Raw genomic sequence first — 115343 nt, 5'->3', positions numbered from 1 at the left:
ATGGACACTTATCCCGGCACGGACAAACCCATGAAGCGCCACTTTTCTCCCGAAGAGGCCCTTGCTTGCGCCGATATCTTCGAGTACGGCTCCCACAGCTACTTCTTCCACCAAACACAAAAGGTGGAGGGCAGCACCTTCAGGGAAAACATGGGCAGGCTCAAAGGGGAAGATGAAGAACACTTTATGGCGGCTTTTAAGGCCGACGACGCACGGTTTAAGGCGGTGTACGAGAAATTCAACGACCACGCGCCCTACGCCTTCGCCTATCCCCAGGGCATTCACGACGATTTGACGGAAGTGCTCCTTACGGAGGCGGGCTACAAGGTGAGCGTCACCTCGGAGGAAGGGAAGAATTACACGGTGAAGTATCTGCCCGAGACTCTGCGCCGATTAAAGCGGGTGAATGTTTCCGACAGCTTGGATCTTCACTCCCTCAATCCGTAAAAAGAAGCATAAAAAACGAGCCCCTGCATCGCTGCGTGGGACTCGTTTTTCTTTTATAGACTTTCTTTTAAGCGGCGAATGGCTTCTCTTACGTCGCTTTCTTCGATGTCTTCGCCCTTTAGGCGAAGGTTTTTGGCAAAGGTGAGGGCCTCGTCCCGCGCTTGAGTGGGCTCGGATTCCTGGGCTTCGATGACCTCCTTGGCCACGGCCATCATTTGCGACCAAGCCTGAATGACGGCATTTTCCCGGCGAATGTGGTTAATGAGCCGGGCGAAGGACCAGTCTTTGTTGGTTTCGGTCATGGCCGCCTTGTGGGGGAAGATCTCGCCCATTTCCCTGAGGGCGAGGAGAATCTCCTGTAGATCGTGGGAGTGCAGGTCCACGAAAACCACGAGCTCCTCATCCGGGGCTTCTGCCTTATCCCCGGTCTTTTCGTAGCCTTCAAGGCCCGCAAAATAGCCTAAAAGCTCGCCCACTTCTTCTTTTTCGACTTCCCGCAGGTCGATGGCCTGTGCCGCAGCGGCCTCCAGTAAATGGGCCCGCCGCGCCTCCCCTTCGACGCCGTAAAAAATGATTTGACTCATACTTCATTCCTTCCTAATCTGTGATCTATTCCGCGCACGTAAAGGTGCATTCATCAATTTGTAAAATACCTTAGAAAATAGATACCCAGTGAAGAAAAAATTTAATCGGATCAGGCGCGGAAGGGGCCTTGGGCTTTTTCCTTCCAGTTCAGATGCAAATAGCCCTCGGCGTCGGTTTTGTTGTTGATGAGGTAGCGGGTCTTTACCAGCTCCATCATGGGGCGATCGGCGGCCAGGGAATCGCTGTAGGCCACGCTGTTTTCGTAGTCGATTTCCATGTTCTTTTCCGTGAGATGGGCGAGGATATTGTCCACCTTTTTTGCGTGCTTGTTGTTGTCCCCCACCATTTCGAAATCCTCGTCGGTTTTCGTGCCGATAATGTGATCGAAGGGAAGCACGTCGGCCACGTACTTCAGGTAGTCTTCCACGGAGGCGGAGACGAGAAGCAGGTAGTAGCCCGCCGCTTTCAGGGCGTAGATTTCGTCCACGGCCTCTTTAAAGGCATAGGCCATGACGTCCTCGTAGACGAAGGCCTTGATTTCATCATCCGTGTAGTAGCTGAGCATGGAGAGAAAACTGTTCTTTACATTTTTCTTCACGGCCTTCGGGGAGCGAAGGAGGCTCCCCGTGACAAGCTCTTTGTAAAGTTTTGCCCGAAAGCCGGGGATTTTTCGCGCTGTCACGTCGTATAATATAAAAATGGAATCTTTCGAGATCACCGTGCGGTCGAAATCGAAGAGGGCAATTTTTTGTTTCATGGATTCTCCTTTACCCGCCGCACTTCCGCCGGCGGCGGTTTTTTGTTATAGTAGATTGGTGATGCATATGGACATTTTACATGTGGATATGGATGCGTTTTTCGCCTCTGTTGAGATTTTATTGAATCCCGCTCTGAAAAACAAGCCCCTGGCCGTGGGCGGGAGAAATCCCTCGGGCATCGTGACCACGGCGAGCTACGAGGCGAGAAAATACGGCGTGCACTCGGCCATGCCCATGTTTATGGCGAAAAGCCTGTGCCCGAATCTCATCGTGGTGCCGACGAGAAAGGGCGTCTACGGCGAGGTGAGCCGAAAGGTCTTCGGCTATTTGGAGCACTACGGCTACAAAATGGAGCAGGTATCCATCGACGAGGCCTATTTGGATATTACCGGCGCCAAGGATCCTGCCGCACTGGCGAAGACCATGCAGAGGGAAGTGGCGCGGCGCTTCGGCCTTTCCATGAGCTGCGGGCTGAGCTACAATAAATTTCTCGCAAAAATCGCCTCGGACATGGACAAGCCCGCGGGCTTTACGGTCATCGACGAAGCGCGGGGGAGGGAAATCATCAAGGATCTTCCCATTTCAAAGATCCACGGCATCGGCAAGAAGACGGCGGCGCGGCTCCGTGAACTCGGGATTCACACCGGGGCGGATCTGCTCCTTTTGGAGCGGGATTTTCTCAAGGAGAGCTTCGGCAAAATGGGCACGGAGCTCTACGACCGGGTGCGGGGCGTGGACTTAAGGCTCGTGGAGCCCGGCAGGAAGCGAAAATCCATCGGCACGGAAGAGACCTTCCCCGAGACCCGAAGCCGCGCTTTTTTTAAGGAGCGGCTTATGGAATCGGCGCGGCAAACGGCCTTTCTCATGGAGAAAAAGGGCATTGTGGGCTACACGGTGACCGTGAAGATCAAGACGCGGGATTTCGACACCCACACCAAGTCCAAGACCTTCCCCGAGCCGGTGGAAGGGGAAAAGGCATTGTATAGGGAGGCCAAGGCCCTCTTCGATTCCCTTTACGGCGGCGAGAAGCTTCGCCTCTTGGGCCTGAGCGTGTCCGCATTGGAAGAAAATTACAGCAGGCAACTGCGTTTTTTATAGGAGGTGCAGAATGGAAGAATGGAGACAAGAGAGAGTGCGGGAAATTTTTCAGCGCTTTACGAGCCTCTTTGATCTCACGATTTTGGAGCATACGGACGATACGATTTACGCCCGCTGGCATGTGGACGAGACGGTATTAAATCCCGCGGACATCGCCCACGGCGGGGCGGTGTATTCCGTTACCGACGCCATTTGCGCGGCGCTGGGCCTGCGGAACAACCACCTGCTCACCCGAGGCGTCAACTTTTACTACTACCGCTCCGTTCTCTTAGGGGACGCCTACATTCGCGCCGACTTTAAAAAAGTAGGTAAATACACCTCGGTCATGGAAGCGGAAGTGACCCAAAACGGCAAGCTCTGTGCCAAGGGCATGTTCGACATGGCCTATATGCCGCAAGCGGAACAAATCGAGATGGAGTAAGGAGGAACTATGGATCGCTACGAATACCTACAAGACAGCGTGGACCATCGCCTCATGGACGATTCCGAACTGAAGGTCGTCGAGCGTCGGGACGGGGGCATGACCTGCACATGGAAAGTGTGGCCCGGGGCCATTAACTCCGCCGGCACCTGCCAGGGCATGATTCACTTCGGCATGGCCGATGTAATCAGCGCCATTCTCTGCGACCGGGAAGGCGTCGTCGTCACCCAAAGCGCCTCCTGCTTCTACCACGCCCCTCTCTACGAAGGGGAAGTGGTGGCTGAGGCCTTTTTCAACAAGCGGGGCAAGGTCAACGACAATGTGGAAGTGCACTTCTTTCAAAAGGACAAGCTCTGCTTCCAGGCGATTTTCAGTATGCACGCCACCGGCGTGGTGCTGAACAAGGGGGGAGAGGATGAAGCGTAATCAAGCCATCTTCCTCTTAGTCCTTACCACGATTATTTGGGGCATGGGCGTGGTGGTTCAGGTAACCGGCATGAACCACATCCATCCCTTTGTATTAAACATGCACCGTTCCCTGGCGGCGGGGCTTTTCCTCCTCGTGATTCTCCTGTTTGTTCCGAAACTGAGAGGCGTGGGAAAGGATCTCGGGGCCACGATTAAAGGGGGCATTTGCTGCGGCATCTGTCTGAGCGTGGCCATGGCACTGCAACAATACGGCCTTCAATACACCACCGCCGGCAAGACCGGCTTTATTACGGCCCTTTACATCGTCCTCGTGCCCATGGGCGGGATTTTGCTTCGCCACGCGATTTCCAAGAAGACCTGGCTCGCCGTGGCCATTGCCGCCGTGGGCCTGTATTTTATCAGCATACAAAAGGGCGCGGGCTTTTCCATGGGCCTCGGGGATTTCCTCATCTTTCTCTGCGCCATCGCCTTTGCCGTGCACATTCTCGTCATCGACTACTTTGCCGAGGATGTCGACGGCGTGGCCATGAGCTGCATCCAGTTTTTCACGGCGGCGATCCTTTCCTTCTTCTTCGTTCTGCCCACCGGGGCGTCCTTCTTCGGGGAATACGCCAAGGCCCTGCCGGCAATTTTGTACCTGGGGATTCTCTCAAGCGGCGTGGGCTTTACCCTGCAGATTTTGGGCCAACGCCACACGGACCCGACAACGGCCAGCTTGATCCTAAGCTTGGAATCGGTATTTTCCCTCTTAGGGGGCTTTTTGTTCTTAAACGAATCTTTGACGGGGCGGGAAGCCTTGGGTTGTGCGCTCTTGTTTGCGGCCATTCTCATCGCCCAATTGCCCGTGGAAAAACTTCTGAAGATACCGGCGAAGAAATAAATTTATTTCCTAATATTCGGCATTCGTGCAATAAATAGCCATCTCTCGGGTATAGATCTATCCAAAGGACTATGTCAAGGAGGGAATGAAATGAAGTGTCGTTTTTGCGGAAATAATAATGAGCCCGGCGTCAAATTTTGCGCGTCCTGCGGGACGCCCATGGTCTATCCCCTGGGTTACAAGCCCGAGGACGAGGATGCGGCGGAAGAAAAACCGACGGTAGAAGCGTCGGAAGCGGCCGTGGAAGAAGCTGCCCCGGAAGAAATCGAGAAGGCCGCGGTGGAAGAAGAATCGGTGGAAGAAGAACCGCCTGTCGTCGAAGAAGTTTCCGCCGAAGAAAAGACGGAGTCCCCTGTCGCGGAAGAGGCGGCTGAAGAAGCGGCGGAAGATACGACTGAAGAACCGTCGGAAACCATCGAAGCCGCCGATGCATTTGAAGGGCCTGTTGCCAAAGAGGCGGAAGAAAACGAAGCGCCTGCGGTTGAGGAAGCTGCGACAGAAGAAGCTCCGGTTGTAGAAGAATCCGTTGCAGAAGAAGCGCCTGTTGCCGAAGAGGCGGAAGAAAAAGCGGAAGAAGCGCCTGTCGTTGAAGAGCCTGCTACGGAACAAGCCCCTGCTGTTGAGGAGCCCGCCGTGGAAGAAGCGCCTGTCGTTGAGGAGCCCGTTGTGGAGGACGTGCCTACCGTTGAAGAGTCCGCTGTAAAAGAAGCTCCCGAGGAACCGAAAGAAGCGCAGGTAGAGGAAATCGACTTATCCAAGCCCATGGACAAGCGCAAGAGACAGGCCTTAAAGCGCAAGCAAAAAGCGGCGAGAAAACAGGCCCAAGACGGAGATGCCGCCGAGAGAAAGCGCCTTGAGCATCAAAGCCACAAGGGCAAGGAAGCGAAAAGAGCGCAAGAAAAGGAAGCGGCACCTGTAAAAGAAGAAAAGCCGGAAGCGCCGAAAGTTATGCCGGAAGAGGCGAAAGCGGAACCGAAAGAAAAAATCCAAGCCGCCGACGACTTCAAAAAAGAATCGGAAAGGCCGCAAGTCAAGCAAAAAGAAAGCACGGCGGAAAAGAAAGCGGAAGCGAAGCCGGAAGAAAAAGCACCGAAAGAAAAAATCCAAGCGGCGGACGATGTGAAACTCGAGAAAAAGAAAATCGAAGCCGAGGCGAAAGCGCCGGCGAAAAAAGGCCGCATCAGCCCGGTCCTTATCGCCCTCGCCCTCTTGATCCTTCTCGTTATTATCTATAAACTGGTGAAATGAAGGATCTAAATGCCGCCCTCAGGGCATCGGCCACGGCGAAACACAAGGCCTTTTCGGAAAAACTGATCCCCACCGTGGCTCCGGAGACGATTTTAGGCGTGCCCATGCCCGCATTGAGGAAATTGGCAAAGGGCGTGGACCGCTCTTTTCTCGCGGACTTGCCCCACGAGACCTACGAGGAAAATATCCTCCATAGTCTTTTGATCAACGGCTTGCCCGCCGAGGAAGCCATTCGGGCCATGGATGCGTTTGTGCCCTATTTGGACAATTGGGCCGTGGTGGACGCACTGGATCCGCGGGCCTTTTATAAGGGAGATTACATCGAGGACTACATTCGCCTTATGAAATCCCCCGCGCCCTACGGCCGCAGACTGGGCATCGTCTTGGCCCTGCGCCATGTGAAGGAAGATCCCGAAAGGCTCATGAACGCCGTGGAGACCGCGGAAAGCGGCCATTACTACGTGGACATGGCCATGGCCTGGTTCTTCGCCGAAGCCGCCCTTTACGAACCGGAGGCCGTCCTAAGGCGACTGGAAGAAGGCTCCCTACCTGCTTCGGTGCACAAGAAGACCATTCGGAAAATAAAAGAATCCCGCCGCGTTCCCCCCGCTGTGAAAGCGCGGGCGAGCGCCCTGCAGTAAGATGACGGCTCCTTTCGAGGAGCTGTTTTTGTGAAAGGAGATCCATGATTTACTTCGACCACGCGGCCACCTGTCCCATGAGCGAAAAAGCCATCGACACCATGACCGCCCTGTTAAAAGAAGGCTACGGCAATCCCTCCAGCCAACACCGCTTGGGCCGTGAGGCGAAAAACGCCTTGGAAGGCGCCCGCCTGGACGTGGCGGAGCTCTTCGGCCTTTCCATGAAAAACGTCCTCTTCACAGGATCCGGAACGGAAGCCGACAACATCGCCATCATGAGCGCCTACAAAAACAGAAAACAGAGCCCGGGCCACATGATTACCACGGCCATGGAACACGAAGCTGTGTTGAAATGCGCCGAAGCCCTGGAAAAAGAGGGCGTGGCGGTTACTTTTATCGCCCCGGATAAAAACGGCGTGGTCCGTGCCGAAGATATCCTCGCCGCCGTGAGAGAAGACACCTTTTTGGTCAGCGTTATGGCCGTAAACAACGAAGTGGGCTCCCTCCAGCCGCTGGATAAGATCAAAGAAGGCCTTCCCGAGAGCGTACACTTTCATGTGGACGCCGTGCAGGCGGCGGGCCACCGCCCCGCGGATACCTACGCCTTCGCCGACACCGTGGCCATGAGCGGCCATAAATTTTACGGGCCCAAGGGCGTGGGGATCTTCTTAACGCGAAAAGAGCTGGAGCCCGTCATCTACGGCGGCGGTCAGGAGCGGGGCATTCGAAGCGGCACGGAAAATGTGCCGGGTATTTGCGCCATGGTGGAGGCACTGAAAGAAGCGGAGGCCCGCCGGGAAGAAGACGCCGAGCACATCGGCCACCTGACAAGCCGTTTGCGGGAAGGCCTCGCCGAAATCGACGGCGTCACCCTCACCGTCCCCGCCGCCGACGGCCGCATCACCCACGCCATGGTGGAGGGCATCTCCCGAGACGTCCTCTTGTATCAGCTGGACCGCCGCGGCTTCGCCCTCTCCGGGGGAAGCGCCTGTCAGGCCGGCGCCGCCACAAAGAGCCACGTCCTCGAGGCCATGGGCGTGGATCAAAGGAACCGCGCGCCCATGCGCCTGTCCCTGGGGCGGGAAAACACCATGGACGAAGTGGAAGCTTTTTTAAACGCATTAAGAGAAATAATAGAAGGGAAGAGATCGTGAGTCGCATACTCGTCGCAATGTCCGGAGGCGTAGATTCCTCCGTGGCCGCCTATTTACTGAAAAAAGCCGGGCACGAATGCATCGGCGTTACCATGAAACTGTACGAAAACGACACGGTGGCCCACACCGGCCACACCTGTTGCTCCCTTGACGACATCGACGACGCCCGCATGGTGGCGGCGAAGCTCGGCATGGATTACTTCGTCTACGATTTTTCCGAACGCTTCGAAGAAGAAGTCATCGACAAATTCGTCGCCTATTACGAAAAGGGCTGGACCCCCAATCCCTGCATCGACTGCAATCGCTACTTAAAATTCGAAGACCTCTACACCCGGGCGAAGGAGCTGGACTGCGACTACATCGCCACGGGCCACTACGCCCGCATCCAATACGACGATGAGTTGAAGCGCTACACCCTTTTAAAGGGCCCGGACGAAAAGAAAGATCAGTCCTACGTCCTCTATAGTCTGAGCCAGGAGCAATTGGCCCACACCCTTTTCCCTCTGGGGGAATTGGAAAAGAGCGAAGTGCGTAAAATCGCCGAAGAAGCGGGCCTGGTCAACGCTAAAAAACACGACTCCCAGGACATCTGCTTCGTCCCCGACGGCGATTACAAGGGTTTTTTGGAGCGGAGGGAAAACAAAACCTACGCCGAAGGCGATATTGTGGATGAAGAAGGCCGCGTTCTCGGCCGCCACAAGGGCGCCGTGGGCTACACCATCGGCCAGCGAAAGGGCCTGGGCGTGGCGGCGGGCCACCCGGTCTACGTTCTCGACAAGGATATGGAGAAAAATCGCGTCGTCGTGGGAAACAAAGAGCATCTGAAAAAGAAGGAGCTGGATGCCGTGGACTTTCAGTGGCTAAGCTATCCCGAAACGGATCGCCTGAACGTCACCGCCCGCACCCGCTACCACGGCGTGGAGACCTCCGCCACCTTAATCGACAAAAAAGACGGAAATATCACCCTGATTTTCGACGAACCCCACGGCGCCATCGCTAAGGGCCAGGCCGTGGTCTGTTACGACGGGGACAAAGTCGTGGGCGGCGGCACCATCGTCGATTCCCGCGGATAAGGAGGAAAGATGTATTTAGAAGATTACGTGGAAGGGCTCACCTTTCAAATGGATCCCTTCGCCCTGACGGAAAAAGAAATCATCGACTACGCGCAGGCCTATGACGACCGGCCCTTTCACACGGATCCGGAGGCGGCGAAGGACAGCCGCTTCGGCGGAATCATCGCCTCGGGCCTTCACAGCTTCAGCGCCACCTGGGGCCGCTGGGTCGCCACGGGATTAGACGGAGGCGGCGTCGTCGCCGGTATCGGCATGGATCACCTGCGCTGGGTCAATCCCATCTATCCCAATGTGGATCTTTATACCAGCGTCGTCGTGGATAAAATCGAAATCAAAAGCGGCGGCGACTACGGCGTCGTCCACGTGAACGCCTTCACCCGAGACGAAGCGGGCACGCTTTTATTGGAACACGACGCCATTATCCTCGTGGCGTCGCGCCATGCTAAAGTAAAAAAGGGAAATTAACACTACGAAATTCAATATACAATATAAAAACTAATTAAAGTTTCGTGGAAGATAAAAATATTTCTGAAATAGGCGAAACGAAATGAAATCATTTTCATGAATAAAGGTTTTCACAAATAAATCATTCTATTTCGTCACGAAAGTAGCGATCGCGTTCAATATTCTGTATAATAAATGACGTATTGAACTATTGAAGGAGTGACTAAATGAAAAGCAGTAAAACAAAAGACGTCATGGTCATTGGCTTCGCGCTGTTCGCTATCTTTTTCGGCGCGGGCAACTTAATCTTCCCACCATATTTAGGTTTCCACGCAGGCGACTCGTGGACAGCGGTTATGCTGGGCTTCCTTTTGGCAGACCCGATCATCCCCATTATTACCTTAGTCGTCACCATTTTTGCAGGCGGTAAAGCCGTCGACTTAGGCCGACGGGTCAATTACCCCTTCGCCTTGATCTTAGCCGTTGCGGCCATGATCAGTCTGGGTCCGGTCTTTGCGATTCCGAGAACCGCAGCTACAACCCACGAAGTCGGTATTCTTCCCTTCTTCTCGGGCGCCCCGATTTGGGTGACATCGGCTATTTTCTTTGCCATTACCTTGGCACTGTCCATTAAAGAAACAGGCGTTATCGACATTATCGGTAACTACATTACGCCGGTTCTCTTGCTTTTCTTAGGTATTATTATTGTAAAAGCCATTATCTCGCCCATTGGGCCCATTCTTCCCGCACAAGGCACGGACTACTTTACCCAAGGGATTAAAGAAGGTTACCAAACCATGGACGCCATGGTATCCCTTCTCTGTACCGCCATCGTAACCGGCGACTTGATTCGAAAAGGCTACGGCGATGCGCCGAAGGCTGAAAAGCAAAAAATGATCGTTAAAGTTTGTGTCCTGGCCATGGTGCTCTTAATCCTCATCTACGGCGGACTCACCTACGTCGGCGCCCAAGGCGGCACCCACTTCGGTCCCGATGCAACTCGCGTCGAAATTCTCGTCGGCAGCGTCGGACTGCTCTTAGGTAAATGGGGTCAAGCAGCCTTGGCTGTGGCAGTTAGCTTGGCTTGCCTCACCACCTCCGTCGGTTTAACCTCAGCTTGCGGAAACTTCTTTAACTCCGTATCCAATGGCAAGTGGAAATATGAATACGTCGTCTGCGTATCCGTCCTCGTCAGCTTTACCTTCTCCCTCGTCGGCGTCGAAGGCATTATCGGCTTGGCAGGTCCGGTACTGGACATCGTCTACCCCGCCATTATCGCCATGTCCTTCATTATGATCTTTGAGCGTAAATTGATCTATGACGGCACCTTTATCGGCATGGCCGTCGGCACCCTCCTTGCCGCCGCCATCACCACGATCTTTAACATGACCGGTTCCTTCGAAGGCGCCGCCAATTTGATCGACAAGATGCCCTTAGCGGAATTCGGCTTCAGCTGGCTCGTTCCCGGCATCGTCGGCGCCATCATCGGCACGATTTGCGGCAAAATGGGCATGGGCAAGAAGCGTTCGGATCACGACATAAAGCCCGCCTTCTAAAATAATAAGATAGCAAAATGCGTACTTCGGTGCGCATTTTTTTATTGCCGAAACGGGGATTGAATAGTCGAGATGAAAGAAAAGGCATCGACGAGGCGGGAAGGCGGCATAAAAAAGGCCGCGAAAAAAATTTGCATCGCCGGGTAAAAAAGTGTTTGGGGCAATCGTTTTTATTGTTTTCACGGCGGGCAAAGTTAAAGGAAAAGAAAAAAAGCATCTCATTTCCGATTAAAGATCGACACAGAAATAACGAATAAAGCAAATATTGAGGTGAAAACCTAAGCGTATACAAATATATAGTACACAGACGACAAAATAGGCACAGTTTTCGTTAATTGAAAAATTTACTTCAAAAAGGTATGTGATTTAGATATAATGTTACACAAAGGTAGAACGAACCTTAGAATTTTATAAAGGAGATGAGTTTATGAACAAAAGAACCCAAGATATCTTTGTCAGCGGTCTTGCCCTGTTTGCCATTTTCTTCGGCGCAGGTAACTTGATCTTCCCGCCCTACTTAGGTGTTACCACCGGTGACGGTTGGTTTGCTACCATGTGCGGCTTCCTTTTAGCCGACCCGGTCATTCCCATTCTAACCGTTTTCATCACAGCCTTTGCAGGCGGCCGTGCCGTTGACTTAGGTAAACGGGTCAGCCCCGGTTTTGCGAAGCTGTTATCCCTCGTTGCCATTATCTGTATCGGTCCTGCTTTCGCAATTCCCAGAACCGCAGCCACGACCCACGAAGTCGGTGTTATGCCGTTCTTCCCGAACGCACCCGCCTTCATTACGTCCATCGTATTCTTCGGCATTACCTTTGCTCTCGCCTATAAAGAAAATGGCGTCGTCGATATTATCGGTAAATACATAACGCCGGCATTATTGATCTTCCTCGTTCTCATTATTGCGAAGGCAATTATTACCCCCGTCGGAGCCATTGTTCCCGTCGAACACGACGGCGGCTTCTTCGTCAGCGGTTTCTACGAAGGGTATCAAACCCTCGATGCTCTCGCAGCACCCTTGTTCACCGGGATTGTCGTCGCCGACTTGATTCGAAAAGGCTACGGCGAAGTCAGTGAAAAAGAACGCCGTTCCTTCATTATGATGGTCGGTTTGGTTGCCTTTGTCGCCCTGGCCGTCGTCTACGGTGGTCTTACCTATTTAGGCGCACAAGGCAGCAGCATGTTTACCGCTGATGACTCCCGCGTTGAAATCTTAGTCGCCTTGGTTGGTATGCTCTTCGGTAACTTCGGTAAGATCGCATTGGGTCTCGCCGTCGCACTGGCCTGCCTCACCACCTCCGTCGGCTTAACCTCCGCTGCAGGGAACTTCTTCGAAGACATCAGTAACGGCAAGATCAAATACGGCGTTACCGTTGTCGTCGTTACCGTCATCAGTTTTGCACTCTCCTTAATCGGCGTCGATGCCATCATCGCTTTGGCAGGCCCTGTATTAACCATCGTATACCCGATTATCATCGCCCTCGTCTTCTACATGATGTTTGAAAAACGCGTTCGCTACGACATGGCCTACATCGTCATGGTCGCAGGCGTTCTCGTTATCGCCATCATCGAAACCGTTGGCGACAAGATTGGCCTGGGCGGCATGGCTGCTTCCATCCAAAATTTACCCTTAGGTCAATTCGGCTTTACCTGGTTCGTTCCTTCTCTCGTTTGCTTTGCCGTCGGCTACCTCATCGGCAAGATGGGCGTCGGCAAAACCATCGACGATCACCCGGATACGGGAGGCTTCTAAAATACCTTTTAAAAAGAGTCCGCTTCGGCGGGCTTTTTTTATGGAATCGACGGCCGGCGAATCATTCGGGCGATAACAAATCCGTTTTTTATGCCGGAAATTAGTCGGATCTTAGAGTTCGGCGGCCCCTGTGGGCTCATTTTCGTGGCGCGTGGCGGCGTTTTATATTATAATGACCTCTATATTCTTATTTGCTAATGCAGGAAAGTATTCCACGAGGAGGATTGTAGCGATGAAAGCGACCAATGCGCCGAGAAAGGCGAAGCTGTGGGAGGCCCTTACGGTCTTTTTCGGCCTCGTCCTCATTATGTGCGTGAGCATTTTAAAATTTGAGATCGAACCCCACATTCCCATGTTTATCGGCGTGATCTTTGCCGCTTTAATGGCCATGCGGATCGGCTATTCCTGGGACAGCATCGAAAAGGCCATGGTGCGCGGGATTTCTCAGGCCCTGCCCTCGGTGATGATCTTAATCACCATCGGCATCCTGGTAGGCATTTGGATCGCCACCGGCGTGGTGCCCTCCATGATCTACTACGGCCTGGGGATTTTGAAGCCGTCGATTTTTCTCGTGGCGGCCTGCTTGATCTGCTCCATTACCTCCCTGGCCACGGGGAGCAGCTGGGGCACGGCGGCCACCATGGGGATCGCCCTCATGGGCATCGCTCAGGGCCTGAATATTCCGGCCCCGGTCACCGCCGGCGCCATTTTGTCCGGCGCCTACTTCGGCGACAAGATGAGCCCCCTGTCGGATACGACGAACCTGGCCCCCGCCATGAGCGGCACCGATGTCTTTACCCACGTGAAGGCCATGGTGAAGCCCACGATGATTGCCTATGTACTTACCTTGGCGATCTTCGCCTACTTAACCACCCGTTACAGCGGCCCGGCCGGCGGGGCGGATACTTCGGGCATCGAGGCCCTTCAGGAGGGCTTAAAGAGCTCCTTCGTCATCAGCCCTCTGCTCCTCTTGCCTCCCATCGTGGTCATCGTCACCATCGCCTTTAAGATGCCGGCCCTTCCCGGCATCGTCTTGGGGATCGCGGTGGCCACTTTCATCGGCCCGATGATTCAGCCCACTGTGGGCATGAAAGAAATATTAGGAAGCGGCATGAACGGCTATCTGTCTCAAACGGGCATCGAGAGTTTGGACAAGCTTTTAACCGCCGGCGGCCTGATGAACATGATGCAGTCCGTGTCCCTCACCCTAATCGCCATGATGTTCGGCGGCATCGCCGAGGAGACGGGGCAAATGGAGATCATCGTCAAGACCGTGGTGCAGGGCATTCGCTCCGTCACCGGCCTGGTCGTCGCCACGCTGTTTACCTGCCTCTTGTCCAATATGACCATGCCGGAGCAATACATTTCCCTGGTGGTGCCCGGCCGCATGTTTGCGCCGGAATACCGCCGGCGGGGCCTGCACCCGAAGATGCTTTCCTCTACCCTGGAGGCCTCGGGTACGGTGACCAGTTGCCTCGTGCCCTGGAACACCTGCGGGGTCTATATGAAAAGCGTGCTCCACGTCTCTCCCATGGCCTATATGCCCTTTGCTGTGTTTAATCTCCTTATGCCCATTGTTGTCATTGTCATGACGGCTCTGGGGCGAAACACCTTCTATATTAAGGACGATCCCGATACGGTCATCGAGGTGGAATAAATCGTGAAGAAGAGAAAATGGAAACTCTTTCTCGCGGTCTTCCTCTTGGCGCTTTTCTTTATGCGGCCTCGCTACGAGCCGAATCGGGAGAGCGTCCACAGTCGGGAGGATTTTTTCGCGGCCTACGCGCCCCTGGCCCGGGAGGTGGGGAAGAAATACGATCTCTATCCCTCGGTGATTTTGGCCCAGGCGGCGGTGGAGTCGAATTTCGGCGAAAGCGAACTATCAAGGAACTACAACAATTACTTCGGCATCAAGGGCAAGGGCGTGGTGCTTCCCACCATCGAAATGGAAGGGGAACGGAAAATGGCCGTGGAAGACGGCTTTCGCACCTACGACTCCGCCCGGGAGAGCTTCTACGACTACGGCAAGCTCATCGCCAAGGCCGCTCGCTACGAGCCCGTGCGGGAAGCTACAAGCGCCGAGGCCTATGCCATGGCCCTTCATCCGGCGGGTTACAGCACCAATCCCCGCTACGGCGACATTTTGATCGAGGTCATGACCGTTTACAACTTAAAGAGTTACGATGAAAACTAAGGCGCTTCGGCGTCTTTTTTATTTGCTCAAAAAGCGCCTTGAAAATACGGCGGCCATAGCGTAGTATAAATAGCGTATACTACATTTAGAGGTAAGATAGAAACAGATAGAACTTAACCACAATATGTTGACAGTTTGTGGATAAATAAGAGGAGGACAGGATGAAGGTAAGGAAGCGTAACAAGAATGTGGTGGAATTCGACGGGGAGAAAATCGTCGTCGCCGTAGAAAAAGCCATGGCGGAAACGGACAGGGGCGTGGACGAAGACGCGGCCCGGGCCGTGGCGAAAGAAGTGACGGAAAAATGCACCGGTGAAGAGATCGTAGACATCGAGACCATTCAAGATGCCGTGGAGCTTTCCCTTATGGCGAAGGATCCCGTGGCGGCGAAGAAATACATCCTCTACCGCCAAGAGCGGGCCCGCCTCAGGGAACACGGCTGGGACATGACGGATCTGCAGCGGGACATTTACGAAAAGAAGTACCGCTTCGATTCGGAAAGCTTCGAAGGCTTTTTGGAACGGGTTTCCGGCGGCAATTCCGCCATTAAAAAGGCCATCGCCAACAAGGAATTTATGCCGGCGGGACGGATCTTGGCCGGCCGCGGGCTGGATGCCTTCGGCAAAAAGATCACCCTTTCCAATTGCTACGTCATGCCCCAGGTGGAAGACAATATCGAATCCATTTACGACACGGCCAAGTGGATGGCCCGCACCTACAGCTATGGCGGCGGCGTGGGCCTGACCTTAAACAAACTGCGCCCGAAGGGAGCCAGAGTCAACAACGCCGCCTCTTCCACCACCGGGGCCGTAAGCTTTATGGATCTCTACTCCCTCACCACGGGCCTGATCGGCATGCGCGGCCGCCGCGGCGCCCTCATGCTTAATATGGACGCCTCCCACCCGGACATTTTGGAATTCATCAATGTGAAGAAAGATCTGGACAAGGTGACCAGCGCCAATATTTCCGTAAACTGCGGCGACGATTTCTTCGAGGCCTATAAAAAGGACGCGCCCTTTGCCTTAACCTTCGACGTGGAAGCCACCGGGGAAAAAATCCGCCGGGAAATCAGCGCCCGGGACATGATGCACAATCTGGCCTACAACAACTGGGACATGGCCGAGCCCGGCGTGCTCTTTAAAGACCGGATCAATTCCTGGCACATTATGAGCGAAGACGATACCTTCGAATACGCCGGGGTGAATCCTTGCGCGGAAGAGCCCCTGCCCGCTTTCGGATCCTGCAATCTCTCCAGCATCAATTTGGGGGAATTCGTCAAATATCCCTTCAGCAAATTCGCCCGCTTCGAATTCGAATCCTTCGGCCGCTTGGTGCGGGAAGGCGTCATCTATTTAAACGACGTCCTGGACGAAAACATGGCCCTGCACCCCTTAAAAGAGCAGCGGGAACTTTCTCGGGATCTGCGCCAAATCGGCCTGGGCATTATGGGCGTCGCCGACATGTTCATTAAAATGGGTATTAAATACGGTTCCTCGGAATCCTTAAACCTCATCAATCAAATCGGCCGCGTCCTCGTGAACGAAGCCCTGCGTCAGTCGGCCCTCTTGGCGAAAGAAGCGGGCCCCTTCCCCCGCTACCGAAAAGACAAGGTCCTGGCCAGCGAATTTATTCGCTCCAATGCCGACGACGACGTGTTGGCCTTAATCGAAGAGTACGGCCTGAGAAATTCCCAGCTCCTCACCATCGCCCCCACAGGCTCCATCTCCACCTTAATCGGCTGCAGCAACGGCGTGGAGCCCATCTTCCAAATCAGCTACGTGCGTAAATCCGAATCCCTCCACACGGAAGACACCTACTACACGGTGTACACGGAGATCATTCGCAAGCTTATGGAAGCACAGGGCCTCTCTCGGGAAGAAGATCTGCCCGATTACGTCATCACCACGTCCAATTTAAACTATCGGGACCGGATCAATGTGCAGGCCACCTGGCAGCAATTCATCGACGCCTCCATTTCCTCCACGGTGAACGTGCCCAATGAATTTACCGTGGAAGAAGTGGAAGACCTTTACGTCTACGCCTGGGAGCGTGGCCTGAAGGGCATCACCATCTATCGCGACGGCTGCGCCAGAAGCGGCATTTTGATTACGAACGACAAAAAAGACGGCGCGGACCGCATCAAAGAGCTCCAAGACGAATTGAATCGGGAGATCGCTAAGCAGATGACGGAAAACCCCGACACCTGCCCCATGTGCGGCGGCACCATGAACCACTCCGGCGGCTGCGCCGAGTGCCAAGACTGCGGCTACAGTCCCTGTGCCATTTAAAATAAAAGAACTTAAGATCAAAAGCGAAGGCGAAATCCTTCGCTTTTTTCTGTGCCTGTAGTTCTTGTCATGAAACTGTCATCTTTTTGTAGTCTTTAGGCAATAGACGCGGGGGCATTCTCTGTTATAATAAGGCTCGTGCTCAAAAAGAGTTACAAAATAGTAACGAATGAAGCCCGAGGCTTCAAATCAATAGAGAAAGCGAGACATTCATGAACAAGATCAGACGAACAATCAACGTAGGCGCCCTGGCGGCAGTGATGGCGGCGGGCATGGTACATAGCCCGGTATTCGCCGCCAAGGCGCCGGCGGAAATTCCCGCTCCCGTCGCTGCAGAAGCACAGAAGGCCACGGAGGCCGTAAGCGTCACCGTGGGCGATGCGGTATTTTACTTAAAGAGCTCCGCCGATTACGACGCTCTTATGGCGAAATTACAAAACCGCTTTAAAGCCGAAGGTGCCACCGTGCGCCGCATGGACATTGAGCCTCAAATCAAGGCCGAAGCCGTGAAGACCGAGGAAAAGATCCTCACCGTAGACGAAGCCTTCAAGCTGCTCTTAACCGGCGGACGTGAAGAGGCGGTCTATGTGGCCGAGGAGACGGAATCCTTGGAATCCGTGGCTAAGAAATTCAACATGACCGTGGATGAAATCAAGGCATTAAACGCCAATTGGGAAGATCCCCTGCACAAGGGATCGAAAATCAACGTCTTAAAACCCGCGCCCATGGTCACCGTCACCTTACAGCAAGAAAAAAAGGCGCAATCGCCGGTGGCCTTTAAGACCGTGAAAAAAGAAGATTCCAATCAAGTGAAGAGTGTGAAAAAAGTCGTGCGGGCGGGCAAGGCCGGCGCCTTGGAGACCACCACCCGCGTGGAATCCGAAAACGGCAAAGTCACCGCCTCCGTCACCGAAGCGAGCCGCCTGGTCCAAGAGCCTGTGGATGAAATCGTCATTGTGGGCACGAAAGAAGGCTTGGCTACGGGCAGCTTTATGACGCCTACTGTGGGCCGCCTCTCCTCGCCCTTCGGACCCCGCTGGGGCCGCTTCCACTACGGCGTCGACCTGGCCAATGCCACGGGCACCGATGTCGTGGCCGCAGACGGCGGCGTCGTCACTCGGGCGGGCATGGCCGGAAGCTACGGCAATCTCATTATCATCGATCACCAAAACGGCACCTCCACCCGCTACGGCCATTTAAGCGCTTTTAACGTCAAGGCGGGCGACGTGGTGCAAAAAGGCCAATCCATCGGGAAAATCGGCTCTACCGGCCGCTCCACCGGCCCGCACCTCCACTTCGAAGTGCGCGTCGGCGGCGTGGCGAAAAATCCCCTGGAGTTCATTAAGCTGTAAAACAAAGCATATTGAAAAACGACCTTTTAAAACGGGGGCAAATCCTGTATAATGGTTTCGTTAAGTCAATATGCAGGGAGCGGTATCGAAGTGGTCATAACGGGGCTGACTCGAAATCAGTTTGCCTTCACGGGCACGTGGGTTCGAATCCCACCCGCTCCGCCAAATGAAAACGACGCGTTGCCGAAAAGGCAGGGGGTCGTTTTTTTGTTGCGCCGATGAAACAGCATTGTAAAAGCGTACAAGATCTTGTACAATAAAACAAAAGAGGTGATAGGATGTTGGCAGTTAATTACAGCGATTTGCGCAATCATCTCAAGGAGTATTGCGACAAGGCGGTCAACGATATGGAGACGGTGCTTGTGACGCGAAAAGAGGACCGTCACGTGGTCATGATCAGCCTGGAGGCCTACAACAATCTCGTCGAAAACGATCATATTATGAAAGATCCGGTTCACTACAAGGAGTTGATTCGCCGAGCCGAAGAGGTGGATCAGGGACTGTTTAAGGAACAGAAGTTATCGGACGAGTAGATGAAGATTGCATTTCACGACGGGGCCTTTGAAGAATATATTTCGTGGCAAACAAAGGACAAAAAAACACTGAAGCGTATTAATTTGCTTATTAAAGATATTCTCAGGACGCCTTTTGAGGGCATCGGCAAGCCGGAGCCCTTAAAGTATGAACTGGCAGGCTATTGGTTCAGGCGAATTAACACGGAGGACCGATTGATTTATAAGGTGGAGGACGAGTGGTTGATTATCCTGTCCTGCGCCCATCATTACGAAAACAAATAAAAGCACCCGCGTGGGTGCTTTTGTCGTTTATTTATTAAAAGGAAGCTTGTCGTAGAGGAGCCTCGCGCCGCCGGCGGCTTTGGCGCCGAGCTTGTTCAGCCCCGGGCCCATGTCGTCCCAGGCCCATGTGGCGGGGATTTTTCTGAATTTGTAGTCGGCGATCATTTTCATCAGCCCCATGTGGCCGGTCTTCAGGTAACTCGCCACCCCGGCCATGTCCCGCCAGCCGTCTCTAAAGTGGCAGTTGGTGTCCGATTGAAAGAAAATCTTCGGCACCGCTTCGCCCGTGCTGTCTAAATAATAGAGATAGGGGGTTTCGAAGCCCAGGTGGGTGAAGAGCTCCGTCTCGGGAGAAAAGCAGGCCTCCGCGCCGGTAATATAGACCTTTCGGCTAAATTCGTCGCGCTTGAAGGTGGCGTGGAAGATGCCGCGAAAGCCCGCTGCCTTTAGGCGGGGATGGACGAGGCCGATGAGCTCGGGAATCCATTTCTGCTTCACGTAGGTGGCTTCGCCGACAAATTCCGGGTATTGGCGCAGCACCTGTGTGGTGACGAAGCCCGAAAGTTCGCCGGCGCCTGCGTAGTAGAGGGAGGCGGCGTAATTGTCCGAGGCTTCGCCGGGCACGTAGCGCTCGGCGTAGAAATCCTCCGCCTCGATTTTCTCGAGGGCACGGGAAAAGGCGGCGGCGCTCGCGATGTATTGAATCGGCGTCTCTTTGTTTCCGTCCCGAGATTTGATTAAGCAGGGAAAGCCCAGGGTCGTGGCGATTTCGAGGACGAGGTCGTCTTTGCTTCCGTAAAGATCTTTTTGAGGCGGCATCAGATCCCGAAAAAGATCCGCCATGGCCCCGGAGGCGAGGGACTCGGCGGAGAGCGCCGGGAAGCGGAAATGGGCTTTCAGCACGGAAAAATTGCGCGCAACAAAATCCACATAGGCCGGCGTCGTGGGAAAAAGCACGGGCTTGTTCTCGGAAAGGGCGAGAAGGCTCTCTAAAAGAGCGGCCTCGCCCGCCTCAGGCAGAAGGACGCTGTCTTTCGCGTAGCGGCTGATGCCGTAATCCGAGGGGGCCGCATCCAGGGTGGCGACTGAAATGCCGCGGCGGCCCAAATTTCTCAATATGGCTAAGGCGGTGGAGTTGTGCCCGTCGAGGACGAGGGCGGTAGCTTCTAAGGTCATAATGCCTCCTTTATCTTCCTACTATCATACCGCATCGGCCGGATTTTGGCGCAGAAGAATGAAAAAATAAAATCTCTCCCCGATTTTCTGTTAGTTTCCCGAATTTTAGGATATACATGTAGTATATGATTTTGTGAACGAAACCTAGGAGGTACATTATGTCCAGAGAAAATATTACATTTGGCGGAAACGCCATCAACATTTTAGGCGAAGAAATTAAAGTCGGCGACAAGGCACCGGATTTTGTTGCGGTAAACAACGATTTAAGTCCCTTTGAATCCAAGGAATTAAACGGCACCGTACGCATTTACTCCGTCGTTCCTTCCATCGACACCGGCGTTTGCGCCATTCAAACAGGAAACTTCAATCAAATGGCCACGGATTTAGGTGACAACGTCCACGTCATCACCATTTCCAACGACCTTCCCTTCGCACAAGAACGCTTCGGCGCCGCCGAAGGCATCGACCGCGCCAAACTCGTCAGCGATTATCAAATCTGCGATTTCGGCAACAAATACGGCTTCTTAATCGAAGGCCTGCGTCTCTTGACCCGCGGCATCGTCGTCGTCGGCGAAGATGACGAGGTAAAATACGTGGAATACGTCCAAGAAGTGACCAATCACCCGGACTACGACAAAGCCCTTGAAGCAGTAAAAGCGCTGATCTAAGCATGCGCATACGGGTTCTGGCCCTTGGAAAGCTAAAGGATCCGGCCCTGAGCGCCTTGGTTTCGGAGTATGTAAAGCGGCTTCGGCCCTACGTCCCCACTGAAGTGGTGGAACTGAAGGACGAACGGGCGCCGGAAAGCTTGTCCGAGAAAGAGGCTGAGGGGGTTCTCGAGCGAGAGGGCGAGGGCCTTTTGGCGAAAATCAATCCGCGGGATACGGTAATCGTATTGGCCGTGGAGGGAAAGCAGGTGGATTCACCGGCTTTTTCGGAAAAACTGTACGACTTTCTTGAGACGACCTCGGGAGATGTGGTCTTCGTCATCGGAAGCAGCATGGGGCTTTCCCCCGCCGTAAAGGCGCGGGCGGATTGGCTCTTGTCGTTTTCGAAAATGACCTTGCCCCACACCCTGATGCGCGTCGTATTAATGGAACAAATTTATCGGGCCGCGCGCATTCACGCCGGCCATGTGTATCACAAATAGGAGGATATTGTGCCTAACAAAGAAGAAAAAGCAAAAGCAAGAAGAGAACAAGAAAACCAAAACGACGAACACGCTCCGGCATCGGACATTTACGGTAAGGTAGCCGGCAAGGATCCGGAAACCGGCGTTGAAATCCCGACGGATGAAGCCGTTAAAGAATCCGTGGAATGGGTAAACGAAAACGCGAAATAAGCGTTTCATGTAAGGTACCGGCAGATGTCGGTACCTTTTCTATTTACAGATGGGGGAGAACATGGGCGAGAGAAATCGGGCCTATTATTTATACACGGATCAATTACCCGACGCCGAGGGCTTTCTGCCTGTGGAGGCGGCTTATTCGGCGCGCTTAAAAGCGGGAGACGGCCTGTGGCTGATCGGCGATATGCGGCGCTTTTATTTCGTCGACGGCATCACCGATGCCGGGGTGTATTTAACGGAGGCCGAAGGACATTTCGAAGCGGAAGATATCAACCTCCCCGCCATGCGCCATACCGGGGCGCTTATGCCCATGGACAAAAAGCCCCTGGCCGTGGAAGTGGAACACGGCGACGGCGCGGGCCCCGGGGAAATGATCATTCAGCTCTACGGTAAAGACGAAGGCGGGCTCTTTAAAACCGCCGGGGATGAAGAAGACGCCTACTTGGCGGAATCCTTAAAGGGGCTCTTGCGCATGCAGCTCAAGACCATGGAGTCCACGGCGGAAATCGGCAATTTGTGGATTCGCCGTCTGAGAGAAAAACAGAGGAGGAAGTAATGGCAGATAAAAGCCTTTTTGAGAGACAATTAAACCACGTGACCATTCGGGAATTTACCGACGAACCCGTGGATCCCGCGTTGGTGGAAGCATTGAAAGACGTGGCCAATCGCACGGCAACCTCTACCGGGATGCAATCTTATTCCATCATTCGCATCGTGGATGAAAAGAAGAAAAAGGCCCTGGCCGACATCGGCGGACAGGATTACATCGCCCGGGCGCCGGAGCTGTGGGTCTTTGTCGCGGACGTGTACAGAAACAGCCGCATCGCCAGGGAACAAGGGGTGGAACTTGAAGCCGAGGCGGACAGCGATCGCTTCTTCCAGGGCTTTACCGACGCGGTTCTCGCGGCGCAAAATATCACCAATGCCGTTGAAGCGGCGGGACTGGGCGCCGTGTACCTCGGAAGCCTATTAAACGATGCCCGGGCCGTCATCGAGCTTTTAAATCTGCCGAAGCTCACCTTCCCGGTCTTCGGCCTCGGCTTCGGCCATCCCAATCAATCGCCGCAGCTCAAGCCCCGCATGTCCATGGATCTGAAGTGCTTCACGGACAGCTACGTGGTTCTGGACAACTACCTGGAAGCCATTAAGGATTACGACGAAGAAATGCAGACCTATTACGACCTCAGGGACGCCAACCGCCGGGTGGATTCTTTTTCCAACCAAGTGGTCGCCCGCTTAAAAGGCGCCACGGAAAATCGGGCGGCCCTCGCACAAATCGCCGAGGAACAGGGTTTTCGTTTATCGAAGGAGAAATAGCACATGCTTCACTTAAAGGAAGGAAAAAAAGAAATTTCCGTCGACGTCCTGGAATTCGAGTACCCGCCGGGATGGGGCGTGGGCACGGGATTTGACGCCGATTATTTAATCTGCAAAATCCAGGGCAGAGACGGCGATGTGGACTTTGAGGCGGAAGACAGTTTCTTTAAATTCGAAGAGCTCGTGGCCATTTACGACGAGTGCATTCGGATTTTGGACGGAGACAGCTACGGCTTTGAAGCCGCTATCGAAAACAGGCAGCTGGGCTTTTACGTGGAAATCGAAGAGGGCATGCTCTCGGTGACCCTCAACTACCTAAACGACGACCTCTTTTCCGTGAACGAAAAGCAGACGCCGGTGGAATTTCGGGACATGACCCACGGAATTTACGACGCCATTCGCCGGTTCATGGATCTGTAAAAATTTGCAGGCAATAGATAAAGAACCCTTGACGGCATGGGGAATTCATGTGATAATGAACCTATCGATGGACGAACGTGCCGACTTACTCCTAGCTATAAGTTTTATTACTTAGAGTTGTTTCTTACTTACTGTTGCTTACCAAAAATCGGAATGGCATACCATCGAGAGGCTTGAAAAAGCCGAAAAAAGCGGCCCGCGGGTCGCTTTTTTTTTGAAAAATCCTGTGAGGTGATCCATGCAATCCAATCGAAGCGTCTTCCGCACCGCCCTGCCATTGTACTTTACTTATTTTATTCACGGCATCGGCGTCTCCATCTTATCCCAGTATAAATCCGCCCTGCAAAGCGCCTGGGGCGCGGCGGATATTTCCGCCGTCATCCAGGTCATCGCCGCCTTGGGCCTGGGCCGCTTGGTGGCCCTTCCCGTCTCCGGCTACGTCTCCGATAAATGGGGACGAAAGGCATCGGGCCTTTCGGGCGTCGTTTTGTACGCCCTGTACTTTTTGGGCATCGCCTTTTGCGCTTCCGCTTCCGCCGCCTACGCCGCGGCAATCATCGGCGGCATGGCCAATTCCTTTTTAGATACCTGCGTCACGCCGACGATCCTCGAGCTCTTTAAGGAAAAAGGCCCCAAGGCCAATATGTTTACGAAATTCGCCATGTCCTTGGGCCAATTCGTGCTGCCCTTCGCCATCGGCTTCGCCGCGGCCCGATCTTTCTCCTACTCGGCAGTCTTCGCATTTTTAGGGGCCCTCATCGCCGCCGACGGCCTCTTGATTTTAACGGCGCCCTTCCCGGACATGGAAAAGACGCAAAAGAAGACCAAAGGATCCGCGGGCATTCGCCGAGGCATCGTCCCCGTGGTACTTATGGGCTTTACCGCCACCGCCACCTTTACCCTGTGGCTCAATTGCAATCAGGAGCTGGGGAGCCTCTACGGCATGGCGGACCCTTCCATGATTCAGTCGGTTTATGCGGCGGGCACCATCGTGGCCATTTTGGCCACGGCTTTTGTGGTGCTCAAGAAAATCGAGACGGAAGACGTCCTCGTCCTCTACCCGGCCATTTGCCTCGCGGCCCTCGCCTTTACCTACGTGGTTAAAAGCCCCGTCTCGCCCTTAATCGGCGGCTTTTTTATCGGCTACGGCGGCGCCGGCGGCGTCCTGCAGCTGGTGGTGGCCGAGGCCAACGGCCTTTACGAAGAGCACAAGGGAAAAATCACCTCCGTGGTTATGATGGCTTCCTCCCTCGCCAATTACGTGGTCCTCGCCGCGGCGGGGGCCGTGACGGCCACATACGGCGTCGATGCGCCGAGAAAAGTCGTGCTTCTGAACATGGCCATTACCGCCGCAAGCGTCGCCCTCGCCCTGTGGATTCGGCGGGGCAAAAAGGCGTAATGGGTTTAGAACCTTCGACAAACAAAAAGGAACCGATGGCATCCGTCGGTTCCTTATTTTTTTAAGCAGTCCGGGCAAATCCCCTCCAGCTGAAAGCGGTGGCCCGTAATGGCGTAGCCCGTGGCCCGCATAATGTGTTCGTCCAAAGCGTCCAGAGGGCAGTCGTCGATGGGGGCGAGCTTGCCGCAGCGGGCGCAGACGATGTAGTGGTGGTGCCCGCCGCCCTTCATTTCGTAATAGGTGCTCTCGTCCTGTTCCAAAGAGGCCTGCAAAATCCCCGCCTCCGTGAGCTGATTTAAAATTCGATACACCGTAGACAACGAAGCGCACACCGCCCTCGGCGTCTTTTTAAACACGTCCATGGCACACATGGGCCCGGGGGCTTTTTCTAAAATCTTCAACACTTCCAGGCGGCCCTTCGTGGCCTTTAAACCTTTTTCTCTCAGTAATTCTTCCATGACCATCCTCCCGAATCCATCATAAGCCATGGGAAGAAAAAAGAAAAGCGATGGAAAAATTTTTATGAGAAGTCTTCCCGAAAAGAGGACAAAGTGGTATACTTAGTTCCGTTAAATAACAATGATTTTTATTTAGGAGGCAATATGAAAGTAAAACAAATCGTCGCCGTGGCCTGCGCCGCAGTCATGCTTACCGCCTGCGGATCGAGTGCGGCAAACAACAACAATAACAACAACAACGACAATAAAGTTGCGGTCACCGAGAGCCAAAAGCCCAAGGCAGAGGGCCTGAATGTGGTAACCACCACCTACATCCTTCGCGACCTCACCGAAGAAATCGCCGGAGACAAGGCCACGGTCACCTGCTTGATCCCCAAGGGCCAAGGGGTTCACGGCTTCGAGCCTTCGCCCAAGGACATGAACCAAGTGAATGAAGCGGATCTTTTTGTCTACAACGGCGCCGGCCTGGAATCCTTTACGGATCGCTTAAAAGAGACCGCAGAAGGGGACGCCACCTTTGTGGAAGCCTCCGAGGGGATCGAGTTGTTAAAGGGCGGCCACCATCACCACCACGATGAAGACGCCGCTGACCACGACCACGATCACGACGCCGCGGACCACGACCATGACGCCGCGGACCACGATCACGACCACGACGCCGCGGAACACGATCACGACCATGACGCCGCGGACCACGATCACGACCATGACGCCGCGGAACACGATCACGAACACGAGGGCATGGATCCCCACGTGTGGATGGCACCGGAAAATGCGGAAGAAATGGCGGAAAACATCTGTGAAGCCCTGGCCGCCAAAGATCCCGACAACGCCGCCTACTACAAGGCCAATTACGAAAAGCTCAGCGAAAAATTCGACGCCCTGGACGATTCCTTCGAAAACGTGCTTGCCAAAGCGAAACACAAAGACATCGTCGTGAGCCACGAAGCCTACGGCTACTTGGCCAAGGAATACGGCTTAAACCAAATTCCCATCGAAGGCATTAATTCCGAATCGGAACCGGATCCCAAAGCCATGAAGGCCATCGTGGACGAAATGAAGGCCAAGGGCATTAAAACCGTCTTTACGGAGCCCAACGAAGATGATAAAATAGCCCAAACCGTCGCATCGGAAGCGGGAGCCGAGGTCAAGGAATTGGATCCCATGGAATACGAAAGCGACAAAAATTACTTCGAACGCATGGAAAGCAATCTGAAAATACTGGAGTCTGCACTGCAATGAAAGAAATCTATCGGGTCAGGGACCTGCGCTTTTCCTACGGGAAAAACGAGGTGTTAAAAGGAGCGAATCTCTCTGTGAAACAGGGAGATTTTCTCGCATTTATAGGGGCCAACGGCTCGGGAAAATCCACCTTAATCAAGCTCCTGTTGGGCATCGAAAAACCCACATCGGGCACCATCGAATACGACGGCAAGCCACTGGGAAAGGACACGGACTTTTCCCGCATCAGCTACGTGCCTCAGCTCATGGTCGCCTCCTACGACTTTCCCATTACGGTAAACGAGCTGGTGGACCTGGGCCTTTACGGGGAAAAATTAACGGCCGACGAGCGCGAACGTCGCATCGACGACGCCCTGTCCCTCGTGGATCTGGAAGGCTTTCGCGATCGCCTCTACGGCGCCCTCTCCGGCGGGCAAAGGCAGCGGGTGTTGATCGCCAAGGCCCTGATCTCCATGACCGACGTGCTCATTTTAGACGAGCCCACGACGGGCATCGACTTTAAGGCACGGGAAGAGCTCTTTCATATTTTGCGCCACCTCCACGACATTCACGGGATCACCATTTTAATGATCACCCACGAGCTGCATCTGGTGGAAGACATGATCGACGGCGTCTACGTCTTGGAAGACGGCGTCCTTGAAAAGAGGCGAGACTGATGGAACTGTTTCAATACGAATACATGATTCGGGCCATGATCGTGGGCCTGGTCCTTTCCGTCGTGATTCCCGCCATGGGCGTGGTCATCGTGAATCGGCGGCTGGCCATGATCGGCGACGCCCTTTCCCACGTGTCCCTGGCCGGGGTCATGTTCGGGCTGTTGGTGGGGATCAATCCAATACTGGGCGCCATCATCACCTGTGCCGTGGCCGCCCTGTCCATGGAATGGATTCGCCGCCGCTTCCCCTCCTACGGGGAAATCTCCACGGCGGTGATCATGTCCACCGGCGTGGGCCTGGCCTCCATCCTCTCCGGCTTCGTGAAGGGCGGGGCCAATTTCGAATCCTTTCTCTTCGGCACCATCGTGGCCATTACGGATTTTGAATTCTACATGATCCTTCTCGTCTCCGCCGCCGTGGTCCTCTTTCTTCTGTTAAACTACAAAAAACTCCTCTACCTGTCCTTCGACGGCATCTCCGCCCGCCTGGCCGGCATCCGCGGCGATCGGTTGAGCGGCCTCTTCGTCCTCTTAACGGGCCTCACCGTGGCCATATCCGCCCGCACCGTCGGGGTCTTGATTATTTCCTCCCTTCTGGTGCTTCCCGTCTCCTGCGCCCTGCAGCTCAAGCTCAGCTACAAAAAAACCCACGTCGCCTCCGTGCTCTTCGGCATTTTATTTACCGAAGGCGGCCTCATCCTCTCCTACTACCTGGGGCTCAAGCCCGGAGGGAGCATCGTCCTCCTCGGCGTGGTAACTCTTATCGTTCTCCTGGTAAAAAAACAACTCGCCGGCGCCGAAAAGTAAAAAATCGGCGGCGAGGGCGGGTTTTTTCGCCCTCCGTTGACTTTAAATGCCGTAACACGTAATATAAAAGCGAACAGAGATGCCCAACGGCGGCATCGACGAAGAAAACGCCATAAGGAGCGAACAATGATTAAACTTTTTACCGACGACGGCGCGGATATAAATTTCACCACCGCGGAACGCTACGGCATCGTTCAGCTGCCCATCGCCGTCTCCGACGGAGAAAACGAATTTGAAACGGGTCGGGCCATGGACATTTCCAATTTCTACGACAATATGCGGGCGGGCACGGTTTACAGCACCTCCCGTGTCATGCCCGGGGTCATGGAAGAGGCCTTTCGCAAAGCCCTGGAAGAGGGCGACGAGGTGCTCTACATCAGCCTCTCCTCCGGCCTTTCCGGCTCTTACGAAGGGGCGGTCATGGTAAAGAACGCTTTGGAAAAAGAGTATCCGGGAAAAATCGACGTGGTGGATTCGAAAGCCGCCACCTTCGGCGAAGGCCTCCTCGCCCTAAAGGCCGCCATCCTCAGGGATCGGGGAGAGAGCCTCGCGGCCATTGCGGCCTACCTGAACAAAATCAAAACCACTTCCCACGAATGCTTTACCGTGGGCACGCTGGAGTATTTGCACCGCGGCGGGCGCGTGTCCAAAAAGGCAAAAATCGCCGGCGGCGTTCTGCAGCTTAGCCCCATGCTGGAACTGGAGAAAGAAAAGGGCACCTTGGAGCTTCTGGACGTCTACCGCGGCCAGAAAGCCTTTTTGAAAAAGCTGAAAAAGTACATCCTCGAACACTCAAAAGACGGAAAATTCAATCCGAACCAACGGGTCTACGTCTATTCCGGCGACTGGCCCGAGCGAGTAGCGCTGGTCAAAGACTTTTTAATCAAAGACATGGGCATGAAAGAGGAAAACATCGACACGTCCCAGCGATTGGGCTGCGTCATCGGCGCCCACACGGGCCCGGAAGTCTGCGTCGTCACCTTCGGCGGCGATCCCGACGAACTCTCTCTCATGAACGAATAAATTTTCGCACAAAAAAAACCGGCTGCAAGGCCGGTTTTTTGCGTTAGGAAAGACTTTCTTCTTCCACCGGTTTCGGCTGTTTCAAAATGTGTTTGTAGTACACTTTTTCCACGAGCATGGAAATGGCGTTGTCGCCGGCCACGTTGGCGGCGGTACCGAAGGAGTCTTGCGTTAAATAAAGAGAAATCAAGATGGATGCCATGGGCGAGTTCGTAGCCACGCCGACGATGGGGAGGAAGGGCAGTGCGCTCATGACGGCGCCGCCGGGAGCGCCCGGTGCGGCGACCATGGCCACGCCTAAGACGGCGATAAATTGAAGAATCAAGCCGAAGCTGTGGGGCATGTTGTACATATAGAGCAAGGTGTAGACGCAGGCCGTCAAGGTAATCATGGAGCCGGGCAAGTGGACGGTGGCGCAAAGGGGAATACAGAATTCCCGAATTTGGCGAGTGACGCCCATTTGCTTGTTACATTCCACATTGACGGGAATGGTGGCGGCAGAGGATTGGGTGCCCACGGCGGTAAAGTAGGCCGGGAACATTTTGGGGAAGGTCTTGAAGGGATTGCGCTTGGTTGTCGTGCAGGCCACGAGGAACATGGCGAAGACGTAGAGCAGGTGCAGAACCAAAATGCAGCCGAAGATCCGGATAAAGACGGAAAGAATGGCGAAGACGCTTCCGGAGTAAGCCATGTTGGCGAAGTTACCGAAAATGAAGAAGGGAAGCAAAGGAATAATTGCCTTGGACAGGACCAAATTAATCATTTCGTTAAATTCGTTAATGAGCTTGTAGAAGGTTTCGCCGCTATTTCTTTGGCGCAAAATCGACACGCAAAGGCCCACCATAAAGGCGAGGATCAGGGCGCCTGTCACGTCGATGGCCGGTTCCAGCGGGATCTCAAAGAGAGCGCTTAAATTCTTTTCGGAGGCCGATTTAATCTGCTCGACCATTTCCTGGGAAATGAACGAGGGGAAGATGCCGTGGGCCATGGTGTAGGACAGACTCCCGGCGATTAAAGTGGAGCAATAAGCCATGCCCACCGTGGCGAGGAGCAATTTTCCCGCCCCTTCCGACAGGTCGGCGATGCCCTTGGCAACAAAGGCGATAATCATCAGGGGAATGACAAAGTTCAAGAACTTACCGAAGTTTGCCGAGAAAGTGACGGCGATTTTCGTCACCACTTCAGGCAGGTAGGAGCCTACCAGAATACCCAAAATAATGGCAATGATAAGCTTGGGGATGAGGCCCAGAGTAAAGGCCTTTTTTTCAGACATTAAAAAACCTCCTTAAAAAATGATTGAATTGGTATCATTATATCAAAACGGGGCGAAAAAGGGGGAAAAAGCCTAAGAAAGCGTGTCAAATCGGTGAAAAGATTCTTTTCAAGGGCGGACGGTTGTGATAGTATTTTTGTAAATAGAAGCAATCCCTTAGAATGGAGGAATATCGTGACAAACGATAAACGCAATTATCTTACATCCATCAGTTTCGGTGTCGCGACGGTTTGGTTCTCTACGCACTGCGGTGCGGGATTCGCATCGGGGACGCAAGAGCTTCAATTCTTCGCAAACCACGGATGGTTCGGCACCTTAATGCCGATTCTGACTTTTATTTTGATCGCCATCACCTACTACGTCGGCCTGGAAACGGCGCGGCAAACGGATAAATGGGGCTACGACGCCTGGTCCAAGGAAGCTTACGGCAAATACGCCAAGATCTTCACCCCGGCCATGGACGTCAGTGTCATCATTACCACCATCGCCGCATCGGCGGCCACCATCGCATCCGGTGGCCTCTTGGTTAATCAATACCTGGGCCTGCCCGTCCTCGTCGGCTCCGTCTTTATGGTCGTGGTCGTAACCCTGTTGGTTATTTTCGGCGAAGAACTCGTTCGGAAAAACGCCACCATTATGACCGTTATGATTTTAGCCATTATTTCTATCGTTATTATCTCCGGCCTCATTAAATTCGGTCCGGACATCGCGCGGCTCTTCTCCGAAGGCTACGTCAATCCCAATGCCACCAAGTGGGGCATCTCCGCATCGGATCAAACCGTTCCCGGAAACATCGGCAACTCCCTCTTATGGGCCTTGACCTATGCGGGCTTCCAAATCAGCGCCATCGGCGGCATTACGGCATCCTTTAAAGGCGGTCAATACAAAGAAGAAGCAAAAGGCGCCATGATCATCGGCTGCATTATGAACATTCTCATGCTCGTCGGCATCACCCTTTTGATCTTCTCTCAAATGCCCGACATTTATTTAGACGAAGCGTCTCGGGCGCTGCCCACCATCGCCGTCGTCAACAAATTGGACATTTCGATCCTCTCCGTCCTTTATCCGATCCTGCTCTTCTTGGCACTGATCACCACCGCCGTCGGCTTTATCTTCGGCATCGTGACCCGTATGGAACCCCACGTCATGAAGAACGAAACCAATTTGGTCAAGAAAAAGGCCATTATCGCCGTCGTTTCCTTGATCGTTTGCTACTTGGTTTCCACCCTGGGCTTAATGTGGATCGTACAAAATGCCTACAAATACCTGGGTATTTTCAACTGGGCATTGATTATTCTGCCCCTGTGGATCCTGGGCTTCAAAAACATCAAGCGACGGGATCAGGAAGCCGCCGGCAAATAATCGCAAGTTTATCTCTCAGGGATTCGCTTTTATTCATATTCGTGGAAAGAATGGGCTTCGGTCCATTCTTTTCGCGTATAATAAGGAGGCTTTCAGTGCACAAAGAAATAAAATCCTTTACGGGACTCCGCGCCCTGGCTCTGTGGGGCGTGATCCTCTACCACTTGTATCCCCACAAAATCGTCGGCGGCTACTTAGGCGTGGTCATGTTTTTCCTGCTCTCGGGCTATTTGCTCATGAGCCAACATTTGTCGGAAAAAAACCACGCGCCCTTTAAAAAGCTCGCCAAACAGTACAAAAAACTGACGCCGCCCTTGGTCTTTGTCGTGGCCGTGGTGGTATTTGTCGCCGCTTTGGCCTTTCAAGGGGAATTTCGCGACGTAGCCGCCTCGGGGATCAGCGCCGTCTTCGGCGTAAATAACTGGCAGCAAATCCTTCGGGGCTTCTCCTACTTCGATCTCCACGGGAAATTTTTGCCCTTCACCCATTTCTGGGCCCTGTCGGCACAACTGCAATTTTATTTGATTTGGGCCGTTTTAAGGCAATTCTGCGGCAAAAATCGGGGCAAGCTCGCCCTCTCCCTCGCCGTCACCGGTGGAATTTCCCTTCTGCTCATGCCCGTCATGACGCCTTTTACGCAAGATGCGACCCGCATTTACTACGGCACGGACACCCGCTACTTCGCCTTCGCCATCGGCGCACTGGCCGGGCTCATGGGCGAGAAGGGCAGCTTCAAGGGCAGCCAAAAGGCGAAAGGGATGCCTGCGGCCGTTCTTCTCGGCCTCATGCTTTTGTCCTTCGTCTTCTTCGCCGAAGGCCGCTTCCTCTACTACGGCGGCATGGCCCTCTTCAGCCTCATGGGGGCGGCCCTCTTGCTCTATACGGCAAAAGACGACAACGCCACGGCCAAGGCTTTGAGTGGCCCTGTGCTCCGCTACTTCGGCACTCGCAGCTACGAGCTCTACCTGTGGCAGTACCCGGTGATGCTCGTCTTTCAACAGGCCTTCTCCCACAGCGAACTTTCCTACTTCGCCGTGGTGCTCATTCAAATGCCCGCCCTCTTCATCCTGGGCGAAGTGACCTATCGCCTCTTTAAGCGCCCGGCGAAAAAGCGCGTCTTAACCGTCTCCGCCGCGGCCCTCGCCCTCATCACCCTCATCGGCACCTTCGCCTTCAGCCCGAAGCGCATGGCCGCCAAAGAAAAGGCCGAGGCGAAAAAAATCGAGGCCCGGGAAAAAGAAGCGGCCAAGGCCAAGGAGCCCGAACCTTTGGACGATGAAAACCTCTCCGACGAAATCAAGGAGATCAACCGGCGCTGGCCGGCGGTGGCCCTCGGTGAAAAAGACGTGAACGCCCTGGCCGAGCGCGACGGCCTGATGATCGGCGACAGCCTCACGGAAATGGAAGCGGAATACATTAAAATGCTCCTGCCGAAATTTACCATCGACGGCAAAAAGAATCGCCAAATGGTAACGGGCAAAGAGATTTTGGAAAGCCACGATTTAAGCGCCCTCGCAGAGGACGCCCCCATCGTGATTCAGCTGGGCACCAATTACGACTTCAATACCAAGGTACTTGACGACCTCATCGTCGCCACGGGAGAGCATCCCGTGTACCTCATCAACACGGTCATGCCCGATCCCTGGGAAGGGGCCGTCAATGAAAAGCTCGCCAACGCCGCCAAGGCGTCGAAGCGGGTGCACCTTATCGACTGGTACAAAATCGCCAAGGAAGAAGACGAACTCTTTATTTCCGACCACACCCACCCGAAAAATCTGGGCCTCTACCTCTTCCCCCAAGTGGTGGCCAAGGGCATCATGCCCTCGGTAAAGCCGGTGAAGGCGAAGCCGAAAACCGAGGCGGAAAATTCAGATAAGGCGACAAACGAAAATAAAACGGAATCAAACCGCGAAAAGAAGGCAGAGGAATAATGTATTCTTCGTCCATCTCTCTTGAAGGCGCCGGGGTTTCGGGTGTATAGTGTTCTGCAACGACCGTATTGAAAGAAAGGGGAGCGAAACTATGTATATGCCGAACTACTATCTGTCGAAAGACGGTTACGACGAATTGCCCGAGGTGTTGGCGGCGAGGGGCTTTAAAAAAGTTGTCCTCATCGGCGGCGAACGCGCCTTAAAGGCCGCTTCGGGAAAAATAAAAGACGCCCTGAAAGGATGCGATGTGGAAATTACCGGCACCTTCGTCTACGGCGTGGAGTGCACCAATGCAAACATCGAGCGGCTGAAAAATGAGCCCGCCGTGAAAGAAGCCGACGTGCTCTTCGGCATCGGCGGGGGCAAGGCCCTGGACACGACGAAGGTCCTCTCCCTGCGCGCCGACAAGCCCGCCTTTTCCTTTCCCACCATCTGCTCCAATTGCGCGGCCATGACCGCCATTGCCGTGGTCTACGACGAGTCGGGCCGGGTGGAAAGCTACGAATTTCCCAAGTCTCCCTCGGATATTTTCATCGACCTGAAAATCATCGCCGAAGCCCCGGACATTTACTTCTGGGCCGGCATCGGCGATGGCATCAGCAAACAGGCGGAAGTCCTTTCCGCATCCAAAGGCGACGACTTGAGTCACATGGCCCGCCTGGGCGTGGGCATCGCCAAAACCTGCGAAGAGCCCTTCCTGAAGTGGGGCAAAGAAGGCCTGGAAGATGTGAAGCACAACCGCGTCTCCCGGGCCGTGGAAGAAATCGCCCTGGATGTCTTGGTCTCCACAGGCTACGTGAGCAATCTCACCAATCAGCCGGATTTCTACTACAATTCCTACATCGCCCACATTTTCTTTGACGCCGCCTGCCTGATCCCGAGAGAAGGGGAGTACCTTCACGGCGAAGTGGTCTCCTTCGGCGTCATGGTCCTTCACGCCTACGACGACAACGAGGCGGAGCTGGAAAAAATTGCCCGCTTCAATCAGTCCCTGGGCCTGCCCATTACCCTGGAAGACGTGGGACTTACGGCAGAGGATCTGGACGAAATGATGACCTTCGTTCCTGAAACCACGGAATACAAACGCTCGAGCAAAAACATTTCTCCGGAAAAAATAAAAGCCGCCGCCTTAAAGGCTGATGCCTTTGGCCGCAGCTTGAAATAAGCGCAAAACAAAACCCTGTCCGCCGACAGGGTTTTTTGTATGGCTCGAATTCAAAACTCGCCGTTTAAAGTGCGGTAGGAAATCCAGCCGTCGCCGATATTGCACCAGGTCCTCACGGAATCCGATTGGGTGTCGATGACGTAGACTTCGGCGCCGCGACTCAAGGTGTAGGCCACCGGGTAATTCTTTCCCGGGCCCGTGCGCACATTGGCTTCCGCCGCGGTGACGTATTGATAGGTATAGAGAATGCGGCTCGCCTCCGAGGCCCGCTTGGCGCTTTTTTTCGCCGATTCGGCGGCCTTGGCGGCTTCCGATTCCGCGGTGGCGGCGCGAATCTTTTCTTCGCTTAAATTTTTCGCCCCTTGCTTCACTTTCTTCTTCAGATCGGCCAAGCGGTCGTTGTTCGGGGCCACGGCGATGAGCTCGTTGACCATGTCCATGGCGCCGTCGAAATCATCTGCATCCATCCGGGCCCAAATCTCATCGGCGGCGGAACTCACCACGTCCTTCGCGCCCTCTTTGGCCTTATCGGACAGATCGTTGTCGTGCTCTTCGATGGCGGTGTAAATCCGCAAAGCCTCTTTAAAGGAGTCGCTTTCAAGGGCATCCTTCGCTTCGTCCAAGAGCTCCTGATCCTTGGCCATGGTCTTGGCATCCTTTGCCCGCTCCTTGTACACGTCGCGACCTGTCATGTCGTAGAGCTTGTCGTACTGCTCCCGAGCCTTGTCGTAATTTTCATCCTCGATGGCGGCGGCAGCGGATTTTTCCAAGCTGATTCGGCGGCTCGTGCGGTAGATAAAAACCGAGAGCACGAGAAGAACGATCACCGCAAAAACGGAGGCTGCGATGATCACGCCCTTCTTTTTCCCGGCAGGCTTTTTCTCCTCGACCTCGTCGAAGGAATAGGCGGGATCCGTGTCGTAAGCGTCCACCGGTTCCAGGATCGCCGTGTCCCGGGGGGCGTCACTTTCCAGCGGCTGTCCGCAGGATTTACAAAATTTTGCGTCGGCGGCATTGTCTGCGCCGCAAGATAAACATTTCATCATATATCACCTAAAACAGGAGCTGTAAAAAGGTTTAAGCCGGACAGAAGCACGAAGAAAAGCCAGAATCCGCCGATAAGTAATTGCGCGATAAAACAGACGAAGCCCGCCCGATTCCACGTGTCCTGCACTTGGGAAAATTCTTCCATGTCGCGGTAGCGATTGTTTTCGTAGGCCCAGGCGTTGCCCTTAAAGCCCGCGACAAAGGGCATGACAAAGCCGACGATGGGCACGAGGCACAATAGAGTTATGTAACAGCGATTGCCGATGCCCCAAATCAACGTCAGGGAAAAGGCGCCCCAATTAAAGCGTCCGGGCACTTGGCGACTCGCCCTATCCGCCTGAGCGCCATTGTCGTAAGCCGCGGGCGCGCTTTGGAGGGGGCGGGTTTGGTCCTCTTTATAGGAAGGTTCGGGACCGTCGACGGGCGCGCCGCAGCCGGTACAGAATTTATCTTCCGGGGACAATTCGTGTCCGCAGTGAGTACAAAACATAATAACCTCCTTTATGTAACCATGGTATATTTTTTTGAAAACAATTTCAATATAAAAAATCGAAAAGAAGACAGAAAAAAAGCGCCCCCGAAAGGAGACGCTTTTCGCGATCTTACTGTTCCGTCTTCATAACCTCGTCGCCGCGGTTTTTGACGACTTTCGAAATCATAAAGCAGAAGAAAGCTGCGCCGACGACGCCCAGTACATAGGCTACGTTCATGGGCAGGCGCAGGCCGATATCGGCACTGGCGATGTAGGATGTGACGATAAAGGCGTAGAACATGCCGGGAATCAGCGTGATGAAGTAATTCTTTCCGTGCATCTTTAAATAGACGCTGATCAGAGCCAAGGCGAAGACGGCCACCAATTGATTGGTGAAGCCGAAGTAGCGCCAGAGGATTTGGAACCCTTGGGCGTTGCTCTTGGCGAAGAAGAGAATCAAGACGGCGGGAATAAACAGGATCAAAGACAGAAGCACCCGGTGCTTTGCCGTGGATTGATCGAAATTAATTTGTTCCGCCACCATGAGGCGCAGGGAACGGAAGGCCGTGTCCCCGGAGGTGATGGGAAGGACGATGACGCCGGCAACGGCAAAGAGGCCGCCGATCTTGCCCATAAATTCGCGGGAAATGTTGCCCACCATAAGGGTGGCGTTCGTGTCCAGAGCCGCGCCCCGGTTGAAGACCACCATGGCGCCTGCAGCCCATGCCATGGCGATAAAACCTTCGATTAACATGGAGTTGTAGAAAATGTTCCGGCCTTCAAATTCCGATTTCGTCGTACGGGAAATCAGGGTGGCTTGGGAGCCGTGGAAGCCCGATAAAATCCCGCAGGCCACGGTAATAAAGAAGATGGGGATAAACAATTGGCCCGTGGGGTGTTTGCTGATCAACACGCCTTGGGTCATGTTGTGCAGATCCGCTCCGCCGGTGAGGACGACGCCGCCAAAAATGCCGATGGCGGAAATAATTAATACGGCGCCGAAAATCGGGTAGACGCGGCCGATGATCTTGTCGATGGGAAAGAGAGTTGCCACGATGTAATAGAGCAAAATTCCCGCGTAGGCGTACCAAATGGCGGCGCCGTTGACGTCCATGCCCAAAAGATCGTTGACGATCAAGTCCCCGGGGGTGTAGATAAAGACCACGCCGGTTAAGAGCATCAAGATGCAGATAATCACGATGTAGATCTTATTGGCCTTGGGGCCCATGTAGCGGGAAATCAATTTCGGCACCTGATTGCCGTTGTTACGAATGGAAATCATGCCGACGAAATAGTCGTGGGTTGCGCCGGCCAGGACGCAGCCGATGGGAATCGTTAAAAAAGCGATGGGGCCGAAGAGAATCCCTTGGATGGGTCCTAAAATCGGGCCCGTGCCCGCGATGTTCAACAATTCGATTAATGCGTTTTTGCCTTTGGACATGCCAACGTAGTCGACGCCGTCTGCCAAACGAATGGCGGGAGTTTCACGGTCGTCGGGGCCGAAGACTTTTTCCACGTACTTGCCGTAGAAGAAGCCGCCCACTGCGAGGATGACCAGGCCGATTAAAAATAAAGCCATAATGCCTCCTAAACTGTTTCTTATTTTTTATACAACGTATCCCATTGTAGGGTAAATAAAGTCTGAAAACAACCGTCAATCGCAAATCTAACCGAAATCAATCATCTATTTTGCGCGGTTTTTACATGGCGGGGCGGGTTGTTCAGGGAAAAGGAAAAATCAATGGGCGCCGTCGGATGGGCATTTTCCGCAGGCACGCCCACCACCGTGGTGTTGTCGGCAACGGGATCCAGCACCACGGCGCCGGCGCCCACCTTGGCCCCTTCGCCGACGGTAATGGGGCCCAAAACCGTGGCCCGCGCCCCGATCATGGCCCCGTCTTTTACCGTGGGATGGCGCTTCGTCTTGCTCAGGCCGCGGCCGCCTAATGTGACCCCGTGGTACAAAGTGACGTCGTCGCCGATTTCCGCCGTCTCGCCGATGACCACGCCCATGCCGTGGTCGATAAAGAGCCTCTCGCCGATGGTGGCTCCCGGGTGAATCTCGATGCCCGTTTTCCTGCGGGCCCGGTGGGAGAGAAGGCGGGCCAGAGTCGTGTGGCCCTTTTTGTACAGCCGATGGGCGCGGCGGTGACTCAACAGCGCCACCACCATGGGGTAGAGAAACATGGCTTCCACGATATTTCTGCAGGCCGGGTCCTTTTCCAAAATCACCCGAGCGATTTTTCTGCGCTCCTTAAACATGTCTAAAAAAGCTCCGTGGACATGTACCGCTCGGCGGCATCGGGAAGCACGGTGACGATATTGCCTTCGAAGCGCTCTAAAAGCTTCATGGCGGCCGCCACATTGGCGCCGGAGGAAATCCCCACGCTCAGGCCTTCTTCCGCACTTAATCTCTTTGCCATGGCGATGGCTTCGTCGCCTTTTACGGTGATCACTTCATCCACCACCTCGGGATCGTAATTGCCGGGAATGAAATTGGCGCCGATCCCCTGGATCTTGTGGGCGGAAGCCTTGTTTTCCGTAATCAAAGGGCTTTCCGCCGGCTCGACGCCAACGATGTACGCGTCGGGATTTTCCGCCTTCAAAGCCCGGCCCACGCCGGTCACCGTGCCGCCGGTGCCGATGCCCGCCACAAATACGGACACGTCGCCGTCTAAGGCCGAAAGAATTTCCGGGCCCGTGGTGAGCTCGTGGATGCGGGGATTGGCCGGGTTGTTAAATTGATCGGGCAAGAAATACTCGCCGGTTGCCGCCATTTCCTTCGCCTTGTCCACAGCCCCCTGCATGCCGCCTTCTTCGATTAAAATGAGTTCCGCGCCGAAAGAGCGAATCAAGGCCTTGCGCTCGTCGCTCATGGAGGCGGGCATGACGATGGCCACCTCATAGCCCAATTGCTTGCCCACCAAGGCCAGGGCGATGCCCGTGTTGCCCGACGTGGGCTCCACGATCTTCATGCCCGGCGTGAGGGCGCCGCGGTTGACCGCATCTTCGATCATGTGGTAAGCCACGCGGTCCTTAATGGAGGCGGCGGGATTGTTCTTTTCCAACTTGGCGTAAATGCGACCGCCGCCCATGGATAATTGCACGAGCGGCGTTTTTCCGACTGTATCTAAAACATTCATTACAAAACCAACCTTTCTGCTTCGGATTCCTTCGGCCATTGTATCGCGTAGAAAGGGGGATGTAAACCGGTTTTTTGTTAATATATTGAGGACAAAATATAACCCCGACGGTGCCGATTGATATGAAAAGCAAACCGAATTTATTATTGTCAAGTTACCTTCTTACTTAAAAATTGATTCTTTCATGGCTTTGAGACCCGGGGAAGGGCCCAGGGCGAATCGCAACGCCCTTTTTCCTTCCCCCGGGAATAGTTGATGAAGCTATGGTGTGAAAAAATAGAATAAAGTTATTTACAAAAAGTGAGCTTTTGAAAATCGAGAACAGGAAATGAGAAATAAGAAATACACCACGTAGGTTTGTCCGTTACGCATCTTAAATTCCGCCACCTTGGCTATGGAAATAAAACCGCGCAGGGTGTAGAGTTTAATCAGAAGCTTATGGGAAAAATCGCCCCATTGCAAATAGATTTACACATGATGACCTGAGGAGATGCCATGAAATACTACGTCCACACCCACGATCAAATGTACCGCGTAACGACAGATGATTTCTCAAATAAAGACACGTGCCGGTGGGTCCACCTCATCGACCCGACGGAGGAAGAGATTCGGTCCTTGTCACAAAAATATAAAGTGCCGGAAAGCATCCTCTCCTCCGTCGCCGACCCCGGGGAGGTGGCCCGAAGCGACGGCAGATACAGCGCGACCTACGATTTATTCATTCTTCGCTACCCGGTGGAGGTGGCGGAAGGCCTTTACGAAACCCGCCCCTTGGCCATGATTAACACCGAGGCGTCGGTCATTACCGTAAAATACCGCGACGACGGGGCCTTCTCGGGCTTTTTGGAAAACAAAGGCCATCGTCTCATCGAAGACGAAAGCTTTCCCAAGGAAAAAATCCTCGTCGACTTGGCCTACCACATCTGCAAATCCTACATCGAGCTGACGAAAAACATTAACGCGCGCATCGAGGAGCTGGAACAGGACATGGCGCGCTCCACAAAGAGTGAGACCATCCGCCAATTGATCAGCCTATCGAGAAGCTTGATTCGCTTTTCCATGGCCACGGAAAACAATGAATACGTCTTGCACGATCTGTTTCACCTGGCCCCGTTGAACAGCTCCCCCTCGAGAAATCAACTACTCAACGACCTGAAAGTTGAAAGCACCCAAGCCCGGGTCATGGTAAAAGAAGCGTCGGTCACCGTGGAAAAGCTGTCCGATCTCTATTCAAGCCTCGTGGGAAACAATTTAAACGACGTCATGAAGACCCTTACCTCCATTACGATTCTCTTGACCGTACCGACCATCATCGGCGGCTATTGGGGCATGAACACCTCCCTGCCCTTTTCCGATGAGCCCTACGCCTTTTGGTGGCTCTTGGGCCTTACCCTCGCGGTCATCGTATTGATGTATTTCTACCTAAAAAAGAGAGATTACCTTTAATTTAGCTGCCCCATTCCCGGATCTTATTAACCGGTCCGGGTCCCGTTGATGCCCGTCGCGAGAACGGATTTTGATTCGGGAAAGCTTGCCCTTGGAATTTCCCCCGGAAAACACGGTGCGCAATCGGAAATGCGAAGATCAAACGATGTGAAAGAGATAAATAAAAACTTAATCCCTACACCCTCACATAGGTCCCAATCCCTTTTTCTTCTGCAAAGCGAAAAATCTTTTCCGCCACCACCACATCGTAGACGGCGGAGCCGGTGGTCTTAAAGAGGGTGATCTCGTCGTCTCTTTCTCTGCCGGGCAGCTTTTGAAGAACCACGTCGCCGATCTCATTGGCGATCTTCTCTCGCGTCACCAGGCCGTCATTTACGGGCCTTATCATGTCGCCTGCTTCGTTCAATACGCCGTCTACGGTATCGACAAAAATTTTATCCGCCCGAACCACGATTTCCGGCGGAAGCTCGATCATCTGCGGCGTGTAGGCGCCGACGCCGTTAATGTGGCAGCCCGCCTTCACCTTTCTCCCGTCGAAAACCGGCTGCTTCGCCGTGGTGACGGCGGTAATAATGTCCGCCTCTTTTGTCACGTGATCCAAATCGCTCACGGGGACAAACGTCGCCCCGTAGGAGGCCAATTCATCTTTCGCCGAAGCCACAAACGCTTCGGCTTTTTCCTGTTTCTGATTAAAGACATAGACTGTCTCAATGGGGCGAACGGCAAGCACCGATTCCAATTGACGCATCGCCTGGCCTCCTGTGCCGATTAGTAGAAACACCTTCGCATCCTTCCGCGCCAAGAGATCCGTGGCCGCCCCGGCGAGGGCGCCGGTGCGCATGCGGGTAAGCTCCGTGCCGTCCATAAGACACTTCACCATCCCCGTTTCCGTGTCGAGAAGCACCATGGTGGCCGCAACGGCCGGGAGATTTCGAGCGGGATTGTCCGGGTATGTGGAGACGATCTTCACCCCGAGGGCATCGGCTTCCTCGACCAGTCCGGGCATAAAGAGGGCTTGGCCCTTGGCCGCGCTCAGATTGCTCCGCAAGGGCACCACCGCTTTTTTCGCCGCATACATGGCCATGGCTTCCTTTGTGGCGGCAATCCCATCGCCCGTCGGCATAGCCGCCTTCACTTCATCTGCCTTTAAAATTAAAATCTCCATTAAGGCCTCCTTTCGGCATCCGAAAAACAAAAAGGCACCCTGCTCCTGCAAGGCACCGCATAGTTCAAAATTACTTATTTCCTTTATTGACGAGAACGGGGATCTTTGCCGTATTCAACACTTTGTTCGATACGGAGCCCAAGAGGGTTCTCGAGAAGCCGCCTAAGCCGCGACTGCCCATGACGATAAGATCCGCGCCCTTTTCCTCGGCACATTTCACGATCTCTTCCGATGCCCAGCCCGTGCGGACGACGGTTTCCACCTCGCCCTTAATGTCCACGGCCTCCATGGCCCTTTCCAGAATTTGTTGGCCCCGCAGTGCCTGGGCCTTCTTGAAATCCGTGGTGAGAAAATCGCCGGGGTAATGCTCGATGACTTTGGAATCCGTTAAAACCGTGAGCACGATCAACTTCGATTCCAAGGTTTCGGCCAAAATTTCCGCTTCTTTCAGCGCCGCAAAAGAATCTTGAGATCCGTCGACAGGTACTAAAATAGTCTTAATCATATACAAACGCCTCCTTTTCATTCAATATACCATAAATGCGCGTTATTTATACCGATTACACAATATATTTCACATCATGATGAAATCGTGAAACGAGGCGAGAGAAAGCATAGAAAAAGACATTGAACCGGCGGAAAGACAAAAATTATCGCTGAAACGGAACCGGCGGTCGAACCGAGGGTTTTCCAATGCAAAAAAAGCGCCCTGCCGAAACCGGGCGCCGATTTATTAAATTCTGCAGTTGACTTTGTTGACCAAAACCGGGACCTTGGCTGCGTTGAGCACTTTGTCGGATACGGAACCCAAAAGGGTTCTGGAGAATCCGCCTAAGCCGCGACTGCCGATGACGATCAGGTCCACGTCTTTTTCTTCGGCGCATTTAAGGATTTCCTCCGATGCCCGGCCAACCCGAACGCAGGTTTCAACTTCGCCCTTGGTTTCGATGGTTTCCATGGCCTTGTTCAGGATTTTTTCGCCTCGTAGCGCTTGAGCCTTTTTGAAATCCGTGGAAAGGAAATTGCCCGGGTAATGCTCGATCACATTGGCATCGGTTAAGACCGTGAGAATAATCATCTTCGAATCAAAAGATTCGGCCAACAGTTCCGCTTCTTTCAGCGCACAGTAAGAGTCTTGAGATCCGTCGATGGGGACTAAAATTTTCTTATACATACATACGCCTCCTTTGTATTTAGTATACCATATTCACCAATCATTTAAACAAATTGCATTGAAATTTCCGCCAAATAAAAAAATAATTTCAGGGTATCAATGAAAAGTAGGCAAAAAAAGCAACAGAACGAGAAAGGAAACTGTATGATACGAAAAATTAAACGGGTGGTACGCGGCGAAGCGGGCGTCGACGGCGCCGGCGTGCACCTGACCCACGTCCTGAGCCGCCACACCATGCACGATACCGATCCCCTGCTCCTTTTAGACGCCTTCGACGCCACGGATCCCGCCGATTACGTGGCGGGCTTTCCCATGCACCCCCACCGGGGCATCGAGACCATCTCCTACGTGGTGGAAGGCACCATGGTGCACCGGGATTCTTTGGGCAATGAAGACGCCGTCACAAACGGCGGCATCCAGTGGATGACCGCGGGAAGCGGCATTCTTCACGAAGAAAAGCTCCCGCCGGTGGAGCGCCTCTTCGGCGTGCAGCTCTGGCTCAACATGAAAAAAGAAGATAAATTCGCTCCGCCCGCCTATGTGGCCGTTCCCTCGCAGTCCATCCCGGAAATTCCCTTCGACGGCGGTCATGTGCGTATCCTGGCGGGGAGCTATAAAGGGCATGAGGGCCACCTCTCCCGCTACGTGCCCGTGGACTACTACGACGTGCACATCGAGCCCGGTTGCGCATTTCAAACCGAAGTGAGCGAAAAGGTAAACGCCACCCTCTTCGCCCTCGTGGGCAGCCCCACCGTGGAAGGAGAGCCCGTGGAACATTTCGATGCGGCCATCCTCGAGGGAGGCGACGAAATCCGCATCGCCAACGACACGGACGAGGAAATTTCCGTGCTGCTCTTTATGGCCGAGCCCATGGACGAGCCCATCGCCTGGTGGCCCGGACCCATCGTCATGAATACGGAAGAAGAATTGAAAGAAGCCTACGACGAAATCAAAGCGGGCACATTTATCAAAGACAAAATCGCCATGAGCCGAGAATAATCGTACGAAAACCGCAGGGAAAGCTGCGGTTTTTTCTATTGCGGCACAAAAATGACATCAAAAAGTCAAAAAGTGTATGGCGTTTTTTGATTCGGGCGGGTACCATAGAAGAGAAGAAAAGAAAGGGAGGATGCCATGGAATTCACAGGCGGCTACCAACTTTTGTGGTTATTTTTTATCTACTCCGTTGCCGGATGGGTAACGGAAGTCTTTTTAAAATTCTTAGAATACAAGCGCTTCATTAATCGAGGCTTTCTCATCGGGCCCTACTGCCCTATCTACGGCGCCGGCGCCGTTCTTATCACCGTGGGCGGAAAACTTCTTTCTCCCGTGGATCGCACATGGGCCATGAGCTTTCTCATTGCCTTCGTCCTCTGCGGCCTTTTGGAATACCTCACGAGCTACATACTGGAAAAATACTTCCACGCTCGCTGGTGGGACTATACCGAGCGGCCCATGAACCTTCACGGCCGCGTGTGGATCGGAAACCTGATTCTCTTCGGCATCGGCGGCGTGTTTATACTAAACGTCTTTAATCCCCGCCTGCTGGCCCTGGCCCACCGCATGGGGCCCCGCCTCTTCGCCGCCATTTTAATCGCCGTAAGCATCCTTTTCGTCGCCGACGCCGTCATGAGCTACTTCATCATGAACCTGCTGAAACAAGGCGTGGAAAAGAGCCGGGCCGACAAGAGCGAAGAGATCGCCGCCGAAGTGCGCTACCTTTTGGAAAACCGCTCCGTCTTCCACAAGCGGATCCTGGACGCCTACCCCGAGCTCACCTTCCGCACGGAAAAGGTAAAAGCCCGCTTGGAACGCATCCGTAAAGAAGGCGAAGCCATTCGCCTTCTCGCCGAAGAAAAAGTCGAGGCCATGGAAGCCTTCGCCAAGGAAACCGCCTCGAAAAACCTCACCCCCACCCGGATCCTGCAGCGGGAAATCATCGAAAAGCAAGACGCCCTGATCGCCTCGTTAAAAGAAGGCGCCGACGCGAAGGCCCTGGAAGAACTGGAAGAAGCCATAAGAGAAAACAAAGAAATTCTGGAAAACAGAGAACGCCGCCTGCGGCTTATCAAAGCGGAATAAACGAAAAGGCACAGACCGACATGTCTGCGCCTTTTTTATTGGAAGAAAGTAAAATACCGCCTACTTCATCGCCTTCGCCAAGGCCTCGTCGTAAATGGCCTTGGTTTTTTCGTCGAACAAGACCCACATCACATCCATAGCGTGGTCTTCCACAAAAGCCAGAGCCCTTTCCACGGCGATTTTCGCCGCCTTCTCCGTGGGGTAGCCGAAGATTCCCGTGGAAATCGAGGGAAAGGCGACGGATTTCAGCCCGTTTTTTTCGGCGAGGGCCAAAGAGTTGTCGTAGCAGGAGGCGAGAAGGGCCGGCTCATTTTTCTCGCCGCCCTGCCACACGGGGCCCACCGTGTGAATAATGTAATCGGCGGGAAGATCGAAGCCCGGCGTCATCACCGCATCCCCGGTGGCGCAGTAGCCGATTTCGCCGCAAGCCTCATCCAGCGCGCCCCCCGCCGCGCGGAAAATGGCGCCGCACACGCCGCCGCCTCGGAGCAAGCGCTCGTTGGCCGCGTTCACAATGGCATCGGCCTTCGTCGTCGTAAGATCTCCTAACAGCATGGTAATCGTCCCTTGCATAATAAACTCCTTTCATCGGATGCGTCGGATGCTTTCTTCACTTTAGCCTATCGAAGCGTCGCTGAAAATGCAAGAAAAAGCCACAAAAAAAGGCCGCACGCGCGACCTTATTTCTGCACTTTGTCATTGGCCCGGTAGTATTCCATGGCGCGGTACTGCCGCACCATTTCCGGGAGAGAATCGTCGCCTTCCAGCAATTGATACTCCCCGTCTTTTCGAATGTAGGGCGGGTGAAGCACCGTGGTATTTTTCAAATAACTCGATTGCACCGCCATCATGGGATCGTAGGGCCAGCCCATGGTTTCAAAGAGATACTTCATCAAAAGGAAGGGGCTCAGATCCGGCCCTTCTCCGTGAAAATCCACGCCCAACTTCGCCTTGGCCGCGTCGTTGGCCCAAATCACGTAGGGCGTGGTGTAGTAATTCAAAACGCCCTCCAAAGTGGATTGGTCGATATTGATCCCCATGCTCTTGTAGCCGCTGTCTCCCTCGCCGAGCCAGGGCTTGTGGTCGCCGAAAAAGATCAGCACCACCGGCGCGGGATTTCGGCGAAGGCTTTCCACAAAATCCCCCAAGGCGTCGTCGGTGGCGGCAATATTAGAGAGGTAATTGTTGAAAATCGCCCAGTCCCTCGGGTTCTGGTCCTCCAATTTGTCTACATACTTTCTGTCCGCCATATTGTAATCGGCGTAAGGGCCGTGGCCCTGGTAAGTGAGGGCGTAGGAGAAATAGTAATTCCCCTCGGCCGCCGTGGCATTCAGGCGCTTTTCCACTTCCGGGAAAAAGTGATTGTCCCGGGTGTAGCCCCAATCCGTGTCCCCGGCGGCCTCTTCCACCGCCTGAAAGTAATTGTCGAAGGACAGATACTCGTCGAAGCCCAAGCGTGGATTCACATTCTTGCGATTGTAAAACCAGCCGTAAATCGGGTGCAGGGCCTCGGCGGTGTAGCCGTTTTGCGTAAAATAGCGCACGTGGGAATGGGTGTCCGTCATCATGGCGGCGCTTGACGCATAACTCGTGCCGGAAAAGCCCGTCAAAAAGCCCCGCTCCGTGTTTACCGTGCCGCCGCCGAAAATATCGGCGATCAAATGGCCGTGAATCCCCTCATCCTGAATGGCGTGGAAATGATTGTACACGTCGTCGTGAATGGGAATGCCGTCGAAATCCGTGAAATCGGCGAAAGATTCCAGCATCACCGACACCACGTGCACCTTCTTGTCCTCGGGTATGGACGTGTCCTTAATGTCCTTCCACAACATGGCCGCGAGTTTCTTGTCGTAATCCTCCGGCGGCGTGCCCCTCATCATGCGGCCGCTCAGAAGAAAAGGATAGGCCAGGCCCTTGGCCATGTAGGTTTCCGTGGCGTTGTAAATATTAATCGGCGCCTTTTCGCCCACCCGGGCGTAGACCTTCGGGGAAAAATACGGGCCGCGAAAGCCTTGGAAGATAAAAAGCATGGCCAAGATCGAGCCGATCAACAGCCGCCGCCGGCCCTTGCCGATCCATGGACGCCCCTTTGATAGAAAGAGAAACACCGAAATGGCGATCATGGCGATGAGGCCGATCAAGGTCATGACATCGGATGAGAGCACCGATAGGTGGTAATTACCCTTCATGAGCATGGATTCGCGAAAGAGCAGAATCTCCGGCAAGACAAAAGGCTCGTCTCGGTACATAAGCTTAAACTGCTGCACCACCGAAAGCACAAAAAACAACAGCCCCGTCACGGAAAAGCCCACCCACAGCCGGCCGCTCAGAGCGTAGAGAAAGACAAAGAGAAGAAAGACCGGCAGAAAATTCATAAACAAAAGCAGCGGGCTTTTGAAATAACTGGCGAAAAGCGCATCCCTGAGAGGCCCGTCGCCGCAGGCGTAATACAAAGTAAACAAAGTGATCAGGGCGCTGAGCACCGCCATGATCCCATAGGGCCGCCAACGAGAATCGATCCGCTTCACGACGACCTCCTTTCCGTACAAAAACATTACAAACAGTTTACCACAAAATGACCTCGTCCCAACAAAAAAGGGTGAGAAAAGAAAGGGGCGCGGGCCACCAATTACTTCCTTTCTGAGAACAAAAAAGAAAGGGCGCGGTGGGCGCAAAAAGGCGCCGCGAATACATAAAGATCCAAACATAGAAAAGCCCGTGGCGCGGAAAAATCGCCGGGCGGGGTGCAATTTTTTTCTTTAAAAAAGAAATCCACGCCAAAACCGTGGAAACCCCTGAAAAAGCTTGTTTTAAAAAGAAAACAAGGATAATATAGTTATGATTAGAAATTTTTCGATGCCGCGTTCAAAGCGGCGAGCAAACATAGAACGATATCACTCAAAAACAGTAAGGAGGGCTTATGAAACGCCTTATGAAACAACTCTGCCTCTGGACATTGATCCTCGCCATGGTTCTGTCCGGACCCGCATCGGCCTTTGCGCAGGTGAATCACGCTGATCTCAGCAAAGACAGAGACGAGATTATCAACAAAAAGCCGGTGACCCCGGCGAAGCTTGAAGACGGCCAAACGGCGGCGGAATTAATTAAAAACCCCGATCAGCCGAAAATCTACACCCTGCGCACCGACTACAAGGTGCAAAGAGGGGAAAAGTATGTCGTCGACTACCAACCCTACATTGCCAGTGTAGGGGAGGCTGCGACGGAAGAAGAACAAAAAAAGGTCAATCAAACAGTTAAACTACCGGACCTTACCGGCTACGAAAAGCCCGACGACGATTATTTAATCACCTACGACAAGGTGAAAGACACGGCCGACGGCAAAGGCAAGACAGGCAATACCACCAACGGATTCAGATACCAAGCCAATGAAGACTTCCGTTACAAATCCAAGGCCAATGAAATCACGATCAAACACGTCTTCCAAGACTTGCAGGATTTTACGAAGTACACCAACCCCGACGGAAGTGTTGGAGAAAAGGGACAACTTATTACCACTCAAAACGGCAACACCGGCTCCACCATGGAAGTGAGCCCCTTGGATGAAAAGCATCCGGATCGAAAAGGCTTTGTTCCGGAAGCACCTTATATCACCATGCAAGTGCCGGAAAATGCCGAGAACTTCATCTTAGAATACCGCTACAACCGCGCCCATTATGATGTCAACTTCGATACCAAGGGCGGCACACCGGTTCCCAACCGCAATCTTTACTACGAACAAACCATCCCGACAATTGATGACAAGAGTATTCCCACAAAGGCAGGATGCGACTTTTTGGGCTGGACGCCTTCTATAACATTAGAAACAACAGGTGGAAAAACCTATCCGGAAAATCAAATCATCAAAGATAGCGATGACAAGCCCATCTTAAATCTCGCTGCAGACCTAAAGATGCCGGCGAGCAAGATCACCTTTACTGCAGTTTGGAAAGACAAACCCAAGGCGGAATACGTCATCCAATTTTGGACGGAGAAACCGGATTACGACGACAAAAATGATGCCCTGCCCTTGCGCGATCGCTACGATTTTATCGGCGCAAGAAGAATAGATAATGCCGACACCGGTTCTACTCCGGATCTTACAAACTTAGATATCCACGGCATCACCTTCCCCGACTTAAATGAAGGTCGATTGGAGAAGGCTCAAGATGATAAAAAAGAATTTGAAAGATATTACTTTTTAAATGAAGACTTGACTAAAACGCAAAACGCATCTGAAGACAATCCTGAAGTACAAAAATCTGTATCATCAACGGGCGAAACTGTCTACAATGTCTACTACAACCGCAGAGTCTATACCCTCTACTTTACAGCTGCTTATGGAGAGGCATTTGATATAGTAGGTAGCTTCTGGCCGATTATAACAAGAGATGGAAAAGTCATAGGGAAAGAAGGATCTCCTTATAAAGTAGATGTTCGCTTCAACCAGAGCTTAAATAAAATATGGCCAAAGGATGCGGAAGTTTCAAATCTTCCGACTTCTGTTGGTAATGAAGAAGGAGACACCGGTCTGATAGGCTGGACAATTAACAATAACGCGGGTGAACAAGCTTATCGCGATACTCCACCTTATCGTTTAAGTGCAGAAGATTTTATCGACAGTCAAGATGTAGTGGGAACAGGAGAGTTTGAGGGATTTGGTCACGCAGATCAAATACCTATAAAGGATGGAAAAAATAAGAAAAGAGATAAATATGAGATTTCCATTGGATCGACATCCTATGAACAATCTGTTGTCCATCACATTGATATTATAAAGGACGATTTCGATGGCAAGGAACAAATCGATTATGACATGTCCTATTGGAAGAGCGATACGAGTGCAGCTGGACCTAATGGGTATCCCTTCGGTTTGCCTCATCTTCAAGGTTTTACCCTTAAAGAAGATACAAGGACGGCAGAATGGATAGGACTAGAAAAAGGTCGTGTTGGAACTTGGGACGCACGTAAAACTTTTGATGAATTAAATGCACAGAGAAATAAGAAAACGCCTTTTAGAAGCGACGCCGACAAGATAGAATACATCGATCAATTTCCTTGGGGCACAAAATCCTTTAAAGGGGCAAATGCCTATAATTATGCAAACTACTCTCGTAATAGTTACAAATTAAAATTAAATAACGATCCCAAGACAGTAAAAAATGACAGCGAATATGGTGCTGGCAATATTTTAGATGTGCCTTATGAAAAGCCATTAAATGATTTAAAACTCGATGCGACACACAAACCCGAAAAACCGAATTGGGTACGTGATGATTGGAGCTTCTTAGGCTGGGCACTGGATCCCGCCGGCGAAAACTTGGTAAAAGACGGAAATGAAACAAAACTTCATTATGACCAAGTTCTCTACGCCAAATGGGGCGAACCTGATTATAAGTGGAAGGTTATCTTTGATCCAAATGGAGGTAGTTTAAGGACAATCGATGAAAACAAATTAACTACAGAACGCAAGACCGTAAAAGAAGGCGATATTGGTCAAGAAATACAAACAACTTATCCTATAAAAGAAAAGAGCGAAGGTGATAAGCAAGTATTTAAAGTTGTTCATAAACAAGAACTTGTAGAACCTAAATTTAAGCCTGTAAGAAAGGGCTACGACTTTATGGGCTGGGAAATAATTCGCTATAAAAAAGATGATAAGACAGGCGATTATACAGAAGAAATCGACAACTCATATCGCCAGACTTATAAAGTGCCGGAGCTTTACTCCTTTGGCAACGAAGTTGTATCTCCAATATATCTAAAGGCAATTTGGGTTCCAAATGCAAGAGTGGATGTAGAGGTTCTTCACTATTATTTAGACAAGGACTATAACTTAGATACAAATATAAGTCCAAACCCGGACCCTGATAAACTTGAAAACAAACGTGCCGGCTATTTGGTGGCCACCACCGGCGACAGACAAGACGATAAATATACCCTTGTACCCCATGACGAGCTTGTGGAAAAACTACCTGAGGATTTAAAGACTATATATGAAGAATATAACGGCAGAGTAAAGGGAGACAACACTTTCTTCCAACAATTCCGTGTTGAGCCAGAGAAGGTTTTAGATGACCAAGGAGTCTTAGTTGACAATCCTAAAGTGGCTGACAATGTCTTTAAATTCTTTTACAGGCCATACAGACAAAGAGAATACAAGGTCAACTATATAGATGAAAGATTTAAAGGTGAAGCAAACGAAAAAGACGGAGCCATTATCGAGCAAGAACTTGTTGTAAATGGTAACCGTCACTATGACGCAAGAAACTATAGACCGATCCCGGGTTGGGTTTTAACAAGTGCACCACAACAACAACTCTCCTTCGATGTCAACGAAGAAACAAATGAATTTATAGGCATCAATGGCACAAAGTCAGATGAAATTACCTTCTATTATAAGGACGTAAGAGTAATTGAAATACCAACTCCATCGGAGGGACAAGAAATTCCTGATCCACCAAAAGGATATGTTAGAGTAACCTTTAAGGCAGACAAGGGCGGATCCTTTGGTAAAGATGCCCAAGGCAAAGATATCACCAAGCTCCACTACGACGTCATTAAGGGGCTCAAGTCCGACCTGCTTCCCGTACCGAAACTGTTGGAAGAAGGCGAGACGGCAGATCAAAACAAATACTATATCACCCCGGACGATGGCAAGAAGTTTACAAAGTGGGACAACAAACCATTATTAAACAAAAACACAATTATAAACGAAGCTCACGAATTTACCGCCTACTTCGAATGGTCGGGCCTCACGGCAAAGGGAATGGTACGCACCGAATCCTTTAAAGACCCGAACGGCAAATGGGACAATGACTTTGCTCCGACGATTGCAGATCTGAAGAAACAACTTGAGTGGAGAGAAAAAGACGAAGTCAAGCCGCTTCCTGACGGAACGACGATCGAATTTTTCGATGAAAACGGCAACGAATTAAAGACAAACGAAGATGTCTTCAAATTGGTCAGTGAACAAAACAAAGCCGACAAAGACGAAGTCGTCCGCACCGTAAACATTACGGTGAAAGCCACCTTCAAAGACGGAAAAGATCCCCAAGAATTGAATATTCCCATCACGGTTTATAAAAACGTCTACGAAGCATTGAACAAAGCCGGTGACAAACCTCTCTTCTTAACAGAAGCCGAAGGCAAGGACGCTAAAGACGGCGGACTGCAAGACGTAACCGGCGACTACGTCAAGGTTACAATCAAGGCAAGCAAAGACTTTACTGCCAAAGATGACAAAATCTACTATGTAAACAAAAATGCATGGGTAGAAATCCCTGAAGTGAAAACAGAAGGATCGTCCACCTTTGTCAACTGGACAGCAGACAAAGCTGCACAAAACGAAGGACAAGCAGAGAATGGAATCTTTGATTTCGAAAAACGTCACAAGTTTACCGAAAACACAGTGATCAGTCCGAGCGATGCGAAAGATGTCGTAGAACAAAAGCAAGGGGAAGACAAACCGAAAGTCCCCGATAACTACGTCAAAGTTATCGTCAAGACCACGGACAAAGCGACGGATGATACCAAGTTTGAAAAGATCTTCTGGGTCAACCCGACGAAGGAAGTAACCATTCCGGCCACAGATCCTGTTGGTAAAGAAAATCAAAAGTTTACTTTCGACGGTCTTGGAGAAAAAGATGTCAACTACATCTTCAAAGAATGGCAAAAAGTACAAACCGGCGAGACAGACGAAAGTCTAACGAAAGTAGATCCGGCTGTTAAAGTTGATTTGGCGAAGAACCAATACACCGACAAAGTAACGGTCATCGAAGCGGCCTATAAAAAATCCATTCTACCCGAGAAAATTGAAGAGCCCTTGAAGACCACCAAGTTGGATACGCCTCAAGGTAAGAAAATAGAAGACAAAGATTTAATCGAAAAGATCACCCCGCAAGAGGGCAAAGAGATTAAGTCAATTCAAGTGATTAACAGACCTGATCCGTCGAAACCGGGCGAACAAAAAGCGACAGTGATTGTCACTTATACAGATGGATCCACCCAAGGAACGGATAAAGACCCTGTCGTCATCCCCGTGGAAGTTCACAAAAACATCATTCCCGAAGCACCGGGCGGACAAAAGCCGAAAGATGCCCTCGACAACTACGTCAAAGTCATCTTTAAGGCAGGCACAGGCGGATCCCTTTCTGGCGATTTGGTTTACTACGTCAGCCCCGAAGTGGAAGTCGATATGACCGACTCGGCAAAAGCCGTGACGAAGACCCCGAGCGTCGGCTACACGGCAAATGGCGGAACCTGGAGTCCGGAAATTAAAGCCGAAAAGATCACCGCGGAAAAGACCTACGAATTCAACTTCGTCAAGTCCGACGACATCGTGGAAAAAACCGACGATCCGAACCAAGAGATCCCCAAGGGTTACGTCACCGTCAAATTTATCGCCGGAAAAAATGGCGAAGTAGTTGGCGGCAACAAAACTTACTACGTCAACCCCGAAGCAAATATCAAGCTGGTTGACAAAGATAAGGCAACGGGTGCTTCGAACGAACTGGTCGTTCCCGAAGCGAAGGCTAGTGATAATTACGGATTCGCCGGCTGGGTTGAAGAAATCGACTACACCAATCCCATTAAGGGCGACCGTGAACACGTAGCCAAGTTCACCAAGAACAACGTCACCCTAACCTATAAGGCCGGGGAAGGAGCGACAGGCGATGTACCTGCAACTCAATCCGCACCCTACGGTGGAAAAGTCGTTCTGGCAAATGCTGATAAATTAAGCAAGACGAACTACGTCTTTGACGGTTGGAAGATCGGTGAAACCATCTATAAAGCAGGCGAAGAAGTGACCTTAAACGGAAACACCACCGCCACCGCCCAATGGACGCCGAAAGAATACACCGTAATGTTTGACTTGGCAGGAGGTACCATCGACGGTAAGACAACGAAAGACTCCATTAAGGTTAAACATGGCAAAACTATCGAAGAGGTAGATGGTCCTATACAAGAAGGAAAAGTCTTTATGGGATGGAAGAACAAAGGTGAAGATGCCATCTTTGATTTCACCAAACCGATTACCGCAGACAAAGTCTTAGTTGCCCAATGGCAAGAACCCGTTCAAAAGATCAACGATGGCGATCCGGTCGAAGAACAATTCATCAAAGTTACTTTCCTCAAAGGCGACCACGGAACCCTCAAAGAAGGACAAGCTGAAAACCTAGAAAAAGTCACCTACAAAGTGGCGAAAGACTTGAATTTTGCAGATGCACAAGCCAAAGGCCTCGTCGTCCCGGGTATCGTCCCTGCAAAATACTACAAAGCAAAGGCAGAAAACAGCGGCTGGGACAAAGCACTTGATCTGAATCTTGAAGAAGGTCAAAAGGAAAAAGTCTTTACCGCCCAATACGAGCCTGAAGCAGATGTAATACCGGTAGATTCGAAAGTAACAGAAGAAGATCAAATCAAAAAAGAAAAACCGGAAGGCATGGTCCTCGTTCAATTTGTAGTCGACGATAATGAAGCCTATATGGATGGAATTACAAAATACTATGTCGCAAAAAACAAAGTAGTTGACGTTCCGTCGCCGTTGGTATTCAACAAAAATGAGAACTATCATTTTAATGGCTGGTTATTTAACGATGAAGTTACCATGAAGATAAGGGGAAGTTTTGCCAAAGATACGGTAATCTCCGACAAACTTCTGGTAAGACCGGAAATCCACATTAAAGTTCCGACACCCGGTGTGGACTTAGTAAAGATCGAAGATTTGACAGCAGGCGCTAGCGGAAAGCTGGAAGTGATTAGTGGCGGACAAAGCAAAGTGTACGACAATGCGATGGTTCAAATCACAGTCAGACAAGGCCGCAAGAGGGTTACTAAAGAGGTACGCGGCTTTAAACTGGATTCGCCGTTGAAAAAAGGCGATCAAATTAACTTCTGGGCAACTAACGACAACGGCGATTCTGACGTGTATAAGTATATTGTCCAATAAGGAGGAAAAATGACAAAAAGAGCTACAGCATTCCTTCTGGCACTATTGATGGTTGCGCAGGTACTTGTACCCGGCGCAGCCCGTGCCGAGAAGGCAGTCTTGCCTTATCCGAAAATGGACAAGGAACTTGTTGAAGTAGGAAAGGTAGACGGGAAAGATTATCCCAAACTGACGAACAAAGTTATTCTGGACATCCAGAAACAAGCGACAGAAAATAGCAGAAAGCATCTACAGAAAAAATCCGGAGCAACGGCGTTTAACACGCCGTATCTCCCCGGACAAGACATTCCGGATAAAGACAAGCCGAGAATTGTAGGGAAAGTATCTGCAGATTTCAAGACAATAGGTTTAGACGGCGGAAAATTCGACTGGGAAGGCGTCTTTGGAAAAGATTCCAATGGCAATCTCGGAAAGGCGAAACTCGTTTTTAAACAATGGCTTAACAATAAAGAAACTGGCCGTTTTTACGAATTAGAAGTGAGTAGAGATGGGAAATATAGCTGGACAGACTGGACAGGAGAGCCGGCTAGAATCCCATTATATTCAGAAGGATTGGAAGCATACACCTATTCTGCGTATTTGGATCAAGATGTATCGGAAAAGGTAAAGCTGCTGACCTATCGTATTGCAGGAACACCCGGATCAGCCGGCTTTGAAAAAGATCCGGAAACGGGATTAAATGTAGCAAATATTGTGATCGACCTAAGCATTCAACAAGTGGCGTCCACGAAATTTGTTTCCGAATGGCATACCGGTTTAGCTGAAAATGCAAGACCGCCGGTGAATGGGGAATTCGATAATAAGATCGACGAGTACCCGGGTTACTTCCCCTTCTCCACAAAAGACGGGGGATCTATCATCATTCGCAATGATTTTGTCAACAACTCGGATTATGAAGATCCGGGTTATACGGAATATTCCTCTTCGTCTTTAGTGAAAACGCCTGAGATAAAGGTAGCAGAGGACTATATCGGTGATGATGCGGAAGGAAATCCTATAAGTAGCTTTACTTTAGATGAGGACAATCAGCGCATTACCTTTGGCGAAAAGATTTTTTCCTATAAATTTGAGTACGACGTCATTAACGGCGGGAAGCTCACCATGACGGAGATCATCCCCGTGACTTTCGATGCTAATGGCGGGAAGTTTGCTTCCATTACCGAAGACGGCGCAGACCAAAAGATCGTTAAGGAAGTGGAATACGACGGCACGTTGACGGACAAGGCTGAAAATCCCACGAAGGATCGCGAAACTTTTAAGGGCTGGTCGGAAACGAAGGGTGGAACAACTCCCGTCACGGCTGACTTCTTTAAAAACATTAAAGAAGCCAAAACCCTTTACGCCATTTGGGACAACAACGACATTGTTGTAGAGCAACTTGAAGTAAAAGAATCTTTCAAAGATGGCACGGGTTATGTCAACGACTTTATTCCGACACTTGAACAACTCAAGGGACAGGTGAAGATTAAAGGCGCCAAGGGTGATTCGCAACCGTTGGCGACTGACGATAAACTTGAAATTTTAGACGACAGCGGCACTGCTATTACCGGCGATGCATTAAAAGATTATCTTTATGAAAAATTAAAAGAAAAAGATAATCCTAATGATGAACCTACAAGAGTAGAAACGGTAAAGGCGAAAATCACCCATAAAAACGGCACGAGCCAAACCGTGGACATTCCCATTAAGGTCGTAAAAAACATTTACGAAGCCAAGACCTTATCGGAAAGACCCTTCTATGTACCGGACGGCTATGTAAAGGTTACGTTGGATCCCACCACCAAGGCGCAAGATCCTCAAAAGACTTATTACTATGTGAATCCGGATGCGAAAGTGGTGATCCCCGGGAAAGACCCAACAGGAACAGGCGATAATGTCTTTACTAAATGGCTAATTAAAGGAACTACTGACGAATATAAATTAGCTGATAAGCCAAGGCATATGTTCACGAAAGATACCACAATTGAAGCCCAATATGAAAAAGAAAAACAAGGCACCATCAACATCAAATACGTTGATGAAAATGGCAAAGAAATCGACCCTAAGTACCATAAAGACGGGGTAGACTACCCTGAGACAAAAGAAGGAAAACTAGGCGATTATGCGGATGACCGGGATTATCCCAAACCGGGCCCTGATTTTAAGGGATATATCTATAGTTCAAGAGAGTCAATAAAGGGCAAAAAATATAAAGACCCAACAGATCCTGATAACTTAGATATAGTAACTTACAAATACTACAAGAAAGTAACCACAGATACTCCAAAAAATCCTTATGTATACTTCCCGGTTATCTTTGATGCCAACGGCGGTGAATTTAAATCAGACACAGTAACTCAAAAGACTGTCTATGTATACTTTGACGGAGACAACGCTACTGTTGAAAAAGTAACTTTTAAAGAAGTCAAGGATGAATTTGACAAAGCATATAGCAACCCAACAAAAGATGGATTTGATTTTAAAGAATGGCAAAACGCTAAGACAGATGGAACAAAACCTGCCGATGATTACGAAATTCAATTCAAAGGCTGGAATTGGGATGCAGACCCGGTAAACGGTTATGTACCGGAAACTTTCTACGCCCACTATGCCAAGGCCAGTGCCCTAATTTCCTATCTTGACTTAGATGGAAAGCCTATTGCTGATACATTTAAGATTGACGGAGTAGAATATCCTACAGAAAAAGAAGGCACAGCCGGCGAAGCGATAGAAAAAAATGTCTATACAGCTGAAACAGCACCGAAGCTTATCGGCTATAAGTTCAATAGAATTGAACTGAATCCTGCAAATTCAAAATATGCCCTAGATAACAAGGCGACCATTAAGATTTACTACGAAAAACTTCCGGATGTCATTCCGGAAAAAGACGGGTCCGGCAATCCAAATGAAAAACCGGACGGATATGTTGAAGTCAAATTTGTTCCGACAGACAAGGCAAAAGATACGACTGCAAAGATTTTCTATGTAAATCCCAAGAAAGATGTCACCATTCCGATTGAAAATCCGGAAGCGAAAGCGACCTACACCTTCAAAGAATGGAAGATGGGGGCAAAAGCGGATGGTGCGGTTTATACTCCGAGCACTGCACAAAAGTTTACTGAAGCAACAACAGTAATCACTGCAACCTATGAAGAAACAGAAAACATCATTCCCTACGATCCCAGCGTTCCCGATCCCAAGGTTCGCCCCGAGGGCTATGTAAGGGTCACCTTCGCAGCGGAAAAGGGATTAGAGCTTACCGAGTCCAAGGCCTATTATGTCAAGGCAAATGCAGGGATCACACTTGGAAATAAAGACCTTGTAAAACCAAAGTATTCCGAGGATACCGGCTACAAGTTTAAAGAGTGGGACCAGGAGGACACATTAAAGATCGAAGCAGCGGACATCGTCGTCATCGCCAAGGCCACGAAGCTGGATAATGTGATTCCGGAAAAAGACGGTGAAGGCAATCCAAACACGAAGCCCGAAGGCTACAAGGAAGTCATCTTTAAAATAAAAGATGGCGACGAAGCCAAAGGCTCCATCGAAGGCGTAACCAAGTTCTATGTCAACCCGACGGAATATGTAAAAATCACTCCACCGACGACCAAGGCCAACACCGGCTATGAATTCGGCGCATGGGATAAAAACGCGACGATTCCTACGGTGTATGACAAAGACACGACCATTACCGGCTCCTTTAACGGACCGAAGGATGTTATCCCCAAGACGAATCCGGATGGAACGGAAAACAAACAACCGGCGGGCTATGTCAAGGTTACTTTCGTTATTCATCCGGAAAATGCCGGAAAGATTGAAGCGGGTGAATCCGAAGTCTACTACGTCATCCCGAATAAATACGTAACCATCACGCCGCCGAAAACATCGCCTAGTGTGGGCTATAAGTTTAGAGCGTGGAGTCCCGATCCGGCGACGCCGACAAAGTACACCATGCCTAATACAGAGGTTTATGGCTACTTTGATAAAATCGGAGACTTTATTCCTTCTACGGACAAAGAGGGAAAACCCAATTCTAAGCCCGAAGGCTACGTCACCGTTACCTTTACTGACGGCAAACATGGGACAATAACCTCGGGCAAAAAGGTTTACTACGTCAATCCGAATGCCAATGTCAATATGAGTGATTTGACATTTGCCAGAAATTCGAATCGTCCGGTGGTTACGCCGGATGTAGGCTACGATTTCAGTCATTGGTCGAAACAGAATGACTTTGTGATTAAAGAAGACTTAGTAGTAACTGCGATGTATACTGCCCATGCTGACGTCGTCCCCAAGGACAAGCCGACAGGCGGGGAAAATAAAAAACCTGACAAATATATCACCGTCACCTTTAAAACGACGGACAAGGCGGGAAGCGTAGAAAAAGTCGTTTACGTGAATCCTGAAAAGGCCGTGGAATTAGAAGGCTACGCACCGAAAGTAAATCCCATTACCGGCTATGAATTTGCCGATTGGGATCGTCCCATCAAGGAAAAAATTCAATACGCCGATAATGATGTTATTACGGCACAATTCAATGAAATTGGCAATGTGTCCAAAGTTGAAAAACCGGGCTATGTCAAAGTTGAATTTAAACAAGGTGATCACGGAACCCTAACGGGGGATGTAAATCTTTGGATTAAGCCGGGTGTAAAGGTCACCATTCCCGCGCCGGATGTCAAGCCCAGTGTCGGCTACAAGTTCGATAAATGGGACAAGGATTTAACCGTAAAGCTTGAGGCCAAGGACTCACCTTATAAAATTACAGCAGGATATACAGACCGAGGAAATATCATCCCTCAAAAGAATACCGACGGAAGCGATAGGCCGGACGGCTATCACATCGTCACCTTTAAAGCGGATGCCAATGGATCCTTATCGGGAACAACGGTTTACTATGTCAAACCGAATACAGACATCGATCTGACAAACACGGCCGATGCCATTACCAAAAACCCCAATGTCGGCTACACGGAAGATGGCGGCACCTGGGATCCTGTAATAGTAAAGAAGCAGTTCGCCGAAGATGCAACCTATACCTTTAATTTCAAGGCGTTGGATGATGTCATTGAAAAAATAGACGAAAACACGAAGAAACCCGACGGCTACGTCACCGTGCAGGTCGTGCCAACGGATAAAGCGACGGTCGAGACGGAAAAGATCTACTACGTCAATCCCACCAAAGAAGTGACCATTCCCTTCGTCAAGCCCACGGGCAAAGATGTGTCTGTGGATGCAAGCAATCCAAAGGCATTTACCTGGAACTTCACCAAGTGGACGTCCGACGAAGTTCCGTTTAGAACATGGACGGATGAAATCAAAGCCAAGTTTACAAATGACACAACCGTCGTCACCGCCCAATACGAAAAGAGCATTACCGACCAAGGGACGGTAATTGCAGATGAAATCACCGTTCACGAATCCTTTAAAGAAGGAGATACTGGGGTCAACAACTTTATTGAAAAGGAAGCGACGGTCGATCAATTAAAGGCTGCCTTGAAAGTAAAGGGCAATTCCCTGCCCGATGATGCCACGGTTCAATTCCTCGACGATGATGGAAATCCGCTTGCAGGTGACGCATTAAAGAACGCTCTTTACGACAAGCTGAAAGAAAAAAATGGCGGCAACAATCCGTCTCGGATAGAAACCATCAAGGCAAAAGTCACCTTTAAAAACGGCGAAGTTCAAACCGTAGACATCCCCATTAAGGTCATCAAAAACATTTACAAAGCCAACACCAATGGGGAAAAACCGAACTACGTTCCGGATACCTACGTAAAAGTCACGGTCGATCCCACGACGAAGGCGAAGGATCCGCAAAAGTACACCTACTATGTGAATCCCGAAGCGAAAGTGGTCATCCCCGGGGAAAACCCCACGGGCACCGGCGATAACAAGTTTGTGAAGTGGACCTATGACGATAATGGAGTCGAAAAGGAATACAAACTTGCCGACAAACCGAGACATCAATTTGGTGCTGACACTACCATCACGGCCCAATACGTTTCCGATGTCATTCCTCAAACGGGAGATAAAAAACCCGATACAGTTCCCGCGAATTTCGTGGAAGTGAAATTCGTCCCCACGGACAACGGGACGATGGAAGGCCCCAAGACTTTCTGGGTCAACCCGAAAAAGGCAGTCACCATTCCCGTGAAGGATCCCGTAGGGAAACAATACTTCACTTTTAAGGAATGGAAGATTGGCGTAAATGCCGACGGAGCAGTTTACAATCCAAGTACTCCAACGAAATTTACCGATGTAAATGGAACCACCATCACCGCCACCTATACGGAAGCGAAAAACATCATCCCCTACGATCCCAATGAGCCCATTACCAAGCCTGAGGGCTATGTAAGAGTGACTTTTAAGGCAGATCCGGGCTTAAAGCTCACGGAACGAAAAGCCTACTACGTCAAGAAAAATGCAGGTATCACATTCGGAAATGCTGAACTTGTAAAACCGAATTATACCGAAGACACCGGATACAAGTTTAACGAGTGGGATCCAAAGGATGATACGATCATCGTAGCGACGGACATTGTCGTCACCGCCAAGGCGACGGAGCTGGCTCCGGTCATCCCGGAAAAAGACGATAAGGGAAATCCGAACGATAAACCCGAAGGTTATGTCACCGTTACCTTTGAGAAGGGCGCCCACGGCACATTAGAAGGTAAGACGGTATATTACGTCAACCCGAAAGTAGCGGTTGTGTTAGAAGGCGTGGCTCCGAAGGTTCATCCGAACGCAGGCTATGAATCTGCCGGATGGGATATTTCCATCAATCAAGCCATTCAATACACAGTTGACACGACCATCACCGCCCTTTACAATAACCCAAGCGACATCTCCACAAAGGAAATCGACGGTTATGTAAAGGTAGAATTCAAGTCGGGTGAACACGGCAGCTTATCCGGACCGACCAATTATTGGGTCAAGCCTGGTGCAGAAGTTTATCTTCCCTCGCCGTGGGTAACGCCCAATGACGGCTACCGATTCGACAAGTGGGATAGATCGCTAAAGGTTAAGTTTGAAGCGAATGCTCCGACCTATGTCATTACGGCGCAATACGAAAAACAAAAGCCTGTCGATCCCACGCCCGAATTACGGCCCTATCCCGTTCCCGGCGATTGCAACAACACTTGCGAGCAACCGAATCAACCGAACCAACCGAATCAACCGAACCAACCGAATCAACCGAATGTCGGCAAGGATGCGTTGAACACCACGGATCACTACCAATACCTCATCGGTTATCCGGACGGCAATTTCGCCCCCAACAGGGGCATGACCCGTGCGGAAGCGGCCACCATGTTTACCCGCCTCTTGAACGAGCGCCCGGTAAAATGGCGCCACTACAACGCGGGCCTCTCGGACATTCGCCCCGGCGACTGGTACGCGAACACCGTGGGCTATGCGGTGCAACGAGGCATTGTCAGCGGCTATCCCGACGGCAGCTTCAAGCCCAACAAGCCCATTACCCGCGCGGAATTCGCCGCCATCGCTTCGCGATTCGACGCATTGGCGCAAGGAAATGCCATTTCCTTCAGCGACCTGGCGCCGAGCCACTGGGGCTATAACGCCATTCGCTCTGCGGCGACCAAGGGATGGATTTCGGGCTATCCGGACAACACCTTCCGCCCCGAACAAGCCATTACCCGCGCAGAAGTCACGGCCATTACCAACCGCATGTTGAATCGCCACGCCGATCTCTATTGGATCGACGCGCACCCGAGTGAAGTGATTCGCTTTGGCGATGTGAAGCGCAGCGATTGGTACTTTGAACCGATCATGGAAGCCACCATGGGCCACGATTTCATTCGCGACCGCGACAAGAAGACAGAACACTGGACGGGCATTAACGGCAAGAGCTTTATCTAAAGCCTATCCTCCGCCCATCTGAAAAAAGTGAAAAAACCCCCTCGCCCCTTATGGTACAATCATAGGAGGAGGAGGGGGTTTTTTGCGCGATAAAAAAGCCATGGACGTGGTGCCTTTAAAGGAAGAACACGTGCGCGATTTTTTAAACTGGACGGACTACGACGACCCGCTCTTCAGTATGTATAATTTTATGGAAGACGAGGACACGGTGGGGGATTGGTACCGCTGGAAAACCAAGGGCCACCGGGATCAGTACTTCGCCATTGTGGAGGCGGGACGCGCCGTGGGCTACATGGGCCTGAAAAACATTTCCCTCATCACCCGCACCGCCGAGGTGGGCATTATTCTGGACCGGGCGGTGATCGATCGGGGCCTGGGCCGGGCGGCCATGCATTGGCTCTTGGATTACGGCTTTTACACCTTGGGGCTTGAGCGGATTCTTCTGGAAGTGCTTCCCTGGAACGGGCGGGCCATTCATCTCTACGAGTCTTTGGGCTTTGAGCGAATCGGCCGCATCTACCGCCGGGTGGATTTGCCTCAGGGGGCCGTGTACGATCCGGCCTTCGCCCCGTACAGAAAGCAGATGCGCCCCACGCGGCATTTTTGTGCCGTGTCCGTGCATCAAATGGAAATCACGAAAGGCAGGTGGCGGCGTGGAATTTAAATTGAATCCGCCGAAATTGGATTTAGGGGATACGCCCATTGAAAATATTTTTTTAAACGATTACATGCCCCAGGCCGACGGGGATTTCGTCAAGGTGTATTTGGCCGGTCTGCAACTGGCCACCAATGGCGGCGAAGGCGACCACAAATCCATGGCCGATCGCCTGAATCTCTTGGAAAGCGACGTGAAGCGGGCCTGGGACTATTGGGAATCGGAAGGCATCGTGGAAAAGATCTACGAAGGGGAAAGCTACGGCATTCGCTTTTTGCGCCTGAAGGAGCTCTATACGAAAGAGGTTTACAGCCCCGAGGCCACGAAGAGCGATTTCGTGCGCCGACTGGAGGATACGGAAATCGCCAATCTCTTTTCCAAGGTGGAATACTACATGCGCAAGCAAGTGCCCTATCAGCAAAAGCTGGACATCGCCGCCTGGCGCGAGGTCTACAACATGACGCCGGAGATGATTCTCGAGGCCTTTCGCTATGGCACCGAAGAGAAAAACAAGCGCTCCGTCCCCTACATCGAGGGGATCGTGAGAAATTGGGCCGACGCCAATGTGCGCACACCCGAGGCCTTGGCGGAAAATTTCCGCACCCACGACGCCGCCTACTACCGCTACCGCCACCTCTTGCAGCTTATGGGCTTATCCGACAAGCCCTACATCCGCGCCGAGTCCGACGCTGTGGCCTCTTACGCCGAGGAAATGGACTTCGCCCTTTTGGAAGAGGCGGCCCGGCGCACCGGGGGCATCGGAAAGCCCAATTGGCGGTATTTTGAAAGTATTCTCGCCGCGTGGAAGGCGAAGGGCATCAAAAAGCCCGAGGATCTTTCCAAGGATCAAAAGCCCAAGGTCATCCGGGGCCATCGGCCTCAGCCCATGGCGGGATCGGCCACGGCGAAATACAGCGCCGACGCCTTGGAAAAAATGGCCCAGCGCAAGCGCCGGCAATTTATAGAGGGGAAAGGACAGAAATAGATGGCATCCATCTTCGATAAAATTCGGGCGGATTACGACGCCCTCAGGCGAGAAAACGAACAGACCCTCCGCGAGCGCAGGGAGGAAGCCTACGCCATGGCGCCGGGTCTTGAAGCGGTGGAAGAAAACATCCGCGCCCTGGGCTTTGAAGCGGCCAAGGCCACCCTTTTAAGCGGCGACGCCGACCTGGCCGATGCCGCCGTGAAAGAGCTCGAAACCTATGAAGCCATGGCCCGGGCTATGCTCGTGGAGGCGGGGCTTCCGGCGGATTACCTGGATCCCATCTACCGCTGCAGCCGCTGCAAGGACAAGGGCTATTTGGAAAACGGCGAGCGCTGCAACTGCATGAAGCAGCGGATCACCGCCTACCTCCACCGCTCCAGCCACATCGAGCGGCAAATCGAACAAAACAACTTCGGCAACTTCCGCCTGGACATCTACTCCGATCTGCCCTTTGCCGACGAGGGCATCTCCCCGCGGCAAAACATGGAAGAGATCCTGGCCGTGGCGGAAAACTTCATCGCCACCTTCGGCGAGGCCAACGACATGAATCTGCTCCTCTACGGCCCCACGGGCCTGGGCAAGACCTTCCTTTCCCACGCCATCGCCGCCGAGCTCATGGCGGCGGGAAAATCCGTGGTCTACGAAACGGCCTTCGGCCTGGTGCGCATCTTTGAGGAAAAAACCTTTAATCGCGATGCGACAGACGAAATAAAAATGGCCTACGACAGCCTCTTTACCGCGGATCTCTTGATCATCGACGATTTGGGCACCGAGCTCACCAATTCCTTCACCAACTCCCAGCTCTTTAACATCGTCAACAGCCGCATGATCGACGGCAAAAAAATGATCATCAGCACCAACCTGAGCCCGAGAGAACTTTCCGCCGTCTACGGCGATCGAATCTTCAGCCGCATCTTCCATAAATTTGTGCCCATGGCGTTTTTTGGGAAAGACTTGCGTTGGGAAGCTGAATAAAGCCACTTGCGAGTCGCTTTATTCAGCGAGCTACGCGGGTAGCTTTGTCCCTACTTTTTTCTTTTCTCCTTCGCTTCTTTTTCCCTCCCCCGGGAAGCGGCACTTGAAGACATAGTGTGCAAAAAAAGAAAAGGAATATCATCACAAATAGTGTGTTCCTAAAAATCAAGACAAAAGTTGGGAGATCGGCCACCGAAACGAAAGAACGCGTGGTGAGTGCCCATCCCCAAGCAAAAAAGAGAAGTTGTTTTTACACAACTTCTCTTTTTTGCATCGCATCAATAGAAGTGGGTGCTTCCCACGATAAAGAATTTGTACGATCCGTTATTTTTTCTCGGGGCCGCTTTGGCTTCGACGTAGAAGTATTTATAATCCGGATCCATCATGTTTTCGCGATGGCCGGGGGAATCCCACCACTGCTTATAAAAAACTTGCGCCAGTTTCGCACCGTCGGCGATGATGGGAAAGTCGTATTGATCCAGAGGGCGCGTGCTCTTCATGCCCGTGGAGAGCAGGTTTTCACCGCCGAAGTACAGACCCATGTAACGGAAAGCCTTGAGCCAGTGGTCTCCGTTCAGGCGCACGTGGCTTTGGCCATTGACAGTGATGGAGCCGTGGGCGGCGAGCTCATTGCAACGCGCGGCGGCGCCTTGGGCAAATTCATCGGACCATACCAGGGGCGCGCGGCCCAATTTGGCCCGATCCTCATTGATCAGGCGGATAAATTCGCTTTTAAAGGCTTCGCGGTCGTAACCGGTGCCGGCATTAAAGGCATCGATCAAACGATCCATGTTTTCCGCTGTCTTGTTGTTCTTCGGTTTCGGCGTGGGCTTGTATTTCCAAGGCTCGGGCGCCGGCAACTGTTTCCCGGGCAGGGGCACAGGGGTGTTTATGTCGGGAACCGGCACGGACGGCCTTCTTTCGGGGGCCGGAGCAGGGGTGTTTCTTTCGGGCAGCGGAGCGGGGCTTCGTTTTTCCGGCGCGGGCGTGGGATTTGGCACAGGCGCAGGCGCGGGATTCGGCGCTTTCTTCACGGCAAAGCCATTGAAGAGCATGACGAAGACGTCGCCGCGGGTGGCGGGGGCGTTGGGGCTTAAGTTTTCAAGGCCCGCCCACGGGCCCGCGATGCTCACTTCTTCAGCCCATTGAATCCAGCTGTCGGGCCAGGTGGCTTTGGCCGCCCTTGCCTTCGTGAGCCGTTTGTCTTTAACGGACACGAGAATTTTCATCATTTCGGCGTTGGTGATGTTCTTTTCCGGGCGGAAAGTGCCGTCCGGGTAGCCTTCAATGGGCACCACCCCGTTTTTATTTCGAATCGCCTTGGTTACGGCGATGTAGCCGTTGGCCCAGTGGGTCAGGGGCACATCGGGATAAATCAGCATCCGCCGATTGGTCAGGTGCTCGACCTTTCCCACCCGCACCAGAAGAGCCGCCGCCTCCGATCGCTTAATGGGCTTCTCCAGGCCCAGGGAGCCGTCGGGGTAGCCGTTGACAATGCCCAAATCTTTCATGACGGCGATCTTTTCGTCTCGGCTCTCGGCAAAGGCTTCCCCTGCGGGAAGCAGCAGCCCCAGGGACAAGAGAAGGGCGGTGAATAGTTTCAATCTTCGTTTCATAGAAACCTCCGAAATTTTGGAATCGGAACTTCCCTTCGCGCGATCCGATGGGTGCGCAAATTCGTTCCGTTCTTTGGATAGGAAAGACGATTCTCCCGGGAAGAGAGAATCGCTTTTGATTATCGAATTTTTTTATACTCGACGACGACAGGGGAGCCTTTTTCTGTGACTCTGCATCCGCCCTTATAAAATTGGATGGTAATTCCGCCTAACTCGTCGGTCCCCGTTTTAGGATCGTAGATCATGCCCATTGGATTTCCTACGTACCGGTAACCTTCGGGACTGTCGTCCAACATAGCGGCAGCGGCGGCGTGAGTGAGACCGTCTTTCTTGTACTCAACAACGACGAGCAAGAAATCTTCGTCGTCTTTTCTTACATACATGCCGGTTATTTCTTTGGCGGAGGGAGCCTTCGCTTTCGCCGGCTTTTTCGCGGGCGCGGGCTTCGGCGCTTCAGCTTTTCGCAGCTTCGCAAATTCCTCGGCCTTGTATAGGCTCTTGTCGCCGATAATGACGACGCGGTTGGCGGCGTCCCAATCCACGGCGGTGCCGAAGCTTTCGCCGATGAAGCGCACGGGAACGAAGGTGCGATTCTTCGTAATCTTCGCTGCCGTCTCCAGGGCCACCTCCTTGCTTTCGCCGGCGGCGTCGTAAACCAGGGCCTTGTTGCTGTCGATGGTAAGCTCGATTTTCACTGCGGCGGCGTCGGCTTTGGCATTTGTAATGGTGACGCGGCGGGCGCCTGCATCCCACGTGACGTTATAGCCCAGGCTTTCGCCGATAAAGCGTACGGGCACCAAGGTGCGGTTATTTTCGATAAAACAAGGCGCGTCCGTTTCCACCTTCTTGCCGTCCACGGCTAAGTACAAATCCCCTTGGGCGAACGACACACTGCCCAGGCCCAACGCCAGTACAAGCGCCAGCAAAGACACAAACAAAGACTTCTTCATGATATACCTCCTTGAATATTGTATTACGATTATTATATCGAGTTTTCGTAATAAACAAAAGAGAAAATGAAGTTTTCTTATTTTTTCAATGGATACTTATTTTCTGTCTATTCTTTCGTTTCTTGAACAACTTACCTTCAAGATGCGGAGCGAACGGAAATGAATTCAAGATACGCTCTTACTCAAAAATTGATTTTTACATGGCTCTGAGACCCGGGGAAGGGCCCAGGGCGTTGCGATTCGCCCTCTGGCCCTTCCCCGGGGCCCCATCCCCCTCGACCCTAACGCTTTCTATATGTGCGAAGCCCTGGCGGGCTTCGATTCCTTCTGGGCTTCTTCGCCAACGCGAGAAAGTGAGTTGGGCGAAGAATTCTTGTGGGCTAAAAAATATCTTCGCCCACCTCACATTCTTCTTTCCGCGACGCAGCCCAATTAGTAGAAAATGCCGCAGGCATTTTCTTACAGCTTAAGCGCGGCCAAAAAAGGGGCGGGGGCCCCGGGGGCGGGGAAAATGCGGCCTTCCGCTCTGAGCTCTTTTCCCCGCCCCCGGGTCTCGAAACCATGTAAGAATGCTTTTTGTACGAAATAGAAAATCTGATCTCGTAACGTAAGCTATGCAATTTAAATTAGGTGCCTCGCTCGAACTAACGCCCTTTTTCCCTCCCTCGGGAAAGTCGGTTGAAGATAAGCTGCGTAAGAAATAAAAGGAACAGAATCAAAAAAGTGTGTTTCTGAAATCAGGATAAAAAATTTGTAAGGAACAAAAGAATGCGAATCACATAAAGCTCGCAATGAAAAAAGAATAAAATTTTCCTCCTTCAACATCATGAAGCCCACCTTCCCATCAAAACAAAAGAAAAAACCAAAATCCCCGCTTTTGCCGACAATATACCCTCGTTCTTCCCTTGAGAAATCGTTTTATATCCACTATAATGAAGATAGTCATAGAGAAAGAGAGGAGACTATTATGAAACTATCCAATCGTATCGAGTCCATGCCTTACAGTGCCATCCGTAAACTCACCCCCTACGCAAACAAAGCGAAAGAAGCAGGGAAAAAGGTTTACCACTTGAACATTGGTGCACCGGACGTCGAAACCCCGCAAGAATTCTTCGATGCCATTAAAAACATCGACATGAAAGTATTAAGCTATGCACCCTCTCCGGGTCTTCCCGAACTTCGCGAAGGCATGGCAAAATACTACCAACGCAGAGACATCCCCATGACCGCTGACGACATCGTCGTTACCGCAGGCGGCTCCGAAGCCCTTCTTTTCACCCTGCTCGCAATCACCGATGTAGGCGATGAAATCCTCACCTGCGAACCCTACTACACCAACTACTACTCCTACTTCATCGAAACCTCGACCACGGTAACCACCTTCCCCACCGTCGTCGAAGACGACTTCCACCTCCCCTCGAGAGAAGTCATCGAATCCAAAATCACCGACAAAACCAAAGCCATCCTCTTGGCCAACCCCGGCAACCCCACCGGTGCCGTCTACACCCAAGAAGAAATCGAATTGATCGCAGACATCGCGATTGAACACGACCTTTGGATCATCGCTGAAGAACTTTACCGCGAATTCATCTTCGACGGCCAAAAATTCCACAGCTTCGGTACCATCGAACGCATCCAAGATCGCCTGATCCTTCAAGACTCCATCTCCAAACGCTTCAGCGGTTGCGGCGCCCGTATCGGTAACCTGGCCTGCATGAACAAAGACTTCATCGCCGCCGCCAACAAACTGGCCACCGGCCGCCTGGCTTGCCCCACCGTGGACATGATCGGTGCTGCAGCCCTCTATGAAATCGACGATTCCTACTTGGATCAAATCTCCGAAATCTATCAAGAACGTCGCGACGTCATCGTCGAAGAACTCAACAAAATCGACGGCGTCAAATGCAACATGGCCGGCGGCGCCTTCTACACCGTAGCCGACCTGCCTGTCGACGATGCCGAAGACTTCTGCCGTTGGTTGCTTGAAGAATTCGACGTCGACGGCGAAACCCTCATGATGGCTCCCGCCGCAGGCTTCTACGAACACAGCGAAGACTACCTGAGCCAAGTTCGTTTGGCCTACGTACTCAACGTCGACGCATTGAGAAAAGCAATGCACATCCTCGACGAAGGCCTGAAAGCATACAAAGCAAGATAAGGCCGACGCAATCAAATAACAAATAAAATCGAGCGAGCTCAAGGGCTTGCTCGATTTTTTATAAAAAAATCACGTCATTTAATCCTTGTTGGATCTATTCCTTTTCCTTAAAATGGGCTATACTGAAAATAGAAATAAGAGAAACAGAGCAAAAAGAAAGGGGGAAGCGCAATGATTCATACGGACACGAGAAAATTACAACTCGCCGGTTGGTTGAAAGAACACGGCAATGTCGAATACCAATCGCCCCTGAAACTTCAAAAATTCCTCTTGCTATACGAAGCCTTTGCCAAAGTTGACAAAGGCGACGGCGATTTCAGCCACTTAAAAGGCTATAAACGCGGCCCCGTTTTCAGTCAAATTTGGGGCGACTACACCTACGAGCGGGCCGCCTTCGATCGCGCGGCAGAAAAAGCCTTCGAAGCCGACGAGGGCAGCATCGACGAAGAGCAAGCCAAACGAAGCCTATTTATCGTGAGCATTCTTTCCGAGAATGAATTGTCGGACCTGACCCATCAATTGGATTTGTGGAAAACCAAAGAAAACCGAATTATGCAGGGCGAGCAACAGGTCGAATTGGAAGAAGAAGACTTCAGCCAAGACGATGCCAAACTTGTCGCCTTACTGGAGGCGATGTATCCGAACGACTTGATCGAGAACACCCGCATCGTGCCCCTGGACAACCATTACTTCCTGTTTAGTAAACAAGACGCCGCGCGCCTCACAGAACAACACTATGACACCTTGGGAGAATTGGCCGAAAAAGAGCAGCTTCACAACCCTGTGTATGTGGAGCTGGACGAGGAAGGAAGGCTCATCGTTGATTAAAGAACAAGATGTCATCCGCATGAAAGTGCCATTCCCTTCCGTGGACTCAAAATTGGCATTGAACGCCCATATGTATATTTGCGGCAAAGACACCGCGCCCCGCTACGGCTTCATCAAATGCCAGACCCTGAAACCCTACATGCTCAACAAACGCGTCATTACACACTACGTCGACGAAGCGGCCGATGCGACGAGAAACCCCTTTAGCCGCACGTCCCGTATCGACTGCGACAAACTCTTTGTTTCCTATTCCGTGCACTACGACGACCGATTAAAAACCACCACGCGACCGGATATTTGCGGCGAACTGTATCACAAAGTGAAAAAAACCCTCACATCCCACGACTATAAAACCATCGCCATGGACGAAGAAAAACTCGTGGCACTCAATGCCCTCATATCAAAAATAGCAAACGACAAGTAAAAAGGATCTGCATGCTTTTACTCCTCCGCACCTTTCCGCTTCTGCCCTCGGCAAAAGAAGAAAGTGAGATGGGGGAGTTTTTTATGGGCAAAACGCCGGACAAATAATGGCATAAAAAAAGCTCAAGAGAAATCAATTAGATTGAGGTACTTATATAGAAAGAAAAGCAGGGGGTCTTCGTCTGAGGTAGAGCCGTGAACGAAGGAAATCCGCAGAGAATGAATGGTATAGAAAACAAAATCGAGCAAGCAAAATGCCGACTCGATCTTTCCGTCTTTAGGGGTCATTTTGCTTTGTGGATATTAAAATGACCGGCCATTCTTTAGATCCGTTACATAGTTTAGTAATATTTTCTGAAGGTCAGTTAATATATCCCCTATCTTACAACGTGGAATTTCGACACAAAATTGATTGCCCCTATAATCATCATTAAAGAATATGCTATCCTCTTTAAATTCAACCTTACCATGGGCAATTGCGTTACGAATATGCCTGATGTATTTCTTATGAGATGCGGGATATGTTGAATCAAGAGGAATCTTCAAGCCGTCAATTTTTTTATCGAGGGCGTCATATTCATCTTTGTACACATCATAAATTTTTTCCTTAGGAATCAACAACAGCGAATATAAAAAGATTAAGAACATTCCATCATTATCGATATTGATTGCCTTTATGCAATCTTTAATACTTTCGTTGTCAAATTTCATATCATTAAAAAACTGGCTTTCTAAAAAGTTGTTGTTGTAAAGCTCAGTGATAAAACAAATTGACACATATTGTTGCACTATAATCATTTGATCTTGGGGCAGCATACTGTATCTCCTCTCAAAAAATAAAAGATAGCTTTATAAACTTTATACCCAAATGAATTACTAAAAGCCAATTAATCTCCTATCAGTGCAATTGTGACCTTCCAACGACTCGCTTCGCGCTTTAGGATAGGTCATGAAAAGAGCCGGGCCCGGGGCGTTGCGACAGAAAAAAAGACAAACCCCGTGTGTTGTTCGAGATTTGTCTTCGATCTGATTTCTTCTATTTATAAATATCTTTTCTGTGCCCGACATTCAGTGCAAAAATAACGAGCGCGCCATCGTCGATTTTGCACAACAGTCGATAATTTCCGACGCGATACCGCCAAATATCCGACAAATTACCCGTTAAAGCCTTTCCGATGCGCCGCGGATCGTCGCAGTCCATTAAATTCTTCTCGATCCACTCTTTAAGCATGATCTGAATCGGCCGATCGAGCTTTTTAAAGGCTTTATCGAATCGCTTATCCGTCCTTAATTCATAAGTCATAAGTCGAGCTCTTGAAACAATGCGTCGATGGACCGCGTTTTTACGTCGCCCCTTGCTTCTCTATCGAGAAAATCTTCCGCAATTTTCAAATCAAATTCATCTTCAAGGCGCTCTTCCATAAGCTTTTTAAACAAAGTAGACAAAGGCAGGCCCATGATCGCGGCATAAGCGGAAAAGGCCCTTTCCTCTTCCTCATTCAGGCGTACAGATACAGTTTTCATACTCCTCACCTCTGAATACATTGTAACACATAAATGAAACAACGGACAAAATACTTTCCTTGGGTGATTTTATTTGGGTCAAAATACTGTTTCGAAAGCGAATCGCAACGACCCCGCCTAAAAAAACCTCAATACAAAATTCCTGAATAAGAACAATTTTTCGGCGACACAGCCCAACAGGAATCGAAGCCCGCCAGGGCTTCGCACATATAGAAAGCGTTAGGGATAAAGGGTAGGGGTCCGGGGGAGGGATAAGGGCGAATCGCAACGCCCTTTTTCCCTCCCCCGGATTAATCTGATGAACATAAGCTACGAGAAGAAAAATCAAATGCTTATTCCTCTGCTTCGCGTTTAAGAGGAAGTACATAGCCCCCGCGGGTTGAGGGCGTACAACTATACATCCGTTTCGTGAAGGCTTCGCCTCCCCGAAACGGTGTAAGACTGCATCTGACCTTCCAACGCCTCGCGACCCTCGTCGGGATAGGTCATGAAATCGCAACGCCCTTTTTCCCTCCCCCGGATTAATCTGATGAACATAAGCTACGAGAAGAAAAATTAAATGCTTACTCCTCTGCTCTTTCCTTCCTATATAATATTATATTCCTTCAGCATATTCTCGATCTCCGTCCCGCCGATTTTCTTCGCAATCTTGAGCATAATCTCCATGGGCAGATTCAGCTCATATTTTTCCCCGTCGTTCAGAGCGCTGATGCCGGCGAGGACATAGCGCATATCGTAGCGGGAAGCGAACACTTCCGGCACGCATTTTTCAACCCCCGTGAGCACATACACAGCCTCCATGGCGCAGCGGGCGGAATATTCCGTGGTAAACACCGTGTCCCGTCCGGGATCGTCCAGGGTTTCGACAAATTGCCCCAAGAAGGCAAAGTTCACGGCGTGCTTCGGCACCACATAGGGCCGGTCGCCGAAGCTTCGCGGCATAAACTGCGCCGTAATGTAGGGCATAAACACGGGAATCGTCGACGTGTCCTTCGCCAAATCGTCAATTTCATCCTCCGGCACGCCGATGTGGTAGAGCCATTCCTTGGCGATTTCTTCCCCGGTGCAGGCCTTCATGGGCTTCTTCACATAATCGCCTTCTTTATCCGTAAACAGACCGTAGACCCACACGGCGATTTCATCTTCCGGTTGACCGATGTATTGGCCCTGGCGGTTAATCGTCCAGCTCATGAGCCAAGACGAATCCAGCGCCGTCACAATCCCCCCGGTCACCACCTTGCCCGTGTAGGGACTGCGCTTCGTAATCGCCTCAATGTACTTCGCGATGGCCGCGCTCTTTACCGTGATCGTGGCCGATTCCCAATTGGACTTGGCGATGTCCGACGTGAACACCTCCGGCCGCCCGAACTCCGGCGACTTCTTCGCAATGGCCTTCCACAAACGGAAACTCCCTTCCTCGTCGATGGCAAAGTCCGGCGCCGATTCATTGGATCCGTAGGCGGAAGATTCCACCAAAGACCCGGTGGTAATAAAGACCAAATCATTCTCCGAAAGAGGAATCGATCGGTCCGCCCCGCTCGCGGCATCCACGGCCACAATCCGCGTCGCCGCCTTCTTCGTGTCCGAAAGAGCGAACTCCACATCCAGCACGTCGCAATTATATTCCGTGCGCACGCCCTTGGCCTTGAGCCAATCCATCATGGGCACCACAATGGATTCATACTGGTCGTGGCGGGTAAACTGCAGCGCCGACAAATCCGGCAGACCGCCCACGTGGTGAATAAAGCGATTGATGTAAAGCTTCAGCTCCAGCACCGAATGCCAATTTTCAAAAGCAAACATCGTGCGGTAAAACGTCCAGAAATCACTTTCCAAAAACTCGTCGCTGAACACTTCCTCCACCGTCACCTCCTCCAGCCGCTCATCCGGCGTCATGACCAAGTGGAGAATCTCCCTAATCACATCATTCGACAAATTAAACTTCCCATTGTCGTAGCGCTCCCCGCGATTTTTCGTGACGCGGCAGAGGCTGAAATTCGGATCGTCCAAATTCGTGTAATACAAATGATCCAGAATCGACACACGCGGATCCTCCCGCGAAGGAATCACGCTCAACAAATCCCAGAGCACCTCGAAATGATGCCCCGTTTCCCGGCCGCCCCGGGCCACATAGCCCAGATCCGAAAGCAGCTTCCCGTCCAAGGCGCCGCCGGGGACGGCATCCTTTTCCAAAAACACAATCCTCGAAGGATCCATCTTCGCGTCCTTAATCAGAAAACCCGCCGCAGATAGCCCCGCGATCCCCGTGCCCACAATATAAGCCCGCTTATCGTCGATCCCTGCCGGCTTTCTGGAATTCACCAGGCGGTCGTAATCCCCGTTGCCCAGCCGCAAACGATCGTCAACCGTTTTAATCTTCATAGGAATACCTCCTTTACCCTCCATTGGCTTCTCGGCCCATCATATAAAGGAAAAAAACAACAGGCAACGGTTAAAGCGGCCCCATTGTCCGAAGGTCCATCACCCCATGAAAATTGCATAAAAATAGGACAAAACAAAAAAAGTGTACAAAACCTTCGCAACGAAGGCCCTGTACACAAAATCATTCACCTAACGACGCACTGATCCTAAGCGAGCGCTCAATGTTGCCGTCGAACAACTGCCCGATGCGAAGAATCGCCTCCTCCGGCGACGTCTGCATCCCCTCCTGGACCCACTTGTCCATAAGGCCCACCAGGGCCGCCCGGTAAAAATCAATCACCAGCCGCTTGTCCGCCTCCTGCGCACAAATCCCCTTCTCCGCACACACAGCCTCCACATAGCGCCGCATCACCGATTCGCACAGCTCGAAAAGATAGGCGTCCGTGTCCTTCTTGTCGATGGACTGAAACAAATTCTGCGCCGCCCGCTTATTCTTCACCAGAAACGACGCACCGGAGAGCAGCATCTCTTCCCACGAAAGCGTGGCGTCAGACTCCCCATTCACCTTCACCAACTCGTCGGCAAAAATCTCCTTCACCAACGAATACACATCGTCGTAATGGTAATAAAACGTGTTTCGGCTGATCTCGCAACGCTCCGCCAACATGGCAATCGTAATCGAATGAAAACTTTTTTCCTCCAACAGCGCCAAAAACTCCCGCTTAATCAATTCCTTCGTGTACTGCCTGGCCACAGGATCGCCCCCTTTCATTCCAAAAACAATCATACGAACCACCGCCGGCGCGCATAAAAAAGCTCTGCCCTTATTGTACCATAAGACAAAAAAACCTGAAAACACGAAGAAAAATAGAAAAGCAGGGCGAAATTTTCATTTTCCGCCTCATCAAAAAAATTTTTCTAAAAAAATCCATAAAGAGTATGTAATTGGTCATTTTTTGCCTTGTTTTATAGAAGTGGATGTTTTATTATAGAAGTACTACCAAAATGAAGAAAATGATTTCACATCATTCGTACATAAACGAGCATTAGAAACGGGGAGGAATCCATATGAAAACTGCAATGAAACGCGTCGCGAGCCTGTTATTGGCCCTGATCATGATTCTGGAGGTGGTGGCGCCCGGCGTCGTCGAAGCGCGCTCCGCAGGACAAAACCGAGCCACCGTCAGCGACGAGGAATTTATCCCTCCCGACGGCAATCGGATCGACCCCGATCAAAACGCGGGAAGCCATCTACCAAACTTCATCGACCCAGACGACGACGGCTACTACACGCCGCCGCAAAGGACACCGGCGCGCCCCGCGCAAAACGCCCCGGCTCAATCGGCGCCGCAGCAAGAGGGCAATGAAGCCACCGATGCGGAAGTATCGGAAGAAAAGGCGCCGAAGCCCTTGACCCAAAACGAAGCCGATCGCCAAGAAAAGGCCTTGGAATTTTCGAAAGAAAAAGAATTGGCCCGCGCCAAATCGCCCCAAGGTGGCATCAAAGACAAAAAGTTTACCATCCTTACCCGCTTCGATACCTCCACGGTACAAGGACCCATTCGCAAAGGCCAATACTTCGTCATTCATTTAGATGACAAGCTCACGGTAAACGATCCTGAGTCTTTAAAGCGCATCACCTACAATGACAAGGCCATTACCGAAAAGCCGGTCTATAACTCAACTGCCAACACCATTACTTACAAAATAGCAGAAGACATCACCGAAAATATCCAAGTGCCCATTCAAGTGGAAGTGGATTACAATACGAAGAACATCGATGCCGGTGAAAAAACATTCACTGTAGTCAATAGCATCTCCGGCCTCGGCGTGGTGAAGCCCAAAAAGCTTCTTCCCGTGGTCGTGGATTCCAACGGCAATATGCTCTCCACCATTCTGGAACCGGGTCGCGACGACGTGGTTCAAGTGCTGGATCAAGGCAAAGACTATAAAGTGAACATCGATGCCTTCGGCGATCCCGTGGTTCAAGGCGGAAAGATAGCAGGCATTCGCTGGAACGTACGCGTCTCCTCTACGGTAGACTTGACGACCCTCGGCTACTCTGCCAACTTCACCGCCGTGAAGGGATCCGGCCTCGGCGCCTTCGAAGACATTCAGGTGAATAGCAAAGCCGCCGATGCGGACATTACTCCGAACCCCATTAACGGTCACCTCGGCATCGTGGATTCCAAACACCATACCTTGAGCGAATCTGCAAAAGACCTGTACTACACTTTCTACACTCCCGTTAAAAACGATCAAGCCTCCTACATGCTCGATCTCTCCATGGCTTTGAAGGACAGAAAAAAAGTAGGCGCCGTGCGCCTCGTCCTTCCCCAAGGCTATAGCCAAGAAGCCATCCGCGAAGCCACCCCTTCCCGCGTGGGCATGAACAACCGCACCACCATTCTGGGCGAATTCGCCAACGCGGATCAAGCCAAGTGGACCATCACCGACGCCGTCTCCACCGGCGATGAAGGCAACTCGGGTCTGCCCCTCGAAACGAGATCCTTAAAAGGCAACCAAGACGTGGCCACGGCAAAAGCCGCATCCTATAAATTGGATCCCGAAACAGGGCAAATGGTCGAGGATCAAAGCGAACACGGCACAGGCAATCTTCCCACAAAGGAAACGGATCCCGCCGGTGAACAAAGCGTCGGCACCATCGCCGTCTACGAAGTCACCACCGATCTGAAGAAACCGGAAGCCGGTGAAGACTACAGCCTCTCCGGCGTCACCATTTCCCAATGCCAAGATATGTATATTGAGCAGGATTGGACGCTTCCCGCCGGCGTCAACATGCCGGCACAAACCTTTGACGTGCGAGACGCCCAAGGCGAAAGCCTGGGTGAATGGACCGTCGGCGAAGGCGAAGCGGGCAAGCGGATTCGGAAAGTCACCGTGCCCGGCGTCAAATACTGGAAGATCGAAGATGACGGCACCGCCGTGCCGAGAGGGCACAAAATCGTCCAAACCTTCGATCCTGAGAAAGTGACGGTCGGCCGTACCGACTATAAGTTCTACGAAGTTTTCAACTACTACGACACCACCAAAAAAGTCCACTACATTCACGGCGAGGCCAACGACGTGACGGAAGAAAAACCCGCCACCTTCACCGTTCTGAAAGTGGATGAAGGCGACACGACCAAGACTCTTTCCGGCGCGCGCTACCGTTTGCAAGGCGGAGGCTATGAAGCCAAAGAAATTGAAACCGACGCCAACGGGAAGGCCACCTTCGCCAACGTCCGCCCCGGCACCTACACCTTAGTGGAACAAAAGGCGCCGACAGGTTACAAACTGGACCAAGACACCAAAACCATCACCATTTCAAGAGACGGCGAAATTACCGTCTCCGGTAAAAATGTTACCATTTCGGGACAAGCGGCAAAGACCCAATTAGTAGAACACAATGCCTACCCGAACTGGCCCGACTACATGAACGCCATGCACTACGGCAAGATCGACGACAACGGCGACGTCGAATTCTATCTATTCCTGAAGCCGAGAAAAAACACCTATGAAGGCAGTACCGATCGCGATACGCGGTTGAACATCAGCATCCCCGGCGTCGATGTCACCGACGTCACGGCCTACGAAGTTTTAAAAGACACAAGAAATCGCGTCCGTACCGCCATGGAAAATCAAGAGGTGGAAAAGGAAATTGGGAAACTCGGATCGAACGTCATCAATGCTTGGCATAACGATCGCATTACCGGCGCGTCCAATATAACCGACCCGTACACCAACAAAACCGGGTATCAACTTTTCTTCCCCAAACAACGGTTTAACAACGACCAAGGCTTCCTTATTAAAGTAAAAGCCCACGTGGGCGACAAGGACACGGCGAACCTGTCCTACGATTGGTTGACCGACCAAGACACGGCGGGGAATGCCAAGATTCAAAAAGACGTGGTGCTCACCCGACAAGGCAAAGGCGACGCCGATGCCATCCTCACCATAACCAACGAAAGCTTCCCGAAACAAGACGTATCCATTACGAAAGTGGATCCCGAAAAGGAAGTCTTGCCCGGCGCCACCTTCGTCATTAAAGACGAAAACAACAAAATCATCGCCAGCAAGCGAAGCGATGAAAAGGGGCTCGTTAACTTCAGCCAATTGCCTCCGGGCAAATACGTGGTGGAAGAAACCATCGCCCCCGACGGCTACCTGTCCAACGGCGTCGTATTCGACGTCACCGTAACCGAAGGTGGGCAAGTCACCTACAAGGCCCGTTTCAAAGACGGCAACGGCACGCCCGTTCCCGGTCATGACTACATCATCGAAAACGAAGATGCAGGGCAATCGCAGGAAGCCGGTAAGGTAACCAAAGTTTTCCAACACATGCGAATCAAAGAAGGTGACGGCGCCATCGGGGTACGCCCCAATGTTTGGGAAGCCTATCGCTACGAAAGTTTGGATTACCATGCGGACATCGAGCTCAGCAATACCACGGCGGGCACGCGCTTCGTCATTCAATTCGATCCGAACTTGGACTTCACCCAATACGTGAAGGAAATACCGAGCATTAAGAATGAGAATGGGGTCGTCATCGCGGATCCCTACATGGATTTCCAAACCAACCGCCTCACCTACGTCTTTAACAAAAACGGAACGAACGGGGTCTTCACGGGAAGCATCGACATCGTTGGGATCATTCCCAATAAATACTTTGCCCAAAACGACGGCGTCTACGAATTCACCACCGTGGTAGCTCCCGGAACCACGGGCGTTCAACGCATCCCGGGAACGGAAGATAAACCGGGCGCCGGCCAAACGGAGACGATCTCCGTCCGGGCCGACTACGAACAATACGACCAAGGCAAGGGCAGCCCGGTCAGTCAATCCTACTACTTCGGCGACGTCTACAAAAAAGGCGACGATCGCTACGTCGACGTCATCGCTTACTACAATCCCATGGGCGACTATAGCGGCGGAAGCTACACCTTGGGCTTCAGCTGGGCATCCACGGAATACGGCGGCAATGCCAACATCGTCAACTGGTATGCCAAGGGCTACGAACCGGCCTTTAAATTAAACAGCGTGAAGATCTATCGCACCCTGCCCGATATGGATGTGATTAGAGATCCGGGCGGAAACACCACCTTTGATAAGAAGGTCAACTACAACATGCCCCTGTCCTTCGGGGTGCGTCCGGAACAAGACCCGTTCACGTATCAAGAGGTCTACAATCGCACCATCAACCCGGATTCCGTGGTGCGCGATTCGTCCCACGGCTTCACCCTGAACTACGATCCGAGCAAAATACAAATGAATCGGGCACAGATCAAGGCGACAAAGCCGCTCACCATCAAGATGCCGAGCATCTCCCCGCAAAAAGAAGGCTACGTCATCAAGCAAACTTTTAAAATCACCGACGAAAACGCGTGGAAAAACTTGTGGCGCGTCTTCTACATGGGCAACGGCACGAGACTGGAATCCGGCTTTGCCAACAAAGCCAGAGCCGGGGAAGCCTTGGGCGATCAAACCGGCCAAGAAATCCCCACCTACACCGTACAAAGAGCCAAGCTGATTAACAGACGCTACACCCCCGGGAATTTTAATGTTCTCAAAGTGAGCCGCCTGGACCGCAATACAAAATTGCCCGGCGCAATCTTTGAACTCACCGATGCCAAGGGCAAAGTGTATCGACGCCAAAGCGGCGGCGACGGCATCTTAAGTTTTAATAACATCGCCCCCGGCAACTACGAACTGAAAGAAGTGAAAGCCCCTGAAGGCTACACCTCTTCCAGCACGACGTGGCAAGTGTCCGTGGACTTAAATGGTAAAGTGACGATTATCGAACTGGGCGTAGGTGGAGCCGACCGACCCATCGTCGGAAACGACATCACCCTCGAGGTCACCAACAATCCCGTGGGCAAGAAATTCCGCGTCTACAAAAAAGACAACGAAGGCAAGCCCTTGGCCGGCGCGAAGTTCAAAATCACGCCCTATGGCAAGACCCCCGGAGAAGTCCAAGAAGCTACCTCCAACGGATCGGGCGTCGTGGAATTCAGGGATCCCTTGGCCGACGGCACCTACGTCTTAGAAGAGATCGCTGCGCCCAACGGCTACAATAAGCTGGATCAAAAATGGGTTGTCGTCGTAAAAGGCGATAGCGTCAAGATCTACAATTACGTCGAGCCCGGCACGCAACAAGAAATTAAATCCATTTTGGCGGATCCGGGAACCCATTGGGTCAATGTCAAGGATCGGCCCATCAATGGCTGGAACCTTTACGACAACCGTCTATCCGGTTATGCCGACGGCCATAGCGATCCCTATAAACTGGGGACGCGGATCGTCGCCATCAATAAAGATGAAAAGTACGTCATTCAGCGCTACATCATAAACCCCGAAGGCGCATCGATTCCTGCGTCCACGGCGAAAATTCACCGTGAAAAACCCTACTATCCAAACATGAATTGGTACGAAGGCGGGGAAGTTGTCAAAGCCTTTAAACTGGATAGAGCGATCACCGATGCAAATGTGGAAGACATCCGCTTGGCGGGCTACGACATTACCGACATTACGAGCACGCTCAACCCCCGCAAGTCGGATTATCCCGGCGAACCGGACCGTATGCAGATCGACCTGCCCGCCACGAATACGCCCATCGTCGTGGATGTAAAAATCCCCTATAAAGACGAAAACGGCGGCGTCGGTACGGGCATGGATCTGACCTACAGGGGCACGACCTACTGGAAGAGCGACTACTACGAAAGCGTCACCAACATTCCGGTCGGCGATGCCACTGTGGCCGGCGGCGAAGGAAAAGATATTATCGGCTCCTACATTGCCGACGACTCTTTGGATATTTCAAACGACCTGAAGCGCTACGGCTTTAAACTGAAAAAAGTAAAAGAAAACGACCCGGGCGAAGTCATCGAAGGCGCGGTCTTCCGATTGATCGGGCCGGAACCTTTAGAAGACGAGCGCTACATGACCACCAAAAAAGACGGCACCATCGAGTTTAGCGGATTGGTACCGGGCAAATACAAGCTCGAAGAATTCGAAGCGGCCCCCGGTTACGAAAACGTGAAGACCGATTGGACCGTCACCGTGAAAGCAGACGGCAAGGTGTTTATTAAAGACAACAACGCCGCCAATACCAACAACGTGCGCAGCGTCGACGGTTTTGAAACCGCCGCTAACCGCATCAGCGCCCTGAATCGCTTAAATAAACTGGATAAGGCCTTCGGCATGCCCGAAGCGCCGATTGCATCGGCCGAAGCGAAAGAAAGCGCAGAAACGGAAGCGCCGATCACAACGGCCGAAGCGAAAGACGCGGCGAATGCCGGCGATGCCGAGGCGGAAAACAAGAATGCCGACGCAGCGCAAGCATCCGCACCGCTGAACGATCAAATCAGCCGTACCAAGCAGCTGGATAATTTCCTTACCACCTTCGGTGAAAACAGCGGGCTGGAACTGGGCGAAGAAAACGTCCCGAACCCTGTGGGAGCTGGTGTATGGGAAAAAGTGGATCCCGCGCGGTCCGTAGGGAAAGTGCGCAGAGAAGACCCGAAAAACGAAGCGCCCATGGACACGAAGATCCTCGAGATCAACAAAGAGGACAATCGCTTCAAACAAGCCTTTATTTACGGCGAACCCTCCATTGGCGCGAAACCGCGGGTCATTCAAATCCACTCGTGGGACGACGCCTTTGACGTCACCACGGCGCGGCCGACGCTGACGAACGTCAAGGTCTATCAAGTGACAAACGGATCCATCGACAGTACCGTCGCAAATCTCGACACAATGACCGACATTACCAGGCGCGTGACGTGGAGCAAAATCAGCAATCAGGACACGGGCAATAAATTCCGCCTGAAAGCTACTATTCCCGCCACCTTCAAAGGATGGATTTTAGTGGTAGTCGACACGCAATACACGGATGGCTTGCCCATCGGCCTCGGCTCGAACTACACGTCCAACGACGCGGCAACCATATATGAGAAAAATAACTATAAAGGTTGGCTCGCCGAGTCCTATCCCAATGAAGGGTGCATTAACCAACAAGCGATCAAGCACAAGGTAATCGTCAATCAGCCGCAACAAGGCGGCACGATTTCGGCAGATACCATGGAAGCGGAAGAAAATACCCTCGTGACCCTCAGCGCGAATCCCGCAAAGGGCTGGGAATTTGTTCGATTCAACGTCACCGCCAATGGGAAAACTGTTAACGTAAATAATAACAATCAATTCATCATGCCTGCGAGCGATGTTAACGTGACGGCAGAATTTAGAGAAGTGCCGAAGGAATACACCATTGCGACGCAAAGCGGCGGCCACGGCTCCGTAACGGCGAACGCCACTCAGGCGACAGAAGGCACAAAAGTCGGCCTCATCATCAACGCCGATCGCGACTACGAATTGGATCAATTGACCGTCACCGACGACGCGGGCAAACCCGTTGCCGTCGACATGCAGGCCAAGACCTTTACTATGCCGGCGTCCAATGTCACCGTGCGGGCCACCTTTAGGCAGAAACCGCCGACGAAGTACAACATCGGCATCGCGCCCATGGAAAACGGCACCGTATCGACAGACAAGGGTTCCGCGGCGGCAGGCGAGACGGTTAACCTAACCATTACGCCGAGCGAAGGCTATAAACTCGACAAACTCAGCGTCACCGCAAATGGCCAAGCCGTTGAGGTTACGAACAATAGCTTCAAGATGCCGGCGGCAAATGTAAGCATTTCCGCCACCTTCAAGAAAACCGAAGAGCCTCCCACACCGGGAGATGAAGGCACGGAAATCAAAGAAGGCGAATTTGCACAAATCACCAACGAGCAAGTCGGTTTGGAACTTAAGCTCTTTAAGAAGAGCCGCCTCGGCGAATCTTTGCCCGATGCGGAATTCACCTTAAAGAAGACCGACGCGAATTACGAAAATCCGGAAGAAACCTTCGGCACCTACACGGCGAAATCCAATGAAAACGACGGTTCCATCGTCTTTGTGGATAAAGCAACAGGCGAGCCCCTGCGCCTCGAGGTGGGCCACTACCTCTTGGAAGAAACGAAAGCGCCCATCGGCTACCAAAAACAATCGGCACCTTGGAAGATCGAAGTGAAAGAAGTCAACGGTCGCCTGGTGGCCAATTACACCGGACCGGAAGAAACGACCAACACGTACATCGATAAGGAAGAACGGGCGAAGATTCAGCCCCTCAAGGAATTGGATTCGGGCATTAGATACGCTGCCCGCACCACCTTCATCAATACGGAAGGCAAGACCTATGTTCAACGGATTTTCATCGATACCCGCGACTACAAGGGCGATGGAAAAGTCAATGTACAAATCAAACCCGTCGTGAAGCGGGAAGAAATCGACACGCCCGGCGAGCCGCCCAAGACGACCAAGCAAGGGGTAAAAACGGCCTACCGCTCCACCTACGAGATCACCGACATCACCGGCTTGAATCTCAACTCAGGAAGCAAGGACATGCAACAGATCATGTCGATCTACGACTTGTCCAGACCGAATGTTTACATGGTGAACACGGCCCGTTGGCGTCCCTTCGACTGGGGCTTTGACGAAGACCAAATCAACCTGAACAAAGGCGTCTACTTTATCGACGTGGAAGGTTATTACGACGACAACATCATCAAGGAACACGATGCCAATATTCAATTGGACATCGAGTTCTACACGGAACGCAACTTCATGCAAGCCGTATCCAGAGATCGCAACAGCGGCAAGATCAACTACGAAAACCTGGTCGGCGGCTCCTATCAAAAAGGGAACGTCGCCCTCGACTCCGTATTCGGGCCGAATGGGAACGAAGTAGGGAATGCGAAATCGACGCCGGATCAAAAGTACCCCAACGGGATCAGCAAGGAATACACCTATAAAGGCGTCTATTACAAGAGCGGTTACGTCACCAACGGCAATTTAATTAATAAGGTAACCACCACCATGAACCTTTCGCCGCTCTACACCTCGGGCAAATCGGAAGAAATCCCCAAGGAAGGCTTGATCTTAGAAAACGATGAACAAGCCTACAACATCACCTTCTCAAAGCACGGGCGCGACAATCCCAACTGGGAGATCACCGGTGAAGAAGTAACGGAGCGTCGTCTGGAAGGCGCCGTCTTTAAACTGGAACAACTGGTCGGCTACGGCTGGGAAGATGTGGAAGGCTCTTATGTATCGTCGGCATTTAACGGCTACTTCGGTTTCAGAAACCTGAAACCCGGCCGCTACCGCTTGAGAGAAGTGCAAGCGCCGAAGGGTTACACCACCATTGAAGAGCCGCTCCTGTACTTTACGGTGGCCTACTCGAAAGACGATATTAAGGTAACCGATGACAAGACAGGCGTAGAAAAAGTGATTCCCGCCGGCGGTTATATTACCATGGAATACGGAAACGGATCGAAAGGGATATACCAATATCTCGATGGAAATAACAAGCCTTTACCCCAAGGTGGTGCACCCTTGATCGACTTCGTAACCTCCGGTACGGCAAAGAACATGGGGAAAATCGTCAACGAAGTTCCCGGCAAAGGCGAAGTCACCATTGAAAAGTTCGATGGAAATGGCAATCCGCTTCCGGGCAAAAAAGACCAACACGGCGACTTGACCATTGGCGCAAAATTTAAGCTGACCCGCCTTTCCGCCAAACAAGCGGAAGAAGGCAAGGAAGACGGCGTCTACACCAGCACCGTCGGCGAAGACGGCAAGTTAGTCTTTAAAGATTTAATTATCGGTAACTACAAGCTGGAAGAAATCGATCCTCACCCCGGCCACATTAACAATGGCCAGGTATGGCACTTCACCGTCGGCGGCAAGGGCCTCGACCCCTACGCCGAAGACAATACGCCTCGAAATCAGAATATTACAGACAAGATTACCCTCACGTCGTCGACGATGAGTATTCAACGTCCGCAAAAAGACGACGATTCCACTGGCATGACGATCCGTCCCCACTACGGCGCCTGCATGGAATTTGCCAACGAGTACAAATTGAAAGAGGGATATGTCGTTCAACCGGGCGACTACTTCGTCTTGAAACTTTCGAACAACATCGACTTGAAGGGCACCGACACCAACGACGTTAAGGAATTGGATATCTTTGCCGACGGCGTCGGGACCATCGCCAAGGCCGATTACGACAAGGACGCAGGTACCGTCACCTATACCTTTACGAAGTACGCCAATCAATACGAATTGAAAGACTTTTCCAATCGCCTCGCCGCCTTTATCAATATCGATAAAGTAAAAGATTCAGGCGAGCAAAAGGTCGGCATCGGCCTACGCGAACCGCTTGAAGAAACGGAAACAGTCGACGTGGATTACACGTTCATCACCGGCGAAGCGAACTATACCTATACATGGTACGACAATTACTACCGTAGGTACTTTTCAAAGCAGGATTATCTGAACATGGCGTCGAAGATTGTGAAATTCAATCAAGACACCGGCGAATTCGTTCAGTACTTCTATTTGAATCGCTATAAAAAGAATGTTCTGCCGGCCGAATTCCGCTACACGCCCAATGTTCCGGTGCTAAATCTGAAGGAGACGGCATACGTTCTTGATGACAATAGCGACGCTTATCTGGCACAAGACATGCCCGTATCCTTCGGTGTCGATGAAACGAGCCAAAACTTAACCAATTGGGGCGGCAGGTCCTACGAAGGCTATCTGGTAACGCCCGACGCTCCGGCGGGATTGAGCATTCCCGCCATGGATCCGAATACGTCGGCCATCATTAAGGTAACCGGCACGGTCTACAATTGGGAAAATGTAAAGAAGACCTTGCAATCCTACGAATCCGACGCGAAGCTCTTCCAAAACTATGAAGGTCCCGAATCGATTTGGGCCAGTCGCCAAGACGTGGTGTATGTATTCAATAATGAAAACACCGCCAAGGCCAAGCTTACGATCAAGGCCACCAACCCCACCAACCAAATCAGTGTGAAGAAAGTCGATCCCGACGGAAATCCGCTGGAAGGCGCGGAATTCTCGCTCCTCAGAAAGAATCCGGGCGAAGAAATCTTTAAGGGCATCGGTGTTTCGAAAATAACTAAGAAGGAAAAAGACGGTATCGTCACCTTTGATGCCTTGAAACCCGGGGAATACCAAATCGTGGAAACCAAAGCGCCGAATGGCTACTCGCCGACGACGGAACCCGTCGTGGAATTCAAGGTCAGTGAAAAAACCGGCAAAATTTTCCGCAAGACCAAGGACCAAAACGGACAAGACGTCTATGTGGAATTAACGGACACGACGCCCTTGAGTGTGGTGAACCACAAGCCCATTCTGTTCAAGAAGATCGACGGGAACACGAAAGACATCCTGCCTGCTGCAGAATTCGAAGTCCATTACAAGGAAAAACAAGCTGACCAATACAAGCCTTACCAAGTCATGGATGGCGAAACGAAAAAAACGCTCACCGTCACCGCCGATATAAATGGCGAGATCAAGTTGGATCTCTCGAAGAACGGCCACTACGCCCTGAAAGAAATCACCGCACCGAAAGGCTATATCAAGCCCGTAGGCTACGTGAAGGAATTTACGCTGATCGACAACCGCTTCCATGTGAAGGAACGGGGTCTTGAAGGCAATGTCAAGAAAAACGCCGAAGGAAACGACAAAGATCGCTCCCTCATGTTTGCGAGACAAAACCCGACAAACACCAATACCTTCTACAGTTATCTGGTTATCAATCCGGGCCACGAGGAGCGCACCTACGACATCAATTCGTTGGTCCATTGCCTATTTGATACGAAAAAAGTCGCCTTCAGAAATGTACAGGCACGACGGATCGACAAAGATGGCAAGGAAACATTGATCGATACGGAAACCCTCTTGCAAGTGGATGAAAACGGTCAACTCGCTCTAAATATCTACAGATCCCTTGGCGGCGAAGCCGGCGGAACCGCGGAATTGAAGTCCACGGACACCTTGGTCATTCGAGGAACCTTCGGGCCGCTGAAGTCCGATGAGCCGGAAGTCAAGCTGCGGTTTGAAATCACCGACAAAGACGGCACCTACACGTCGAGTTATCAAATGAAGCGCGACGACTTGCCGGAAAGCGTGGTATACTATCCTCGAAGAGTAGATGGACAAAGCGACGAGGCTTATCAAGAAGCCCTCGCCAAGTACCTGAAAGACATTAGCGACAAAGAACTCACCTTACAATACGGTGACGGTAGTCAAGATGTGGAAATCCTGAACTACAAAGGCCTCTATCCCCTCACCGGTGGTTTCGGTCCTCACAGATGGATCGTACTGCTCGGTGCGGCTATGGCAGCCATTGCGGCGGAAGAATACATCCGCCGCAAGAAGGCGGCCAAACTGAAGGGAGGTGGTGCTCCTTGGGCATAAAATCCCTTCGATACAAAAATTGTGTGTACGTGAAGATCGAATAAGGCGCCGGGGCGGATCCCCGTAGAGAACATGGTTTTAAGTGCGCCGCCTGGGCAGCATTTAAAATAGAAGGTTATTGAATGAAAAGGAGGAATGTAATGAAACGTAAGAATACGATATGGTCACTGGTCCTCGCACTGGTGATGGTACTTGGCGTTATCGCACCCTTAGGTGCCTTAGCAGCAAGTGATGCAAAGGAAACAAAGACAGTCACATTGCACAAATTAATGATGACCAAGGACAAATTAAAAGCTTGGGATTCGGACAAAATTAAAGAAGAAGGCTACAACGGTAGCCAAGATTTAAAAGCGTTACAAGCACTTAAAAGCGTTGGCGCCGATGTCGGCGAAGTAGCCAATGTATACTTTGCTTGGCAAGAAGTCGGCAAGGAAAAAGCCGGTGACAAAGACCAATACATTAAAGGTGAAATTGTAGACGGCAAGATGACCCCCGTATTCGAAGGCGAAAACCTCGTTTACACCACGAATATCGACGAAGCTTTCGGCGGCAAAACCGGCGCCAACGGTATTGTCTTCGACACCTCGAAATTAAAGGGTTCCTTCCTGATTCAAGAAATCAAGGAAAAATCCACTTACAAAACAGATGACGGCATGGTTATCGCCGGTCAAAAAGCCGTTCCCGTGGAAATTACCCTTCCCTTGGTTAACGAGGAAGGCGTCGTAGTAAACGCACACGTTTACCCCAAGAACACCCAAGAAAAACCGAAGATCGACAAGAACTTTGCAGAGGGAAATGGCTTAAAAGCGATTGAAGACAAAGACAGTAACATCAATGCCGGCGCCGATGTTAAAAATTACCAAGCGAATAAGGCAAAAGCACAAGCCGAAGTCGGTAAGAAGATTCCTTACGAAGTCGTTACCAAGATCGACGCAGATACGAGCTACGAACGCTTGATCTGGAACGATATTATGACCAACGGTTTGACCTTCAACAAAGACGTAAAAGTTGAAGCTGACAATGGTGTAAACCTTGGAGATGGCGACTACATCTTGGCTCAAGATGACAACGGCTTCAGATTGCAAATGACCGACGCCGGTTTAGCAAAGATTAAAGCCGTCACCACCGGTGCCGAAGCAAAAGACGTCAACATTAAATTAACCTATTCCGCTACCGTCAACGGTACCGCCGTTGTAGATAATCCGGAAAAGAACAACGTTACGTTAGAATACGGCCACAAAAAAGGCGAAGACCTTAAGAAGAACGACGTTACGCCGAAAGAAGGCAAATTAAACGTAGTTAAGAACTTTAGCGAAGGCGCTAAAACCGATGGTTTGAAACTCGTCTACACCTTAGAAAAAGATGGAAAAGCTGTAGCCTCTGTCGCACTCGATAACAAGATCGTCAACAAAACCATCGACCTGGGCAACGGCATTAAGTTTGTCGTCGGCGAAAAAGCCTTTAACGGTGAATTCCAAGGCCTCGGCGAAGATGCAGCCGGTTGGAAGATCTCCGAACGTGTTGCCGGTTACAACCCCGCTTATGCTACAACTGATGCAGCCGGTACGGTAACCATTACCAACAACGAAGACAAAGACAATCCGAAGCCCCTGGACCCGACCGAACCTGAAGTTGTCGTCGGTGGAAAGAAATTCGTTAAGACCACGGAAGTCGCTACGGAACTGTTGGCAGGCGCCAAGTTCGTCGTTAAAAACGGTGAAAAAAAATACCTGTCCGCTAAATCTGTAGACACCGTAGAAGCTGAAAAAGCAAAATTGGCAGCTGCTCAAAAAGCATTAAATGACGCCGTTAAGGCTTACAACGAACGTCAAGAAGGTGCCGATGAAACGCAATTAAAGAAAGACATCGATGCAGCTCAAAAAACCTACAACGAAGCATTCAAGACTGCCGGCATTCGTTACGAATGGGTAGCTGACAAAAATGCTGCAGGCGTCGTTCAACTGTCCTCCAACTCCAAGGGTCAATTCATGATCGAAGGCATCGAATATGGCACTTACAAGTTAGAAGAAATCGAAGCTCCCAAGGGCTATGCCAAGATCAATGACGTCGAATTTACCGTCGCTGAAGGTAATACGAAAGACGTTAACATTAAGTATGCAGCAGACAGCGCAGAAAATGACGCAAAACAAGTCATCAATAAGAAAGTCACCATTCCCCAAACCGGTGGTATGGGTACGATGATCTTTATGGTCGCCGGTCTCGCATTAATGGGCGGTGCTTTTATCGCCATGAGAAAACGCAGCGCTGAACAAGCCTAAGAAAGAAGGTGAACCATGCTAAATCTACAAAGTAGGCTTTGTAAGCTTGTATTTGCGGCACTCGTGTTTAGCATGGTTGCTTTTGGCGTATTGGCTCCCGCCATGGCCATGGCGAAGGAGGCGAAGGCCGAAGGTAGTACGGTAGATGTTTCCGCCGAGAAGGCTTCCGGGGAAAAGAACGCTGCAAAAGGCGAAGGGGGCGCGGTGGTGTCTACGGGCACAAAGGCCCTGACCATCGACTTTTCCCGCTCCGGAAAAAAGGCCGAGGTGGCCGGGCGCAAGGTGACGATCTGGAAGATTTCAGACGGCCTTCGCCCGGAGGATAGCGGCCTGAAGGATGCGAAAAGCATTCAGGACGTGGCGCGCCTCTTGGAAGGGAAGACGGAAAAGGAGCTGAACAGCACCTACGCTTCCCACAAGTCCTATGACACGGACGCCGAGGGCAAGTTGAGCTTGTCTTTGGAGCGGGGGCTGTATTACCTCCGCGTGGCGGAGAAGCAGGGGGCGACGACGATTTTCCCCTTCGTCTTTGTGGCAAATCCCGGCGATTCCAACGGCGTGATTTACCCGAAGGGGGCGGAACCCACATCAAGCGGCGTGGAGCTTTTAAAGATTTCCACGGATCGCGTGCCTCTTCCCGGTGCGGTGTTTCAGTTGTTTTTCCTGGACAAGAATAATCGCATTCCGGTGAAGAATCCTTCCGGCACCGCGGATTTCGTCACAGACGCCGTGGGAAAGATTGTGATCAAGGATTTGGCGCCGGGGAAATATGTCTTTGTGGAAACGAAGGCGCCGGCGGGCTACCGCATCAAGCATCCGGAAGTGCCTTTTGAAATCACGGACAAGAAGGTAAAGAAGCTCACCGTGGAAAACTACAAGGACAAGGAAGGCGGAAAGACCTTTAAGAAGGTGTCGTCTGCCGACAACAAGCCTCTTTCCGGCGCGCAGTTTTTGGTCACGAAGAAGACTGAAAAGGGCTACATGCGCATGAAGAAGAATGGCAAGGACATGGTCCTTACCTCCGCATCAAACGGCACCTTTGTGGCCAACGGTCTTCCCGACGGGGATTATTACCTCTGGGAGATTAAGGCGCCGGCAGGCTATGCGTCTTTAGGCGGCAGTGTGAAGTTTACCGTAAGCGCAGATTCATTGAAGAAAGAATTGATCATTAAGAACACGCCTCAAACGACACCTCCGGGCAAGACGACCCCACCGGGCAAGACGCCTCCGGGTACGTCGACGCCGCCGGGCAAGCGGCCGCCTTATGACGACAAGCACGTGAATATCCCGAAAACCGGGGACGTGCAGCTCCTCATGATGAGTGTGAGCGGGCTTTTAAGCGGCCTTCTCGGGGTGAAGATCTTAAAGGACAATGAATAGCAAATACAAGTGGAAGGGATGTTCCTTTCAAGAGATCCTCTATCTTCTTTCTGGGTAGAGGATTTCTTTACATAGTGGTTTTTTAAAGAAAGGACATCGGGTCCATGGCAAAGAAGAAGCAGAGTAATTGGTTTTTTAAGTTTGTTTTTGTGTTGGGTTTTTTGATTTTAATGTATCCCCAGGTCTCCCGCCTTTATTACCGGGTGCAGTCCACCCAAGAGGTGTCGGCCTTCGAATCGGGGAAGGCAGAGCTCACGGATGCGGAAATCAAAAAGCGCATGGCTTTGGCGCGGGATTTTAATGATTCTCTGGTGAATCAAAACATGGAGGATCCCTATTCCAAGGCGCGGCACGCGCGGGGCCGGGCGGCCTATGCCCGGATGCTTGAGGTGCACGAGCAGATCGGCCACATTCAGATTCCCACCATCGACTTGGACATTCCCATTCGGGCGGGCACGTCGGAGGAGGTGTTGCAGACCTCGGCGGGCCATTTGGAGGGGACGAGCCTTCCCATCGGGGGCAATTCCACCCACACGGTCATCACGGCCCACTCGGGCCTGCCCACGGCGAAGCTTTTTACGGATATTAAGGATCTGAAGAAGGGGGATCGCTTTTACATCCACAACATTGCCGAGACGCTGGCTTATGAGGTGGATCAGATCAAGGTGATTGAGCCGTCGAATTTCGAGGATTTGTTGATCGTGCCGGGCCACGATTACGCCACCCTTTTAACCTGCACGCCCATCGGCATTAACACCCACCGGCTTTTGGTGCGGGGGCACCGGGTGCCTTACGACAAGGCCGTGGACGATCAGTTTGTGGCGGACAATCGGAAGGATTTGTTGTATAAGTATGCCTTTATCGCCGTGGTGCTCTTGATTCTCTTGTTGGCCTACGGTTCGTGGAAGTACCAAAAGAAGCTGAAGCTGCTGGAGGCGGATCTGAAGGCTTTTGAAAAGGTAATGGGCAAGGACGACGAGGGGGCCGGGGATGGCAAAGACGAATAAGAGAAAGACTTGGCCTTTCGCGGTGATTTTCGTCCTGGGTTTTCTCCTGATGATGTATCCCATGATCTCGAATTATTATTATCGCATCGACGCGAATAAGGAGATCGAGGAGTTTCAGGAGGGGGCCAAGAAGCTGGACGATGTAGAAATCCTGCGGCGCATGGAGCTTGCCCGGGCCTACAACCAAACGCTGGATCCCTCGAAGCTCGGGGACCCGTACACGGAAAAGGAAAAGGAAGGGATCGCCGCCTACGCGCGGATGCTCGAGGTGGCGGAGAAGATCGGTTTTGTGGAGATTCCGAAGATCGACGTGAATCTGCCCATTTATGCGGGCACGAGCATGGAGGTTTTGGACAAGGGCTGCGGCCACTTGGAGGGCACGAGTTTGCCCGTGGGCGGAACCTCCACCCACGCGGTGTTAACGGCCCACCGGGGGCTTCCCAAGGCGAAGATGTTTCGCGAGCTGGACAAGCTGAAGGAAGGGGACGTGTTTTACGTCCACAACATTCAAACGGTGTTGGCCTACAAGGTGGACCGGATTATGACGGTGGAGCCGTCGAATTTTGATCCGATTTTGGTGGAAGAGGGGAAGGATTACACCACCCTCCTCACCTGCACGCCTTACATGATTAATTCCCACCGGCTTTTGGTGCGGGGGCACCGGATTCCCTACACGCCGCCTGTGGAAGAAACGAATCGCGGCTTGCCTTTTGTTGACATGAGTTTCAAAGATGCGCTCCTCTTTGCTCTGCCTGTGCTCGGCGTGCTCCTCGCGATTTATCTGTATCAATGGAAGCAGTATCGCGACAAGCGGGCGCGGGTCAATGCGCTTTACGGTTTAAAGAAGAAGAAGGATAAGAAGGATGAGTAAAAAGACCATGCGGATAATGGGCCATGTGCTCATTTTATTGGGGATTCTGCTGCCCCTGTACGGCTTCGGCAGTTTGTCTAAGGGGATTTTGCTGGAAAAGGCGAAGTACCGGGCCTATATGGCCTCGGCGGATGCGACTTACGAGAAAGTGGCGCCGGCCATGGAAAAGTACAATGAGGAGCTGGCCGGGGAGGTGGCGGCGGTGGATCCCTTCGCCACAGACGATTACGTGGCGGCGGAGTCTTTTATCGACGATCCGGAGGGGATTTTCGCCTATTTGCGGATTCCCAAGCTGGATCTGTATCAGCCGATTTTTATGGATGCGTCCAAGGTGAATCTGGCCAAGGGCGTGGCCCACATTATGGGCACGGACATGCCCGGGCTGTCGCCGGGGCTGAGGCCGGTGATCGCCGGGCACCGGGGCTATTACCAATCCACGTTTTTCATCTACCTGGACGAGCTCGCCGAGGGGGACTCCGTGTTTGTGGAGTGGAAGGACAAGGCCCTGGAGTACAAGGTGTATAATCAGGAAGTCATCGAGCCTTGGGAAGTGGAAAAGCTTGCCCCCATCGAAGGGCGAAAACTGTTGACCCTCCTCACCTGCAACCCCATGCGCCCCCCGCGCCGCCAACGGCTACTGGTGAATTGCGAACTGGTGGAAAAAGAGGAGGGCGCGGCCGCCGCGAATGCTCCTGCTGCCGGTGCTGCTGACGGGGATAAGAAAACGACTGTCTCCAAGAAAGTGAAACAGATGAACGCCGCCGTGCTGGCCATAACCGCATTCTTGGTAATTTTACTTGTGTGGCGAGGGAAGAAGTTTGTGGATGAGATTAGGAAGAAAGAAGAGGAAGAGCAAGAATAAAAAAGGACCCGTTGCGGTCCTTTTTTTATTCTTCCATAGATCGAATTGTGTCGATGATGAACTTACGAATTTCTTTAATAATAGGCGGATTTTCCACGGCAATATTTTCGCAACATACCACCGTCCACTCGATGGATTCCCGCACGGGTACCATGATTAAATTTTCGACCATTTCTTTTGTAAAGTAGCTGCGAATGCGTTCGGGCATAAGGCTGATGTAATCGGTGCCGATGAGAGTGGTTACCTGAAAGTCCCATACGGACCCTGCAAGGGCCACGTGGGCCTCGAGACCTCTGGAATGAAGTGCGTTTTGTATTAAATAATAAGTGGAGTACTTATTGCTCGGCACGGAAAGAGGATAGTGGGCGATGTCTTCCCAGTCTAAGAACTCTTTGTAAGCGAGGGGGTGGTTTTTAGAGAGAATGGCGGCAAACTTGGAATGATCCACGGGAATCTTAGAAATTCCCACATTATTATAATCTGTCGGTTCGGTCATAAGGCCCAAATCGATTTTTTGATTCAGCAGACCCTCTTTTAAGTCTTCCTGATCTGTTTCTGAAAAAATAAATTCTATCTTTGGAAAGTGCTCCTTAAGGGAAAATAAAATAGTCGAAAGATAGCTGCGCAGCAAGAAAGGGGGTGCCGCAATATTAACGGTACGCGTAAAATGATTTCCTATGCGATGGAGTTGACCCATCGTTTTTTCGTGGCGACGCAAAAGTAGCTTGCCTTCTTCATACAAATAACGGCCGCCCGGGGTAAGCTCCGTGTAGCGTCCCTTGTTTTTTATAAAGAGTGCCACCCCTTCTTCTTTTTCCATAGAGCGAATGGCATTACTCAGGGCCGGTTGGGAAATGAACAGCTCCTGCGCCGCCTTGGTAATATTAAAATTGTTTTCGACGACGGCGATAAAATAAGTGAGTTTCTGTAGATCGATCATAAGTCCTCCTTAGCTATCATTATACGATAACCTTAGGTTATGAAAATGATTACATTTATGTCTTTTTAATAACGAGCATAGCTTGATAAGATATTTTCAGAACGAAGTATAAATTATTTAAAAATGAAAGACAGGATGAGTAAAAAATGCCAAAAAAATAAAGGGCTAATTTTTTACATTGCTTGTTATAAAAAAGTCATTTTTAAAGCTTCGTCGTCAGAATCTATGCTTTCGTTTTATATGTGAAAGGAGTGCAAAATGGGAGTTATTGGTTTACTACTCGCATTGGCTGTGCTTATCGTTTTAGTCTTTAAAGGCTTTCACGCATTGCCGGTGTCCTTATTTGCAGCACTAGTTATTTTTATTACCAACCGTTTCGACATTTGGCCCGGTTTTATGGAAGGATACGCTCCCGCCATGACCGGATTTATTGCAAGTTATCTCATTATGTTTTTACTGGGCTCATTGGTAGGGGAGCTTTTATCGAAATCCGGCGCGGCCAGCGCCATAGCTAAAAAGCTTACGGATACTTTCGGCGCGAAACACGCTTTTTTAATCGTCGTCTTATCGTCGGTTATCTTATCGTACGGCGGTGTTTCCGTATTCGTCATAGTCTTTTCGATTTATCCCATTGCGCTCATTCTCTTTCAGGAGGCGGATATACCGAAGCGCGTTATCCCCGGAGCAATTTTACTGGGTGCAGGTTCCTTTACGATGACGGCTCTTCCCGGCTCTCCGGCGCTTACGAACATTATTCCTACGAAATATCTGGGCACGACGACGACCGCCGCACCTCTCGTAGGCATCGGCGCGTCCATCGTTATGTTTACCGTAGGCGTTATTATATTTAATGCTTATATTAAGAAGTTAAAGTCCAACGGCGAAAAGTTTGAACTGGGAGAAAAAGACAAGCAAATAGGTATTTCTGCTGAACAAATGGAAAATTTACCTTCCTTCGGCTTATCCATTATCCCCATTATTGTCATTGTCGGCACGATTTTAGGTGTACGCTTTGCAGGCATCGACATCGACCCTATTTATTCTGTCGTTATCGCTCTCTTAGCGGGCGCCGTCGTCACCTATCTTCTTTTCTATAAACGTCTCGAAGATCCCAAGACATCGATCCGTATGGCCAGTGAAGGCTCCATCAACGCTCTTATGAATACATCGTCCGTCGTCGGTTTCGGAGGAGCCATTCGTCTCGTACCCGCTTTTCAAGCTTTCGTAAACTTCGCCACAAGCCTCGCGTTTAATCCTCTCATTTCGGCGGCTCTCGCGGTCAATATTATTGCGGGGATTACGGGCTCGTCTGCTGCGGGGATTACGATTTTTATGGACACCATGAGTCAAAACTTCTTAAGCATGGGCATCGAGCCTCAACTGTTACACCGCGTCTGCGCCATCGCGGCCGGCGTTTTAGACTCTCTGCCCCACGCAGGCCCCAATGTAACTTTCTTAATGGTAGCGGGACTTTCGTTTAAGGAAGGATACCCGGGCATCTTTATTGCCACCTGTATCGTACCGCTCTGCGGTTTGATCACGGCTCTCTGCCTGGGCCTTATGGGTATTCTTTAAATCTTGCGTAAATGGAAAGGATGTACAATGAAACGTATTAATGCAAAACAAGCGGCTGAACTGATACGTGACGGGGACGGTCTGATCGTATCGGGATTTCTTCTCCAAACGACGCCTTCCGAGATTTTAACCGCTATAGGCGAACGCTTTTTAGAAGAGGGAAGCCCGAAAAACCTGACGGTTCTTCAAGCGGCGGGCATCGGCAATAATAGGGACGAGGGGATTTACGAAATCTCCCATCCCGGCATGATTAAGCGCTATATCACCGGCCACTTTGCCAATAATCAGCGGCTTATCGATCAGACCAATGCCAATGAAGTCGAAGCGTATAACTTTCCCCAAGGGGTGGTGTCGAAAATGTATCGCAACATCGCCTCCGGCTTTAACGGCGACATTACAAAAGTGGGTCTGAAAACTTTCTGCGATCCTCGTCTGGAAGGCGGAAAAATCAACTCCGCAGCGAAAGAAGACTTAGTCGAGCTTCTCGAAGTGGGAGATGAAGAATTCCTTTATTACAAAGCACCGAAAATCGATGTAGCTGTTATTCGCGGCACCACCGCCGATGAGCAGGGCAATATCACCTTCGAAGAAGAGTCCTCGGTCGTCGATGCGCGGGAAATCGCCATGGCGGCAAAGGCGAGCGGCGGAAAGGTTATCGTTCAGGTAAAATATTTGGCCGATTCCAAATCCGTTAATCGCAACGACGTCATTATCCCCGGCATCTTTGTCGATTACGTCGTATTGAGCGAACAACCGGAAACGAAACATCGTCAAACGCCGGCAAACTTTTACGATCCGGCCATCGCCGGGCAAAGTCGTGTCATTATGGAACAGAGTGCGAGCTATCCTCTAAATGAACGTAAGGCTATCGCCCGGCGCGCCGCCATGGAGCTCCGTCCGGGAGATGTAGTTAACCTGGGCATCGGTATTCCCGAGGTAGTAGGAACCGTCGCCAATGAAGAAGGCTTCGGCGACGAGATTATCCTTACCCTGGAAGACGGCATGATCGGCGGCATTCCTTTAGGAGGCGCCAACTTCGGGTCGGCGGTTAATGCCATGATAGGCCTTCCCATGAATCAGCAATTCGACTTCTATAATGGCGGCGGACTGGATTGTGCATTCTTGGGCTTTGCCGAAGTCAACAGTAAGGGAGATATTAATGTCAGCAAATTCGGCGATCGTATAGCCGGTTGCGGCGGTTTTATCGATATCTCCCAATCCACTGAAAATATTTATTTCTGCGGTACCCTTACGGCCGGCGGTTTGAAAGAAAGGATAGAAGACGGAAAGCTTATTATCGAGCAGGAAGGTAAGCGTAAGAAATTCTTAAAGTCTCTGGACCAAATCACTTACAGTGCCGATTATGGATTGGAAAACGGACAAAACGTGACTTTCATTACCGATCGCTGCGTCATGAAGCCCTCGGAAAAAGGTCTCGTCATTACGGAAGCCGCGCCGGGCGTGGATATTCAAAAGGATATTATCGATCAAATGGAATTTGATCCCGTCGTGGCGGACGATGTTAAGACCATGGACCTTTCTATTTTTGAAGATAATCTAATGAATCTTAAGGAGCGATTTGCATGATCGATTTTAAAATAGAAGAGCGTATCGCCACCGTAATCTTCAATCGACCGGAAGCGATGAACGCACTTAACAGCGAGATGTTGGAGGCTCTCGAAGAGGTCGTCGACCGCATCGAGAGAGAAGATGTCCGCGCCATTATCTTTACGGGAGCGGGGAAGGCCTTTATCGCCGGCGCCGATACGAAAGAGATGGAGAACTTACGAGGTATGGAAGTGGCGAAGTTTTCCAAAAAAGGACAAGATCTTTTCCGCCGCATCGAAACCATGAGCATCCCCACCATCGCTGTTATTAACGGTTACGCCTTCGGTGGAGGCGTAGAATTTGCCCTGGCATGCGATATCCGTATCGCATCGGAAAAAGCGAAGATGGCTTTTCCCGAAGTAAGCCTCGGCATTACACCGGGATTTTCCGGAACTCAACGCTTGCCCCGCCTCATCGGGCGAATGAACGCTATGTATATGCTTTTAACCGGAGACACTATCGACGCTCATAAGGCAAAAGAATTCGGCCTCGTTCTCGAAGTGGCAGCCCCGGAGGACTTAATGGACAGAGCCATGGCGCTTGCAAAATCCATTGTAAAAAACTCAAAGACCGCGGTGGCCATGGCCAAAGAAATGGTGGATCGGGGGCTGGATATGACATTGGACGGCGGAATCGCCCTCGAAAATGCCATGAACGCCACGATCTTCGGCACGCCGGATCAAATAGAGGGAATGGCGGCTTTCCGCGAAAAACGCTCCGCCCGGTTTGAATAGGAGGTACTATGAATTACGAACCTAAAGGATTATATTTAGAAAAATTTGAAATCGGGAAGGTTTATGTTTCACAAGGCAGAACTATTACAGAGGCGGATGTAGTAAACTTTGCCGGTCTTTCGGGAGACTTCAATGTATTGCACACTAATGACGAGTTTGCCAAAACCGGACCCTTTAAAGAGCGGGTCGCCCACGGCATGCTCGGCGCATCGATTATGACAGGGCTATCCAATATGCTCGGCATATTCGACGGCACTACCATCGCCTTTTTAGAGCTTACCATTCGTTATAAGAGCCCTCTTCGTATCGGCGACACGGTCCACTTGGAAGTGGAGCCGGTAGAGGTGAAGCACTCGTCCAAACCGGGAAGAGGTATCGTGAACTTCGAAGCGCGTCTTGTCAATCAGGACGGCGTTTTGATCACGGAATCGCCTTGGACGATTATGATGAAGGCAAAAGAATAGCATATAGTTGGTCACAGCAGATGTCGGCATTGCCGGCATCTTTTTTGCATTAGAAAACCCCCGGTTAGACCGGGGGTTCCGTTTAGCTTTAGCGATAATTATCCGTTATTCCTAGAATGGTATGATAAGAAAGGTCTGTCAACCAATCACAATCAGGAGGGAATAATGACATCACTAAATCACACCCATAGTCTATCACACACAAAATGGAATTGTAAGTATCACGTAGTGTTTACTCCGAAATACAGGCGAAAAGTATTTTATGGATCGAAGCGCTTAGAAATAGGCGCGATTCTACGCGAGTTATGTAGCTGGAAAGGCGTAAATATTATCGAGGCGGAAGTATGTCCGGATCACGTTCATATGTTACTAGAGATCCCGCCCAAACTCTCCGTATCTTCATTCATGGGGTTTCTGAAAGGGAAAAGCGGCATCATGATCTATGAACGATGGGGAGACATGAAATTTAAATATAGGGGAAGGCAGTTTTGGTGTCGAGGGTATTACGTTGATACAGCGGGAAAAAACGCTAAAAAGATACAAGAATACATTCAAAATCAACTGAAAGAAGATCAAATAAGTGAGCAATTAACCTTCGACACGACGAACCCCTTCAAGGGGTAGCCAAGTAACGTTAGCACGGGCAGACCACCGACGCCCTTCAGGTGCAGCTAGTAATACAGGCCCTTTGGGCCGAAAAAGAAAAACCCCCGGCTACGCCGGGGGACAGAGTGATGACAAAGGGAGGGAGAATCACCCGATTCACCCTCCCTTTTTTGTGTCATCAAACAGCATTCGCCTCAATTATAGTAAAATAGAGAAAAAAGGAGGCCGCCATGCTACACAAAGAAGACAAGAAAAAAGTAGAACAAATTCAAATGATCGCTCTGGATCAACTCGTGCCGGCAGATCATCTTTTGCGGAAAATTGATCGTTACGTGGACTTCGACTTCATCTATGATCTTGTTGAAGACCTTTACTGCCCAGACAACGGCCGGCCCAGCATCGACCCCGTGGTTCTCATTAAACTCGTCTTTATCCAACACCTTTATGGCATTCGGAGCATGCGCCAAACCATTAAAGAAGTCGAAGTCAACCTGGCCTATCGTTGGTTCTTGGGACTTGACTTCTACGATAAAATCCCCCACTTCACCACCTTTGGGCAAAACTACCGTCGGCGTTTTCAAGACACCGACCTCTTTGAGTCCATCTTCACCAACATCCTTCAACAAGCGATGGACCAAGGCTTCGTCGACACACGCCTCCAATTCGTCGATGCCACCCACGTCAAAGCCCATGCCAATCGCCACAAAAACAAAAAAGCCGTGGTGAAAAAACACGTGCGAAGCTACCAACAACAGCTTGAAAAAGAAATTGCCGACGATCGAAACGCACACGGAAAAGACGACCTCAAACCACCGAAAAATCCGCCCACCGATACCACCACCATTACACAATCCACCACCGATCCCGAAAGCGGCCTCTTTCACAAAGGCGAGCACAAAGAGGTCTTTGCCTACACCATCCAAACCGCCTGCGACGCACACGGTTGGATCCTCGCCTGTCAAAGCTTTCCCGGCAACCGCCACGACAGCAGCACCTTCTTCGACTTCCTCCCCAAACTCCAAGCTTTAAAACCGGAAAAACTCGTCATGGACGCCGGCTACAAAACCCCGGCCATCGCCAAAACCCTCCTTGAAAAAGACATCCTGCCCGTCTTCCCCTACACCCGGCCCAAACACAAACCGGCCCTCGACGACCCCTACTACAAGCGCGACTTCGTCTACGACGCCTACTACGACTGTTACCTCTGCCCGGAAGAAACCATCCTCCCCTACAGCACCACGACACGTGAAGGATACCGCGAATACAAACGCAATCCAAAAATCTGCAAAAACTGTCCTACCCTTCACCGTTGCACCGCCAGCAAAAACCATCAAAAAATCGTTACTCGCCACCTCTGGCAAGACGCCCTGGACGTCGCGGAAGACTACCGCTACACCACCCCAGGAAAAGCAGAATACAAACAACGCAAAGAAACCATCGAACGGCAATTCGGCAGCGCGAAAGAATACCATGGCCTACGTTACACCAACCAGCGTGGACGAAAGAAAATGGATCTAAAAGCGGTGCTGACCTTTGCATGCATGAACATGAAAAAACTGGCACTGATGATGGATCGAAGAGATCGGGAGAGGGGAGACTGCGGCCCTTCTTTTACTGATTTATGGAGAAAATGGATTGACAACATAAAAAAGAGACAAACCCCGAGATTTATTCGGAGTTTGTCTGCAGTCTGAAAGGACCCGTTGCGGTCCTTTTTTATTCTTTTATGGAGAAATGGGCGGGTGATTAATTTTTCTTTTTCTCCTTCGCACAATATAGATTGTTTATTGTTGTTTGAAAGCATAGCCGACAGAATGACGTGTTGATTTCTATTTCACTTAAAATACGCTATTACACGGCCTTGAAGCCCGGGGAAGGGCCCAGGGCGTTGCGATTCGCCCTCTGGCCCTTCCCCGGGGCCCCATCCCCCTCGACCCACAAACGCCTTTTAGCAGTGCAAATGCCTACAGGCATTTGATTCCTGTTGGGCTGTGTTGCGGAATGGATTTTATGAGTGGGATGCGATTATTGAAGCGGAGATAGGTTTTAGATGAGAATGCATTGGGTATTTTATATAAAATATATAATGGAATTAAGGAGGGGTAGTTTAAAATGACAAAGAGAGAAGAGGAGAGAAGGCGTAGGTTATTACGTCGATGGAAAGTACCCGAATGCATTTGCAATCTAGAAAAACCTAAAGATACGATACTCGATGTGTTGTTTAAAGTTGCGTCTTTATTAGCGGCGGTCAGTGGCATTTTTTTATCTTTGTCTAATAAAGCATTTGCGATATATGCAGAACATTTTTATGGTGTCCCCAGTTTATATTTTTATAATGATAGAATTTTTGATTTTGATGCAATGGTTCCTTTTGCATTGATCCTTGTGTTTATTTGGCTTATACCTTGCTTTGTAAAAAAAGTTTCAAAGAAAAGTGAATTTAATGTCTCTGACAGATTACTTTTTTCACTTGCGGTCGCGCTTGTGGTGTTGATTGAATCACTAATCATTTTTGACTATTTTTTTGGAAAAAGTAAATTGTGTGTTCTTTTATCTTTTGTTCTTAGTATTCTTTCATTTATTGGATATGACTTATTGTTTTTCGTGATTGCTCGAAATAATGCGAATGAAGGGACAAAAAAATTTAAGTTAACAAGCCTTTACACCGAGCATAGTAAAGTTTTGAAGGTAATATCGGGAACGTTATATGTATTAACTGTAGTAACAATTTTTCTTATGACTTTTATTTTGACAATGAAGCTTTCGCCTTTGGATCCTGTGAATCAAAGAGGCTATGAATTTATTTCAGGAAAGGAAAGCGGCTATCGTATTGTTGTAGGGCATTACCGGGATTCGGTTGTCTTAATGAAAGGAAGTACATCGGTTGTATCAAAGAGACAGAGTACAAAGGAATGCCCAGAAAAGGAGTCTCAACTCACTATTATAAAAGGTGACTATCGCATTGAGCCGCTCGGAGAGAGGCAGATTGAATATCGCCAATTTTGTAAGGTTGGCGTAGAACCTAAAGATAAAGAATAGCTTAGTTTAGGAGTTTGGCCAGGCCAAGCTCCTATTTTATTCTGCTGAGCTGAAATGTTAGACAAATGTTGCTGGCGTTGATTTGTGTTTTCTGAAGGTAGTAAACGCGTCTGTCATAATAATCATAAAAAAAGAATTTATTTTATGACAATCCTTTGCTATACTAAGTTTAAAGGAGGGGTAAGTTATGATGAATTTCGTCGAAGTAGGCAAGCGGATTAAATCGCTTCGTGAGCGTGCAAATTTAAATCAAAAGACGGTGGCTGATTATTTGTCTTTGGATCAAAGCATGGTTTCCAAGATTGAAAAGGGCGAGCGGAAGATCACTTCGGATGTAGTCGAGAAGTTGGCGCGTTTGTTTTGCTGTTCGTCGGATTTTATTTTATCGGAAGATGCCGACGGCGAAAGTTGCGCCATGTCGTTTCGTTCCAAGGGATTCACTGCGGAGGATCTGGAAGCTTTGGCCGCGGTGAATCAGATTGCGCTGAATCAGTTTGAAATGGACAGGATATGGGAGGCGCGTCGCCGTGGATAGAATTGATTTGAGCAATAAGGCCTATCGGGTAAGGAAGCTTTTAGGCGCCGACGGTCAATCGCCGGTGGATCTTTTTAAGCTGGTTCAGGGCATCGAAGATCTGACGCTGGTTTTTTATCCCCTCGGTCAAAACATCAGCGGGGTTTGCTACAAGGGGGCGTCGTCCCAAGTCATTGCCGTGAATTCCCGCATGTCTTTGGGGCGGCAGCGCTTTTCGTTGGCTCACGAGTTGTATCATTTGTATTTCGACGAGGCGAAGGAATCGCAGGTGAGCCGCATGGCCATCGGCGTGGGGGATGCGAATGAAAAGTGTGCGGATCAGTTTGCGTCTTATTTATTGATGCCCCCGGCGTCTTTAAGTGAGTCTTTGGAGGCGATTCGGGCGAAGGGGCAGGAGGACCTTCTCGGCGTCGAGGACGTGATCAGGCTGGAGCAGTATTACGGGCTTAGCCACAAGGCCATGTTGTACCGGCTCGTAAGCGACGGCATCTTGACGGCGCAGGAAGCGTCAGCCATGGAGACGGGGGTCATGGGGATCGCGGCGCGCCTGGGCTACGACACGTCCCTTTATCGTCCGGCGCCTGAAGAGAAGGAGCGGATGGTGCTGGGGCGCTATTTGGCGCTTTCCGAGAAGTTGTTGGAGCAGGAATGCATTTCCCGGGGGAAGTACGAAGAGCTGCTCTTAGATGCCTTCAGGGACGATCTTGTGTTCGGCGAGTTGGGAGAGGAAGGGATTCCTCTTGACTGATTCCATTTTTTTCGACACGGATTGTATCTGCGCTTTTTTGTGGGTTCACGGGGAGTGCTTGCTGGAAAAAATTGTCGATGGGAAAATCATGATTCCCAAGCCGGTGTATGATGAGATCGACCGGCCCACGATTCCTCATTTGAAGCGGCGCGTCGACCTTCTTCTCGAAAGGGGCTCGGCGGAGATTATGTATTTGTCCGTGGATTCGGAAGAATACGCCCTGTACAGGGAGCTCACGACCTTTTCCGGCGACAATAAAGTCATCGGGCGCGGAGAAGCGGCGTCTATTTCTCTGGCGAAAACTTATGACGGCATTCTGGGAAGCAACAATTTGAAGGATGTGGCCTATTATGTAGAGAAGTATTCGTTGAAACATATGACGACGGGCGATTTATTGGTCGAAGCCTATGAAAGAGGGCTGATCACGGAGGCCGAGGGAAACACTATTTGGCAGGCCATGTTGAATAAGCGTAGGCAGATCGGCGCGCAGTCCTTTACGGAATATTTAAAAAAGGGGTGAAGGCGGAAAGAGATATCCGCGGAGTTCTGAAAAGTTTTAAAGCATAAGAGGAGGGGGAACATGGCAAAAATCAGCATTGATATTAATTACATTAAAGACTCATTAGAAAAGATGGGTTACGCGATAAGCGATTGTGTGGAACGCGAAAACAATGGCTCTTTCTGGCAATTTAAATTTTCGAATAGTAGTGCAATTGTGTCGGTTTACGATACGAATAATAAGAAAAATTCCGTGGTAGGCGGCAAGGCGGAAGATGAAGAGCGGAAGTGCTTAAAAGAAATCGTGGATAAGTTAAAGTGTAAAGAATTACAAATTGATCCGATGAATAGGGACATAGTCGACTTAATCAATAATCAAGAAGAAAGGGATTACTGTGATTTTAAGGTAGAGTTCCACCACGAGAAAGGTGATCTGCTACACGATATTTTGTGCTTATCTAATAACACGGGTAACAAAGATGCCTTTCTAATCTTTGGTGTTGCAGATGATGGTGAAGTCGTAGGAATTAAGGAGAAATTGAGCTCCAACAATCTATTTGATTTTCTTCGGGGAATTAAATTTGCAGGCGGCCATATGCCGGACGTGGAAGTTAAGAACCTATATTACTGCCATAAAAACATTGGCGTTATCGTTTGTAAAAGTTCAAAATTTGTGCCGTTTTACTTAACAGAAAGATACCGGAAGGTTATGGATCATCAGATCTATACTCGTGTGGGAGATACGAATACACCGGCAAATAAACACGCTGAATATTGTGATATAGAGAAGTTGTGGCGCATTCACTTTGAAAGAGAGAATGAGCAGTGAAGTAGAGTGACTCAATAAAATTGGACTTAATCGAGTAGGCATTTCGCTTGCTCGATTTTTTGTGCGCTTCAGCATGAATTAACCACCGGCGAAGTTGGCGGTTCTGATTGAGTCATCTGATTGAAAGTTTGCACCAAACTTGAACATTCAGGTATTCGCGAGCAGACAATATCTCGATTAACCCCTCGAATTCGAGGGGTATGTGATTCCTGTGGAGCTGTGTTTATAAAAAAAGTGCGCTGGGCAAGCATTGTCTTTTTCAAGTAATCTGTTCCTAATGCTTAATTCCACTTCCGTGACGCGGCTCAATACAAATCATATGCCGACGGGCATTACAACTATACACCCGTTTCGATAAGGCTTCGCCTTCCCCGGGTCTCAGACCCATAAAAGAATCTATTTAAATCAAAGAAGAAATATCGCTCGTGCGTAGTGCAGTCTAAATCTTTTGTACGAAGTGTTCTTTACAAATCTTTCGGATGCAAAGATAAAATGTGCAAGGGAAAAAGATAAAACAATAAAATCCCCTCTCTTTCCCATTGACTCCCCTTACCTCTAATATTATGATTATTAAAGATGACGCGGCGGAGGTCGGTTATCTATATGGAAAACCATTTCCCGGCTGATCGCCGTCGTGTCTCGCGGGGGATTTTCTCTCTTCGCGGGTGTTTCATGGTTTTAGAAAGGAGTTATTGTGAAAAAGAGGTATCTATCGGTCCTTCTGGCTCTGATCCTGGTCTTTGTTCAGGTGCCGACGCTTGTGCGGGCGGAGGGCTTTAAGGATGTCAAGGGCCACTGGGCGGAGCGCACGATTGTGTGGGCCGCGAAGGAAGGGTATTTGAAGGGGTATCCCGACGGCACGTTTCGTCCCGATGCGCCTGTGAGCAATGCGGAGTATTATCGCATCGTCAATGAATTTACGCCGCAGCTTCACGATCCGGCGCTTTCTTCCAAGGAAGTGACGGTGAATTATTCGGACGTAAAGGAGGACGATTGGTTTTATACCGAGGTAAAGAAGGGCGTACAGGCCGGTTACTTAGGATCGGGTGAAGGGCAAAGCCTGAAATCCGGTGAAAAGATCGAGCGTCAGGAAGCGGTGCGGATTTTTGCCGTCGTTCAAAAGTGGGACGACGATGCGGAAGCGGCCCGTCAGTTTGCGGATTACGATTCCGTGAAGGAAGAGCTGCGGGGAGCTGTGGGCGCGTCGAAGACACATAATTTGATTCAAGGCTATCCCGACGGGACGTTCCGCCCCGAGGGTAGCATGACGCGGGCGGAAGTGGTGACGGTTTCGGCCAATCACTTGCATCCCGATTTGGGTCCGGAGCCCGCGCCGACACCGTCGCCTTCCGGCAATTGGAATTGGAATTTCATCAATGAGCCGTCGAATTTCGGCAAGGGCTATCAGATTAATTCCGATGTCTTGCAGCGTGCGGCGAAGTTTTTCAATACGACGGACGCCCAGGAAATCCGTCGGTCCATGCGGGGCGGCTGGAGCGGTTCTTGCTATGGCTTTACGGCGACGGCGGGCCTTTATAAGGAAGGCCGCTTGCCGGTGAACAATCTCAACGTTCCCGCGCGCTCGGCGATCGGGGATTTGGAAGCGCAAAGCAATTACAAGGCGCAGTCGGTGATTAATCTGCATCAAAACATGCAAAACACGCGGACGCATATTAATAACCGCAACAACAACGGCATCGGTTGGAATTTCGACCGGGTTAAGAGGAATACGCAGGATCTTTCGACTTACGCCGCGAATATAAAGGCCATGGTGGATCAGGCGAAGGCGAAGAACACCACGGTGCAGTTGGCTTAATTCTGGGATATGGGCGGCCGGTATGTGGGCCATGCCAATGCGATTTACGATTACGTGCAAGAGGGCAATGTGCTGCGCCTGAAGGTGTATGACCCGAATTACATCGGCTTGGATCAAAAGGAAGTCGTGATCGACTTGGGCACGAACCGCATGGTCGCGAAGTCTGCGACGACGGCTTCCGGCGGGTCCGGGCGGATCGTGGTGGCCTATTCTTATGCCTTCCCCACGAACACGATTATGAAGGGGGCGAATCCGACGCCGACGAATACTCCCACGCAGTTTATTGTAAGGGGCAAGCAAAAGGTTGCCGTGAAGAGCGGTTCCGAATCCTGGGTCCTGGATCCCAAGAATGCCGAAGTGGTGCCGGATGAAGATACGTATATCTATACGGTACCGGCGAAGTCGGTGTATAAGGTGTATTCTTTTGCCGGAGGAAATATTGCCATTCGCGGCAAGGACTACTATTTAGCCTTTGAAACGGAGCGGCCTACCACGGTGGAAGCGGGCAAGGGCACCTTCCACATGAAGGATCAGACGGGCAAGTATTGGGTGAGCATGGGTGAAGATGCGACCAATAAGATGTTTAAGTGGAATGCCGTGGAAGTGGAAGGCAGCGGCGAGCGGGATCTGTATTTGAACAAGGATCCCTTCGGCTATGCCCTTCGCGGTGAAAACTTAAAGGGCGCCCGCGTCACGGCCCTGGACAAGTTTGTGGCCAAGGAAAAGACCGTGGACCGGAAGGCCAAGGTCGTGCAAATTCGCCAGGACAACGATCAGTTGAAGTTTAAGTACGACGAGTTCGGCAAGTACGATCAAAAGCCCGGCGAAGGCTTTGTGGGAAGCTGGATCGGTCACGATTATATACGTAAACCGAGCACCGGGGCGATTTACAATGTAGAGGCTACTTTCCGTATTTCGAAAAACCCCAATGGGACGTATTTGGTGCGGAAAACCGGTCGTGTCGTAGAAACCGGTGATTACTTTGTAGGCGAGTACAGGAATGTACGCCTGAATCCCTCCACCGGAGAATTGGAATTGCGACGAAGCAATTACGTGAGCCTGGAAGGCATCCCCACCAAAGGGGCCAACAAGGGTCCGGAGCTGGAAAACGGGCGCTTAGTGGTTCATTATATCGAAAAGAAGGTTGCCGAATATACGCGCTATTAAGTCCCTTTGTTTGACATGAAAAAAGACCATCGACGGGTGTCGGTGGTCTTTTTGCGTGCCGGCCTTAGGATGCCACTTCCACAGTGGTCACGTAATTTGCCTTATTGCCCCTTTGCCGCATAATGGGTACGTTTCTCGTCGTATGGCGTTTGTTAATGCCCAGGGCGCCGTCGAAGGTGTTGAGGCGGCGGAGGTAGCGGGCGATAGCCTCTCGATCGGGGCCCACGTCGTTCATGGCGTCGGCGATGAGGTTGTAGGCGTCGTAGCCCATGGCGGCGTAGCTTGTGGGGGCGCGGTCGTATGCTTTTTCGTAGGCGAGGAGGAAGGCGTCGGAGGCCTGATTGAATGTTTCGTAGCGGGCGTAGTGGGCGGTGAAGTACGCGTCTTCCACGGCGTCTCGGCCGATTTCTTTAAAGGAGGGGTTTTCCCAGCGATCGGCGCCCAGAAGGGGGACGCGGATGCCGGCGTCTTTTACGGCGCGGATGAAGTAGGCGCTTGCGGCGGCATCGCCGGGGCAGTAGATGCCGTCGACGGGGTATTTTTTCAGCCGGGCGACTTCCCGGGCGAAGCGGGTTTCGCCGGTGTGGTAGTCGATGCGGTAGGTGCGCACGTAGCTTGGGAGGCTGTGGATGAAGGCGTAGGCCAGGTCGTTGCCGTAGCCTGTTTCCGCGTCCACGACGACGGCGATGTCTCTGAGGCCCAGGGTGTTTGCCGAAAAGGCGGCCATGGCGCGGGCTTGTTCGTCGTCGTTCATGCACACGGGGGTGATCCAGTAGTCTCTGTCCAGGTCGGCGGCGGTGGAGCCGGTGACGGTGGGGATTTTCGCCGCTTTGATGACGGGGCGGGCGCGGTTCATGCTGTCGGTGCCGAAGGTGCCGATCAGGGCCAGGGCGCCGCCGTCGGAGAGGACGCTGACGCCGTTTGCGGCTTCCATGGATTGGCTCTTGGTGTCGTAGAGGGCGAGTTCGATTTTTTTGCCGCCGGCCACGGGGCGCAGGCGGTGGGCGAGCTCGACGCCGCGCCGGGTGTCTTGGCCCGTTTCGCCGTAGAGGCCTTGTTGGGGCTCGAAGACGCCGATGGTGGCGGCGTCATTTGCAGCTTGTTTTGTGCAGCCTATAAGGAGCAAAAGGGCGAGAAGAGGAAAGAGTCGTTTCATTCTGCATCTCCGAAAAATTGGGCCAAAGCTTCCAGGTGCCGCTCTTCGCAGAGGACGAGGAGTTCGTCGCCCCCTTCCAGGGTAGTGTCGGCGTTGGGGGTGAAGGTGATGTCTTCCCGCTGCACGGAGGCGATGATGGGGTGATGGGGGATGTGGAGGCTTTTCAGGGGGACGTTGACATAGTTGGCGTCGCCGGGAACGAGGAAGTATTGCATGGTGTAGTCGTCGTGGAGTTTGCCGATGTCTTTTTGAAACATGTTTTCGTAGAGGGATTCGTAAATGGGGCCGCTCTTCAAGAGTTGGGCGACGATGTAGGCGATCATGGCGGTGGTGGTGACGGAGATCATTTGCAGCATGGTACCGCTCATTTCCGAGACGAGGAGGATGGAGAGGAGGGGGGCCTGCACCACGGAGGAGAGGATGGCGGCCATGCCCAAGTAGAGGAAGTTGGCGTAGTAGATGTCTGTGCCGATGAAGACGCCGTGGAGGAGGGCGCCGATGAGGGCGCCCAGGGTGAGCACGGGGAGGAAGATGCCGCCTTGGGCGCCGGAGCCGTAGCCGGTCCAGACGAGGAGCATGCGGATGGCGAAGAAGGCGATAAGGGCCTTGGCGGCGACGGTGGTGGTGGCCAAATGCTCGATGAGGCCGTGGCCGCCGCCTAAGAGGATGGGGTTGTAGAGGCCGGCCAAAAGGGCGAGGACCATGGCGAAAAAGATAATGAGGTAGCGAGGGACGGGGAGCCGCTTCATGCGCGTGCTCGCAAAGAGCAGGCCTTTGTTGAAAACGGCGCCGAAGATGCCGCCGACGATGCCCACGAGGACGGGGGCCCAGATCATGCCTACGGGGAGCATTTCTTTCATGGGAAAGGAGAAGGCGGGCTCCATGCCCAGGATGCGGAAGCTGATCCAGTTGGCCACAACAGAGGCCACGATGCAAGGCACGACGAAGTAGTGGGAGAAGCTTTTATGGAGCTCTTCCAGGGCGAAGAGGGCGCCGGCCAGGGGGGCGTTAAAGGCCGCGGCGAGACCGGCGGAGGCCCCGGCGGTGATGAAGTAGCGCTCTTCCATTTCCGATGCGCGGAAGGCTTTGGCGAGGAGTTTCGCCAAGGTGCCGCCCAATTGAATGGAAGGGCCTTCCCGCCCGAGGGTGAGGCCGGAGAAGGCGGCCATGGCGCCGCCGAAGAATTTTGAAATCAGGGTGGGCACCGGGGCGATGTCGGCCTTGCCTAAAAGCTCGCCGCGAATTTGGGGGATGCCGCTGCCGCCGCTTAGGGGCGACCAATTAAGTAGAAGGTGCATGGCCACGGCCATGGCGAGAAACAGCCCGAGCATAAGGGCGATGCGGGAGGGGGTGACGCTCGCGTAGAGAAGCATCCGCGCGTCGTCGAGCTTGCCTAAGGTAAAGCGGTATAAAACGGAAATCATGCCCGAGGCCAGGCCGACGATGAAGCCGCCGAAGACCAGGTGCATGCGCAGGCGATTGTGATCGTAATTTGTCGCGTGGTGGGTATCCATGAAAACTCCTTTCCCAACGGACGAAAGAAACGGTGTACATAAAAGAGCAGGCGAAAATTCGCCTATACAATATATTTTTAAAAAAGGGCTTTACAAGTGGGCAGAAAGCATGTATTATAAGTCCATGATGATTTACCGTAGTAAAGCGATAAACAGAGAAAGGAAAAACCAATCATGAAGAAAAAACTTTTTACCCTGACCGCACTGATGATGCTTTTGCTTGTGGGATGTTCCGGCGGCGCGAAGCCGGCGGATAAAGCAGCCAATGACGCAGCAAACAACTCGGGCAATGCAAAACAGGAAGCCGCAGCAGAACTCGACAAGAGCAAGACCTACGTCTTAGGTATGGACGACACCTTCGCTCCCATGGGCTTCCGCGACGAAAAAGGCAATATCGTCGGCTTCGACGTAGACCTGGCGAAAAAGGCCGCCGAAGAAATGGGCATCAAGATCGAATGCCAACCCATCGACTGGACCGTGAAGGAATCGGAACTTGAATCGGGCAATGTAGACCTCCTGTGGAACGGCTTCTCCATTACCCCCGAGCGTCAAAAGAAAGTGCTCTTTTCGGATCCATACATGGACAATCGCCAAATCATTATTACCCTGAAGGATTCTCCCGTAAATTCCAAAGCCGACTTGGCCGGCAAGCGCGTCACCGTGCAAGGCGAATCTTCCGCACTGGAAGCCGTCATGAAGGACGATGCTTTTGTTAAGGCACTGGCCGAGCCGCCGGTCGAATACGCAACCAACAACGAATGCTTTAAAGACATCGAAGCGAAGCGCTGCGACGCCATCGTCGTGGACGAAGTGTTGGCCCGCTACTACATGAAGCAAAACGGCGAAGAAAACTACAAGGTCTTGGAAGACAACTTCGGCGAAGAACAATTTGCCGTCGGTATGCGCAAAGACGATGTGGCTTTACAAGAAGCACTGAACAAGGCGCTGAAGACGCTGAAAGACAACGGCACCTACGACGAAATTTACAGCAAGTATTTCGCCGACTAAAAGATAGCAGGAGGCAGTTTTGGAAGTACTTGAACGTTTAATCCCCTTGTTGGGGGAAGGAATGAAAGTGACGGCGTCGGTATTTGCCGTGACCATCGTATTATCGTCCATCCTTTGTATCCCGGTGGCCTGGGCGCGCTTGTCCCGTAACCCCATTATATCGAAGATCGCGGCGATTTACATTTATATTATGCGGGCGACGCCCTTGCTCCTTCAATTAATGTTCGTATTTTTCGGGCTGCCCCTTTTGCCTGCGGGCATTACCCTGGGCCGGTTTACCTCCATCTTTCTGGCCTTTGTGCTCAATTACACCGCCTACTTGGCGGAAATCTTGCGGGGCGGGATTCAATCCATCGACCCCGGGCAGTGGGAAGCGGGAAAGGTCCTGGGCCTTTCCAAGCCCTACACCTTCTTTAAAGTCATCCTTCCCGTGGTCATCCAGCGAAGTTTCCCCGCTTACTCCAACGAAGTCATTACCCTGGTCAAGGACACGTCCCTTGTCTATATCCTCGGCGTCATGGACATTTTGAAGGCGGCCAAATCCGTCTCCAACACCATGTCGTCCATCCTTCCCTATATTTACGTCGGGGTGGTTTATCTTATCGTCGTCGGTCTGTTGACCTTGCTTTTGAGACACGCAGAGAGGAAGATTGAAGCGTCATGAAAATTTCCGTGGACAATTTAAAAAAGAGCTTTGGCGATCGCTGCATTTGGAGCGACATCGACCTCACCTTTACCTCCGATGAGATCGTGACCATTGCAGGCAAAAGTGGCCAGGGAAAGACCACCTTTCTCCGCTGCCTCAACGGCCTGGAAACCTACGATGCCGGCACCGTCGCCTTCGACGGCGAAGTGATGCCTGTGGGCACCACCGACGCGAAGAAAATCGGCATGGTCTTTCAGGGCTACTACCTGTTTCCGAAAATGACCGTGTGGGAGAACATCCTCCTGGCTCCCCTCTACCACGGCATCGATCGAAAGGAAGCGGAAGAAAGGGCCGAGCGGCTCATGAAAGAACTGGAGATCTATGAGGAAAAAGACAAATACCCGAAAAATCTCTCCGGCGGGCAACAACAGCGCGTGGCCATTGTACGGGCTTGCATGCTGGAGCCGGAAATCCTCTGCTTCGACGAGCCTACCTCTGCTCTGGATTCGGAGACCATCGACAAGCTGGCCCAAACCATGGGGCGACTGAAAGAAAAAGGCATGGGCATGATCGTCGTGACTCACGATCGGGCCTTCGCCGAGCGAATCTCCGACAGGATACTGCACTTCGAAGAAGGACGACTGAGAGAAGAGATCGTAGCATGAGGGAAGAGAGGCTTTCTTTTCCTTTGCACACCAACATGTTTCGCAAAACCCACGATGGGGCGGACGAGCCCCCTCGTGGGTTTTTTGCTGCGGTATTTTCTTCGCTCACCTTTGGCGTTGCTTTCGGCGGCACACCTTTTAGGATTCCTTTTATATCCTACGCACCATATCTTCAACAAATACTTCCGGGGGAGGGAAAAAGGGCGTTGCGATTTCATGACCTATCCCGACGAGCGAAGCGAGTCGTAGGAAGGTCAGATGCAGTCTTACACCGTTTCGGGGAGGCGAAGCCTTCACGAAACGGATGTATAGTTGTACGCCCTCTGCCCCTCAAGGCGGGTTGCTGATCTTCAAAATGCGGAGCGGACGGAATTTCGCGGTGTTTTCTACTTCGCTTAAAATATGTTCTTTTATGGCTTTTAAACCCGGGGGCGGGGAAAAGAGCTCAGAGCGGAATAACCCGGTCCCCAAGATTTGGACATCCCCCTACCTCAAATCGTGTATAATTCAATTAAGGAGGGAAACCATGGGACGAG

The 115343-nt window shown here is 51.4% G+C and carries 90 protein-coding genes and 1 tRNA gene (1 of these 91 running past the window's edge); 66 read left to right on the top strand and 25 right to left on the bottom strand.

Annotated elements, in window-relative coordinates:
* Positions 1-447 carry the end of a polysaccharide deacetylase family protein gene (locus OCV31_RS01455; protein WP_148471925.1) on the top strand. 1329 nt of this gene lie to the left of the window's left edge, so 447 of the gene's 1776 nt are visible here — the last part of the coding sequence; the start codon falls outside the window, past its left edge; it ends in the stop codon at positions 445-447.
* 53 nt (positions 448-500) lie between these two features.
* Here OCV31_RS01455 and OCV31_RS01450 read toward each other — a convergent pair whose 3' ends face one another.
* Both OCV31_RS01450 and OCV31_RS01445 read right to left on the bottom strand, forming a co-directional pair.
* Complete coding sequence (locus tag OCV31_RS01450) at positions 501-1031, bottom strand: DUF3783 domain-containing protein (protein WP_148471924.1); 531 nt, start codon at positions 1029-1031, stop codon at positions 501-503.
* Positions 1032-1141: 110 nt separating this feature from the next.
* Entirely contained in the window at positions 1142-1789 is a 648-nt protein-coding gene (locus OCV31_RS01445; RefSeq protein ID WP_148471922.1) for an HAD family hydrolase, read from the bottom strand.
* A gap of 67 nt (positions 1790-1856) precedes the next feature.
* Here OCV31_RS01445 and OCV31_RS01440 point away from each other — a divergent pair, with 67 nt between their 5' ends.
* From OCV31_RS01440 to OCV31_RS01350, 18 genes are all read left to right on the top strand, one after another.
* Complete coding sequence (locus tag OCV31_RS01440) at positions 1857-2888, top strand: DNA polymerase IV (RefSeq protein ID WP_148471920.1); 1032 nt, start codon at positions 1857-1859, stop codon at positions 2886-2888.
* Positions 2889-2898: 10 nt separating this feature from the next.
* Positions 2899-3309 carry a PaaI family thioesterase gene (locus OCV31_RS01435; RefSeq protein WP_148471918.1) on the top strand — a complete coding sequence of 137 codons (411 nt, stop codon included), beginning with the start codon at positions 2899-2901 and terminating at the stop codon, positions 3307-3309.
* 9 nt (positions 3310-3318) lie between these two features.
* A complete protein-coding gene (locus OCV31_RS01430; protein ID WP_108831320.1) occupies positions 3319-3735 on the top strand; it encodes a PaaI family thioesterase in 417 nt (138 codons plus the stop codon).
* Complete coding sequence (locus tag OCV31_RS01425) at positions 3725-4618, top strand: DMT family transporter (protein WP_148471916.1); 894 nt, start codon at positions 3725-3727, stop codon at positions 4616-4618. The genes OCV31_RS01430 and OCV31_RS01425 overlap by 11 nt, the downstream gene beginning before the upstream one ends.
* Before the next feature lie 90 nt (positions 4619-4708).
* Positions 4709-5866 carry a zinc ribbon domain-containing protein gene (locus OCV31_RS01420; protein WP_148471914.1) on the top strand — a complete coding sequence of 386 codons (1158 nt, stop codon included), beginning with the start codon at positions 4709-4711 and terminating at the stop codon, positions 5864-5866.
* Positions 5863-6507, top strand: coding sequence for a DNA alkylation repair protein (locus OCV31_RS01415; RefSeq protein ID WP_148471912.1), 645 nt, complete (start codon positions 5863-5865; stop codon positions 6505-6507). The genes OCV31_RS01420 and OCV31_RS01415 overlap by 4 nt, the downstream gene beginning before the upstream one ends.
* 44 nt (positions 6508-6551) lie before the next feature.
* On the top strand, positions 6552-7661 hold the full coding sequence (locus tag OCV31_RS01410; RefSeq protein ID WP_148471910.1) for a cysteine desulfurase family protein: 1110 nt from the start codon (positions 6552-6554) through the stop codon (positions 7659-7661).
* The gene (gene mnmA, locus OCV31_RS01405) at positions 7658-8734 is read left to right on the top strand and encodes a tRNA 2-thiouridine(34) synthase MnmA (protein WP_148471908.1); all 1077 of its coding nucleotides are present in this window, start codon (positions 7658-7660) and stop codon (positions 8732-8734) included. The genes OCV31_RS01410 and mnmA overlap by 4 nt, the downstream gene beginning before the upstream one ends.
* 9 nt (positions 8735-8743) lie before the next feature.
* Positions 8744-9199, top strand: coding sequence for a MaoC/PaaZ C-terminal domain-containing protein (locus OCV31_RS01400; RefSeq protein WP_148471906.1), 456 nt, complete (start codon positions 8744-8746; stop codon positions 9197-9199).
* Between the two features lie 206 nt (positions 9200-9405).
* Positions 9406-10734, top strand: coding sequence for a branched-chain amino acid transport system II carrier protein (brnQ, locus tag OCV31_RS01395; RefSeq protein WP_148471904.1), 1329 nt, complete (start codon positions 9406-9408; stop codon positions 10732-10734).
* Positions 10735-11161: 427 nt separating this feature from the next.
* Positions 11162-12487 (top strand): branched-chain amino acid transport system II carrier protein, encoded by a 1326-nt coding sequence (gene brnQ, locus OCV31_RS01390; RefSeq protein WP_148471902.1) that lies wholly within the window; start codon positions 11162-11164, stop codon positions 12485-12487.
* A 232-nt stretch (positions 12488-12719) separates the two neighbouring features.
* A complete protein-coding gene (gene nhaC, locus OCV31_RS01385) occupies positions 12720-14144 on the top strand; it encodes a Na+/H+ antiporter NhaC (protein WP_148471899.1) in 1425 nt (474 codons plus the stop codon).
* Positions 14145-14147: 3 nt separating this feature from the next.
* The gene (locus OCV31_RS01380) at positions 14148-14681 is read left to right on the top strand and encodes a glycoside hydrolase family 73 protein (RefSeq protein WP_148471896.1); all 534 of its coding nucleotides are present in this window, start codon (positions 14148-14150) and stop codon (positions 14679-14681) included.
* A 161-nt stretch (positions 14682-14842) separates the two neighbouring features.
* A complete protein-coding gene (locus OCV31_RS01375) occupies positions 14843-16969 on the top strand; it encodes an adenosylcobalamin-dependent ribonucleoside-diphosphate reductase (protein ID WP_148471894.1) in 2127 nt (708 codons plus the stop codon).
* A 212-nt stretch (positions 16970-17181) separates the two neighbouring features.
* On the top strand, positions 17182-18321 hold the full coding sequence (locus tag OCV31_RS09700) for a peptidoglycan DD-metalloendopeptidase family protein (RefSeq protein WP_148471892.1): 1140 nt from the start codon (positions 17182-17184) through the stop codon (positions 18319-18321).
* Between the two features lie 76 nt (positions 18322-18397).
* Positions 18398-18486: transfer RNA gene (locus OCV31_RS01360), tRNA-Ser, on the top strand.
* Positions 18487-18599: 113 nt separating this feature from the next.
* Positions 18600-18854: a type II toxin-antitoxin system Phd/YefM family antitoxin gene (locus OCV31_RS01355; RefSeq protein ID WP_148471890.1), complete on the top strand. Its 255-nt coding sequence runs from the start codon at positions 18600-18602 to the stop codon at positions 18852-18854.
* Positions 18855-19118: a Txe/YoeB family addiction module toxin gene (locus tag OCV31_RS01350; RefSeq protein ID WP_148471888.1), complete on the top strand. Its 264-nt coding sequence runs from the start codon at positions 18855-18857 to the stop codon at positions 19116-19118.
* 27 nt (positions 19119-19145) lie between these two features.
* Here the strand turns inward: OCV31_RS01350 and OCV31_RS01345 are convergent, their stop codons facing one another.
* Positions 19146-20294 carry a hypothetical protein gene (locus OCV31_RS01345; protein ID WP_148471886.1) on the bottom strand — a complete coding sequence of 383 codons (1149 nt, stop codon included), beginning with the start codon at positions 20292-20294 and terminating at the stop codon, positions 19146-19148.
* Between the two features lie 158 nt (positions 20295-20452).
* On the opposite strand from OCV31_RS01345, the gene tpx reads away from it, so the two are divergent.
* The 7 genes from tpx to OCV31_RS01310 all read left to right on the top strand — a co-directional run bounded on the left by tpx (position 20453) and on the right by OCV31_RS01310 (position 24778).
* Positions 20453-20962, top strand: a complete 510-nt coding sequence (gene tpx / locus OCV31_RS01340; RefSeq protein ID WP_148471884.1) for a thiol peroxidase — start codon at positions 20453-20455, stop codon at positions 20960-20962.
* A 2-nt stretch (positions 20963-20964) separates the two neighbouring features.
* Positions 20965-21444: a 23S rRNA (pseudouridine(1915)-N(3))-methyltransferase RlmH gene (gene rlmH / locus OCV31_RS01335; protein ID WP_148471881.1), complete on the top strand. Its 480-nt coding sequence runs from the start codon at positions 20965-20967 to the stop codon at positions 21442-21444.
* A gap of 9 nt (positions 21445-21453) precedes the next feature.
* On the top strand, positions 21454-21636 hold the full coding sequence (locus OCV31_RS01330) for a CDIF630_02480 family spore surface protein (RefSeq protein ID WP_267303734.1): 183 nt from the start codon (positions 21454-21456) through the stop codon (positions 21634-21636).
* Between the two features lie 61 nt (positions 21637-21697).
* Positions 21698-22198, top strand: coding sequence for a hypothetical protein (locus tag OCV31_RS01325; protein ID WP_148471878.1), 501 nt, complete (start codon positions 21698-21700; stop codon positions 22196-22198).
* Positions 22198-22959, top strand: a complete 762-nt coding sequence (locus OCV31_RS01320; RefSeq protein WP_148471876.1) for an NADPH-dependent oxidoreductase — start codon at positions 22198-22200, stop codon at positions 22957-22959. Before OCV31_RS01325 ends, OCV31_RS01320 begins: the two co-directional genes overlap by 1 nt.
* Positions 22960-22962: 3 nt before the next feature.
* Positions 22963-23379, top strand: coding sequence for a WapI family immunity protein (locus tag OCV31_RS01315; RefSeq protein WP_148471874.1), 417 nt, complete (start codon positions 22963-22965; stop codon positions 23377-23379).
* 238 nt (positions 23380-23617) lie between these two features.
* Positions 23618-24778: an MFS transporter gene (locus OCV31_RS01310; protein WP_148471872.1), complete on the top strand. Its 1161-nt coding sequence runs from the start codon at positions 23618-23620 to the stop codon at positions 24776-24778.
* A 53-nt stretch (positions 24779-24831) separates the two neighbouring features.
* Here OCV31_RS01310 and OCV31_RS01305 read toward each other — a convergent pair whose 3' ends face one another.
* On the bottom strand, positions 24832-25236 hold the full coding sequence (locus OCV31_RS01305) for a Fur family transcriptional regulator (protein ID WP_267303733.1): 405 nt from the start codon (positions 25234-25236) through the stop codon (positions 24832-24834).
* A gap of 144 nt (positions 25237-25380) precedes the next feature.
* Between OCV31_RS01305 and OCV31_RS01300 the strand changes: the two genes are divergently transcribed.
* The 4 genes from OCV31_RS01300 (at position 25381) to OCV31_RS01285 (ending at position 28963) form a co-directional block, all read left to right on the top strand.
* Entirely contained in the window at positions 25381-26478 is a 1098-nt protein-coding gene (locus OCV31_RS01300; RefSeq protein ID WP_148471868.1) for a metal ABC transporter substrate-binding protein, read from the top strand.
* Entirely contained in the window at positions 26475-27134 is a 660-nt protein-coding gene (locus tag OCV31_RS01295) for a metal ABC transporter ATP-binding protein (protein ID WP_148471866.1), read from the top strand. The genes OCV31_RS01300 and OCV31_RS01295 overlap by 4 nt, the downstream gene beginning before the upstream one ends.
* On the top strand, positions 27134-27940 hold the full coding sequence (locus OCV31_RS01290) for a metal ABC transporter permease (RefSeq protein ID WP_148471864.1): 807 nt from the start codon (positions 27134-27136) through the stop codon (positions 27938-27940). Before OCV31_RS01295 ends, OCV31_RS01290 begins: the two co-directional genes overlap by 1 nt.
* A gap of 126 nt (positions 27941-28066) precedes the next feature.
* Positions 28067-28963 carry a DegV family protein gene (locus tag OCV31_RS01285; RefSeq protein WP_148471862.1) on the top strand — a complete coding sequence of 299 codons (897 nt, stop codon included), beginning with the start codon at positions 28067-28069 and terminating at the stop codon, positions 28961-28963.
* A gap of 43 nt (positions 28964-29006) precedes the next feature.
* On the opposite strand, the gene OCV31_RS01280 is transcribed toward OCV31_RS01285, so the two are convergent.
* Positions 29007-30236, bottom strand: coding sequence for a dicarboxylate/amino acid:cation symporter (locus OCV31_RS01280; RefSeq protein ID WP_148471860.1), 1230 nt, complete (start codon positions 30234-30236; stop codon positions 29007-29009).
* Between the two features lie 174 nt (positions 30237-30410).
* On the opposite strand from OCV31_RS01280, the gene OCV31_RS01275 reads away from it, so the two are divergent.
* The 3 genes from OCV31_RS01275 (at position 30411) to OCV31_RS01265 (ending at position 34694) form a co-directional block, all read left to right on the top strand.
* Complete coding sequence (locus OCV31_RS01275) at positions 30411-31598, top strand: hypothetical protein (protein ID WP_148471858.1); 1188 nt, start codon at positions 30411-30413, stop codon at positions 31596-31598.
* Positions 31599-31693: 95 nt separating this feature from the next.
* Positions 31694-33529, top strand: coding sequence for an acyltransferase family protein (locus tag OCV31_RS01270; RefSeq protein ID WP_267303732.1), 1836 nt, complete (start codon positions 31694-31696; stop codon positions 33527-33529).
* A gap of 91 nt (positions 33530-33620) precedes the next feature.
* A complete protein-coding gene (locus OCV31_RS01265) occupies positions 33621-34694 on the top strand; it encodes an iron-containing alcohol dehydrogenase family protein (RefSeq protein WP_148471854.1) in 1074 nt (357 codons plus the stop codon).
* Positions 34695-34744: 50 nt separating this feature from the next.
* Here the strand turns inward: OCV31_RS01265 and OCV31_RS01260 are convergent, their stop codons facing one another.
* From OCV31_RS01260 to cysK, 5 genes are all read right to left on the bottom strand, one after another.
* Entirely contained in the window at positions 34745-35737 is a 993-nt protein-coding gene (locus OCV31_RS01260; protein ID WP_267303731.1) for an SH3 domain-containing protein, read from the bottom strand.
* The gene (locus OCV31_RS01255) at positions 35737-36231 is read right to left on the bottom strand and encodes a zinc-ribbon domain-containing protein (RefSeq protein ID WP_148471850.1); all 495 of its coding nucleotides are present in this window, start codon (positions 36229-36231) and stop codon (positions 35737-35739) included. Before OCV31_RS01255 ends, OCV31_RS01260 begins: the two co-directional genes overlap by 1 nt.
* Positions 36232-36343: 112 nt before the next feature.
* Complete coding sequence (locus OCV31_RS01250) at positions 36344-37792, bottom strand: carbon starvation CstA family protein (protein WP_148471848.1); 1449 nt, start codon at positions 37790-37792, stop codon at positions 36344-36346.
* Positions 37793-37893: 101 nt separating this feature from the next.
* A complete protein-coding gene (cysE, locus tag OCV31_RS01245) occupies positions 37894-38475 on the bottom strand; it encodes a serine O-acetyltransferase (RefSeq protein ID WP_148471846.1) in 582 nt (193 codons plus the stop codon).
* A gap of 2 nt (positions 38476-38477) precedes the next feature.
* On the bottom strand, positions 38478-39356 hold the full coding sequence (gene cysK, locus OCV31_RS01240) for a cysteine synthase A (RefSeq protein WP_148471844.1): 879 nt from the start codon (positions 39354-39356) through the stop codon (positions 38478-38480).
* Between the two features lie 495 nt (positions 39357-39851).
* Between cysK and OCV31_RS01235 the strand changes: the two genes are divergently transcribed.
* Complete coding sequence (locus OCV31_RS01235; RefSeq protein ID WP_148471842.1) at positions 39852-40802, top strand: magnesium transporter CorA family protein; 951 nt, start codon at positions 39852-39854, stop codon at positions 40800-40802.
* 175 nt (positions 40803-40977) lie between these two features.
* Here the strand turns inward: OCV31_RS01235 and OCV31_RS01230 are convergent, their stop codons facing one another.
* The 3 genes from OCV31_RS01230 to OCV31_RS01220 all read right to left on the bottom strand — a co-directional run bounded on the left by OCV31_RS01230 (position 40978) and on the right by OCV31_RS01220 (position 43141).
* Positions 40978-41967 (bottom strand): ornithine cyclodeaminase family protein, encoded by a 990-nt coding sequence (locus tag OCV31_RS01230; protein ID WP_148471840.1) that lies wholly within the window; start codon positions 41965-41967, stop codon positions 40978-40980.
* Between the two features lie 70 nt (positions 41968-42037).
* On the bottom strand, positions 42038-42472 hold the full coding sequence (locus OCV31_RS01225) for a universal stress protein (protein WP_267303730.1): 435 nt from the start codon (positions 42470-42472) through the stop codon (positions 42038-42040).
* A gap of 228 nt (positions 42473-42700) precedes the next feature.
* On the bottom strand, positions 42701-43141 hold the full coding sequence (locus tag OCV31_RS01220) for a universal stress protein (protein WP_108831282.1): 441 nt from the start codon (positions 43139-43141) through the stop codon (positions 42701-42703).
* Positions 43142-43285: 144 nt separating this feature from the next.
* Between OCV31_RS01220 and OCV31_RS01215 the strand changes: the two genes are divergently transcribed.
* Positions 43286-44140: a pirin family protein gene (locus OCV31_RS01215; protein ID WP_148471836.1), complete on the top strand. Its 855-nt coding sequence runs from the start codon at positions 43286-43288 to the stop codon at positions 44138-44140.
* 135 nt (positions 44141-44275) lie between these two features.
* A complete protein-coding gene (locus OCV31_RS01210) occupies positions 44276-45223 on the top strand; it encodes a putative ABC transporter permease (protein WP_148471834.1) in 948 nt (315 codons plus the stop codon).
* Between the two features lie 60 nt (positions 45224-45283).
* Here OCV31_RS01210 and OCV31_RS01205 read toward each other — a convergent pair whose 3' ends face one another.
* Positions 45284-45796 carry a macro domain-containing protein gene (locus OCV31_RS01205; RefSeq protein WP_148471832.1) on the bottom strand — a complete coding sequence of 171 codons (513 nt, stop codon included), beginning with the start codon at positions 45794-45796 and terminating at the stop codon, positions 45284-45286.
* Between the two features lie 107 nt (positions 45797-45903).
* On the bottom strand, positions 45904-47751 hold the full coding sequence (locus tag OCV31_RS01200; RefSeq protein WP_267303729.1) for an LTA synthase family protein: 1848 nt from the start codon (positions 47749-47751) through the stop codon (positions 45904-45906).
* A gap of 392 nt (positions 47752-48143) precedes the next feature.
* Here OCV31_RS01200 and OCV31_RS01195 point away from each other — a divergent pair, with 392 nt between their 5' ends.
* The 5 genes from OCV31_RS01195 (at position 48144) to OCV31_RS01175 (ending at position 65650) form a co-directional block, all read left to right on the top strand.
* Positions 48144-55172 carry an InlB B-repeat-containing protein gene (locus tag OCV31_RS01195; protein WP_148471827.1) on the top strand — a complete coding sequence of 2343 codons (7029 nt, stop codon included), beginning with the start codon at positions 48144-48146 and terminating at the stop codon, positions 55170-55172.
* A 9-nt stretch (positions 55173-55181) separates the two neighbouring features.
* Positions 55182-63032: an S-layer homology domain-containing protein gene (locus OCV31_RS01190; protein WP_148471825.1), complete on the top strand. Its 7851-nt coding sequence runs from the start codon at positions 55182-55184 to the stop codon at positions 63030-63032.
* An 82-nt stretch (positions 63033-63114) separates the two neighbouring features.
* Positions 63115-63696 carry a GNAT family N-acetyltransferase gene (locus tag OCV31_RS01185; protein WP_148471823.1) on the top strand — a complete coding sequence of 194 codons (582 nt, stop codon included), beginning with the start codon at positions 63115-63117 and terminating at the stop codon, positions 63694-63696.
* The gene (locus OCV31_RS01180; RefSeq protein ID WP_148471821.1) at positions 63686-64672 is read left to right on the top strand and encodes a DnaD domain-containing protein; all 987 of its coding nucleotides are present in this window, start codon (positions 63686-63688) and stop codon (positions 64670-64672) included. Before OCV31_RS01185 ends, OCV31_RS01180 begins: the two co-directional genes overlap by 11 nt.
* Positions 64673-65650, top strand: coding sequence for an ATP-binding protein (locus tag OCV31_RS01175; protein ID WP_148471819.1), 978 nt, complete (start codon positions 64673-64675; stop codon positions 65648-65650).
* A 278-nt stretch (positions 65651-65928) separates the two neighbouring features.
* On the opposite strand, the gene OCV31_RS01170 is transcribed toward OCV31_RS01175, so the two are convergent.
* Positions 65929-67266 carry a CAP and S-layer homology domain-containing protein gene (locus OCV31_RS01170; RefSeq protein ID WP_148471817.1) on the bottom strand — a complete coding sequence of 446 codons (1338 nt, stop codon included), beginning with the start codon at positions 67264-67266 and terminating at the stop codon, positions 65929-65931.
* 119 nt (positions 67267-67385) lie between these two features.
* Complete coding sequence (locus OCV31_RS01165) at positions 67386-68216, bottom strand: copper amine oxidase N-terminal domain-containing protein (RefSeq protein WP_148471815.1); 831 nt, start codon at positions 68214-68216, stop codon at positions 67386-67388.
* Between the two features lie 967 nt (positions 68217-69183).
* On the opposite strand from OCV31_RS01165, the gene OCV31_RS01160 reads away from it, so the two are divergent.
* The 3 genes from OCV31_RS01160 (at position 69184) to OCV31_RS01150 (ending at position 71626) form a co-directional block, all read left to right on the top strand.
* Positions 69184-70374, top strand: coding sequence for a pyridoxal phosphate-dependent aminotransferase (locus OCV31_RS01160; RefSeq protein WP_108832002.1), 1191 nt, complete (start codon positions 69184-69186; stop codon positions 70372-70374).
* A 171-nt stretch (positions 70375-70545) separates the two neighbouring features.
* On the top strand, positions 70546-71202 hold the full coding sequence (locus OCV31_RS01155) for a hypothetical protein (protein WP_148471813.1): 657 nt from the start codon (positions 70546-70548) through the stop codon (positions 71200-71202).
* On the top strand, positions 71195-71626 hold the full coding sequence (locus OCV31_RS01150; RefSeq protein ID WP_148471811.1) for a hypothetical protein: 432 nt from the start codon (positions 71195-71197) through the stop codon (positions 71624-71626). The genes OCV31_RS01155 and OCV31_RS01150 overlap by 8 nt, the downstream gene beginning before the upstream one ends.
* 302 nt (positions 71627-71928) lie before the next feature.
* On the opposite strand, the gene OCV31_RS01145 is transcribed toward OCV31_RS01150, so the two are convergent.
* From OCV31_RS01145 to OCV31_RS01125, 5 genes are all read right to left on the bottom strand, one after another.
* On the bottom strand, positions 71929-72441 hold the full coding sequence (locus tag OCV31_RS01145) for a hypothetical protein (RefSeq protein WP_148471809.1): 513 nt from the start codon (positions 72439-72441) through the stop codon (positions 71929-71931).
* Positions 72442-72661: 220 nt separating this feature from the next.
* A complete protein-coding gene (locus tag OCV31_RS01140; protein ID WP_148471807.1) occupies positions 72662-72928 on the bottom strand; it encodes a type II toxin-antitoxin system RelE family toxin in 267 nt (88 codons plus the stop codon).
* Positions 72925-73149 (bottom strand): type II toxin-antitoxin system RelB family antitoxin, encoded by a 225-nt coding sequence (gene relB / locus OCV31_RS01135; protein WP_148471805.1) that lies wholly within the window; start codon positions 73147-73149, stop codon positions 72925-72927. Before relB ends, OCV31_RS01140 begins: the two co-directional genes overlap by 4 nt.
* A gap of 585 nt (positions 73150-73734) precedes the next feature.
* On the bottom strand, positions 73735-75531 hold the full coding sequence (locus OCV31_RS01130; RefSeq protein ID WP_148471803.1) for an oleate hydratase: 1797 nt from the start codon (positions 75529-75531) through the stop codon (positions 73735-73737).
* 181 nt (positions 75532-75712) lie between these two features.
* Positions 75713-76318, bottom strand: coding sequence for a TetR/AcrR family transcriptional regulator (locus OCV31_RS01125; RefSeq protein WP_267303728.1), 606 nt, complete (start codon positions 76316-76318; stop codon positions 75713-75715).
* 281 nt (positions 76319-76599) lie between these two features.
* Here OCV31_RS01125 and OCV31_RS01120 point away from each other — a divergent pair, with 281 nt between their 5' ends.
* The 6 genes from OCV31_RS01120 (at position 76600) to OCV31_RS01095 (ending at position 95259) form a co-directional block, all read left to right on the top strand.
* Positions 76600-88860 (top strand): SpaA isopeptide-forming pilin-related protein, encoded by a 12261-nt coding sequence (locus OCV31_RS01120; protein ID WP_148471801.1) that lies wholly within the window; start codon positions 76600-76602, stop codon positions 88858-88860.
* A gap of 140 nt (positions 88861-89000) precedes the next feature.
* A complete protein-coding gene (locus OCV31_RS01115; RefSeq protein ID WP_267303727.1) occupies positions 89001-91139 on the top strand; it encodes a pilin N-terminal domain-containing protein in 2139 nt (712 codons plus the stop codon).
* A gap of 72 nt (positions 91140-91211) precedes the next feature.
* Positions 91212-92519, top strand: coding sequence for an MSCRAMM family protein (locus OCV31_RS01110; protein WP_148471797.1), 1308 nt, complete (start codon positions 91212-91214; stop codon positions 92517-92519).
* A 104-nt stretch (positions 92520-92623) separates the two neighbouring features.
* Positions 92624-93526, top strand: coding sequence for a class C sortase (locus tag OCV31_RS01105; protein WP_148471795.1), 903 nt, complete (start codon positions 92624-92626; stop codon positions 93524-93526).
* On the top strand, positions 93510-94397 hold the full coding sequence (locus OCV31_RS01100) for a class C sortase (protein WP_148471793.1): 888 nt from the start codon (positions 93510-93512) through the stop codon (positions 94395-94397). The genes OCV31_RS01105 and OCV31_RS01100 overlap by 17 nt, the downstream gene beginning before the upstream one ends.
* Positions 94390-95259: a class C sortase gene (locus OCV31_RS01095; RefSeq protein ID WP_148471791.1), complete on the top strand. Its 870-nt coding sequence runs from the start codon at positions 94390-94392 to the stop codon at positions 95257-95259. The genes OCV31_RS01100 and OCV31_RS01095 overlap by 8 nt, the downstream gene beginning before the upstream one ends.
* 25 nt (positions 95260-95284) lie before the next feature.
* On the opposite strand, the gene OCV31_RS01090 is transcribed toward OCV31_RS01095, so the two are convergent.
* A complete protein-coding gene (locus tag OCV31_RS01090; RefSeq protein ID WP_148471789.1) occupies positions 95285-96199 on the bottom strand; it encodes a LysR family transcriptional regulator in 915 nt (304 codons plus the stop codon).
* Between the two features lie 258 nt (positions 96200-96457).
* Here OCV31_RS01090 and OCV31_RS01085 point away from each other — a divergent pair, with 258 nt between their 5' ends.
* The 13 genes from OCV31_RS01085 to OCV31_RS01025 all read left to right on the top strand — a co-directional run bounded on the left by OCV31_RS01085 (position 96458) and on the right by OCV31_RS01025 (position 109818).
* On the top strand, positions 96458-97774 hold the full coding sequence (locus OCV31_RS01085; protein WP_148471787.1) for a GntP family permease: 1317 nt from the start codon (positions 96458-96460) through the stop codon (positions 97772-97774).
* A 27-nt stretch (positions 97775-97801) separates the two neighbouring features.
* Complete coding sequence (locus OCV31_RS01080; protein ID WP_148471785.1) at positions 97802-99361, top strand: acyl CoA:acetate/3-ketoacid CoA transferase; 1560 nt, start codon at positions 97802-97804, stop codon at positions 99359-99361.
* A complete protein-coding gene (locus OCV31_RS01075; RefSeq protein ID WP_148471782.1) occupies positions 99358-100116 on the top strand; it encodes an enoyl-CoA hydratase/isomerase family protein in 759 nt (252 codons plus the stop codon). The genes OCV31_RS01080 and OCV31_RS01075 overlap by 4 nt, the downstream gene beginning before the upstream one ends.
* Positions 100117-100124: 8 nt before the next feature.
* Entirely contained in the window at positions 100125-100580 is a 456-nt protein-coding gene (locus tag OCV31_RS01070; RefSeq protein WP_148471780.1) for a MaoC/PaaZ C-terminal domain-containing protein, read from the top strand.
* Positions 100581-100745: 165 nt separating this feature from the next.
* Complete coding sequence (gene tnpA / locus OCV31_RS01065) at positions 100746-101204, top strand: IS200/IS605 family transposase (protein ID WP_148471778.1); 459 nt, start codon at positions 100746-100748, stop codon at positions 101202-101204.
* 212 nt (positions 101205-101416) lie between these two features.
* Positions 101417-102880, top strand: a complete 1464-nt coding sequence (locus OCV31_RS01060) for an IS1182 family transposase (RefSeq protein ID WP_394800624.1) — start codon at positions 101417-101419, stop codon at positions 102878-102880.
* Positions 102881-103298: 418 nt separating this feature from the next.
* Entirely contained in the window at positions 103299-104225 is a 927-nt protein-coding gene (locus OCV31_RS01055) for a hypothetical protein (RefSeq protein ID WP_148471776.1), read from the top strand.
* Between the two features lie 187 nt (positions 104226-104412).
* Entirely contained in the window at positions 104413-104760 is a 348-nt protein-coding gene (locus tag OCV31_RS01050) for a helix-turn-helix domain-containing protein (protein WP_148471774.1), read from the top strand.
* On the top strand, positions 104753-105508 hold the full coding sequence (locus OCV31_RS01045) for an ImmA/IrrE family metallo-endopeptidase (protein ID WP_267303726.1): 756 nt from the start codon (positions 104753-104755) through the stop codon (positions 105506-105508). Before OCV31_RS01050 ends, OCV31_RS01045 begins: the two co-directional genes overlap by 8 nt.
* Positions 105501-106028 carry a hypothetical protein gene (locus OCV31_RS01040; RefSeq protein ID WP_148471772.1) on the top strand — a complete coding sequence of 176 codons (528 nt, stop codon included), beginning with the start codon at positions 105501-105503 and terminating at the stop codon, positions 106026-106028. The genes OCV31_RS01045 and OCV31_RS01040 overlap by 8 nt, the downstream gene beginning before the upstream one ends.
* A 60-nt stretch (positions 106029-106088) precedes the next feature.
* On the top strand, positions 106089-106835 hold the full coding sequence (locus OCV31_RS01035; RefSeq protein WP_148471770.1) for an AlbA family DNA-binding domain-containing protein: 747 nt from the start codon (positions 106089-106091) through the stop codon (positions 106833-106835).
* A gap of 694 nt (positions 106836-107529) precedes the next feature.
* Positions 107530-108651 (top strand): S-layer homology domain-containing protein, encoded by a 1122-nt coding sequence (locus OCV31_RS01030; RefSeq protein WP_148471768.1) that lies wholly within the window; start codon positions 107530-107532, stop codon positions 108649-108651.
* A 9-nt stretch (positions 108652-108660) separates the two neighbouring features.
* A complete protein-coding gene (locus OCV31_RS01025; protein ID WP_267303725.1) occupies positions 108661-109818 on the top strand; it encodes a hypothetical protein in 1158 nt (385 codons plus the stop codon).
* Positions 109819-109882: 64 nt separating this feature from the next.
* On the opposite strand, the gene OCV31_RS01020 is transcribed toward OCV31_RS01025, so the two are convergent.
* On the bottom strand, positions 109883-110974 hold the full coding sequence (locus OCV31_RS01020; protein WP_148471763.1) for an ABC transporter substrate-binding protein: 1092 nt from the start codon (positions 110972-110974) through the stop codon (positions 109883-109885).
* Complete coding sequence (locus OCV31_RS01015) at positions 110971-112488, bottom strand: ClC family H(+)/Cl(-) exchange transporter (RefSeq protein WP_148471761.1); 1518 nt, start codon at positions 112486-112488, stop codon at positions 110971-110973. The genes OCV31_RS01020 and OCV31_RS01015 overlap by 4 nt, the downstream gene beginning before the upstream one ends.
* A 174-nt stretch (positions 112489-112662) precedes the next feature.
* On the opposite strand from OCV31_RS01015, the gene OCV31_RS01010 reads away from it, so the two are divergent.
* Genes OCV31_RS01010 through OCV31_RS01000 form a run of 3 tightly spaced genes read left to right on the top strand, consistent with a single transcriptional unit; the run spans position 112663 to position 114807 of the window.
* Entirely contained in the window at positions 112663-113496 is an 834-nt protein-coding gene (locus OCV31_RS01010; RefSeq protein ID WP_148471759.1) for an amino acid ABC transporter substrate-binding protein, read from the top strand.
* Positions 113497-113515: 19 nt separating this feature from the next.
* The gene (locus OCV31_RS01005) at positions 113516-114160 is read left to right on the top strand and encodes an amino acid ABC transporter permease (RefSeq protein ID WP_108832176.1); all 645 of its coding nucleotides are present in this window, start codon (positions 113516-113518) and stop codon (positions 114158-114160) included.
* The gene (locus OCV31_RS01000) at positions 114157-114807 is read left to right on the top strand and encodes an amino acid ABC transporter ATP-binding protein (RefSeq protein WP_148471757.1); all 651 of its coding nucleotides are present in this window, start codon (positions 114157-114159) and stop codon (positions 114805-114807) included. The genes OCV31_RS01005 and OCV31_RS01000 overlap by 4 nt, the downstream gene beginning before the upstream one ends.
* Positions 114808-115343 lie beyond the last annotated feature (536 nt).

The organism is Aedoeadaptatus acetigenes (genome assembly GCF_025566985.1).
GTDB classification, from domain to species: domain Bacteria; phylum Bacillota; class Clostridia; order Tissierellales; family Peptoniphilaceae; genus Aedoeadaptatus; species Aedoeadaptatus acetigenes.
The sequence above is the reverse complement of the archived record's forward strand: the minus strand, read 5'-3'. Positions and strand labels throughout refer to the sequence as shown.

Bases quoted from the DNA above. Each gene is read 5' to 3' on its own strand.
- OCV31_RS01450 (WP_148471924.1), bottom strand. From the start codon at position 1,031: ATGAGTCAAATCATTTTTTACGGCGTCGAAGGGGAGGCGCGGCGGGCC.
- OCV31_RS01445 (WP_148471922.1), bottom strand. From the start codon at position 1,789: ATGAAACAAAAAATTGCCCTCTTCGATTTCGACCGCACGGTGATCTCG.
- OCV31_RS01440 (WP_148471920.1), top strand. From the start codon at position 1,857: ATGGACATTTTACATGTGGATATGGATGCGTTTTTCGCCTCTGTTGAG.
- OCV31_RS01435 (WP_148471918.1), top strand. From the start codon at position 2,899: ATGGAAGAATGGAGACAAGAGAGAGTGCGGGAAATTTTTCAGCGCTTT.
- OCV31_RS01430 (WP_108831320.1), top strand. From the start codon at position 3,319: ATGGATCGCTACGAATACCTACAAGACAGCGTGGACCATCGCCTCATG.
- OCV31_RS01425 (WP_148471916.1), top strand. From the start codon at position 3,725: ATGAAGCGTAATCAAGCCATCTTCCTCTTAGTCCTTACCACGATTATT.
- OCV31_RS01420 (WP_148471914.1), top strand. From the start codon at position 4,709: ATGAAGTGTCGTTTTTGCGGAAATAATAATGAGCCCGGCGTCAAATTT.
- OCV31_RS01415 (WP_148471912.1), top strand. From the start codon at position 5,863: ATGAAGGATCTAAATGCCGCCCTCAGGGCATCGGCCACGGCGAAACAC.
- OCV31_RS01410 (WP_148471910.1), top strand. From the start codon at position 6,552: ATGATTTACTTCGACCACGCGGCCACCTGTCCCATGAGCGAAAAAGCC.
- OCV31_RS01400 (WP_148471906.1), top strand. From the start codon at position 8,744: ATGTATTTAGAAGATTACGTGGAAGGGCTCACCTTTCAAATGGATCCC.
- brnQ (WP_148471904.1), top strand. From the start codon at position 9,406: ATGAAAAGCAGTAAAACAAAAGACGTCATGGTCATTGGCTTCGCGCTG.
- brnQ (WP_148471902.1), top strand. From the start codon at position 11,162: ATGAACAAAAGAACCCAAGATATCTTTGTCAGCGGTCTTGCCCTGTTT.
- nhaC (WP_148471899.1), top strand. From the start codon at position 12,720: ATGAAAGCGACCAATGCGCCGAGAAAGGCGAAGCTGTGGGAGGCCCTT.
- OCV31_RS01375 (WP_148471894.1), top strand. From the start codon at position 14,843: ATGAAGGTAAGGAAGCGTAACAAGAATGTGGTGGAATTCGACGGGGAG.
- OCV31_RS09700 (WP_148471892.1), top strand. From the start codon at position 17,182: ATGAACAAGATCAGACGAACAATCAACGTAGGCGCCCTGGCGGCAGTG.
- OCV31_RS01355 (WP_148471890.1), top strand. From the start codon at position 18,600: ATGTTGGCAGTTAATTACAGCGATTTGCGCAATCATCTCAAGGAGTAT.
- OCV31_RS01350 (WP_148471888.1), top strand. From the start codon at position 18,855: ATGAAGATTGCATTTCACGACGGGGCCTTTGAAGAATATATTTCGTGG.
- OCV31_RS01345 (WP_148471886.1), bottom strand. From the start codon at position 20,294: ATGACCTTAGAAGCTACCGCCCTCGTCCTCGACGGGCACAACTCCACC.
- tpx (WP_148471884.1), top strand. From the start codon at position 20,453: ATGTCCAGAGAAAATATTACATTTGGCGGAAACGCCATCAACATTTTA.
- rlmH (WP_148471881.1), top strand. From the start codon at position 20,965: ATGCGCATACGGGTTCTGGCCCTTGGAAAGCTAAAGGATCCGGCCCTG.
- OCV31_RS01325 (WP_148471878.1), top strand. From the start codon at position 21,698: ATGGGCGAGAGAAATCGGGCCTATTATTTATACACGGATCAATTACCC.
- OCV31_RS01320 (WP_148471876.1), top strand. From the start codon at position 22,198: ATGGCAGATAAAAGCCTTTTTGAGAGACAATTAAACCACGTGACCATT.
- OCV31_RS01315 (WP_148471874.1), top strand. From the start codon at position 22,963: ATGCTTCACTTAAAGGAAGGAAAAAAAGAAATTTCCGTCGACGTCCTG.
- OCV31_RS01310 (WP_148471872.1), top strand. From the start codon at position 23,618: ATGCAATCCAATCGAAGCGTCTTCCGCACCGCCCTGCCATTGTACTTT.
- OCV31_RS01305 (WP_267303733.1), bottom strand. From the start codon at position 25,236: ATGGAAGAATTACTGAGAGAAAAAGGTTTAAAGGCCACGAAGGGCCGC.
- OCV31_RS01300 (WP_148471868.1), top strand. From the start codon at position 25,381: ATGAAAGTAAAACAAATCGTCGCCGTGGCCTGCGCCGCAGTCATGCTT.
- OCV31_RS01295 (WP_148471866.1), top strand. From the start codon at position 26,475: ATGAAAGAAATCTATCGGGTCAGGGACCTGCGCTTTTCCTACGGGAAA.
- OCV31_RS01290 (WP_148471864.1), top strand. From the start codon at position 27,134: ATGGAACTGTTTCAATACGAATACATGATTCGGGCCATGATCGTGGGC.
- OCV31_RS01285 (WP_148471862.1), top strand. From the start codon at position 28,067: ATGATTAAACTTTTTACCGACGACGGCGCGGATATAAATTTCACCACC.
- OCV31_RS01280 (WP_148471860.1), bottom strand. From the start codon at position 30,236: ATGTCTGAAAAAAAGGCCTTTACTCTGGGCCTCATCCCCAAGCTTATC.
- OCV31_RS01265 (WP_148471854.1), top strand. From the start codon at position 33,621: ATGTATATGCCGAACTACTATCTGTCGAAAGACGGTTACGACGAATTG.
- OCV31_RS01260 (WP_267303731.1), bottom strand. From the start codon at position 35,737: ATGAAATGTTTATCTTGCGGCGCAGACAATGCCGCCGACGCAAAATTT.
- OCV31_RS01255 (WP_148471850.1), bottom strand. From the start codon at position 36,231: ATGTTTTGTACTCACTGCGGACACGAATTGTCCCCGGAAGATAAATTC.
- OCV31_RS01250 (WP_148471848.1), bottom strand. From the start codon at position 37,792: ATGGCTTTATTTTTAATCGGCCTGGTCATCCTCGCAGTGGGCGGCTTC.
- cysE (WP_148471846.1), bottom strand. From the start codon at position 38,475: ATGTTTAAGGAGCGCAGAAAAATCGCTCGGGTGATTTTGGAAAAGGAC.
- cysK (WP_148471844.1), bottom strand. From the start codon at position 39,356: ATGAATGTTTTAGATACAGTCGGAAAAACGCCGCTCGTGCAATTATCC.
- OCV31_RS01235 (WP_148471842.1), top strand. From the start codon at position 39,852: ATGAAATACTACGTCCACACCCACGATCAAATGTACCGCGTAACGACA.
- OCV31_RS01230 (WP_148471840.1), bottom strand. From the start codon at position 41,967: ATGGAGATTTTAATTTTAAAGGCAGATGAAGTGAAGGCGGCTATGCCG.
- OCV31_RS01225 (WP_267303730.1), bottom strand. From the start codon at position 42,472: ATGATTAAGACTATTTTAGTACCTGTCGACGGATCTCAAGATTCTTTT.
- OCV31_RS01220 (WP_108831282.1), bottom strand. From the start codon at position 43,141: ATGTATAAGAAAATTTTAGTCCCCATCGACGGATCTCAAGACTCTTAC.
- OCV31_RS01215 (WP_148471836.1), top strand. From the start codon at position 43,286: ATGATACGAAAAATTAAACGGGTGGTACGCGGCGAAGCGGGCGTCGAC.
- OCV31_RS01210 (WP_148471834.1), top strand. From the start codon at position 44,276: ATGGAATTCACAGGCGGCTACCAACTTTTGTGGTTATTTTTTATCTAC.
- OCV31_RS01205 (WP_148471832.1), bottom strand. From the start codon at position 45,796: ATGCAAGGGACGATTACCATGCTGTTAGGAGATCTTACGACGACGAAG.
- OCV31_RS01195 (WP_148471827.1), top strand. From the start codon at position 48,144: ATGAAACGCCTTATGAAACAACTCTGCCTCTGGACATTGATCCTCGCC.
- OCV31_RS01190 (WP_148471825.1), top strand. From the start codon at position 55,182: ATGACAAAAAGAGCTACAGCATTCCTTCTGGCACTATTGATGGTTGCG.
- OCV31_RS01175 (WP_148471819.1), top strand. From the start codon at position 64,673: ATGGCATCCATCTTCGATAAAATTCGGGCGGATTACGACGCCCTCAGG.
- OCV31_RS01170 (WP_148471817.1), bottom strand. From the start codon at position 67,266: ATGAAACGAAGATTGAAACTATTCACCGCCCTTCTCTTGTCCCTGGGG.
- OCV31_RS01165 (WP_148471815.1), bottom strand. From the start codon at position 68,216: ATGAAGAAGTCTTTGTTTGTGTCTTTGCTGGCGCTTGTACTGGCGTTG.
- OCV31_RS01160 (WP_108832002.1), top strand. From the start codon at position 69,184: ATGAAACTATCCAATCGTATCGAGTCCATGCCTTACAGTGCCATCCGT.
- OCV31_RS01155 (WP_148471813.1), top strand. From the start codon at position 70,546: ATGATTCATACGGACACGAGAAAATTACAACTCGCCGGTTGGTTGAAA.
- OCV31_RS01145 (WP_148471809.1), bottom strand. From the start codon at position 72,441: ATGCTGCCCCAAGATCAAATGATTATAGTGCAACAATATGTGTCAATT.
- OCV31_RS01140 (WP_148471807.1), bottom strand. From the start codon at position 72,928: ATGACTTATGAATTAAGGACGGATAAGCGATTCGATAAAGCCTTTAAA.
- relB (WP_148471805.1), bottom strand. From the start codon at position 73,149: ATGAAAACTGTATCTGTACGCCTGAATGAGGAAGAGGAAAGGGCCTTT.
- OCV31_RS01130 (WP_148471803.1), bottom strand. From the start codon at position 75,531: ATGAAGATTAAAACGGTTGACGATCGTTTGCGGCTGGGCAACGGGGAT.
- OCV31_RS01125 (WP_267303728.1), bottom strand. From the start codon at position 76,318: ATGATTGTTTTTGGAATGAAAGGGGGCGATCCTGTGGCCAGGCAGTAC.
- OCV31_RS01120 (WP_148471801.1), top strand. From the start codon at position 76,600: ATGAAAACTGCAATGAAACGCGTCGCGAGCCTGTTATTGGCCCTGATC.
- OCV31_RS01115 (WP_267303727.1), top strand. From the start codon at position 89,001: ATGAAACGTAAGAATACGATATGGTCACTGGTCCTCGCACTGGTGATG.
- OCV31_RS01110 (WP_148471797.1), top strand. From the start codon at position 91,212: ATGGTTGCTTTTGGCGTATTGGCTCCCGCCATGGCCATGGCGAAGGAG.
- OCV31_RS01105 (WP_148471795.1), top strand. From the start codon at position 92,624: ATGGCAAAGAAGAAGCAGAGTAATTGGTTTTTTAAGTTTGTTTTTGTG.
- OCV31_RS01100 (WP_148471793.1), top strand. From the start codon at position 93,510: ATGGCAAAGACGAATAAGAGAAAGACTTGGCCTTTCGCGGTGATTTTC.
- OCV31_RS01095 (WP_148471791.1), top strand. From the start codon at position 94,390: ATGAGTAAAAAGACCATGCGGATAATGGGCCATGTGCTCATTTTATTG.
- OCV31_RS01090 (WP_148471789.1), bottom strand. From the start codon at position 96,199: ATGATCGATCTACAGAAACTCACTTATTTTATCGCCGTCGTCGAAAAC.
- OCV31_RS01085 (WP_148471787.1), top strand. From the start codon at position 96,458: ATGGGAGTTATTGGTTTACTACTCGCATTGGCTGTGCTTATCGTTTTA.
- OCV31_RS01080 (WP_148471785.1), top strand. From the start codon at position 97,802: ATGAAACGTATTAATGCAAAACAAGCGGCTGAACTGATACGTGACGGG.
- OCV31_RS01075 (WP_148471782.1), top strand. From the start codon at position 99,358: ATGATCGATTTTAAAATAGAAGAGCGTATCGCCACCGTAATCTTCAAT.
- OCV31_RS01070 (WP_148471780.1), top strand. From the start codon at position 100,125: ATGAATTACGAACCTAAAGGATTATATTTAGAAAAATTTGAAATCGGG.
- tnpA (WP_148471778.1), top strand. From the start codon at position 100,746: ATGACATCACTAAATCACACCCATAGTCTATCACACACAAAATGGAAT.
- OCV31_RS01060 (WP_394800624.1), top strand. From the start codon at position 101,417: ATGCTACACAAAGAAGACAAGAAAAAAGTAGAACAAATTCAAATGATC.
- OCV31_RS01055 (WP_148471776.1), top strand. From the start codon at position 103,299: ATGACAAAGAGAGAAGAGGAGAGAAGGCGTAGGTTATTACGTCGATGG.
- OCV31_RS01050 (WP_148471774.1), top strand. From the start codon at position 104,413: ATGATGAATTTCGTCGAAGTAGGCAAGCGGATTAAATCGCTTCGTGAG.
- OCV31_RS01035 (WP_148471770.1), top strand. From the start codon at position 106,089: ATGGCAAAAATCAGCATTGATATTAATTACATTAAAGACTCATTAGAA.
- OCV31_RS01025 (WP_267303725.1), top strand. From the start codon at position 108,661: ATGGGCGGCCGGTATGTGGGCCATGCCAATGCGATTTACGATTACGTG.
- OCV31_RS01020 (WP_148471763.1), bottom strand. From the start codon at position 110,974: ATGAAACGACTCTTTCCTCTTCTCGCCCTTTTGCTCCTTATAGGCTGC.
- OCV31_RS01015 (WP_148471761.1), bottom strand. From the start codon at position 112,488: ATGGATACCCACCACGCGACAAATTACGATCACAATCGCCTGCGCATG.
- OCV31_RS01010 (WP_148471759.1), top strand. From the start codon at position 112,663: ATGAAGAAAAAACTTTTTACCCTGACCGCACTGATGATGCTTTTGCTT.
- OCV31_RS01000 (WP_148471757.1), top strand. From the start codon at position 114,157: ATGAAAATTTCCGTGGACAATTTAAAAAAGAGCTTTGGCGATCGCTGC.